Source organism: Spirillospora sp. NPDC047279 (assembly GCF_040643285.1).
Classification (GTDB): domain Bacteria; phylum Actinomycetota; class Actinomycetes; order Streptosporangiales; family Streptosporangiaceae; genus Spirillospora.
Genome location: NZ_JBEYUA010000004.1, coordinates 276,658 through 387,994 on the forward strand (window position 1 = coordinate 276,658; position 111,337 = coordinate 387,994).

Consider the following 111,337-nt stretch of genomic DNA (forward strand, 5'->3'; position numbering starts at 1 on the left):
CGGCGAGTACGACCAGCTCTTTGAATCCCAGGGCGGCGTATGTGCCATCTGTAGCCAACCCAGAGTCCAGCGACTTTCGGTGGACCACTGCCACGAACGAGGCATTGTCCGGGGCCTGCTGTGTCGCATGTGCAACGGGCGGTTGCTGACAGCAGCTCGGGACCGGCCGGAGATCCTTCGGGCCGCTGCGGACTACCTGGAGAGCCCGCCGGCTCTGGAGGTGCTGGGGGAGCGCCACTATCGGGGCGACCCCGCCAAGAAACCCCAACCGCGCAAGCGGCCGAGGAGGAGGAAGTCATGAGCGACAAGATCCCGATCACCGTTCGACAGGACGTCCATATCGAGGACCTGGCCGAGTACCTGGCCGCCGAGATGCCCAACGACAACCTGCTGAACTTCGTCCTCGCCATCGACGCTGGCGTGGCCGAGCTGGACTTCACCGAGGAGCTTCACCGGGCGCTCGGCGAGGTGCTGGAGTTGGAGAAGGGCTGAGATGACGGGCTGGCGCGTGTTCTTTCTTCTTTCGATGCTGGGGGCCGTCGTCCAGGGCGGCAATTGACGGTGGACATCGACATCGTCCCGATCTTGGAGCACTACGGGGCGGACCTCCCGGACGACGATCCGCGGGAGTTCTGGACGAGCGTCGTCTGTCCGTTTCATCCGGACACCCGGCCTTCGGCGAGCTACAACGAATACGCCTTCAACTGTTTCAGTTGCGGGGTGAAAGGCGATGCCCTTGCCCTGATTATGCGAGAGGAGGACTTGGACTTTGTTGGTGCCATCGGATTCGCGGAGAGACTTCTTGGAGAAGGCATCGAGAAGGTACCACGAAGGCATCACACCGGAAGGCGTCGAGTATCTGACGGGGCGCGGGATCAGCCCCGAGATGATCGAGAGGTTCAGGCTGGGAGTCGTTTCCGACCCTCTGCCGGGCCATGAGAAGTACCAGGGGAAGCTCTGCATTCCGTACCTGACCAAGTACGGAGCAGTCACCCTACGGTTCCGCAGGCTAGGCGAATCAGGTGAGAAGTACCTGACGATGCCAGGCGACATTCCCAGGATCTTCAATCCCCAAGCGTTGGAGCGAGGGACGCGCGGGATCTGCGTCACCGAAGGTGAGCTGGACTGCATCATCGCCGAGATGTGCGATCTGCCCTGTATCGGGCTGCCGGGAGCAACCTCCTGGCAGCCCGTATGGGCTTACCTCCTGGAGCAATACGACCAGGTGATGCTGCTCCAGGACGACGACGAAGCCGGCGAGAAGATGGCCACTGCCCTTGGGAAGCCACTTCGAAGTAATTTGCGCCCCGTGATCATGAACGGCGGAGACGTGAATTCTTTCTTCCAGGAGAACGGGAGAGAGGCTCTACGAGGAAAGGTGATCGCGGCATGAGGATCATGCTCGACGCGGACATGCCGCTCAAGGACGTGGCCCAGATCTTCGAGGACCAGGACTGGGAGTACGGCGGGCCCGACTGCTATGGGGTTCCGACCGATGAGGACCTGGCCACACAGATCGGCCGGCTCGCGGCCGAGATGGAGAACAGGGATCTGGATTACCTCCACAACGGACGCATTGCACTGGTGCGCGATCCCGAGGTGGGCGGCACTTTCCAGGTGCTTCTGACCGTGGGCTACCTCTACATCAACGGCGGACCAGAAGAGGAGACCTGGTGAGGACTGCGATCGGACAGGTGTGGGCAGACGACGACGGTGACGAATGGGTTGTCGGGTCTGACTACCAGCTCCGCTTGAAGGGCTACGAGACCGGCCGCGGCTTGGACTTTCTCCGGGTGTATGACGAGGTCGGTCCACTGCGCCTGGTGAAGGACGCCGAGGAACCGCTTGCCGACTGGGAGAAGGAACTCCTCCAGCAGGGCGACCCGGTCAACCACCCGAGTCACTACACGTGGCTGCCTAACGGGGTCGAGGTCATCGACATCACGGCGCGGTTCTCGTTCGTCCGGGGCAACGCCATCAAGTACCTGATGCGTGCCGACCACAAGGGCCGGACGCTCGAAGACCTCAGGAAGGCCCGCTGGTATCTCGACTACGAGATCAGGGAGATGGAGCAAGGGGAGGCCGCTTGAAGCGGACAGTGATCATCAGCGACACGCAGATGCCTTTCGAGGACCGGCGTGCGCTCAAGAACGTCATCAACTTCATCGGCATCTACCAGCCCGACGAGGTCTACCAGATCGGGGACCTGGTCGATTACCCGACGCCGAGTCGATGGTCCAAGGGGACGCGCGAGGAGTACGCCCAGAAAGTCCGGGAGGACTCCGACTACACCAAGCGGAACTTCCTGGAGCCTCTCCGGGCCATCTACGACGGGCCTGTGGGAATCCTTGAGGGGAACCACGACGAGCGCCCTCGGGTGTACCTCAATCAGAACGCCCCCGCCCTCAGTGAGTTCACCGACGTCTTCCGCTTCGAGAACCTGCTCGACTTCGACGGCTTCGGCGTGACCAAGACCCCCGCGTTCCACAAGGTCGGGCCGGACACGGTCTTGATCCACGGGCACGAGATCAAGGGCATGTCCCAGATCGCCGGGACCAGCGCCTACAACCACGCGGCCAAGGCCGGCGCGAACATCATCATGGGCCACACCCACAGGCTGGGCGTCCGTCGCCACACCTCCGGCTACGTCGGGGGCAGGCCGGTCGTCAGGTGGGGGTTCGAGGTCGGAAACCTCATGGATGCCAGCAAGGCGGGCTATCTCGGTGTCGGGGGAGTGGCCAACTGGCAGTCCGGTTTCGGGATCTTGTACGTCGGCGACCACGACGTCTCCCCGGTCGCCGTGGACATCCGCCGAGATGGATCGTTCGTCGTGGAAGCCGTCCGCTACGGCGCTCTCAAGCGCGGAGCAGGCGGCCGTTTTTCAAAGGCCAGTTAGAGCAGTTTGACAGCAGTTGGACGGTGGGAGAGAGCTTGATCAACATCAGTGACGAGAAGCTCATCGAGCTTGCGAACAGGGTGGGCCGCGACGTGGCCCGCCAGTATCCCGGCCTTGAGGCCGAGGATCTCGCCTCGGAAGCGCTGACCCGCTTCCAGGAGAAGCTGCCCCGGATGTCGGACGACGTGGGAGTGAGCTACGTCTACCGGGTCCTGGAGCGCGACGCCGCCAGGTACGCCGCGGCGGTCCGCTACGACTACGTGATCTCGACCAGCCAGTACGTTTACACGCCCCGGGAGGTCCGGGCGCTTCTCAAGGAGCTGTACTTCGACCCGGCCGCCTGGGACGTTCCCACGGGCAAGGACGACTGGCTGTCCGCCGAGATCAGTGGTCGGGCTATCGGCATCTCCCTGATGGACCTCAGGGTCGGCATGGACCGCATCAAGCCGGAGTACCGCTCCATTCTGGAGCGCCGGTTCTTCCACGAGGACGACTCCATGCACCGCAAGGACGTCACTCGGGCCGTCGATGCGCTCACCCGTGTGGTGAACCGCATCGCTGCCAAGACAGGGAAGGCCGCGGACGGCCTCGGCACCCGCGACGTGATGACCAACTCCAAGGCCATGTTCCTCGCGGAGAAGAACCTCGAAGGCGGCGGGCACGAGGAGGACGCCCTGACTTCCCTTCAGAAGGTCCGCAAGAAGGAGAAGTGGGACCCGCCCGGCACGCACTTCAACTGGGGCAAGCACGCCGCCTGACAACTGAAACGGAGACCATGAACAACGCGATTGCCTGGGGCCCTTCCGGCAAGGACGTCTACGACCGCACCTACAGCCGAACCAAACCCAACGGCCAAAAGGAGACCTGGCCGGAGACCGTCCGCCGAGTCACCAAGGGCAATCTCGCCCTGGTCTCCGAGGACCAGGTGGACGACGGCGAGGCAGCCGATCTGGGCTTCCTCATGGAGGACTTCGCCATCCTTCCGGCGGGCCGGCACCTGTGGGCCTCGGGGGTGAAGGGTCGCCAGTTCCTCTTCAACTGTTGGCACTCGGGATGGGGCCCGGAGATCTCCTCCCACTTCCGCTTCACCTTCATGCGCCTCATGGAAGGCGGCGGTGTCGGGGCCACCTACAGCACCGAGAAGACCTCCAAGTACGGGCCGATCCAGCGCCCGATCGAGGTCCACATCGTCTGCGACGAGACCCATCCCGACCACGACGCCATGAAAGCCGCGGGGCTGCTGTCCGGGTACTTCGACCCTGACTACCAGGGTTCTTTTTGCGAGGTGGAGGACAGTCGGGAGGGCTGGGCTGATGCCCTGACCGATCTTCTGGAGTCCGCATGGGACCCGGCCGCCCATCCGGTCAGGGTTTATGACGTCTCGCGAGTCCGCGCCAGCGGCGCTCGGCTCAAGACGTTCGGAGGCTTCGCGTCCGGGCCTCAGCCCCTGGCCAAGATGCTCAAGGAGATCGAAGAGGTCCTTGACGACCTGGCGGTGACGACCGGCCTGGATGACAGGTTCGGGGTGCCTCTGGACCCGATCTCTGCCATGGAGATCGAACACGCCATCGCCCAGTGCGTGGTGGCGGGAGGCAACCGCCGTTCGGCGCGCATGTCGATCATGCCGTGGAACGACCCACAGGTCGACGAGTTCATTCGCCTGAAGGAGGACACCGGTTCCCACTGGACCACGAACATCTCGGTCCAGATCGATGACGAGTTCAACGCAGCGCTGGGGGACGACGACCCCACTGCCCTGTCGGTCCTTCAGGCCATCTCCGAGGGGATGCTGAAGAACGGCGAGCCGGGGGTCTGGAACAAGTCGTTCTCCAACGTGGGTGAGGTCCACGAAGTTTCTTCCACCAACCCGTGTGGGGAGATCCCCCTCCCTGAGTGGGGTGCATGTGTCCTCGGGCACGTGAATCTGGAGGCGTTCGCGCCGAAGGCCCTGGGGGAGGACTTCGACCTGGACGGCGCGGTCAAGGCCGCCAAGATCATGACGCGCTTCCTGATCCGGGCCACCTTCGGCGACATCCTGGACGACAACAGCCGGCACGTCATGGACCGGGACCGCAGGATCGGTGTGGGGCTGTTCGGCGTCCAGGCGGCCTTCGCCCGGATGGGCGTCTCGTACGCCGAGATCGCCGACAACTGGCAGGTCAAGCACATCCTGTGGGCGCTGAAGTCGGCCGTCCGGGAAGAGGCACGGACCTACTCCTTCAGGCTCCGCATCCCCGAGCCGATCAAGGTCACGACCATCGCCCCCACGGGCAGCATCGCCAAGCTGCCCGGCACCACCGAGGGCATCCACCCCATCTTCAGCCGCTACTTCATCCGCCGCATCCGCTTCTCGACTCTGGACGAGGCGCAGGTGGCTCGACTGGAGGAGTTCAAGGAGCAGGGTTTCGTGGTGGAGCCGTGCCAGTACGCGGCGAACACGATGGTGGTGGAGATCCCGACCAAGGAGCGCCTGGTCGATGACGTCGTGGCCCTTGGCCACCCTCCGTCGATCGTCCAGTCCGCGGACGAGCTGACCCTGACGCAGATGCTCGCGGTCCAGGACACCGTTCAGTGCTGGTACGCCGACAATGCCGTCTCTTTCACCGCCAACATCGACCCCACGAAATACACGGTCGAGGAACTGGCGGGAGTCCTTAAGGACTTCGCCGGAAGGCTGAAAGGCAGCACGATCTTCCCCGACCAGTCCCGTCCTCAGTCGCCCTACGAGCGCATTTCCGAAGCCGACTTCAACCTCTACCAGATGACGCAAATCGGCGAAGGCGTCGATGAGGAATGCGCCACTGGCTCTTGCCCGGTTCGCTAAAGGAGAGTAATTGCCCAGTTTCGACAAGAACATCTACTTCAACCCCCAGGAATGCGGCCTGGAGATCGTGGGCGAGCTGGAGTTCCTCGGGGGATACGAGTTCGACACGTTCGTGGTCTGGCGGGAGAAGGCTACTGGCCGGCTCGGCTACGGCCGTGACTCGGGCTGTTCGTGCCCCTGTCCGTTCGAGGCCTTCGAGGTCGAGGACATCGAGTTTGATGACCCCTGGCGGATCGCGATGAAGATCCAGGAGGCCACCAACGAGAAGCGGAGCTGGGGCTACGTGGGCTTCACTGAGAACGACGTGGTCAACCTGATCGACAAGGTGGTGAACGCCTGATGGCCACCAAGGACGCCGAGAACGCCGTGGCGGGCTGCATCATCTTCTCTGCCCTGGGGCTCACTTTCCTGATTGCCCTCCTCGCCCTCCTGCTCTCGATCACCGCCCTCTAAGGAGATTCATGTCCGACGACCCGTTCGCCCCGTCCACCAACGACGCGCCGACCGACCCTTGGGCCAACTCCGCCCCGTTCAGCTCCGCCAACGCCCAGGAGGCATCTGTGACCGTTCCCGCCGAGAATCGCGACCGCTTCTCGATCAAGCTCACGCTGAAGGCCAACAACGCCTACGACGCGGAGTGGATCAACCCGTGGGTCTCGGGCCAGACCGCTCAGGAGGCGGCGGCCAACACCGTCGCCATGCTGAAGGCCCTGGCCGATCACGGGGTCATCGAGATGGTGAGCAACGCCGCCGAGTTCGCCCGAACCCAGTACAAGGGCCAGGCCGGGGCGTCCGGCGGTGCCCAGCGCAGTGGCGGCGGTGGCAACGGCGGCGGCGGCGGCAACTACCAGCGTCGCGCCAACGGCAACGGTGGCGGGAACTCCCTGCCGCCGGGTGTCGAGCAGAAGTCCTGCCAGCACGGCGGCATGATCTTCCGCTCGGGCACCAACAAGTGGAACAAGCCCTACCAGGCGTTCTTCTGCCCGACCGACCAGAACGCCCCCGACAAGTGCAAGCCGATTTTTTTGGACAACTAACAGCAGTTTGACAGCGGTTTGATGGTGGGTCGCCTCTGCGGGGGCGGCCCTTTCCGCTTCCTGGAAAGGAGGGCACTTGAAGACACAGACGTTCAACGTCGCTGGCAGAGCAGCGCGTGTAAACATCCTTGAGACAGCGGAGGACGTTCTTTCTTTCCAGGACTTCATCCGGCGCAACCAGAACGGCCTGGCGTTCGACACCGAGACCACCGGCACGAACATCTACAAGCCGGGGTGGAAGTGGCGGCTCGCCCAATTCGGCAACGCCGAAGAGGCTTACGTCCTGCCGGTCGAAAACAGCCCCTACCTTCGGGACCTAGTCGGCAAGGCCCTCCGCTACCTCAAGCGGATCTTCATCCACAACGCGACCTATGACCTCCTGGTCGTGGACAAAGAGCTGGGCATCCCGGTCGAGGAGCTGTACCCCAAGTCCACCGACACGGGCGTCATCTCCCGCCTGGTGGACTCCCGCGCCTTCAAGGAAGGCGGAACCGGCCACAAGCTCGAAGAGCTGATCGCGGCCTACCTGGACCAGCGCGTTGCCAAAGAGGTCAAGGGCTCCATCACCGAGATGGCCAAGGCCATGAAGGTCTCCAAGGAGGACTTCTACCGCCTGGTCCCGCTCGATCACGAGGGTTACAACCTCTACGCCGGCGCGGACGTCATCACGACCTTCATGCTCGCCAACGTCCTGACTCCGAAGGTTCCGACGTCGGCCCGCAAGCTCATCACCTACGAGCACGACCTCGCCCGGATCTGCGCTGAGATCCAGCGCGACGGCTTCATTCTCGACACCGAGTACACGCAGGCCGAAGCCCAGAAGCTCGCCGAGATCGAGACCTACTGGGAGATGCAGGCCGAGGCCGAGCTACTCCAGCACACGGTCTACGAGGGCGAGACCTTCTACGACCTGGACGAGACCAACTGGGGCAGTACCCAGCAGATGGCCCTGGCCTTCATGGACCGGGGCATCTACGAGTTCACCTTCACCGACAAGGGACAGCTCCAGGTCGATGAAGCATTCCTGAACCACTGGGCCGACAAAGGCGACCAGCTCGCCGAGGCCATCCGGGAAGGCAAGAAGGCCGGGAAGTGGCGCAAGACATGGTTCGAGTCGTTCTTGGAGAACGCGGGCGCGGACGGACGCTGCCACGCCTCCATCAACACGATGCAGGCACGCACAGCTCGCATGTCCATCACCGGCATTCCTGCCCAGACGCTCCCTTCGGGCGACCCGTACGTCCGGAACTGCTTCCTCGCTGAAGTGGGCCACCGGATCGCTTCCATCGACTACAGCAACATGGAACTTCGAGTCATGGCCGCCCTCTCGGGCGACCCGGTCATGACCGAGGCATTCGTCCAGGGCAAAGACCTCCACCAGATCACCGCGGACGCCGCCGGAGTGGAACGCAGCGGTGGCAAGACGGGCAACTTCAGCAAGGCATTCGGTGGGGGAGCGCAGGCCATTGCGGACGGGGCCGGCGTGCTCCTGGAGGTCGGCCAGAGGATCTCCGACGCCTTTGACGAGACCTACAAGGGCGTCACGGCCTACTCAAAGAAGCTCCAGAAGCAGGCCCGCCGATTCGGCTACGTCGAGACGGCCACTGGCCGTCGTTTGTACGTGGACAAGCAGCGCCCCTACTCGGCGCTGAACTACGTTGTCCAGTCCAGCTCTCGCGACATCACGGGAGCGGCGTTGGTCCGACTGGACCGCGCCGGATACACGCCCTACATGCGACTCCCGATTCACGACGAGGTTCTTTTTTCTTTCCCGGAGGAGCGAGCGGAAGAGATGGCCGCTGACGCTGCCCGGATCATGACCCACGTCATCAAGGGACTCGTAGTCCCGACCGACCCGGAATTGGCCGGACGGTCGTGGGGGTCGATTTACGAAGGCGACACCAAACACTAAGGGAGAGATTGATGGCGCTTGAGTTCCAGCCGTGGGGTAAGACTCCGCGACTCGTGAAAGACATGATCATCACCGAGAAGTTGGACGGTACCAACGGGTGCGTGGTGATCAAGAACATCACGGGAGTGCCCTTCTCCGGCGGCCTTATCGTCGGCACGGACGAGGGCATCTTCCAGATCGGGGCGCAGTCCCGGAACCGGATGCTCCCCGTGGGGCCCCAGGGCATGGACGACCTGGACTGGCGTCGCCGTGACAATCAGGGCTTCGCACAGTGGGTCAAGGCGAACGCGGCGGGCCTGGTGACGACCCTCGGAGAGGGCTACCACTACGGCGAGTGGTACGGCCAGAAGATCGGCCGCAGGTACGGCCTCGACCACCGACGCTTCGCCCTCTTCAACGTTTCCCGCTGGGGGCACCTGAACGAGAACCCCAGCGTTGTGCCAGGCCTGGAGGCGGTCCCGCAGCTCTACCAGGGGCCGTTCGACACGGCCAAGGTCGTTGAGGTCTACGACGAGCTGATGACCCGGGGATCTCGGGCCGTCCCCGGCTACATGACCCCCGAGGGCGTGATCGTCCACCACACGGCCAGCAAGCAGGTCTACAAGTACCTCGGTGGCGACGACCTGCACAAGTGGCAGCTCCAGGCGGTGGCCGTCTGATGGCCGAGTTCACGGTTGTCACCGAGCCGAAGGCCAAGCTGACGCTGACCTGGGGCGAGATCAGCACCCTCCGCATGGGGATGGACTACATGGTGACCTGGTCAGACGACCCCGATATCGAGCAGCGGGGCCGTGACCTGCGGACCTTCCTTGACGAGGTCCAGGTCGCGATGGGCGAGTACGTCTGATGGCCCGTCGCTTCGATCTGGACGTCAACGAAGCGGGCCTGGCTCTCCTCGTCTCCGATCTCAGCGCCTCACGGGACCTCCTCAGCGAGGTCAATGGGAGCTGGCTCCGGGTGCTCCGGCTGAACACCGACAAAGCGTGGTTTCGCGTGAGCCTCGACAAGCACCAGTACGGGCGGCTCGTCGCCCGCCACGCCCGGTCGCAACTCCTGGAGCGCTACCAGCCTCCGGCTGAGGAACCCAGCGACGACTTGACCAAGTAACAGGCACGTGTAAACGGGCCCCGGCTTCGGCCGGGGCCCTTTGTGTAGGGGAGAGAAATGAAGTATCGCGTCAACTTCGCCAGGACCACGTGGGCCTCGGTATTCGTGGAAGCCGAGACCGAGGATGAGGCGGTAGAGGCGGCATTTGAGGAGCTGCCAGAGTTCACCGCTCGCGAAAGCGGGTGGGGCTCGTTCGGAAAGTGGTCGGCGGACGCCGACGATTGGATGACCGTGGACGAGTTCTACGGGCCCGAGTACGAGACAGGCCAGCACGGTCCCGTGGTCGGAGAGGACACGCGATGAACCCGAAGTTCCCGAAAGAGATCTTCTTCGTGGTGGGTCGAAAGAACCGGCTGTACCACAGCCGAGGGCACGTGAAGCTCTCGCTCAACCACAACAAGGGCGACCGAGTCTACAAACTCGGCTTCCTCGGCAACTGGCACGAGGTCACGGGGGAGTTCAAATGACCCTCGGCGATTGGCGAGGTGTCGAGTACGGCATCGGCTCTCTCGTGAGCTACTGCGAGCACTACCGGCGAAGCGCATCCCGAATGCTGGTCGGCCGGGTCGTTGAGATCACGACCAAGGGCACGGTGATGATCGAGGTCGAAGCCTGCTCCAGAGGTAGCTGGAACAGGACCAAGGACGGCCGTAGGGCGTGTCAGGTCCGGCAGAACATCACCGTCCTGGAGAGCTGATGAAGCTCATCCGAGCCTCTGGCATCCGCGCCGTGATCTGGCCAGACGGCCAGCTAGCCATCAACTAACATGACCGTACGGCCTCAGGCCGGGAGAGCTTTCATTCACGCGAGCTGCATTCGACTCCCGGTCTGGGGCCTTTTGTATGCCCGGAGACCTAATGAGCTGGACCATTCTCGACCCCTACGGCACACCCTATGGGGGAGTGGAGGACAACATCGCCGAGCCGATCCGCCACGGCGGCTCTGGCTACGAGGACGAAGAGACCTTCGAGCCCTTCTCGTACGGCCACGTACTGGACCTGCTGGGCGAGTTCGGCAACCAGAACACAGGTGGAGTCGCGTGAACGTCTCCGGTGACCACTGCGGAGCCTGCGGCGAAGAAACCGAAGCGCTGGAGTGGGACGAGGACTACGAGGTCTACGTCTGCGAGGACTGCTACCAGTCCCCTCCCGAATAGCTGAGAATCCCCAACCCCCGGCCCCTTGTGTGGGTCGGGGTTTGTCGGCTTGGAGACTAAGTGAGTGACGAAGTATTGAGAGCGGCTGAGGAATCAGACATGGCTACGCATGTTGCCGGCGCCGTGGATGGATTGAGGGAGACCGTCGAACGTCTCGATGGCTTTCAACGGCCGTGGATCGTCATTCGAGGTGGCACTGTCGACAGTGTGATGGAGCGGATTCTTGCAATAGCAGCCTGAGATCCGTCCGCCACGAATAGTCAAGTTGAAAAGGCCCCCGGCTCATATCGAGCCGGGGGCCTTTTTTGGGTTTCGGGAAGCTAGCGCCTGCCGCTGGCCCAACTCTTGGCGCGTTCAGCAAGGTTCGGCGGGAGGACTACGCCTGCGACCGGGGTGTGGTCCGGCTTCCGGACGCACATCACCTTGACCCCCGCCTCCCGGAGTAGGGCACCACGCTCAACGTCCGAGAGGGTCTCCCACAGTTTGGCGTAGGTCTGCCCCGTGCCTTCGTAGTGCCAGGAGGACGGTCGGATGGGCAACTCCTCCAGTTCAGCGATCCGTTCGTCCAGGGAGCTGAGCTGCTCCATGATCTTCTTGCGTCCAGACGACGACCGGGTGATGGTGAGCTGCTCTGCCAACTCGGTGTAGGCGGCCTGCGCCGTTTCCAGGGTTTCCGTGTGGTCCTCACCCGGCACATACACGCGCTGTTGGACTTCGAGTCCGCCGATCACGTTCAGGACCTCAGCGAAGACCAGCTCCTCAAGTTCCTGGAACCTGTACGGCTTGTCGGAACACTTCCGCGCCTTTGGCACCGTTGCGTCGCTCGCCGAAGCGCAGCGGTAGTAGAAGTACGGCTTAAGGCTCCCGTCAGCCATCTCCTTCTCAACACCGCGCCGGTACAGCGGACGCTCGCATCGAGCGCAGAACCCCACTTGAAGAAGAGGGGCAGCGTCGTGCCTGTTGCCCGTGGTGTTGTAGGCATTGGCTTCGAGCTTCTCCTGAAGACGTTCCCAGGTCTCCCGCCTGATGATCGGTTCGGCGAACTGGATGGGCAGTCCATCGGGTCCGCGGAGGACATCCCACTTTTTGTGCTTGGTGTTACCCCGGTCCTTGATGCGCTGGCCGAGCAAGGCCGGTGACCGCAGCATCTCGTACACGGACGTGTATCCCCAGGACTCGGCGCCACGCGCCGTGGGGACCTTGGTCTCATTCAGCCAGTTGACCTGCGAGAGGGTTGATGCGCCGCCGATGATGCGATTGATGACGGTGCGGAGGACCTGAGCTTGTGCATCGTTGACGATGAGCTTCCAGCCGTTTCCGTCGTCGCGCTCGACGGCGGTGTAGCCGAAGGGGACTCGTCCTCCAGGCCAGCGACCTTGTCGGAGAACTTCCGCGTACCCCTCCTTCGTTCGCTTCTGGATCATGTTGCGTTCTAGTTCGGCGAACACAGCGAGGATTCCGCCCATCGCTCTTCCCCACATGTCCGTGAGGTCGATCTGGGGGTCGAGGATCACCAGGCCGATGCCGTGCTTCTCCGACCAGGCCATGAGGTCCACGAAGTCACGCAGGGAGCGGACGGCCCGGTCCAGCTTGGCCCAGATGAGGATGTCGTACTCGGTGTGGCGCTCAAGCCACGCCCCCAGCTCTGGGCGCTCCCATGGGGGGATGCTGGCCGACACGTCCAGGTCGATAGCCCAACCGATGATCTCGGTGTTGTTGGTGTCGGCCCACGCCTGCTCGGCTTCCCGCTGGCGCTCTGGCGAGGTGGTCTCCTCCGTGAGACTGGATAGCCTCACTGCCCCAACCGCCCTACGGCGCTCTGCCCCTGTCTGCACTGATCTTCCTCCCGTTGCTGTGCTAGGATACCTGTTGTCAAAGCTTCCGGTTGGGCCAGTCTTCGCCGGAGTTGAAGATGGCGGCGCGGACGCGGTCCCGGGCCTCGTTGAGGGCGGCGTCGGGCAGGCCGACGAGGTGCAGGCCGGGGACGCCGCTGGTGATGGCGGCCTCGACGTCCACCATGAAGCCGTCGACGCCGACCAGGGCCACGGAGCGGGTCTTGGCGAGAGCCACTCAGATCACGTCCCGCTCGTGCTCGATGGAGAAACCGTCGACCACCAGGTCGCCCGGGTGGCGGGCGGGGAGCAGGCAGAGGGCATCGACGCGTATGCGGGCGCCGGGGACGCCGTTGTGGGACGCCCACTCCCAGGCGAGGCGGCGTAACCTGACGGCCTTGTCGGAGGTGATGGCCTCGAACGGGGTGCCGAGGGTGACGCCGCGGCGGGTCTTGACCTCGCAGACGACGTGGCGCCGCCCGTCGTGGGCGACGATGTCGAGCTCGCCCTGCCTGCATCGCCAGTTGCGCTCGACGATCGTCCAGCCGATCTTGGTGAGGTAGGCCGCCGCCGCGTCCTCGCCGCGTTGCCCCAGAGTCCTGTTCGCGTTCATGCGTTCGACGGTGCACCCCGCGGAGCGCGGACGGAAGCCGAACCGAATTCTGTGGATAACCCGGGCTCGGGTGCTTGCTTTGGTGAGGACGGTGGCGCAGCGTGGCCGATGTGGAACCACAGGCCGCATGGGCGCGAGAGGCGCTCGCCGACTTCGAACGGCATCTGCGGGCGGAGCGCGACGTGTCGCCGCACACCCTGCGGGCCTACATGGGGGATCTCGGTGATCTTTGCGAGTACGCGGAGAACGTCGGGGTCGGGGAGCCCGATGATCTCGACGTGGGAGTGCTCCGGGGATGGCTGGCCAGGCAGCACGCGCTCGGGCGGGCGCGGGCCACGCTGGCCAGGCGTACGGCGGCCGCCCGAGCGTTCACCCGGCACCTCCACAGGCGGGGCCTGCTCACGCACGACCCCGGCCCCCTCCTGGGGACGCCCAAGAGGCAACGTGACCTCCCCGCAGTCATCACGCAGGGCGAGGCGTCGCGGCTCCTGGAGGAGATGGAGGCGGAGGGGCCGCTCGGCCTGCGGGACAGGGCCGTTCTGGAGGTCCTCTACGGGACGGGAGTGCGCGTCAGCGAGCTGTGCGGCCTGGACATCGAGGACCTGGACACCGAACGACGCACGGCACGCGTCCTGGGCAAGGGGGGACGTGAACGCGTGGTGCCCATGGGCGCACCGGCGGCGAGCGCCGTGGAGGCGTGGCTGCGCGACGGGCGCGGGGCCCTGATGACCGGGGAGAGCGGCTCCGCGCTGTTCCTGGGCGCGCGCGGCGGAAGGCTCCACCCCACCAGCGCGCGCCGCATCGTCCACGCCCGTATCGGGGAGGTCGGGGAGGTCCCCGACCTGAGCCCGCACGGCCTGCGCCACAGCGCCGCCACCCATCTGCTGGAGGGCGGCGCCGACCTGCGCAGCGTCCAGGAGATCCTGGGGCACGCCTCGTTGCAGACCACCCAGCTCTACACCCACGTCTCGGCCGAACGCCTGAAGCAGGTGCACCGCCAGGCCCATCCGCGCGGCTCGGAGTGACCCCCACTAGGGGCGCCTGTGGCGGCGCTCGTGGGCCAGGTCGATGACGCCCGGAGGGGTCTTGCGGCGCAGCAGGCCCCGGGCGGTCCGCCAGATGAGGGAGAGGGACAGGGCCAGCAACATCCCCGCTATCGCGCCGCCAGTGGCGGTTGTGGCGTCGCGCAGGTCCATCCGGGGCTCGGAGGCCTCGGAAGGCTTTGCGTCGCTGGTGGGCGGGGTCACGGTCTTGCTAGGCCAGAGTGGGAGCAGCCGGACGCGAGGGCGGACGAGGGTCAAGGGATCCAGGTAGGTGCGGCCCTTCAGCAGCCCCCAGTGGAGGCACGTGGCCGGGCAGTGCCCGGGGACGTCCTGCACGAAGCCTATGCGCGTCCCCGCGGCCACCCGGCGGCCCTTGGGGACGGCCGATCGTACGGGAAGGTACGTGGTCCGCAGGGGGCCGTGGGTGATGGCGACCACACCCCGTCCGGCCAGGACACCGGTGTACGAGACGCGCCCCGGCCCGGCGGCGTACACCGGCTGGCCTGGCCTGGCGGCGAGGTCGACGCCGCGGTGGCCGGCCGCCCACGGAGCCGGAGGCGGCGAGAACCCCCTGATGACGCGCGGTGCGGGCGGGCCTAACGGCCAGCGCCACGAGGCCGGGACCGCCGAAAAGGCGGTGCCGGGCGCATCGTCCGCGCCGGGGAGAGCGGGGGCGATCAAGGTGCAGGTGAGCAGCAGTGTGACGAGGGTCATACCTCGCAGCGTGGCCGGACGGGGCGGCTGGTCACCAGGGTGCGGCCCGATTGTGGAAAACCCGCGGCCGGGCAGGTCCGGTTGATTCCACGTGTACGGCGGTCATCCCATAGACTTGGGAGACGGTCGCGCGGGTGCTAACCCAAGCGGCCGAATTCACGCGCTCGCCAGCCACCTGCTTCTGACAGGTGGGTCACAACCTCTCGGTCCGTCACCCCGGTGGCGGAGGGGTTGCGTCCGGGCGCCGGCACCCAACCGAGAACGTGGCCCGGGACCACCCGGGCCGGACAGGAGAACACGGGCCATGGCACCCGTCGTCACCATGCGGCAGCTGCTCGAGAGCGGCGTCCACTTCGGCCACCAGACTCGCCGGTGGAACCCGAAGATGAAGCGGTTCATCCTCACGGACCGCAACGGCATTTACATCATCGACCTGCAGCAGTCGCTGTCCTACATCGACCGCGCCTTCGAGTTCGTCAAGGCCACGGTCGCGCACGGCGGCACGATCCTGTTCGTCGGCACCAAGAAGCAGGCCCAGGAGGCCATCGCCGAGCAGGCCACGCGGGTCGGCATGCCGTACGTCAACCAGCGCTGGCTGGGCGGCATGCTCACCAACTTCTCCACCGTCCACAAGCGGCTCACCCGGCTCAAGGAGCTGGAGGAGATCAACTACGACGACGTCGCGGGCTCCGGCATGACCAAGAAGGAGCTCCTCGGTCTCCGCCGCGAGAAGGACAAGCTCGAGCGCACCCTCGGCGGTATCCGCGACATGGCGAAGGTTCCCAGCGCCATCTGGATCGTGGACACCAAGAAGGAGCACATCGCCGTCAACGAGGCCCGCAAGCTGGGCATCCCGGTCGTCGCGATCCTCGACACCAACTGCGACCCGGACGAGGTCGACTACCCGATCCCGGGTAACGACGACGCCATCCGCAGTGTCAGCCTGCTGACCCGCGTGGTCGCGGACTCGGTCGCCGACGGCCTCATCGCCCGCGCCGGCGCCGCCTCCGGTGGCGACGAGAAGCCGGCCGAGGGCGGCCAGGCCGCCGAGCCGCTGGCCGAGTGGGAGCGCGAGCTGCTGGAGAACAAGGAGCAGTCCGGCGCCGAGACCGCCAAGGTCGCCGACGCCGAGGTCCCGGCCGCCGAGGCCGTCGCCACCGGCGAGGACGCGGCCGCCGCTGCCGCCGCCGCCGAGGCCAAGGACGGCGAGGCTCCGGCCGCCGACGCTCCGGCTGCGGACGCTCTGGCCACGGAGGCTCCGGCCGCGGACGCTCCGGCCACGGAGGCTCCGGCCGCGGACGCTCCGGCTGCGGAGGCTCCGGCCGCGGACGCTCCCGCCGCTGACGCGCCGGCCGCCGAGGTCAAGGGCGACGAGGCCGCGCAGGCCTGACGATCGCGTGTCCCCGGGGCGGGGCGGTCCGCCGTACGAGACGTACGGCGGCCGCCACCGCCCCGGGGCCGGTCTCCATCAGCAGACTTCCCATCCCGACAGAGACGAAGAGAACGATGGCGAACTTCACCGCCGCTGACGTCAAGCGGCTCCGCGAGCTGACCGGCTCCGGCATGATGGCTGTAAAGAACGCTCTCACCGAGGCCGACGGCGACTTCGAGAAGGCGACGGAGATCCTGCGCCTCAAGGGCGCCAAGGACGTCGGCAAGCGCGCCGAGCGCACCGCCGCCAACGGCCTGGTCGTCGAGCGCTTCGACGGCTCCGGCGACGGCGCCCTGCTCGAGCTCAAGTGCGAGACCGACTTCGTCGCCAAGAACGAGGAGTTCATCTCCCTGGCGAACCGGCTGGTCGAGTTCGCCGCCACGAGCGACGCCACCGACGCCGAGACCCTGAAGGGCCTCGAGATCGAGCCGGGCAAGACCGTTCAGGCCCTCATCGAGGAGAACGGCGCCAAGATCGGCGAGAAGCTGGAGCTCGGCCGCTACGCCCACTTCCAGGGCGCGTTCGTGGCCAGCTACCTGCACAAGTCCGACCCGCAGCTGCCGCCGACCACCGGCGTGCTGGTCGAGCTCGACACCGAGAACGCCGAGGTCGCCAAGGACGTCGCCCAGCAGATCGCGGCGATGGCTCCGAAGTACCTCACCCGGGAGGAGATCCCGGCCGAGGCGATCGAGAAGGAGCGCGCGCTCGCCGAGCAGCTGACCCGCGACGAGGGCAAGCCCGAGCAGGCCATCCCCAAGATCGTCGAGGGTCGCGTCAACGCCTACTTCCGGGACTTCGTCCTGGTCGAGCAGGCGTTCGTGAAGGACAACAAGAAGACGATCGCGAAGGTCCTCCAGGAGGCCGGCGTCAACGTCCAGCGCTTCGCCCGCTTCAAGGTCGGGCAGAGCTGACGTTCGCCGCCACCGGCTGAACGGGCGTCGCCCGCCGCGCAAGCGCCGGGCCCGACGAGCGCAGGCACCCACCGTCCCGTCTTGGAACGAGACGGTGGGCACGCCCCTCGACCGGACCGGAGCCCCGGCGGGGTGAACGCCCGAACGGCCAGGGCGTGACGGCCTAGAGCGGGATCCCCCGGGGTCGGTGAGTGCAGACTCGCCACTTAGGGGCACCCTGGAAGTAAGGGGTTTGTGGCGGAACCGCACGCGACGCACGTGCCACAAGCGCGTGAGGCACCGCGGCCGCCACGAGCGAGACACCACGGCTACCCCAGGATCTGGGGCCCCGAATGACAGGGACCGACAAGATTACGAAGCCGCGAAACGAGGAGGCCGCCGACGTGCAGGAGACAACGGACACTGACACGACGGCGGCCTCGCCGTCTGCATCCACGTCCGGAACGTCCATGACCGCTGGTATGCCCGGGCCGTCCGCCGGGGACGCCCGTGCCCCGCGTGCGGGCTGGAAGCGCGTCCTGCTGAAGCTGTCCGGCGAGGCGTTCGCCGGCCGCGACCCGCTCGGCATCGACCCCGAGGTCGTGCAGCACGTGGCGGAGGCGATCGCCGAGGCCGTACGCGACGGAGTGCAGGTCGCGGTGGTCTGCGGCGGCGGCAACATGTTCCGCGGCGCCGCCATGGCCGAACGCGGCATGGACCGCGGCCGCGCCGACTACATGGGCATGATCGGCACCGTCATCAACTGCCTGGCGCTGCAGGACTTCCTCGAGAAGCTCGGGCTCGACACCCGCGTCCAGACGGCGATCACGATGAGCCAGGTCGCCGAGCCGTACATCCCGCGGCGCGCCATGCGGCACCTCGAGAAGGGGCGCGTGGTGATCTTCGGAGCGGGCCTCGGCCAGCCGTTCTTCTCCACCGACACCACCGCCGCGCAGCGCGCGCTGGAGATCGGCGCCGAAGCGGTGCTCAAGGGAACGCAAGTCGATGGTGTCTACGACGCCGATCCGCGAAAGAATCCGGACGCGGTCAAGTTCGACCGTTTGGATTACGGTGAGGTTCTACAGCGGGGACTGAAGGTCATGGACGCCACGGCCATCAGCCTCTGTATGGACAACGACATGCCCATCGTGGTCTTCGACCTCATGGGGCAGGGCAACATCGTCCGGGCCGTCCGGGGTGAGAAGATCGGCACGCTGGTCAGCCCGGCCGAGGGCTGACCGGGGCCGAGCGGGCACCGGTGTTCAGGTGAGATTGGCCGACCAGATGACACGGGAGTCGAAGTGATCGACGAGACTCTCCTCGAAGCCGAGGAGAAAATGGAGAAGGCGGTCGCGGTCGCCAAGGAGGACTTCCAGGCCATCCGCACCGGCCGGGTCACTCCCGCCATGTTCAACAAGATCACCGCGGAGTACTACGGCACGCCGACGCCGATCAACCAGCTGGCGTCGTTCACGCTGCCGGAGCCGCGCATGGTCATCGTGCAGGTCTTCGACAAGTCGTCCATGCAGGCGGTGGAGAGGGCGATCCGCGACAGCGACCTCGGCGTCAACCCCACCAACGACGGCAACGTCATCCGCGTGGTCTTCCCCGACCTCTCGGAGGAGCGCCGCAAGGAGTTCATCAAGGTCGCCGGCTCCAAGGCGGAGGACAGCAAGATCTCCATCCGCAACGTCCGCCGCCGTGCCAAGGACACCCTCGACAAGTTCGCCAAGGACGGCGAGGTCGGCGAGGACGAGGTCCGGCGCGCGGAGAAGGAGCTCGACGACACCACCCACAAGTACGTGGCGCAGATCGACGAGCTCCTCGAGCACAAGAAGGCCGAGCTCCTCGAGGTTTGATGGAACTGGACGCGACCGGGGAGCCGGCCGGCTCCCCGGATGAGCCGAAGGCTCCCGACACCCCGCCACCGGCCCACAAGAGGACGGGACGCAACCTTCCCGCCGCCATCGCCGTCGGCGCCGCCCTCGGCGCCCTCGTGCTGCTCTCGCTCTACACCGTCAAGGCGATCTTCCTGGTCGTCATGGTGGTGTTCCTCTTCATCGGCCTGCACGAACTGGCCGGGGCGTTCAAGTCCCGCGACGTCCGGGTGGCGCTGCCCCCGCTCGCCGCGGGCCTGGTCGCGGCGACCGTCACCGCGTACGGCTGGGGCCCCGAACCCCTCGTCGCGGTCACCGCGCTGACCGTTCTCGCCGTGCTGATCTGGCGCATGGCGGACGGACCTCCCGCCGGGTACGTCAGGGACGTGACGGCCGGCGTCTTCATCACCGGCTACGTCGTCCTGATGGCGGGCATCGTCGCGCTCATCATTGCGCCGGACGACGGTGACCACCGCATCGTGATCTTCATCGCGACCACCGTCGCCAGCGACATCGGCGGCTACTTCGCCGGGACGTTCCTCGGCAGGCACAAGCTGGTCCCCTCCATCAGCCCCAAGAAGACCTGGGAGGGCGCCGCCGGGTCCATCCTGGTCTGCATGCTGGTCGGCGGCTGGCTGGTCGCCTGGCTGCTGGACGGCCACCTCTGGGAGGGCGCCCTCATCGGCGCCGCGGTAGCGATCATCGCCATCGCCGGCGACCTCATCGTCTCGATGGTCAAGCGCGACCTCGGCCTCAAGGACATGGGCACCCTGCTCCCCGGCCACGGCGGCGTCATGGACCGTCTCGACTCCCTGATCGCCACCGCCCCCGTCGTCTGGGTCCTCCTAGAACTCCTCACCCCCTCGACCTGACCCCGCCTTCCCGCCTTTGACCGGGTTGACCGGCCTGGCCGGGTCGCCCTGTGCTAGGTGCGCCTCCACGGCATGGCCGGGCTTGGGCGGCGGTCGGGTTGGGTTGAGGTCAGGCGGTCACCCAGGAGCGGGACTGCTGGGCCAGGCGCCGGACCAGGGCGTCCGAGCCTTCGTTCTTGGCGTAGTTGTGCTCCTCGCCGGTGATCGGGACGAGCCAGAGCCAGCGGACGGGGTCGCCCTGGACGTTGAGCCCGGCGAGCCCCGGATCGACCGGGCCCGCCAGCCGGCTCGGGTCGTCGAGCAGGAGGACACCCTCCCATTCGGCCTGCTCAGAGGTGTTCAGCGGGAATGTCCGAGCCTCGTGGTACCACTTGACCACGTCACCGGGCGCGAACCAGGTGATCGAGCGCCAGGGGTACTGGGCCAGCCAGGGGAAGATGCTGCCCGCACGCTGGCTGGGCAGGGTGGTGGCCAGCGCCAGCTCGATGCGGGAGTACGGGGCCACGTCGTCCTCGTACAGCTCGATCGTGGGCATGCGCTGGCGGCTCATGCCGACGGTGCTGAGCACCGTGAAGTCGCGGCCGCCGCGGGCGGGGCGTTCGGAGACGCCGACCGTGGGGGCCAGGCCGTCGCGCAGCTGGCGGCCGACGTCGTGCCAGTAGTGCCCGCCAGGGCCCAGACGTTGCAGGAGGTGACCGAGGACCGACTGCTGGAAGTCCGCCCACGAGCCCTCGGCGTGCACGTCCTTCCAGTGCGCGCGGGCCCGTTCGAGCCGGGGGCCGAAGTCCTCGTCGGCGAGCGGGAAGGCGAACGGGCTCTGCTTGATCGCGTCACGGCTGTAGCCCGGGATCCCGCGTTCCATGTCGGACCACCCGGGGATCACGCACACCAGATCACCGGCCTCCAGGATCGCGACGCCGTCGCCCTCCTCGAACCAGACGGTCTCCAGCGGGCCGAGAGCCGGGCGCCCCTCGGGGTGGTCGACGTGCTCGACGCTGAGTTGCGGCGCGAGGCCCGCCTCCAGCCGGGACCGGTCGAACTCCTCCGGAGCGGCGGTGTGGTTGGCGACCCAGACGGCGCCGATCACCGCGTTCGAGGGATCACGCAGGTAGGCGGCCGAGACGACGCCGTCGGTCTCCACCACCAGCCTGCGGCTTCCGTACGGGCTGACCTCCTCCAGCACGACCGAGATGGTCGAACCGGACCCCCTTCGCAATACCGACATGATCGAAAGCCTATTCCCAGGTAGTGGTCATTCGCAGGCATCCCGGGCGTAACCCCCGGACGGCCCAGGCACACGCCGGGATTTGCGACACTGGAAGGACCATGTCTGCCACCGAAGAGACGCCGAAGACCCCCGCGAAGCTCGTCTTCGCGGCGCCCCGGCGCGCCAAGCCGCCGCGCCACCTCGCCGACCTGACCACGGCCGAACGCCGGGCGGCGGTCGCCGAGCTGGGGGAGAAGCCGTTCCGCGCCGACCAGCTGTCACGGCACTACTTCGCGCGCCTCGCCGACGACCCGGCGGAGATGACCGACCTGCCCGCCGCGATCCGCGAACGCCTGACCTCCGAGCTGCTGCCCGATCTGCTCACTCCCGTACGTGAGCTGGCCTGCGACGGCGGCAAGACGCTCAAGACGGTCTGGAAGGCCTTCGACGGCGTGCTCTTCGAGTCGGTGCTGATGCGCTACCCCGACCGCGCCACGATGTGCGTCTCCTCACAGGCCGGCTGCGGCATGAACTGCCCGTTCTGCGCCACCGGCCAGGCCGGGCTGACCCGCAACCTGTCCACCGCCGAGATCGTCGAGCAGGTCGCCGCGGGGGCCCGCGCGATGTCGCGCGGCAAGGTCGCCGGTGGCCCCGGCCGCGTCTCCAACATCGTCTTCATGGGCATGGGCGAGCCCCTGGCCAACTACAAGGCCGTGATCGGGGCCGTCCGCCGCATCACCGACCCCGCGCCCGCGGGGCTCGGCATCTCCCAGCGTTCGGTCACCGTCTCCACCGTGGGCCTCGTCCCGGCGATCGAGAAGCTGGCCGCCGAGGACATGTCCGTCCGCCTCGCCGTCTCACTCCACGCGCCCGACGACGAGCTGCGCGACGAGCTGGTGCCGATCAACAACCGGTGGAAGGTCAGCGAGGTCCTGGACGCCGCCTGGGCGTACGCCGACAGGTCCGGCCGCCGCGTCTCGATCGAGTACGCGCTGATCAAGGACATCAACGACCACGCCTGGCGCGCCGACATGCTGGGCAAGCTGCTGCGCGGCCGCCTCGTCCACGTCAACCTGATCCCGCTCAACCCGACGCCCGGCTCCAAGTGGACCGCCTCCCGTCCCGAGGACGAGCGCGAGTTCGTCCGCCGCCTGGAGGCCCACGGCGTCGCCGTCACCGTCCGCGACACCCGGGGCCGCGAGATCGACGGCGCCTGCGGCCAGCTCGCCGCCGCCACCAAGGACTGACCCGTGACGGCCGCAACCCCGCAGCCACCCACTCACCAGCCACCAGCTCCGCAACCACCCGTCCCGCAACCGCCCGCTCAGCAGGCACCGGCTCTGGAGCCGCCGACCCAGCAGGCGCCGGTCCCGCAGCCACCGACCTTGCAGCCACCAGGTCTGCGGCCGCCCGTCCCGGAGCCGCCCGCTCCGCAACCGCCGGTCCCGCAGGCGCCGACCCAGCAGGCACCGAGCCCGCAGGCGTCGAGTCCGGAGGCGTCGAGGGCGCAGGCACCGACCTTGCGGGCACGGGTCCCGCGGCGCGCGGCCGTACCCCTGCGGGTGGCTGAGGAGGAGTGGCGTGGGCGGGCTTCGGCGCATGAGACGCGGGTCGCGGCCTGGCTGGGGCCGCATCTCGAACGGCGTGCCCGCGGGGAGGCGCACCCGGTCGAGGACTTCCTCTTCAGCTACTACGGGTACCGCCCGGCGAGGCTGGCCAAGTGGCACCCGGGCGCTGACGTACATCTCGCCGGTGCGGACGCGGCGGACTTCGGCCAGGACTACCTCGCCACCTCTGATGGGGCCGTCCTGGACACCGCGGCCGTCCTGGCCAAGCGCAAGGCCACGATCGAGTTCGTCGCCGGACTGCTGAGCGCCACGGCCGGACGGGCCGCGCAGTTCGGGTGCTTCGGCCTGCACGAATGGGCCATGGTCTACAAGACGCGGGAGATCCGTCACTCGGCCTGGCCGATGCGCCTCGAACCAGAACGGATCGCCGAGGTCGTCGAGGAACGCGGCGTCCGCTGCAGCCACTTCGACGCGTTCCGATTCTTCACGCCCGAGGCCCGTCCGCTGAACGTCCTGCAGCCCACCCGAGACCGGCAGGCCGAACTCGAGCAGCCGGGGTGCCTGCACGCCAACATGGACCTCTACAAGTGGGCGTTCAAACTGTCCCCGCTGGTGGGGAGCGAACTGGTCGCCGACTGCTTCGCCCTCGCCCGCGACATCCGCACCGTGGACATGCGCGCCAGTCCGTACGACCTGAGCGCCCTGGGGTATCGCCCCATCCGCATCGAGACCGCGGAAGGCCGCGCCGAGTACGCGGCCGAGCAACGTGCCTTCGCTGAACGGGCACGTCCGCTGAGGCAGCGCCTCATCGATTCCTGCACCTGGCTGATGGCCCGCTGAGGTCGCCTGAGGCGGGCGGTTGCGCGGTGAACGAGCGCGCGCCACGCTAAATGCCGATTGGTCCACGTGTGCGGTACGGATCGAGGAGCGAGCGACAGTGAAGTCGGGAACGCGCCGCCTGCCGGTGGTGCTGCGGGGCTACCACCGCGGCCAGGTTGACGAACTGCTCGCCCGCATCGAGGCCGCGCTCGGCAAGAGCCTGCTCGACGACCCGCCTCCTGAGGCCAGCGCCAGCGGTCACCGGCGTGGCAAGCGCAGTGCGGCCTCCCGTAAGCGCAATGCAGTGCCTGGCAAGGCTGGAGGCGAGTCGGGCAAGGCTGATGCCTCTCGCAAGGCGGATGCCGCGTTCGGCAAGCCCGCCGAGGCCGGTGATGCGTCCGGGAAGGCCGGTCCCACGTTCGGCAAGCCCGGTGATGCGTCAGGCAAGCCTGAGGGGGTCGGCGACGCGTCCGGCGGCTCTGAGGGCACCGCCGCGCCAGGCAAGGCTGTTGGTGCGTCTGGCGTGCCTGACAGGGCGAGTGACGCGGCGGGTAGGTCCGGCGCGGCGACCGGTGGGCCCGGGACGTCTGGTGGTGCGTCCGGCGAGGCCGGCCTCACGATCGGCAAGCCGAGTGATGCTTCAGGCAAGCTCGCGAAGGCCGGTGGCGAGTCTGGTGAGGCCGGTGGTGCGTCCGGTACGCCTGGTGAGGGCCGTGGCGCGGTGGGCGGTCCTGGTGCTGTGTCAGGCGGGTCTGGTGGTGCGTCTGCCGAAGCCGGTCTTGTGTTTGGCGAGTCCGGTGATGCGTCAGGCAAGCCCGGGGATGTTGGCGGCGCGTCCGGTGAGCCTGGTGAGGGCGGCGACGCGGAAAGCACGTCCAGTGCTGCGGCCGGCACGTCCGCCAAATCTCGGGATGCATCCGGCAAGGCCGATCTTGGGCTCGGCGAGTCTGGTGCTGCTTCAGGCGAGGCCGGGGAAGTCGGTGGCGTGCCTGGTGAGGGCGGTGGCGTGGCGGGCGGGTCTGGTGCTGTGTCTGGCGGGTTCGGCAAGTCTGTGGGTGCGGTCGGCGAGGCCGGTTCTGCGATTGGCGGGGCTGGCGAGACTGGTGGGCGTGGGGGAGGCGGTCACGCGTCGGGCAAGGCTGGTGCTTCGGGCGGCGGGTCTGGTGGTGCGTTCGGCGCGGGTGGTGAGGGGGGTGGGGCGTTTATTGGGACTGGTGGTGGTGCCGGGGTGAGGGCTGGGTCGGGCGGGAGGGGGAGGCGGCTTACGGCTGATGATGTTCGGGCTGTGCGGTTCGACGTTGTGCTGCGGGGTTATGCGCCGCGGGTGGTGGATGAGCTGTTGCTGGAGTCGATCCGGGAGCTGCAGGCCATCGGGCCGATCGGGAGGCGGGCGGGGCGGCCCAAAGTGCATCCGGGATGGCTGATCTCGTGGATCCAGAGCACGAAGTTCGCCCGGGCCCGGTTGCGGTCGGGGTATGACGTGCGGGACGTCGACGCGTTCCTGCAGAGGGTGATCAGGGGGTTGCGGGGGACGGAGCCGCCGTTGTCGGCGCGGGACGTGCGGGAGATCGCGTTCCGGACAGTACTGTTCGGGCACGGATATCACGAGCGCGAGGTGGACGAGTTCCTTCTCCAGCTCGCAGGTGCGCTCGAACGTCGCTGACCGTGAGCGTGCGGCGCACATCGGCGGTGCCGCCCGGGGGATTAGGGGCGAACCGGATATGAACAGATCTTGAAAGGGTGCTGGCGCATCGCGCGTTAACACGCGACGCTACGTGACATGGATCACTTCGCGGCGCAGCATCAGCGGCTGCGCTCCCTGTTCGGCGTGTTCTTCGCTCCCGAGGTGACCGCCGCGCTGCTGCCGCTGGCGCGGCCCGCGCTGCGGCTGGGGGCCGACGGCGAGGCGACGGTGCGGCTCGGCGGGACGCCGCTGCTTCCGCCGGGTGAGGACTGGCCGACGTGGGAGGGGCGGCCGCTGGACTTCCTTCTCGCGGTCGACTTCGCCGAGCTGGCCGAGGTGATGGACGTTCCCGGCGTTCCGGCGGCCGGGCAGGCGGCGTTCTACTACGCGAGCGGGATCCCGCGGCCATGGGGCGACGACGGTGCGCAGCGGGACGGGTGGCGGCTGGTGACCGGCGACCTCGGGGAGGTCGAGGCGCCCGAGGGCACGGCGACGTTCCCGATGTGCCCGCTCGCCGCGGCGTCGTTCCTCTCGCTGCCGGCGCCGCAGGAGGCGGTGGTGCGGCGGCTGGAGGAGCGCTACAGCGGCATCCTCCCGGTGTACGAGCAGCTGCATGCCGCGTGGCTCCAGCACGTGTGGCCGGACGACACGCCGGTGCACCAGATCGGCGGGTGGCCGGTGCTCGTCCAGCGGCCGCTCGGGCCTGACTGCGCGCAGGCCTCGTCCGGCTCCCCGGAGGAGGGGGACGAGTGGCGGTTGCTGCTCCAGCTCGACTCGGACCGGCGGCTCGGCTGGGACTGGGGCGAGCCCGGCCGGGTCTACTTCTGCACGCGGTCGGTCACGTCGCTGGAGAACGCCTGGCTGATGCTCCAGGCGGCCGGCTGAGACCTGGCCCGAACCGGGCGGAACCTGGCCGCCGCACCGCTGTCGGGGCCTGACGCGGCGCGGCTACCGTCGTCGGCGGTCACGTCGTACGAAGGGGTTCCGCGCCGTCATGTCCAAGGTGTTCCTGTCACTTCACGTCATCGCCGCGATCCTGGCGATCGGGCCCGTGGCGGTGGCGGCCAGCATGTTCCCGCCGGCGCTGCGCAAGGCGAAGGAGGACCCGGCGTCGCTCCCGGCGCTGCGCAACCTCAACCGCATCTGCCAGGTGTACGCCGGGATCGGCATCGCGGTGCCGCTCTTCGGGTTCATCACGGCGAGCACGATGAACGTCCTGGGCGACGGGTGGTTGATCGTCTCGATCGTCCTCACCGCGTTCGCCGCGGCCGTGCTGGCGTTGCTGATCCTTCCCCGGCAGGCCGCGGCGCTCGCGCTGGTGAACGGGGACGCCGCGGCGGACGTGGGGGCGAGTGCGGCGCGGCTGGCGATGTTCACGGGGGTGTTCAACCTGCTCTGGACGGTCGTCACGGTGCTGATGATCGTCCGGCCGGGATCGTCGACCGGGGCGTAGGTCAGGTGCGGGTGCGCCGCACCAGGAGGTAGGCGAGGCCCACGGCGGCGGTCCACAGGGCGAGGTGGGCGCCGAGCCCGGGGAACGCGGAGACGAGGACGTCGGGGCCGTCGTGGGCGGCGCGGATCCAGGAGATCATCGGGACGGAGACCACGTCCAGCGGGCCGAGGCTGAGGAGCAGGGCGGCGGTCGCGCCGCCGAGCAGCGCCAGCAGCGAGACGCCGGGGTCGGGGACCAGTGCCCGGCTCGTCCAGGCGCCGAGCAGCGTGGCCGCGGCGGCGACCAGGGCGTTCAGGGCCAGGCCTGCCAGCACCGGCAGGGCGGCGAGGCCCGCGACGAGGCCCTGGACGACCGGGACCGCCAGGACGATCACGGCGAGGCCCAGGTTGACGCTGCCGGCGGCGAGGAGCCCGGCGAGCGCGGGCGTCCAGGGGCCGCCCGCGGCGGTGGCCGACAGGGCGCGCTGCTCGTCCGGCTGGGTGTCGAGGAGGGAACGCGCCGCCCACGCCCACACCGGGAACATGAACGCCGCCACGTCGCCGAACGCGCCCGTGGCGAGGCGGGCGCCGACGGGCGGCTGGAAGAGGACCAGCGCCAGCAGGAGCAGGATGACGATCAGTGGGGGCAGCACCCGCAGCGAACGCAGGTAGCCCGCCACCTGGAAGCGCGCCAGCGCGATCACCGGCCGGCCCCCCGGCGGCGGACCTCGTGCCCGTCGGCGCGGAGCCTGCTCTCGACGGAGTCGGCCTCGTCGGCCCGCACCGTCACCTCCAGGACCGCCCATTCCGCGGACGTCACGGGGGAGACGGTGGCGTTCTCGACCCGGACGCGGTCGACGCCGGGGACCGACTCGATGACGCGCTGGTGGTCGCTGACGACGACGGCGGTGCCCTCGGCGGCGAGCTCGGCGATGAGGCCGGGGAGCATGGCGCGCGTCTCGGCGTCCAGCCCGGCGAACGGCTCGTCCAGCACGAGCAGGCCGGGGTCGGCGAGGAGCGCCTGGACGAGGCCGACCTTCTGCGCGCCGCCCTTGGACAGCTCGGGCAGCCGGGTGTCCATCAGGTGGCCGGCGCGCAGGCGGTCGGCCCACCGGTCGATGCCGTCGCGCACGTCGCGCAGGCCGCGGACGGCCGCCATGTGCTTCAGGTACGAGGCCACCGTGAACGGCTGGTCGACGGGGAAACGTTCGGGCGCGTAGCCGACGCGGTCGGGGCGGCCGGTGACGGTGCCGCGGCCGGGGGAGCGGAGGCCGGCGAGCACCCTGAGGAGGGTGGACTTGCCCGCGCCGTTACGTCCGGTCACCTCCAGGACGTGTCCGGGCGGCACCGCGAGCGAGACGCCGTGGAGCACCCAGGGGCCCCGGCGGCGGTAGCGGAAGGCGACCTCGGTCAGCTGCACAGTTCACGGACGGTAGTGAGCCCGGCGTAAGGGCCGCGTTAGCCGCGCCGCGCCGGCCCGGTGTCCGTGCCGGCTGGCACAATGCGGCGCATGGGTGCCTGCGTGTTCTGCGAGATCATCAAGGGCGAACGGCCCGCGCACTTCGTGCTGGAGGCCGACGACGCGGTGGCGTTCCTCGACACGCGGCCGCTCTTCAAGGGGCACACGCTGCTGGTGCCGCGCGAGCACGTCGAGACGCTGACCGAACTGCCGGCCGACGTGCTCGGCCCGTTCTTCGCGCACGCGCAGCGGCTCGCCGCGGCCATGGAGTCGGTGCTCGGCGCGGCCGGGTCGTTCGTGGCGATGAACAACAAGATCAGCCAGAGCGTGCCGCACCTGCACGTGCACGTGGTGCCGCGCAACAAGAAGGACGGGCTGCGCGGCTTCTTCTGGCCGCGGCACAAGTACGACTCGGACGCCGAGGCGGCCGAGTATGCGGCCCGGCTCCGCGCGGCGCTCTGAGCGCGGAGCCGGGGTGATGAGGTGTCGTCAGCCGAGTGCCGTCACGACGGCGACCATCGGCTCGAGGCCTGCGTCCTCGTCGCCGGCGGGTGCGCCCCCGTGCGAGTCCCCGTGCACCGCGGCGTGTTCGTAGAGGTCGCGTTCGGCGCGGTCGAGGACCGCGGACAGTACGTATTGCGGGACCGTCCAGCCCAGTAGCTCCGCCGCCTTCCGGATCACGAGGCGCTGTTCCTCGGACGTCGGGAACTCGATGTGATCGTTCAGACGGGTGACGGGAAGGTCCTGGTGAACCGACTCATACATGGCCGGTCTCCTTCCTTGCAACATCCAAAAGTACGCCCGGAGGCGCGGATGCTGCATCCCCACTGAGAAGGAGAATATGAGCCCGGTGAGATAACGGGCGGTCAGCGGGTTCCCCACGAGTAGGTCTGCTTGCGCAGCTTCAGGTAGACGAAGCTTTCGGTGCTCACCACCCCCGGAACCGCCCGGATCCGGCCGAGCAGCTCCAGCAGCTGCTCGTCGCTCTCGGCGACGAGCTCCAGGAGGATGTCGAACGATCCGGCCGCGATGACGACGTAGTCGATCTCGTCGATGGCGGCCAGCTCGTCGGAGACCTTCTCCAGGTCGCCCTCGCACTTGACGCCGATCATCATCTGCCGGGAGAAGCCCAGCATCAGCGGGTCGGTGACGCCGACGATCTGCATCACGCCGGTGTCGAGGAGCTTCTGGACACGCTGCCGCACCGCGGCCTCGGAGAGCCCGACGGCCTTGCCGATCGCGGCGTACGAACGGCGGCCGTCCTGCTGCAGCTGCTCGATGATCTGCTTGGACGTGTCGTCCAGCTGGACGGGGCGTTCGGCCATCCCTGCCTCCTTCGCGGGCGTGCCGTGGCGCGGATTGCGGCACGAACTGCGGTACTTGCTGCGGCATCGTGCCTACGTAAGCTACGAACCAAGGGATTCCGTCGTGAAATGGGATCGTAACAACGGAATCCCTTGTCATGATGCCAAACCTCTGTCAAGGTCGGGGCCAACAGGACACATCGGTTCGTGCCCATCGAGGAGGGTCGACGGTGACCAGCGACAGCAGGACCAGGCTGCGCAACTTTATCGGCGGCGAGTACGTGGACGCCAAGGACGGCCGGACGTTGGAGGTGGTCGACCCGAGCACCGGCGACGTCTACGCCGAGGCCCCGGTCTCCGGCGCCGAGGACGTCGACGCGGCCTTCCGTTCCGCCGCCGAGGCCTTCCCCGGCTGGCGCGACCTGCCGCCGAAGGACCGCAGCCTGGCGTTGTTGCGCTTCGCCGACGCGGTGGAGGCGCGGGCGGACGAGCTGGTCGCCGCCGAGTCCCGCGACACCGGCAAGCCGATCGGGCTGACCGCCGAGGAGGAGATCCCTCCCATGGTGGACAACATCCGCTTCTTCGCGGGCGCGGGCCGGATCCTGGAGGGCAAGGCGTCCGGCGAGTACATGGCGGACCACACCTCGTCGATCCGCCGCGAGCCGATCGGCGTCTGCGCCCAGGTGACGCCGTGGAACTACCCGATGATGATGGCGGTCTGGAAGTTCGGCCCGGCGCTCACCGCGGGCAACACCGTCGTCCTCAAGCCGTCCGAGACCACCCCGGCCAGCACGCTGCTGCTCGCCGAGATCGCGGCCGAGTTCCTGCCGCCGGGCGTCTTCAACGTCATCTGCGGCGACCGCGACACCGGCCGTGCGCTCGTCGCCCACCCCACCCCGCAGATGGTGTCGATCACCGGCAGCGTGCGCGCCGGCATGGAGGTCGCCCGGGCCGCCGCCGACGACCTCAAGCGCGTCCACCTCGAGCTCGGCGGCAAGGCGCCGGTCGTCGTCTTCGAGGACGCCGACATCGAGAGCGCCGCCGAGGGCATCGCCGGGGCCGGGTACTTCAACGCCGGGCAGGACTGCACCGCCGCCACCCGCGTCCTGGTCGCCGACCGGCTCGCCGACGACTTCACCGCCGCGCTGGCCGAGGCGGCCCGCGGCACCAAGGTCGGCCCGCCGACGCAGGAGGACGCCGACTACGGCCCGGTCAACAGCGCCGGCCAGCTGGACCGCGTCCAGGGGTTCCTCGACCGCACGCCGGACCACGCCCAGGTCGTCGCCGGCGGCGAGCGGGTCGGCGAGCGCGGCTACTTCTTCGCGCCGACCGTGATCAGCGGGCTGCGCCAGGACGACGAGATGGTGCAGAACGAGATCTTCGGGCCGGTCATCACGGTCCAGCGGTTCACCGAGGAGGAGCGCGCCGTCGAGTGGGCCAACGGCGTCAAGTACGGCCTCGCCGCCAGCGTCTGGACCCGCGACCACGGCCGCGCCATGCGCATGACCAGGGCGCTCGACTTCGGCGCGGTCTGGGTCAACACCCACATCCCGTTCGTCTCCGAGATGCCGCACGGCGGCTTCAAGCACTCCGGCTACGGCAAGGACATGTCGATGTACGGAGTCGAGGACTACACCCGGATCAAGCACGTCATGCACTACATCGGCGCCTAGCGCCGCACGCCGGTGCGCCGTCCGCGGCGCCCCGCGGCACCCCCTTCAACCCCGTGAAGGACCCCGCTCATGACTGAGACCTCGCATCCCCCCGTACGCGACGACCGGGAGCCGGCCGGCTCCGATCTCCCCGCCATCGAGCTCTCCGGCGTGGTGAAGGAGTACCACGCGCACGGCGAGAAGGTGCCGGCGGTCCGCGGGATCGACCTGGCGATCGGGCAGGGGGAGTTCTTCTCCCTGCTCGGCCCGTCCGGGTGCGGCAAGACCACCACCATGCGGATGATCGCCGGCTTCGAGGACCCCACGCGGGGCGAAGTGCTCCTCAACGGCAAATCCGTGACCGACGTGCCCGCCAACCGGCGCGACGTCAACATGGTGTTCCAGTCGTACGCGCTGTTCCCGCACATGAGCGTGTTCGAGAACGTCGCGTTCGGGCTCCGCCGCAAGGGCGTGGCCAAGGACGAGATCCGCACCCGGGTGGCGGGGATGCTGGAGATCGTCGACCTGTCGGGCCGGGAGAAACGCCGGCCAGGCGAGCTGTCCGGCGGCCAGCAGCAGCGGGTCGCGCTGGCCCGTGCGCTGGTCAACCGGCCGCGCGCGCTGCTGCTCGACGAGCCGCTCGGAGCGCTCGACCTCAAGCTGCGGCAGCACATGCAGGTCGAGCTCAAGCGCATCCAGCGCGAGGTCGGCATCACCTTCGTGTACGTCACGCACGACCAGGGCGAGGCGCTGACGATGTCGGACCGGATCGCGGTCATGAACGACGGGCGCATCGAGCAGCTCGGCACCCCGCGCGAGATCTACGAACGGCCCGCCGGCAAGTTCGTGGCGGGCTTCATCGGCACGTCCAACCTGCTCGCCGGCGAGGTGGGCGAGGTGCGCGGCGCGGACGCGATCCTGGCGTACGGCGACGGGGGGCGGATCGTGGTGCCGCTCGACGACCGGACCGCCGCCCCGGGCGACCGGCTCGAGCTCACCGTCCGGCCGGAGAAGATCGAGATCGGGACGCAGCCGCCCAACGGCGACGGCGGCTCCCGGGTGCGCGCCAAGGTGGCCGAGGTCGTCTACCTCGGCACGTCGACCAACTACATCGTCACCACCTCCGCCGGCGACGACGTGACGGTCTTCATGCAGAACGCGACGAACGCCGACGACATCGCCGGGCGCGGCGACGACGTGTGGTTGTCGTGGGAGCCGCGCCACTCGTACGCGATCGGCACCTCATGACCTCCGGCGACATGACCCCGCCCGGCATGGCCCCGCCCGACATGACCTCCGGCGGCCTCCGGAGGCCGGGCGACCTGCGCGCCGACCCCGCGTTCGCGCGCGGTCTGACGACGCGGCGCGGCGCCCTCCGGCTGTTCGGCGCGTCCGCCGCCGCGCTGGCGCTCGGCGCGTGCGGCATCCCCGGGCAGGGCGGGCGCGGCAACGTCACGCAGGCGCAGATCGACGCGTTCTGGAAGGACAAGGGCCGCCAGGGCAAGGTCAACTGGGCCAACTGGCCGGGATACATGGAGGACGACCGGGCCACCATCAAGGCGTTCACCAAGGAGACCGGCATCCAGGTGGACTACAAGGAGGTCATCCAGGAGGCCTCCGAGTGGTTCGGCAAGGTCCAGGCGCCGCTGGCCGCGAACCAGTCGATCGGCTTCGACCTGATGGTGGTCACCAACGGCATCCAGTCGACCAAGATGATCGAGCTCGGCTACCTGGCGCCGCTGGACCACAAGCGGCTCGCCAAGTTCGCGGCCCACGCCGGGAAGAAGTTCCAGAACCCGCCGTACGACCCGGGCAACGCGTTCACCATCCCGTACACCTCGGGCGTCACCGGCATCGCCTACAACACCAAGTACGTCAAGGAAGAGATCACCAGCATCGCCCAGCTCTTCGACCCGAAGTACAAGGGCCGGGTCGGCATGATGGGCGACTCGCAGGAGCTCGGCAGCTTCGGCATGTTCGCCCTCGGGATCGACCCCGAGAAGTCCACGCCGAAGGACTGGGAGGCCGCGGCGCGCAAGCTGCGCGACCAGCGCGACCAGAAGATCGTCCGCAAGTACTACGAGCAGAACTACATCGACGCCGTCACCAAGGGCGACGTGTGGCTGACCATGGCCTGGTCGGGCGACGTCTACTCGCTGGCCAGCGACGAGGTGAAGTTCGTGGTGCCGCGCGAGGGCGGCACGCTCTGGACCGACCTGATGATGATCCCGAAGACCGCGGCCAACCCGGTCGACGCGCTCACGCTCATGGACTGGCTGTACGACCCGCGCCGCAACGCCACGCTCACCGAGTACATCAACTACGTCACCCCGGTGCCCGAGGCCAAGAAGTTCATCGCCGCCGACGCCGCCGCGGCCACCGGCGAGGACAGGGCCGACCTCGAACGGCTCAGCGGCAGCCCGCTGGTCTTCCCGTCCGACGACGACCTGGCCAAGCTGCGCACCTACCGCGTCCTCACCCAGCAGGAGGAGCCGCAGTACCAGAAGGTCTTCCTTCCGATCGTGCAGGGGAGCTGAGCCGGCGATGCGGCGACTGAAGAGTGCTCTCACTCCGTACTTCCTCGTGCTTCCCGCCGGGATCTGGCTGCTGATCTTCTTCGCCGTCCCGCTGATCTACATGGCCTCGGTCTCGCTGATGACCGGCAACCTGATCGACGGCTGGAAGCAGACCTGGCACTGGCAGAACTACACCGAGGGCCTGGAGCTCTACGGCGACAAGCTCCTGCGCTCGCTCTGGTACGGGTTCCTGGCGACCGCGGCGTGCATCGTCCTGGCCTACCCGGCCGCGTACTGGATCGCCTTCAAGGGCGGGCGGCACAAGTCGACCTGGCTGTTCATGCTGCTGCTGCCGTTCTTCGTGTCGTTCGTGCTGCGCACGGTGGCCTGGAAGCTGGTCCTCACCGACAACGGCCCGGTGCTCAAGCCGCTCAAGAGCTGGGGGCTGCTGCCCGGCGACTTCCACGTGCTCGACAGCGGCTTCGCCGTCGTCTCCGGCCTGACCTACAACTTCCTGCCGTTCATGGTGCTGCCGATCTACGTGGCGCTGGAACGTATCGACTACCGCGTCATCGAGGCCGCGTACGACCTGTACGCGAGCCGGCGGGCGGTCTTCCGGCGGGTGGTCCTGCCGCTCTCGCTGCCGGGCGTGTTCGCCGGGGTCATCATGACGTTCGTCCCGGTCAGCTCCGACTACGTCAACGCGCAGGTCCTCGGCGGGCCGGGCAACACGATGATCGGCAACGTCATCCAGGCCGAGTACTTCACCAACAGCAACTACCACACGGCCTCGGCGCTCTCGTTCACGCTGATGGCCATCCTCCTCATCGGGATCTTCGCGTACGCCCGCGCGCTCGGCACCAAGGACGTTCTGGAGGCGGCAGGACGATGACGACCACCACCACCGCTCCGCCGGCGGCACCGCCGCGCCGCCGCCGGCGTCCCGGCAAGGGCCGCGGCCTGCAGATCTACACGATCCTGGTGGTCGCGTGGCTGCTCGTGCCGATCGCCGTGATGATCCTCTTCGGGTTCAACGACACCCACACCAAGCAGAACTTCGAATGGGAGGGCTTCACGCTCAAGTGGTACGTCCACCTGTTCGACAAGAAGGACCTCACCACCGCGCTCATCAACTCGATCACCATCGCGCTGCTCACGACGGCCATCGCCACCGTCATGGGCACCCTGCTGGGGCTGGCCATCGCGCGGCACAGGTTCCGCGGGAAGGGCCTGGCCAACCTGGTGATGTTCGCCGCGATCTCCTGTCCCGAGCTGGTCATGGGCGCGTCGCTGCTGTCGATGTTCGTGGCGACCGAGACGCCGCGCGGCTACCTGACGATCCTCGCCGCGCACGTGATGTTCTCGGTGTCGTTCGTCGCCATCACGGTCCGCGCCCGCGCGGTCGGCATCGACCCCTCGGTCGAGGAGGCGGCGCGTGACCTCGGCGCCGGCCCGCTGGCGACGTTCCGCCTGGTCACCCTGCCCATGATCATGCCGGGCGTGATGTCCGGCGCGCTGCTGGCGTTCGCGCTCTCGGTGGACGACTTCATCATCACCAACTTCACCAGCGGCGCCACGCAGACGTTCCCGCTGTGGGTCTGGGCCTCCACCCGCACCGGAACCCCGCCCCAGGTCAACGTGATGGGCACGCTGATCTTCGCGGTGGGCGTGCTGCTCGCCGTCGTCAACATCGTCGCCGCGCGCCGCCGCGCCCGCCACACCTGATCCAGGCGCGCGCCAAGAGCGGGTCAAGGTCGCAGGACCGTCCCGTCACGCCTGCCCGGCGTGGGTACGGGGCTTCAGAGGAGTGGGAAATGTGAACGCGTTGACGGCGCTGGCCGAGGCCGAGCCGACCACGTACTGGCTGCAGGACACCGACCGGCCCGAGGCCGCCGCGGCTCTGGTGGGCCGGGTGACCTGCGACCTGGCGGTCGTCGGCGGCGGCTACACCGGGCTCTGGGCGGCGCTGCGCGCCAAGGAGCGCGACCCGTCGCTGGACGTGGTCGTCCTGGAGGCCGACCGGGTGGGGGCGGCCGCGTCCGGGCGCAACGGCGGGTTCTGCGCCGCCAGCCTGACGCACGGGCTCGGGAACGGCATGGAGCGCTGGCCGGACGAGATGGCCGAGCTCGAACGGCTGGGACGCGAGAACCTCCGGGCGATCGGGGAGACCCTGACCCGGTACGGCATCGACGCCGAGTGGGAGCTCACCGGCGAGCTGAACGTCGCGACCCGGGAATGGCAGCTCGAAGGACTGGAGGAGGAGGCCGAGGCGGCGCGCTCCCTCGGGGGCGTGCCCGTCCTGCTGAGCGGCGACGAGGTGCGCAAGGAGGTCGACTCGCCCACCTACCTCGGCGGCCTGTGGGACCGCGACGGCGTGGCGATGGTGCACCCGGCCAAGCTCGCCTGGGGCCTCGCGGAGGCGTGCCGCTCGCTCGGCGTGCGGATCTACGAGAACACCCCGGTGACCGGCCTGCAGAGCGGCGACCGGCTGCGCCTGCCCACCTCGTACGGGACGGTCGAGGCGCGCCTCGTCGCGCTCGGCACCGGCGTCTTCCCGCCGCTGCTCAAACGGCTCCGCCATTTCCTGGTGCCGGTGTACGACTACGCGCTGGTGACCGAGCCGCTCAACGCGGAGCAGCGGGCGGCCGTCGGCTGGGCCAACCGGCAGGGGCTGGGCGACGGCGCCCACCAGTTCCACTACTACCGGCTGACGTCCGACGACCGGATCCTGTGGGGCGGCTACGACGCGATCTACCACTTCGGCAACGGCATCCACGCCGAGCTGGAACGGCGGCCCGCCACGTTCGCCGTGCTGGCCGAGCACTTCTTCGCGACGTTCCCGCAGCTGGAGGGCCTGCGCTTCAGTCACGCCTGGGGCGGGGTCATCGACACCTGCAGCCGCTTCTGCGCGTTCTTCGGCACCGCCCACGGCGGGCGCCTCGCCTACGCGGCGGGCTACACCGGGCTCGGCGTCGGCGCGACCCGCTTCGGCGCGGACGTCATGCTCGACCGCCTCGGCGTCGCGGGCGCCGACCCGGCCCGGACCCGGCTGGAGATGGTGCGCTCCAAGCCCGTCCCGTTCCCGCCCGAGCCCCTCCGGTACGGAGTGATCGAGCTGACCCGCCGGGAGATCGCCCGCGCCGACCGCAACGACGGCCGCCGCGGCCTCTGGCTCCGCACCCTCGACCGCCTCGGCCTCGGCTTCGACTCCTAGGCGCCGAGGAGTTCGCGGAGCCGTCCGGCGTAGCCGGACGGGTGGGTCATGCTGCCGTTGTGGCCGCCGGGGAACTCCTCGATGCCGACGCCCCGGAGGTTCGCGAGGACTTCGGCGCACCTGCGGTCGAAGACCTCGTGCGGGGTGGTGGCGCCGACGGCCGGGACGATGCGGGTGGGGGACGTGCGGAGCGGTCCGGTGTCGAGGGCGTCCTCGCGGACGGCGGTGAAGTCGTGGGCGATGAAGCGGGCGAAGTTGCCGGCGCGTTCTTCGGTCATGGGAGGGAGGACGATGCCGGGCTCGACGTCCTGGTTGCGCGGGTCGATGCCGAGGGTCTCGGCCATGGGGGCGAGCGCGGCGCGCCAGCCGTGCCGGTGGAAGACCTCCTGGATGCCGGCCAGCTCCTGGACGTGGCGCGCGCGTTCGGGGGCGGGCAGGAGGTACGGAGCGACGGGCTCGTGGGCGATGAGGGTGTGGAGCCGGTCATGGGCTGCCGCCAGGTGGAGGCCGATGGCGGCGCCCATGCTGCAGCCGAGCATGGCCACGGGGGAGTCGGTGAGCGTCAGGAGGAGGTGACGGACGTCGGCGGCGTGGGTGGCGATGGTGACGGGGGCCGGGGAGGTGACGGTGCTCCGGGAGAGACCCCGGCGGTCGTAGGTGACCACGGTGAAGGAGTCGACGAGCCGGCCGACCAGGGCGTCGGTGCGGTGGGCGTCGCCCTCGCCGCTCTGGGAGATCAGGAGCAGGGGGCCGGTGCCGCGCACCTCGTAGTAGAGCTCGGCGCCGGGAACGGAGATCTTCATGGACGGAACCATAATCCATCAGAAATTATGTATCAACACTGATGTATCTTCTGTGATGTATCTTCCGTGGGCATGAACGGAGTCGAGCTTTTCCTGCTGGGGCGCACGCTGATGAAGATCGGCGAGGAGGCGCTGCCGGCCGAGGGGATCGGCGGTGGGGGGCACCGGGCAGTGATGGTCGTGCTGAGCGACGTCCTCGGGCATCCCGACAGCACGGTGGGGGAGATCGCCGGCCGGACGGGGCTGCCGCAGAGCGCGGTCTCGACGGCCGTCGCGCGGCTGCGGGAGGCGGGCTCGGTCATCGCGACGGTCGACCCGGGCGACCGGCGGCGGTCGTTGATCCGGAGATCGGAGACGGTCTCGGAGCGGGTCGCGGAGGTGCGGGCGAGCACGATCGACGGCGCGCTCGCATCCGCGCTGAGCTCGGCCGATCCGGAGACGGTGGGCGAGGCGGTGCGGGTGCTGGAGTGGCTCAGGGATCGGCTGGCCGATCAGTCCGGGGACGCGTCCTCGGCACCGAAGATGACCGACGAGACCTCGAGGTAGAGCTGCTCGGGGTAGGGCATGTAGCCGACGTTGCGGAGCGCCTGCTTCTGGCCCGCCGACTCCATGACGAACTCGCCGTAGCCCAGCATGCGGCCCATCACCGAACGTTCCAGGGCGATGTCGGTGACCTTGGCCAGGGGCATCATCGCGACGTCGCGGTTGAGCACGCCGCTGATGACCATCACCCGGTGCTCGGTGACGAGGAAGAACTCGATCGACCAGGCGATGACCTTCCAGAGCAGGTAGCCCAGCAGGCCCAGCCACAACCACCAGATCCAGGCGATGCCGAGCGCCGCGCCCGCGACGCCGCACAACACCAGTCCGGCGACGACCAGCGAGACGGGAAGCAGGAGGACCGCCGGATGCCGCCGTACCGCGATCACGCGGCCCTCGTACGACATCAGGTACCGGTCGACCGTCCGCGATCCCGCGTCGCGGAACACCATCATGTCTTGCACGTTCACGGCGGCACCCTCGTCATGATCCGGGACCTCAACGGTAGCCGACCGCGGCCCGCCTCCGCAGTGTCCCGCGCGCCGGGTTGTGCGAACGCTCTTGTGCGCGCAGGTGCGACGACACAAGATTGTCGGCATGGGCGGCGCGCAGGAGCCTTCTACGAACGGTGACCCGGCGGGTGCGCGCGGTCGCCGGGGGGAATTCGTCCCGGACGTCACCGGGCGTCCGGTATGGCGGCTGCTGTTGCGGGGCCTCGGGGTGTTCCTGCCCGGCTGGCAGGCCCCCGGCGGCGCGATGCGGGTGTACGCCGGTCCCGGCGCGGGGCTGCCGGGGCTCAACGGGTTCGGCCCGCCCGCGTTCGTCAACGGCGACGCCGGGTTCGGACTGCACCTCCCGGCGCGGCGCAAGGGGCTCGAACCGGACCGCGAGATCTACGTGCGCGGACGCGAGGACCCGAGCTTCGGCATCGTCATCGCCGGGCCCGCGGCGGCGATCGGCACCCGGATCGTCGACGCCGACGAGCTGCTGCGGTTCGCGCGCCGGCTGACGTTCGAGGAGCTCTTCGTCGTCGGCGACGCCGACTCGGTGCCCTACGCCGTGCGGGCCGCCCGCGCGGTCGAGAACGTGGTGTTCCTCGACCGCGGCACCGGCATCGGGTTGTGCGCGGAGGTCGATCCGGAGACGCGGGCGATCACCTGCCCGGTGTTCGTGCGGATCGGCGGCCCGGCCGAACGGACCGTCCGGGCCTACGGGGTGGCCGCCCACGACGTGAGGTCCCACAACTGATGTGAGGGCAGCCGCCGCAGCCGCACGGCCGCGGCCGCCGGATCCCAGTAGACGTCGTCGCTCTCCAGCTCCAGCGACTGCGGAGGCGTCAGGACGGCGCAGAGCAGCTCCTCACGCGCCCGTACGGCCATGAGGGGGCCGATCTGTGCCACGGCGCCGGTGCTCTCCTGGAGCGTGCGCAGGAGGGCCTTGAGCGCCGCCTCGTCCTGCGGGGTGCGGACCGGCTCGACGCCCGGCGGCAGCACGGAACGGCCGCGTGACAGGCCGTTGCCGTTGTGCGGAAGGTCGGCGCCGGTCGAGATCAGCAGCGCGGTGAACTCGCCCGCCAGGTCCTCCACGGAATGCCCGGCCAGGAAGTAGCGGCGCCGGTCGGGCGCGCCCGGCGCCAGCCCGTCCGGCCCCTCGACGGTCCGGAACCGGATGTTGAGGCGGGCCGTGCGCACGCACCGTTCGTACATCTCGGCGAGGATGTCGTCGAGCTGCTCGTCGCGCGTCCACAACCGCCCGGTCGCCGTCACCGCCGCGGCGTCGCCCTCGACGCCGCGCGGCTGCCCGGTCAGCGACGAGGTGACCGCCTCGTCCAGCTCGCCCTCGGTGAACTGCAGCAGCTCGGTGACGACGTCCTCGACGTCCTCCAGCGTCCGGGTGAGGGTGCGCTGGAGCTCCAGGATCTCGGCGCCGCCGCGTTCGAGGTCGGCGAGCCGGTCGAGGGCGGTGTCGACCTTGCCCTCGACGGCGCCCGTGGCCGCCCGGTCGAGCGAGCGCATCGACGTCTCGACCTCGCCGAGCTTGCGGCGCAGCGCGGCCAGCGTGACCCGCTGCTTCTCCAGGTCGTGCAGGCGGGTGGCCTGGAGGCGCAGGTACTCGTCGGCCTGGTGGACGAGCACGGCGAGCTCCTCGACCTGGCCGGTGTTCTGCCGCAGCCGCGAGTCGAGCGCGGGCAGCACCTCGCGCTTGACCTTGGACAGCTCGGTGGTGAGCTGCTCGCCGACGGTCACCAGCACGGTGTTCTGCTTGGCGACCTGCTCGTTGAGCTCGTCGATCCGGCGGACGAACGCGCGGGACTGGTCCTTGCTCTGCTTGCCGGCGTAGAGCTCCAGCGCCCCCACGACGACGCACATCACCACCAGGATGACCGTCGTCATGATGCTCCTCGCAAGCTCTTGCGGCGGCGGTGGTAACTACCGGAAACGCTTTTGATCGCGACCATAACGTACGATCAAACGCCCGGACCGGCACTTGCGTAACCGACTCATCTCAGTGGCCCATGAGTCAGGTCACGTGTCGCCCGAAGGCGGCCGTGGCGGCCGGAGAACGGTCAATCGCAGCCCTCGAACTGCGGCACCGTCGTCGTGAACTTGAGCCCGACCGGGCTGAACCACTTGGCCAGGAGCCGCTGCGCCGTCCCGTCCTGGTACATCCCGGTGATGGCCTTGTTGACCGCCACGCAGCCGTCCGCGTCGCCGAGCCGCAACCCGATGCCGTACCCCTCGTCCGAGATCGGCGCGTTGACGATCCTGGGCCGGTCGGCCGCGTCGCCGCCGGACTCGGCGGTCTGCGCGGCCAGCCCGGCGAGGATCAGGTCGTCGGTCGACACCGCGTCCACCTGGCCCGCCGTCAGCTTGCCGAAGCAGTCGGCGTAGCCGGTCGCCGGCACCAGCCGCGCCGCCACGCCCTTCTCCTTGGTGACGCGCTCGTAGGAGACCGACCCCTGCACCATGCACAAATTGCGGCCGCGCAGGTCGCGCACGTTCTTGATGGGGCTGTCGCCGCGCACCAGGATGTCCTGGTGGGCGATGTAGTACGGCCCGGCGAACGCCACCTGGCGCTTGCGGTCGGGGGTGATCGAGTAGCTGGCCACCACGAGGTCGACGTCGCCGCCGCGGATCATCCGCTGCCGGGTGGCCGAGGTCACCTCCTTGAACGTGACGTCGGCGGCGCGCACGCCCAGCCGCCTGGCGACCTCGCGGGCGACGTCGACGTCGAACCCCTCGTAGCCGCCACCCGCCGTGCGCAGGCCGACCCCGGGCTGGTCCTTGTTGACCCCGATGACCAGCCGGTCCTTGTCGGCCAGCGAGACCTCGTCGGCCCCGGCGATGCCGCAGCCCGCCGCCCCCAGCACGGAGAACGCCGCCATCGCGGCGGCGCCGATCCGGCGTCCACGCATCCTCTGCTCCTTCGTCGCCGCTCCCGCCGTCATGCCGCTCCCGCCGTCACGCCTCACCGGTACTCCGACAGCCGCGGCCGGACGCCCGCCAGGACCAGCGCGACCAGCACGATCCCGGCCACCGGGATGACCAGGTTCCAGCCGGCGGTCCCGTCGTCGCCCTTCTTGATCGCGTCGTTGAAGGCGGTGCTGTGGATCTTGATCAGCCCGCCGAGCGACCGGTCGTACTCGCCGAAGCTGGAGTCGGGGCTCGCCAGCCGGGTCGAGATGGCCTGCTGGCGCTGCCCGCCCGCGACCAGGTCACGCAGGGAACGGTCGTCCCGCTGGTAGGCGCGGTAGTCGGTGAACACGGCGTTGAGGGCCTGGCTCTGCGACGGCAGCCGGTTGCGGTCGAACTCGCTGCCCAGGAAGCCCAGGTAGTCGTTCTCCTTGCCGGTCTGCTGCACGGCGCCGCTGTACTGCGCGAGGCTGTCGGCCTTGACGTACAGGATCGTCTGCGACTTGCTGAGGAACACCTGCTCGTAGGTGTCGGCGCGGGCCGGGTCCAGGAGGTACTTGGTCTGGTCGGCGTTGGCGCTGTTGCCGATGGCGCGGGCCCGGGACAACGCCAGGATCGAGTCGAAGCCGTCCTCCTTGGCCTTCTTCAGGTGGTCGGCCTGGCCGCCGAGCATCGTGAAGCCCACGCCGACGAACACCAGCGTGCCGAGCGTCGCGATCGCCAGCGCCGGGTTGAGCAGCCGGCGGAACCGGCGGAACAGGAAGAGCTGCAGCCCGCCCAGCAGCGCCAGGACCACCAGGCCGGTGCCCAGCACCCAGAGTCGCCCCGCCGTCACCGCGTCGCGCTTGTCCTCGTAGGTGTGCCGGACGAGCGTGCCGTTGTCGAGCGTCAGGTTGTAGGCCTTGGGCAGCAGGTCGAGCTTCATCAGGTCGGTGGCCTGCCGGTAGGTCTCCAGGACCCGCTCGGGCGGCGGCCCCGCGTCGTGCGGCGTCTGCTCGTCGAGCAGCAGCGCCTGGGCGGCGAGCCGCTCGTACCGGGCGACCGCGTCGAGCAGCTCGCGCGCGGTGCGCTCCTCGGTGGGGTCGTCGGCGAGCCTGGCCGCCTGGAGCAGCGCGGCGCCGGCGGCGCGGCGGCTCCGGTCGTAGGACTCCAGCGCCTGCTCGCGCTTGACGCCGAGGTTCTGCGTACGGCCGACCAGCAGCGCGTCGGCCAGCTGCGCGTCCATCTCGATCAGCTGGAAGTAGAGGTCACCGGTGGCGACGACCTGCGGCCCGGCGTCGTGCCCGATGACCCGGACGCCGTCGCGCGCGTCCGCGACGGCCGACCAGGTGACCGCGAGCAGCGCGGCCAGCGCCACGACGATCAGCGCGGTCAGCACCCGGACGCGGCCCGCGACCGTGCGCGGGACCAGCCGCGCCGCGCCGGTGCGCGGCTCGGAGCGGGCCGCCGGGCGGCCGGGCAGGGCGGGCTCGGCGGACGGCGGCCGGGTCGCGGGCGGCCCGCCGGCGATCGGCCCGGCCGGCGGCGGAGCCGAGGGGGGCTGGTGTACGGCCGTCATGTCGCCTCGCCTCGTCGCAGCGTGATGGTGGTCCAGGCGCCCACGTGGATGCGGTCGCCGTCGCCGACCGGGATCTCGGTGTTGAACGGGATGGGCTCGGTGGCGCCGTTGACGCAGGTGCGGTTGCGCGAACCCGGGTCGACCAGGGTCCAGGTGCCGTCCGGCTTGGCGAGCAGCACGGCGTGGATGTGGGAGACGCCCGGGTCTTCCGGCGGCTCGCGCAGGTCGATCTCGGGCGTGCCCTGCGAGCTGCTCCGCCGCCCGATCCGGATCTGCTGCGAGGTCAGCGGGATCCGGCGTTCGGGGTAGTACGGCGGGAACGCGATGCCGCCCGAGTCGGGCCCCTCCTCGGCGACGATCGTCGCGTAGTAGTCGCGGTCGGCGTTGACCAGCGCGACCCAGGTCGAGACGCCGGCGCCGCCGGCGTCACCGGACCCCGCCCCCACGCCCTCGGCGATGGTGGCCGGGGGCCCGCCGGGCGCCTGGGACGCGGCGCCGGATCCGCCGGATCCGGACGGCCCGGAGGAGGCCGCCGACGCCGCCGACGCCGCGGAGGCCTCGGCGGCACGGCGCTGGAGCTCCTCGGCCGAGATCTGGCGGGCCGGGCCGGTCGTGTGCGGCGAGTCGGGCAGCGGCGGTGGCGTGACGGTCACCGGGGTGGGCCTGCCGCCCCCGGTCGCGAAGTCGTAGCCGCACTCCTCGCAGAAGCGGTCGACCGAAGGCGTGCCGCAGTCGGGGCACGGGGTGCCCGGCGCGGCGCCGACGGCGTGCATCTGCATCGTCGGGCGCGGCGCGCCGGCCGACGGCGGCGGCGCGGCGGACGCGGGCGGCGCGGAGGACGCGCCGACGATGCGCTCACCGCAGACGTCGCAGTAGTCGGTGGCACCGGAGTCGTGGCCGGCCGGGCATGTCGCCATCGTCACCCCTCTCCCTTGCGCGTGCGCACGGTCTTGGTCGACCGAGTGTCCAGGGACATCTCGTCGGCCTTCTCGACGTTCTTCTTCAGCCGGACCGTACCGGTCACCGGGTCGACGACGTCGACCACCTTGCGCAGCAGCGAGGTGATCTCCTCGTTGCCCGCCTCCTCGGCGAGCTGCACGGCACGGCCGAGACGGGTCGTCGCGGTGTCCTCGTCGCCGTCCTTGCGGGCCTGCAGGCCCTGCTGGATGGCGTCGGCCAGCTCGGCCTGCCCGGTGTAGTGCGCGACGCGCGGGTTGATGCGGGTGGACGCCGCCTCGTCGTCGGTCCACTGGACCAGGACGTTGCCGGTGGCCAGCACCTGGTCCTCCTGCCCGGCGCCGCCGGGCAGCACGAGCTTGATCCAGCCGGCCCGCAGCTCCTTGCCGACCTCGCCCGCCGGCACCTCGACGCACACGTGGTAGTCGCGGCTCTCGGCGCCCCAGGCGCCGAGCGGGTAGTCGCCCGCCTGCGGCCCGGACTCGGCGCGCCTGCCCGTCAGGTCCTCCACCGTGGGCATCACCTGCTTGACGAAGCGCAGCTTGGCGGTCTGCGGCGTCCACACGCGCAGCGCGACGTCGGCGACCGCCTTGCCCATCGCGGCCTCGGTCATCGCCTGGAAGTCGGCGACCAGGCCCGCCGGGTCGGCGACGATGTCGACGCTGCCCAGCAGGGCGGACGAGATCTTGCGCAGCTCGGCGACCTCCCAGTCGGTGCCGACGCCGCGGCAGTCGCAGACGAACCGGCCGGAGCAGCGGAACAACACCGCGTCGAGCTCCTCGGCCGTCTCGTGCTGGTTCTTGCCGTCGGTCAGCAGGATGGCGTGCCGGATGCCGTCCTGGTGCGGGTCGAAGAGCTGGTCGGCGAGCCGCAGCCACGAGCCGATCGCGGTGCCGCCCTGCGCCTGGAGCCGGCTCAGCGCCTGCTTGGCCTGCTGCCGGGTGGCCGCGTCGGCGCGGACGAGCGTGGTCTCCCGGGGGTACACCATGGACGCGGTGTTGGCGCCGGAGATGACCGCGAACCACACGCCGTCGCGCAGCGTGTCGACCGCGACCTGGGCGGCGGCGACCGCGGCGCGCAGCTTGGTGTCGGGGTAGGACATCGACCCCGAGGTGTCGATGATGATCACTTCGGCGGCGGACGCCGGGTGAGCCGTCCCGACCGGGGCTCCCGTCGACTCGACGGACACGATCGCATGGACCTCGCGGCCGCCCTCGGGAAGGAACTTGTTCTGGTCGATCTTGATGCTGAACTGCGGCTGGTCGCTCATTGGGCATGCTCCGTGTCAGGGGCGACCGGGATGACGGCCACCGTGATGTTGTCGCGGCCACCGGCCTCGAGGGCGAACCGGACCAGCGCGCGGGCCGCGCCGAGGGGGTCGCGGACCGGGTCGCAGCCCGCCCCGGCCAGGACGGCCACCAGGTCTTCGGGACGGGGCGCGTAGTTCCACAACCCGTCGCTGCACACCAGGACGGTGCCGGCGCCGCCGGGGGAGAACGTGCGCACCCGCGGCCGCACCTCGTCGGCGTCCGCGCCCAGCCAGGCGGTGATGACGTGCGCGTTGGGATGCGCCTCGGCCTCCGCCTCGGTGAGGGCGCCCTCGGCGACCATGAACGCGGCCCACGAGTCGTCCTCGGTCAGCTGCCGGGAGGCGGTGCCGTCGAGCCAGTACGCGCGGCTGTCGCCGACCCAGCCGACCGTCACCGACGCCGCGCCGGTCGCGGCGTCGCGCCGCGTCGCCGCCGACACGTACGTGCACGACGGGGCGTTGGACGGCGACTCGGCGAGCGCGGCGACGGCCTCGGCGGCCTTGAGCGCCGCGTCGCGCACGGCGTCCTCGGGGCCGGCGCCGGAGGCCAGCCGGGCGGTCAGCTCGGCGACCCCGGTCTCGGCCGCGGCGCGGGAGGCGTCGTCGGGGTCGGGCGAGGAGCCGACGCCGTCGCAGACCACCACCGCGACGCCGCCGGGCAGCGGGGCCATGGCCAGGGCGTCCTCGTTGCGGGCGTACCGGCGGCCCTTGTCGCTGACGCCGGCCGCCGTGCCGCCGGGCAGTTCGGCCTCGACATGGTCGCGTTCGGCGGGCTGCCGCATCCCGCAGTGCTCGCAGTAGCCCTCGGCGTCGATGGCGGTGGCGCCGCACTCGGTGCACGCCCGCCGGGGCGCGTTCGGCTCGGTCCGCCGGGTCGGGCGGGTGCCGGGGCGGGCGCCGGCGAAGGCCTTGGCGGTCGCGCCGTCGCGCGCCACCCGGCCCGCCTTGACGGCGGCCGTGGCCTCCGCGGTCAGCGGATGGCCGCAGGCCTCGCAGAACGCCTCGCCCTCGAACACCGGTTCCGTGCAGTTGGGGCAGCCCGGCTTGGACGGCTCGGTCACGTCGATGTCCTCCGTCACAGCAGGGTTCTCCGTCACAACAAGGTCCTCGGGCGCACGGCGTTGGCGCGGTCGATCAGGAGGCGGCGGTCTTCCCGGTCGCGCGTGTGCTGGGCCATCGCACGGTAGTTGTCCTCCAGCACGCGGCGCAGCGCGGCCGTGTCGCCGAGCGGCGCGCCGAACAGCGACCCGCCCTGCGCCCCGCCCGCCTGCGGCGGGGCGAGGCCCAGCCACGCGATCGCCGCCTCCATGACCTCGGCGGCGAGCCTGGCGCGGCGCTCGCCCTCCAGGTCGAGGCGGCCCAGCCGCTCGCCGGCGCCGACGAGGTCGGCGGCCGTCAGGCCGTCGACCGCGCGCCCGCGCACCGCGGTGGCGACCGCGCAGACCTGTGCCGCCACGTACCGGATGGAGGTGCGCGGCACCGAGTCGAGCACCGCGACCGCCGCCGCCCGGTTGCCCGCCGCCAGGTGGATGCGGGCCAGGGCGAAGGCCGCGTTGATGTAGGACTGGTCGGTGCGCCAGACCATCTCGTACAGCCGGACCGCCTCGCCCGGCGCCTGCCCCTCCAGGCAGTAGGCCAGCGCCAGCTTGGGCGCCGCCTCGCCGGGCAGCAGCGAGTAGAGCCGGTCGAAGAGCGGCAGCGCCTCGGCGACGCGGCCCTCGGCGAGCGTGCACACCGCGCGGTACCACTCCAGCCGCCAGTCGTCCGGCCGTTCCGCGGCCACCTGGTCGAGCAGCGCGCGGGCCGCGGCGGGCTCGCCGAGCTCGATCCGCACCCGCGCCAGCGTCAGCGACAGCTCGGGCGTCTGCTGCGGCGCGTTCGCGATCGTCGAGGCCAGCTGTGCCGGCTCCAGCGAGGTGAGACCGGCCAGGAACCCGGCGGCCGGATCGGACCCGTCGACCAGCGGCACCGGCAGCGACGCCGCCGCGCCGGCGGGGGAGAGCGGCGGCAGCGCGGTGTCGGCGTTGCCCGGCCGGGTGGTGTCGGTGCCCGGCGCGAAACGTTCCGGGCCGAACAACCCGGACGGCGCGGGCCGGGGGTAGCCGTCCTCGGCGGCGAGCACCTCGCGCAGGACGCCGGTGAGCTGCTCGGCCATCTCGGCCGCGTCGTGGAACCGCACCGCCGGGTCGAGGTGCGTGGCGCGGCGCAGGAACCGGTCGTACGACTCGTGCCGCATCAGCAGCGGCACGTCCTGCCGCGCCGGCAGCTTGTCGGAGAACTCGGAGGTGAAGCGGGCGAACCGGAAGCTCAGCACCGCCAGCGCCCGGCCCACCGTGTAGAGGTCGGAGCTGATGGAGGGGCCGGCGTCGGCGATCTCGGGCGCCTGGTAGCCGACGGTTCCGAAGATCGCGCCCTCCGGGTCGTCGATCCGCCGCACCGCGCCCATGTCGATCAGGCGCAGCTGCTCTTCGGACTGGATGACGTTGTCGGGCTTGAAGTCGCAGTAGACCAGGCCCTGCGCGTGCAGGTAGCCGAACGCCTGGAGCACCTCGAGCGCGTAGGCGATGGCCTGGCCGAGGGGGAGCGCGTCCTCGTTCAGCTGCCTGCGGCGGTGCTGGAGGATGTCCTTGAGCGACTGGCCGCCGACGTACTCCATGACGATGTAGCCGGAGCCGCCGTGCTGCACGAAGTTGTAGATCTTGACGATGTTGGGGTGCTCGACCTCGGCCAGGTAGGCACGTTCGGCCGCGGCCGCCGCCAGCGCGTCGGCGTCGCCCGCGTCGAGCAGGCCCTTGAGCACCACCCAGCGGTCGCTGACGTTCTTGTCCTTGGCCAGGTAGATCCAGCCGAGCCCGCCGTGCGCGATGCAGCCGAGCACCTCGTACTGCCCGCCGACCAGGTCGCCCGCCCCGAGCTTGGGGGTGAACGAGTAACCCGCGCCGCACTTGGCGCAGAAGCCCTCGGTGCGGCCGGGACGGTCGCCCTTGGCCCGTCCGACCGGCTCGCCGCAGCCGCTGCAGAAGCGCCGGTTTTCCGCGACCTGGGGGTCGGCGAGCACCGCGGTCGACGGATCGCGGTACGGGACGCGCGGCACCTCGACCAGCCCCGCGCCGAGCGCGCCGCGGCGGCCCGACGAACGCGCCGAGCCGGTGCGCGTGCTGCCCGTGCGGACGCTGCCGGTGGCGAAGCCGCTCGACGGCAGGCTGCCGGACGGGACGCTGCCCGAGGGTGTGCCGCCGGTGACCGGAGCGGATCCGCCCGGCGCGGAGGAGGACGACCCGCCGCCCGCCGCGGGCGTGCCCGCCGACGGCGGCATGCCGCAGACGTCGCAGTATCCGTCCTGCACCGTTCCGGAGCAGCCGGCCTGGGCGCAGGTGCCACTGGGAGCCGCGGGAGTGGAAGCCGGTGGGGTGGGAGCCGCGCTCGCCGACTGAGGGGGCATGCCGCATATGACGCAGTAGCCGTCTTCGACGGTTCCGGAGCAGCCCGGTGCCGTGCATCGGATCATCGGTCCGATCCCTTCGTCCGCGATGAGATGGCCTGCTGATAACCCGACAGCGTCACGGTCGCCTTGCGCAGGTCGCAGGGGGAGGTCCAGAGGAGCTCGCGCGCCTCCTGGTAGATGCGGGTGAGCTCGGCGTCCTCGGCCAGGCCCAGCCGGCCCGCCTTGACGCGGTAGGCGTCGAGGCGCCCGCGCAGTTCCTCGCGGCGGTCGAGGAGCCCGGTGACGAGGTCGTGGTCGGCGCGGGCCTGCTCCAGCGCGGCGGCCGCGGCGCGTTCGAGGTCGAGCACCCGCTCGGCGAGGTCGTTCCAGCGGCGCGCGTCGCGCAGTCCCTTGACCGCCGCGAGCCGGTCGACGAGCACCGCCGAACGGTCGGCGATCTCGGGCAGCACCGGTGCGGCGATCTTGACGAGGACCTCGTCGCGGGCCCGCCGCGCCGCCGCCTCGGCCTCCCGCACCCCGTCGACGGCCAGCGCGGCCTGCCGCAGCCGCGCCTCGGCGCCGTCGCGGAACGCGGCGGCCTCGGCGAGGCGGCGCCGGACGCCGGCCAGGCCGGTACCGGCCGCCCGCAACCGCGAGGCGTCGGCGCGGCCGTCCTTCTTGAACGACAGCGGATCGGCGCGCACCGCGGCGGCGAGCACGTCGATCTCGCGGCACGCCCGGTCGAGCTCGGGGTCGGGCCCGCCGCCCAGCGACGCCGCCAGCGCGGCGACCTCGCCGCGTTCGGCCTCGACCGTGCCGAGCACCGACAGGAGCTCCGACCAGACCGCGTCGACGTCGGCGACCATGCGCGCGGCCTCTTCGAACAGCGGGGTCATGCGCTCGACCGTCCCGGCCAGGGTCAGCTTCTCGCCGGTCGGCGACGAGAGCAGCGTCCGCCGTTCGATCGGCACCTCCTCCATCGGCAGCTCGACCGACGGCCCGGTGAGCAGGCGCGTCAGCTCGGCGAGCTGCGCCTGGCCCGGCTTGGGGTGCCGTGCCCGCAGCTCCTCGGCCGCGTCGAGCGCGGCGCCGTAGAGGTCGAAGAGGCTCCACAACTCCGTCAGCCGCGAGCGCAGCCCCGCCTGGAGCCGGCCGGTCTCGCCGCTCACCGCCGTCCCGTCGAGCAGCCGCCGGCCCTGGTGCCCCTCCAGGTCGAGGAGGGCGGCGCTGATGCGCTCCTTCTCGTCCCGGAGGTCGTGGAGGGCGCGGTCCACCTCGTCACGGTTCATCGGCCGTCGCCCGGATCCAAGTGTCAGCCCCCGATTCCCCCAGATCGTTCACTTTTCGAGGGATCAGTTTCCCGTATCGGCGGCGTACCGCTCAAGACCTCCAAAATGTCAGTGTTCGAACATATAATCGAACCATGGCGAACGTTGCTCCGCACCCCTCCGGCACACTGACCGCGGCCGAGATCGCCGCCCTGGCGCTGTCCCTGGCGCACCTGGGCGCCGGTCCGCAGGCCACCACCGCCCGCCGCGCGCTGGGCCACCTCATCGACCCCGGCACCCACGACGACGTCGTCACCGCCACCCTGGCCACCCTCACCCGCCCGCTCGACGTCTCCACCGCCGACCGCGCCCGCGTGGTCGCCGCCGCCATCACCGAGCACCGCGTCGTGCGCCTCTGCTACGGCGACGCCGACGCCAACGTCACCATCCGCGAGGTGGAGCCCGTCACCTGCCTGGTCCACCGCGACCACTGGTACCTCGTCGGCTGGTGCCGCATGCGCCGCGGCGTCCGCGCGTTCCGCTTCGACCGCATCCTCGCCGTCGAGTCCACCGGCCTGCCCGCCCGCCCCCGCCGCGCCGAGCGCTACCTCCCCTTCCAGCGCCGCACCGCCCTCGCCGCCTGACCGCCCCGCCACCTGCCAGGGCCGTCCGCCAGGGCGGTCGGTGCGGCCTCGCGGGTGGCGCGGCCATGTTCGGACGTCGGGCTCGCCGGGACGCGGGGTGGGTGGCGACGACGCCGCCCACCCCGTCAGCGGCGGGCGAGGCCCGGCATCAGGTGGGGCACGAGCCGGGCGCCGCGGCCGAGGCCCCGGCCCAGGCTCTGGCTCAGGCGGCCGACCGGGGTACGTCCCGGGTCGGCCGCCTGCTCGGCACGCAGGCCGTCGATGATCCCCTGCACCGCCTTGCGGGCGATGTCGCGCACCTCGGCCGCGGCGGCGTCGCTTCCGGCCGCGCCCGCCCACGGCGTGGTGTCGATCGGCTCACCGAACCGGTAGTAGAGCCGCTCGGGACGCGGTACGGGGGTGAGCCCGAGCCCGCGCGACAGCGGGCCCAGCACGTCGTCCCGCCTGCCGCGTTCGCCCAGCACCATGCGCCCCAGTGCCCGCGCGGGCGCGAGCGCGGGGCTGTCGGCGGCCACGAGGGTGGTGAACATCTCCTCCACGCCCACCGACCCGAACGGGATGATCGGGCACCCCGCCTCGATCGCCAGCCGGGCGAACCCCAGCCGCCCGTCCCACTGCAACCGGTACCGCTCGTCCTCGCGCCGGGTCGCCTCCCGCGCGCCTCCCGGGAACACCACGACCATCTGGCCGTCGTCCAGCAGCGCCCGGCAGTTGCCGGGCGTCCCGTCCACCGAGCCGCCCCTGTCCATCACCTTGCGCCACAGCGGGACCCGCCAGTGCACGTGGTCGGCCACCGACCGCGCCCAGACGCCGCGCGCCCGGTGGATCTCGAAGAAGAGCAGCGGCGCGTCGACCACGCCGTACACCGTGTGGTTGCCGACCAGCAGCGCCGGGCCGCGCCCGGGCACGTTCTCCAGGCCGTGGAAGACCGGCGAGGTCCACGCGCGCCACGGCTCCAGGGCCAGGTTCGCCGCGCGGATCAGGTGCCGCGAAGGAGGTGTCCAGGGGGTCATGCGCGCATGTTACGGGAGCCTCTGACCGGCGGGTCAGCCCGTGCTGACATACCGCCAGGTCCGCGCGTTCTGTGAGATGGGCGACACCGCTCCGGCGCGTTACGGCAGGCAGTAGGCCCCGGTGAGGACGGAGCCCCCCGAGATCACCCGTGCCGTCAGGCCCGCCGGGCGTAGTGGGAGGTGACCGCGGGCTGACCGGTGTAGTTGGGCCCTGACCGGTCGTCGGCGCCCAGGTAGCGGTAGGGGAAGGCGACGTCGCGGCGGCCCGCCAGCGAGACGCGGCGGCGCCGGGTGTCGTACTCGAACCCCTGTTCGCGCAGCACGGTGCCGAACCTGCCGGGGGCTTTGACGCCGCCGGCGTGGAAGCTGGCCGCGAACGTGCCGGTCTCGGTCAGCCAGGACGCGGCGCGGGTGAGGAGGGCGAGCTTGTCGCCGATGTAGTGCAGGCCGTGCACGCAGGTGATGAGGTCGAACGGGGCGTCCGGGGTCCAGGTCGTGAGCGAGGCGGTGACCAGGCTGAGGTGGGGCGGGCGGGCCGCCGTCACGAAGTGGTCGACCAGGTCGACGCCGACGATCCGGGTGCGGGGGAGGAGCGGCGCGGCCTCGAGCAGGGCGCGGCCGGAGCCGCAGCAGAGGTCGAGCCAGCGGGCGGGGGCGGCGGCGACGATGTCGAGGCCGAGTTCGCGGTCGTAGCCGGCGAGGGCGCGGTCGCGGTTCATTGCGCTGTTGGCCACGACGGAGGAACGTTCGAGGGCGTCGTCGTCAAGGAGCATGGGGGTGATCCTCCCGCGTAGCATGGCGGCGGTGAGCATGCATGACGTCCTCGAGCATCTGCAGCGGCTGGGAATGTCGGGGTACGAGGCCAAGGCGTACGCGGCGCTGGTGGCGGCGGGCAGGCCGATCAACGGGTACGAGGTCGCGAAGCGGTCGGGAGTGCCCCGGAGCACGGTGTACGAGACGCTCGGCAAGCTCGTGGCGCGCGGGGCTGCGTTCGAGGTGCGGGGCGCGTCGGACGCCACGGAATACCAGCCGCTGCCGGCCGAGGCGCTGCTCGACCGGTTGCGGCGCGAGTTCGACGGGTCGGTGGAGGCGCTGAGGACGGCGTTGCCCGCGGTGGTGGCGGCGCCCGAGGCGCCGCTGATCCACGGGCTGCGGGACGGCGCGGCGATGCTGGCGCGGGCCGGGGACGTGGTGGCCGGGGCCAGGAGGTCCCTCTTCCTCTCGGTGTGGCCGGAGGAGATGGCGCGCCTGCACGGGGGAGTGCGGGCGGCGCAGGACCGCGGCGTCGACGTCTCGGTCGTCGCCTTCGGGGAGGTCGAGGAGGTGGGGCACGTCTACGCCCACCGCTACTCGGCGCCCAAGGCCGTGCTGGACGACCTGGGCTACCGGTTGTTCGTGGTCGTCGCGGACCGGCGTGAGGCCGTGGTCGGCGGGTTCGGCGAGGGCGAGGCGTGGGGGATCTACACCGGTGACCCGGCGGTCGCGCTGATGGCGGCCGAGTACGTGCGGCAGGACGCGGCGTTGCAGATCCTCGCCGAACGGGTGGGGGCCGCCGAGCTCGACCGGTGGTTCGCCCACGACCCGGGGCTGCTACGCCTCCTGGGACGTGGCTGAGACGGCGTCGGCCACGACCGCGGTCACGTCGCGGGCGCGGGCGTAGACCTGGCGCTGCCGCCGGGCGCCGTTGCCCCGTTCGAGCAGGCGGGCCAGCAGGACGCGGGTGGTGTCCAGGTCGCCGGACTCGGCGAGCGCCGGGGCCAGGTGGTCGAGGAGGGTCCGCACGGCGGCGTGGGCGGGGACGGGCCGCCGGGTCACCGGGTGCACGAGGTCCTCGCGCACTCCGGAGCGGCTCGCCCGCCACATGGCCAGCTTGAGCAGGTCGGTGCGCATCCGGTCGGGCGGCACGCCCGCCCGCCAGGCGTGGGCGGCCGTGCTCACCAGGGCCCGGACGAGCGCGGCGAGCAGGACGGCGTCGTCGGCCTCCATGCAGACGTCGGCGACCCGGATCTCCACGGTGGGGTACTGCCGGGAGAGCCGCGCGTCGAAGTAGATCATCCCCTCGTCGAGCAGGGCACCGGTGTCGATCATGGCCTCGACCGCGGCCCGGTAGCCCTTGACCGACTCGAACAGCTCGGTCGGGCCGTTGGAGGGCCAGCGGCCCCAGACCTGCTGCCGCCAGCTGTCGTAACCGGTGTCGTGCCCCTGCCAGAACGGGGAGTTGGCGCTGAGCGCGAGCAGGGGCGGCAGCCAGGGCCTGATCCGGTCGAGCACGCCGACGCCCTCTTCGGGGCCGTCCACGTTGACGTGCACATGGCAGCCGCAGGTGAGCTGCTCGTCCGCGGTGAGCGCGTACGCCCGCGCCATCCGCCGGTAGCGGAGCGACGGCGTGATCGACGGCTGGACGGCCACCGGCGAGGTGGCGAGCGCCGCGACCGCCGCGCCGACGCCCCGGGCCGACCGCACCGCGGCCTTCCGGGTCCGGCGGACCTGGTCGGAGAGCTCGGCGAGCGAGGAGCACGGCCGGGTGCCGGTCTCGAGCTGCTCGCGCTGGAGCTCGCTCTCGAGGGCCTCGTCGCCGGAGAGCTCGACGCCGTTGTCGCGCGCGTACCGGAGCACGGCGCCGGAGACCGCCCGTGGTGCCCCGCTGACCGGGTCCACGAGGAGCAGTTCTTCTTCGACCCCGAAGGTCCGTGGTGTCACGACCTGGTTCTGCCCTCTACGCCGCGAAAGTACGGCATGTGACAATGCGTGAATTATCTTGAACGAGCGCTTGGTTGGAGGGCCCTTGACGTATCGCGTGGGACAGTGGGCGACCGGCAACGTCGGCAGGCAGGCACTACGCGCCATCATCGAGCACCCGGACCTGGAACTGGCCGGTGTCGTCGTCAGCGATCCGGCCAAGGTCGGCCGCGACGCCGGCGAACTGGCCGGGATCGGCCGCTCCACCGGTGTCCGGGCGACCGCCGATCCGGCCGAGCTCCTCGCGGCGCGGCCCGACGTCGTCAGCTACACCGCTGTCGGCACGGCGGGCCGCCGCGAGGTCGCGACCGGCGACCGGCCCGGCGGCGCGGTCGACGACCTGTGCCGGATCCTGGAGTCGGGCATCGACGTGGTGTCCACGGCGCTGATCCCGCTCGTCCACCCGCCGTCGGCCGACCAGGACGACGTGCGGCGGCTGGAGGCGGCGTGCGCGGCGGGCGGCGCGTCGCTGCTCACGACCGGGCTCGACCCCGGGCTCATGAACGACGTCCTGCCGATCGTCCTCAGCGGCGTCTGCCTGCGGATCGACGCGGTCAAGGTCAGCGAGGTCATGAGCTACGGCCTCTGGGACAAGCCCGAGGCCATCGTGGGCAAGTTCGGGTTCGGCAAGCCGCTCGACCACCGGCCGCCGATGGTGCGGCCCGGCGTGCTGACCATCATGTGGGGCTCGGTCGTGCACCTGCTCGCCGAGCGGCTCGGCGTCGCGCTGGACGAGGTGACCGAGTCGTACGAGCTGTGCCCGGCGCCGGAGACGTTCGAGATCCCGGCCGGCACGATCGCCGCGGGCACCTCGGCCGGCATGCGCTTCCAGGTGTCGGGCCTGGTGAACGGGCGCGCGGTGATCGTGGTCGAGCACGTGACGAGGCTGCGCGAGGACGTCGGGCTGCCGCACTGGCCCGCGGCGCCGTTCGGCGAGGCGGGCGGCTACCGGGTCGAGATCGACGGCGAGCCGCCGTGGCGCATGGACATCGCCAACCCCGGCGCCAAGGACCCCACCGTGCCGGGCACGCTCGCCACCGCGCTCCGCGTCGTCAACGCGATCCCGGCCGTGGCCGAGGCGCCGCCCGGCCTGCACACCCCCTTCACCCTCCCCCTCTTCACCGGCCGGGGCCTCCTGACCGGCTGATCCAAGAGGTCCTGCGACGCCTCGGCCCGCAGGACCGTCACGTGTAGCGGAAGAGGGCCTCGGCTACGGCCTTCTGGACGTCGTCCATCGCCGGTTCGCCGTCCTCCACGTCCCAGAGGATGTTCTGGAGGGCGCGGCCGAGCGTCCAGCCCGCGGCGCGGCGCCGGTCCAGGCCGAGGATCTCGGTCATGTGGTCGAAGCGGCGGCGCACGGCGCGGCCGACGTCGCCGGTGGCCACGATGTCGTCCCAGCGGTTGTCCAGCGCGGGCATCAGGTCGAAGCCGGGGTCGCCCGCGAGGGGCTTGGGGTCGATGGCCAGCCAGGGTTCGCGCCCGGCGGCGAGCACGTTGTCGTAGTGCAGGTCCCAGTGCAGCAGGCGGTCGCCCGGCTCGTGCACCAGGTCGGCGACGGCGCCCGCGCAGGTCTGGACGACGCGGCGTTCTTCGGGGGTGAACGCGGGCAGGACGCCGGGCACCTGGTCCAGCATCGCCCGGGCGATGTCGCCGAGGCGGCGCATGCCGGGCGGGGCGGGGTGCGCGACCAGCCGGGCCAGGATCCCGGTGAGGATCCCGAGGGCCTCGGCGTCGTCCGGGATCGCGGACAGGGACCGGTCCGGGGTGAGCGCCTCCAGCACCATCGTGCCGGTGTCCGGGTCGTGGTCGAGGAGGCGCACGGCGCCGTCGCCGTCCCAGAGCCGCAGGCCGACGGGCTCGCTCTCGGTCTCCTCGTCCAGGATCTGGAGCTTGAGCACGGCGGGCGTGCCGTCCGCCCGGCGGACGGGCAGGACGAGGGACGCCATGCCGTGCATCGAGGGGCCGGTGACCGTCAGGTCCCACCGTTCGAGCTGGGCGCTCGCCAGCTCGGGCAGCCCGTCGACGAACGCGCGGCCGGGCTCGCCGTTGTACTTGATCTGGGTCCGGGCGAGTTCTTCGGGGACGACGATCCGAGGCATGATCAGGAAGCTATCCGACCTGATGGCGGGCGCGTCGGGCGGGTGATCGACGGCCTCTTCCACGGGACGAAACTGCCGATCATCTACGCGATGGTGCAGCTGCGCGACCGGAAGGCCTGGGAGCCGCCGGTCGCCGCGGGTACGGCCGGGTCACGATCGCCAACTCCGACTCGCAGAACCGCGCGTACGCCGACGCCGCCGTGGACGCCGCCTGGCGCGCCGTCCAGGAACTGAACGCCTAGGACCGTTCCCAGCGCACGGAGCTGAGTGCCAGCAGGGCGACGTGCAGCGAGACGCACGACTCGACGTCGTCGAGGTCGGCGTCCAGGACCCGCTCGATGCGGCGCAGGCGTTCGTAGAACGCGGGCCGCGACAGGTGCGCCTGCTGGGCGGCGACCGCCTTGTTGCGGCCCGCGTCGAGGTAGAGCTCCAGGATGCGGGTGAGGTCGGCGCCGCGCTGCGCGTCGTACTCCAGCAGCGGGCCGAGCTCGCGTTCGACGAACGTCTGCAGCCGGGCGTCGTCGCGCATCAGGTGCAGCAGGCCGCGCAGCCGCAGGTCGGGCAGCCGGTAGAAGAGGCGGCCGCCGGAGCTGCGGCACGCCACGTCGGCGACCTGCTCGGCCTCCAGGAACGAGCGCCGCACGTCGCGGATCGACTCGACGACCGAGCCGGTGGCCATCACGGTGCCGTCGCCGGACTGCTTGCGGATGCGGGTGGCGACCTCGGCGAGCGCGGTCTCCACGTCGGCGCGCGCCGGGAGCGAGGCGAGGACGCCCACGCGGGCGTGCGGCCCGGTCTCGTCGAGCACGCCGACGAGCGCGGCGAGCCGCGCGTCCTTGCAGGCGGTGGCCGCGGTCTCGGCCAGCTCGCCCAGCTCGCCCGGCGGCACCATGGCCGGACGGCCCGGCGGCGCCGCGGCGGGCCCGCCCGGCGAGGTGCGCGGGCGCAGCACGACGCCGAGCAGCCGGCGGCCGGACAGCGGGACGCCGAGCGCGCGGGCGCGCGCCGCCGCCTCCTGCGGATCCGAGTACGAGTGCGCCAGGATCCGGCTGATGATCGTGCCGTGCGCCTGGCGTTCGACGCTCTCGGCGTGCCGGTCCAGCAGGCGGCCCAGCGCGAGCGTGGTGGCCGCGCGTTCGACCAGGACGGTCTCGCGCGGTGTCGGCGGATCGTCGCAGGTGATGATCAGGCGGCCCCAGTCCTCGCCGCGCGCGCCGACCATGGTCACCAGCCAGCCGGACGCCGCGTCGTAGCCGGTGCGCTGCTCGGGCCGGACCGCGCGCGACCGGGTCTCCCAGGCCGACAGCAGCTCGGCCGGGTCCCGGCCGCCGGCGTCGGCGGCCAGCACCTGGTGGGCGAGGTTCTCCAGGACGACCGGATGGCCGCCGAGCGCCGCCACCTGGCGGACGACCTCGTCGGTGGAGGCGCCCTCCACCGACAGCTGGGTGAAGATCTCGTGCAGCTGCTCCGAGGCCCGCAGCTCGGCCATCTGGTCCTGGAGGATGCGGGCGTGCACCGACTCGGTGATGTCGACGAACGCGGGCTCGTGGGCCAGCACGACCACCGGCAGGCCGTGCTCCTCGGCGGCGGCGACCAGGGCGGGCGGCAGCACGCTGGCGTACCGCCGGCCGAGCTCGACCATCAGGCCGCTGACGCCGACCTCGGCCAGCTCGGCGATGTAGGCGCGCAGCCTCTCCGGCTCGTCGGGCAGCGCGATGCCGGTCGTGAGCACCAGCTCGCCGCCGTGCAGCAGGTGGGCGATGTCGGTGACCTCGGCGACGTGCACCCAGCGCACCGGGTTGCCGAGCCGGTCGCCGCCCGCCACGACGTGCGGCTGCCCGCGGCGGACCGCGTCGAGCTGGAGCACGTCGGCGAGCGTGGGAAGCATCGACCGGATCATATCCCGGCATCTTGTCAACGGAATATGCCGAAGCCATTACATGATGTAAAAATCGGCATGGCTCCCGTCACACCGTCAATCCTGGGCATCCGGTCGTGACACTCTGGCGGCTAGCCCGGCGGGGACGCCATGGTGAGACTGGGGTGCATGCCGGACAACGAGAACCTCCTCCGGCGCCACCGGGCGGTCATGCCGGACTGGCTGGCGCTGAACTACGAGCACCCCATCGAGATCGTCGGCGGCAAGGGCAACCGGGTCACCGACGCCGAGGGCACCACCTACCTCGACTTCTTCGCGGGCATCCTCACCAACATGATCGGGTACGACGTGCCCGAGGTGCGCGAGGCGGTCGAACGCCAGCTGGCCACCGGTGTCGTGCACACCTCCACCGCCTACCTGCTGCGCGGCCAGGTCGACCTGGCCGAGAAGATCGCCCGGCTGTCCGGGATCGCGGACGCCAAGGTCTTCTTCACCAACTCCGGGACCGAGGCGAACGAGACCGCGCTGCTGCTCGCCGCGTACAGCCGCAGGAGCGACCAGATCCTGGCCATGCGGCAGGCCTACCACGGCCGCTCCTTCGGCACGATCGGCGTGACCGGCCACCGCGGCTGGAAGAACACCTCGTTCTCCCCGGTCAACGCCCACTTCCTGCACGGCGCCGACCGGCACCTCCCGCAGTTCGCCGGCCTCTCGGACGCCGACTACGTCAGGGTCTGCACCGAGGACCTGCGCCACGTCCTGGCCACCGCCACGGCCGGTGACGTCGCGGCGCTCATCGCCGAGCCGATCCAGGGCGTCGGCGGCTTCACGATGGCGCCGGACGGGCTGTTCGCCGCCTACAAGGAGGTGCTGGACGAGCAGGGCGCGTTCTTCATCTCCGACGAGGTCCAGACCGGCTGGGGGCGGACGGGGTCGAGCTTCTTCGGCATCGGAAACCACGGCGTGACCCCCGACATGCTGACGTTCGCCAAGGGCCTGGGGAACGGCTTCGCGGTCGGCGGCGTGGTCGCGCGCGGCGAGCTCATGGACGCCCTGCCCGCGGTCGGCCTCTCCACGTTCGGCGGCAACCCGATCTCGATGGCCGCCGCGAACGCCACCCTCGACTACGTGCTCGACCACGACCTCCAGGCGAACGCGGCCAAGCAGGGCGCGCTCATCATCGGCGGGCTCCGGAAGGCCGCCGCGCGGCTGCCGATCGTCAAGGACGTGCGCGGCAAGGGCCTGATGTTCGCCATCGAGCTCGCCGACGCCGGCCAGGCCGCCGCGTTCATGGAGGAGACCCGCGGACGGGGGCTGCTCGGCGGCAAGGGCGGCCTGTACGGCAATGTCATCCGCATGGCACCGCCGCTGACCCTGACCGACGCCGAGGCCGCCGAGGGCCTGGCCATCCTGACCGACGCGCTGGACGCGCTGAACTCCCAGCACCACGACGAGGCCGCCGCATCATGAACAGCAAGCACGTCACCCACTGGATCGACGGCAAGCCCTTCCACGGCGCGGCCGAGCGCCGGGGGGACCTCTACGAGCCGGCCACGGGGCGGCTCGGCGGCCACGTCGACTTCGCCGCGCGCGCCGAGATCGACGCCGCCGTCGCCGCCGCGAAGGCGGCCTTCCCCGGCTGGCGGGACACGTCGCTGGCCCAGCGCACGAAGATCCTCTTCCGCTTCCGGGAACTGCTGACCGGGCACCGCGACGAGCTGGCCCGGCTCATCTCGTCCGAGCACGGCAAGGTGGTGTCGGACGCGGCCGGCGAGGTGGCGCGCGGCCTGGAGGTCGTCGAGTTCGCGTGCGGCATCCCGCACCTGCTCAAGGGCGGGTTCTCGGAGAACGTGTCGTCGCGGGTCGACGCCTACTCGATCCTTCAGCCGCTCGGCGTCGTCGCCGGGATCACGCCGTTCAACTTCCCGGCCATGGTGCCGATGTGGATGTTCCCGGTGGCGATCGCCTGCGGCAACACCTTCGTCCTCAAGCCGTCCGAGAAGGACCCCTCGGCGTCCGTCCGGCTGGCCGAGCTGTGGGCCGAGGCGGGCCTGCCGGACGGCGTCTTCAACGTCCTGCACGGCGACAAGGCCGCGGTGGACGGGCTGCTGCACCACCCGGACGTCAAGGCCGTCAGCTTCGTCGGGTCCACCCCGATCGCCCGGTACATCTACGAGACGGCGGCCCGCAACGGCAAGCGCGTGCAGGCCCTCGGCGGCGCCAAGAACCACATGGTGGTCCTGCCCGACGCCGACCTCGACCTGGCCGCCGACGCCGCGGTCTCGGCCGGCTTCGGCTCGGCGGGGGAGCGCTGCATGGCCATCTCGGTCGTCGTCGCGGTCGACCCGGTCGGCGACGAGCTGCTCGCCAAGATCGGTGAACGCGTGGCGGGCCTCAAGGTCGGGCCGGGCGACGACCCCGAGTCCGAGATGGGCCCGCTGGTCACCCGCGCCCACCGCGACAAGGTCGCCTCCTACCTCGACAGCGGCGTCGCCCAGGGCGCGACCCTGGCCGTCGACGGCCGCGAGACGCCGGTGCTCGGCGGCCGGGGCGAGGGCTTCTGGCTCGGCCCGACCGTCCTCGACCACGTCACGCCCGAGATGGACGCCTACAAGGACGAGATCTTCGGGCCCGTTCTCTCGATCGTCCGGGCCGGCTCCTACGAGGAGGCCATGCGGATCCTGGACGCCAACCCGTACGGCAACGGCACGGCCATCTTCACCAACGACGGCGGCGCGGCCCGGCGCTTCCAGAACGAGGTCGAGGTGGGCATGGTCGGCATCAACGTCCCCATCCCGGTGCCGATGGCCTATTACTCCTTCGGCGGCTGGAAGGCCTCACTGTTCGGCGACAGCCACGCCCACGGCATGGAAGGCGTGCACTTCTACACGCGTACGAAGGCCGTCACCGCGCGCTGGCTGGATCCGTCCCACGGCGGTGTGAACCTGGGGTTCCCGACGAACGGCTGACACCCGGATGCATGGCGGGCAGGTGACTCTCACCGCCCGCCATGTGCCGTCCGTGTCGCCTTCCCGGATGGGACGAAGTTCACAAGATTGAACAAAATACATTGAAATGGCTTTCCTGTCCCATGTTTCGTCCGGCCGCCCCAGGCTGCGACGGGAGATCCTGTAAGCGATTGACGTTGCCGATGTGACGACTGTGAGATTGCTGCGGGTCACCGCTCGTCGCGCATCGTGAGAAGGTCCAGGTCGCCCGGCTCGGAATTTTCTGGCGGGCGCATGTTTTCGTCGTCAATTTTCGTCTTTCTGGCCCCGACAAATAATAGCTACAAGTATTGACTGGCCCTGTGACCGGCGACACAATCTGAACTGTCTCAATTAATTGGGGCAATTACAAAAAGGTCAGAGTCCGGAGTCAAGGCCATGGCTGACGATCACGCCGCTGAGGTGGACGCTCTCAGAAGGCGTTTTCCCGGCTGGACCATTTGGTTCGGCCTGTTCACCCGGCATTGGTGGGCGCTACCGCCGCGTGACTGCGACGTGGACGAGTTCGTCGAGGCCGAGACCCCGCAGTGGCTCATCGCACGCATCGAGGTGATCCAGCACGTCGAGACACCACAGCCGATGATCGAGACGATCCCCCGGCACGACTCCCGCCGGGACGCGCGACGTCCCTCGAATCTCCTCCGTCTCGAGGGCGTCACACCGTCGCCGTTCCGCCGGGTGCCGGTGGTCGCGTGGCCAGGCAGCACTGCAAGGTGATCCGCTGTTCCCCAACCTCGCCACGTCCACCGGTGCCGCCGCGGTCCCGGGAAGGGCAGTAGCCCGCGCCATATCCCTCTCCAGCAACCTCCGTATGTGGCGCGGACGCCAGCACCCGCTGCCCTCCCCGGCCGCGGCGGTATTTCTTCGCCCGCGACGCCTGTGATCCCTGGGTCCAAAATTGCCTGACTGCAATCACGGAAAACGCCGTCCGGTAATTACTGGCGAATAGGTGAGTTACTCGTGTGTTACCGGCTCGGCGGTATCCACGACTAAAACCTGCGTTCGGCTTGTCAGAAGCCCCCTCGCACAGCGATAAATGACACCCATGGCCGCCACCGGCCGTGGAACGCGCTACGCTGCGCCGACGAGACCGTTCCGCGAAGGGGACGCGGGAACGGCCAGGCGAACGGGAGCGACATGGGGCTGCGGGCCACCAGCACGGCCTCGGTGATCACGGCCGTTCTCGTCATGGCGCTGTCCGGCTGCAGCGCGGACGAGCCCGCCGAGACGAGCAACGTGGCCGTCAAGGTGGGGCAGAGCGAGGGCGCCCTCAACCTCGTGGCCCTCCCGGGCTACATCGAGAACGGCGGCAGCGACCCCCGCGTCGACTGGGTGGGACCGTTCGAGGAGCGCACCGGCTGCAAGGTCAGCTGGAGGACGCTCAAGAACGGGCGCGACATGGCCGACTTCGTCAAGAAGAACACCCGGTTCGACGGCGTCGCCGCGCCCCCCGAGGTCGCCGGCCAGCTCATCGCCGGCGGGCGGGCGGCCCCGATCAACGCCGACCTGGTGGACGGCTACACCAAGCTCGAGCCCCGCCTGCGCCAGCTCATGCGCAAGGACGGCACGGTCTACGGCGTCCCGTTCGTGTGGGGCTCCAACCAGCTGATCTACAACACCGGCTCGGTGCAGCCCGCCCCCACCTCGTGGGCCGCGCTGTACGACCCGGACGAGGCGAAGAGGTACTCGCAGAAGCTGGTCGTCCACGACTCCCCGCTGTCGATCGCCGAGGCCGCCCTCTACCTCAAGACCAAGGACCGCAAGCTCAAGATCACCGACCCGTACTCCCTCACCCGCAAGCAGCTCGACGCCGTCACCCGCGTCCTGACCAAGCAGCGCCCCCACGTGAAGGACTACTGGGACCAGCCCGCCGAATCGGTCAGCGCCCTCGCCGGCGGCGACGCGACCATGGGCGGCGTCTGGCCCTACCAGATCGACGTCCTGACCCGCGCCGGCAAGCCCCTCCAGGGCGCCGTCCCGTCGGAGGGCGTCACCGGCTGGGTGAACGCCTGGATGATCGGCAACCGGGTCGAGAACCCCAACTGCATGTACCAGTGGTTGCGCTGGACCGCCTCCACCGAGGTCCAGCAGCAGGTCGCCGACTGGAACGGCGTCGCCCCCGCCAGCCCGCACGCCTGCACCGCGGGCGGCCTCAGGCCCTCCCTCTGCGCCGCCAACCACGTGGGCGAACGCGAGTTCATCAACAAGGTGATCTTCGCCCACGTCCCCGCGAAGACCTGCGCCAGCACCGGCGGCGAAGCCGGCCGCCGCGACTGCACCGACTACGCCGAATGGACCCAGGCCTGGATCAAGGCCACCAAGTCCGTCAAGCGGTAAGGCCGCGCACGGCGTCACGCGGCGCGGCCGAGAAAGAAGCAAATCGAGAAAGAGGTAAATGAGGCGCGCCCAGCCGCCCCCAGCCGGGCGCGCCTCTCGTGGGTGGTCCCGGGCCTCCCCCCGAATGCCCGGGTCACCCCTCCTCCTGGAGAGATTCCATCGGCGCCGGTCTAGTCGACCGGCACCCCCGCCAGTGCCGGTGGAGAAACCGGTCGTCCGGCGTCCGTGGTGGACTCCTGGTGGCCACGAGGGACCGGCAGGGCGGGTGCGCAATCGGCGCACGCGAACACCCCTGGGCCGCTCGGCAGGCAACCGACGCGCACACGCGGGCGCGGCCACCTCTTGTGGCAGGCGACGCACGCGTCGCCGTCGCGCTGCGCGGCGCTCAGAGCGCCGGGATCGAACATCAGCTCGCCCGTACGGCCCATTGCTCACCCCCCGTGGCAGAGAGCCTCTTTCACGTACTTCCTTTATAGGAGGGGAAGTGTGTGGAAGCTGTTTTCGCAGGTCCAAGGCCGGGCAAAGTCTGCGCGTGTCGGCGCGGCAGTCAAGATCGATAACCGATAAGCGCAGGTCAGCGGGGTCATTGAGGCCGGAAGGCGGTGCCGGCTTTGCTCTGTGTTTGGGGCCCGGAGAATAGAAAGGAGTCATGGGCCTGCGGGGGGCCGGCGGACGGCCGGGCGCGTGGACGCCGCGCTCCATCCGGGCCCGGGTGACCATCGTGGCGATGGGGCTGGTGGGGTCGCTGCTGCTCGCGGTGGTGCTGGTCGCGGCGGTGGCGTTCAACCATCTGATCAAGGAGCACCTCGCCGGCACGGCGGCCCAGGCCGCGCGCGAGGTGGCGGTGCGGGCGACCACGGCACGGCTGCCCGACCCGATCCCAGCCGTGAACGGGGTGCTGCTGATCCAGGTGGTCGCGGACCCGACCGGCAGGGTCCTGGCGGCGAGCGCGCCGCTGGCGGGCAAGGCGCCGATGACCACGCTCAGGCCGGGGGAGAAGGACACCCGGGTGGACGGCCGGATCTGCCAGAACGGCGACCTGCTGACCGAGTGCGCCGTCGTGGTCGGCTATGACGTGATCACCGAGCCGTACGGCGACGTGATGGTCTACGCGGCCGTTCCGGAGCCGTGGATCCTGGACGACTTCCTCCTCGAGCTGACGATGGGCGCGGTGACCGCGCTCCTGCTGGGCCTGGTCGCGTTGGAGATCTGGCGGGCGGTCGGCCGGACGTTGCGGCCGGTGGCGCGGATCGAGGCGGAGATGGCCGAGATCACCGCGTCCGACCTGAGCCGGCGGATGCCGGTGCCGGACACCGGCGACGAGGTGGCCAGGCTGGCGCGCACGCTCAACGGCACGCTGGACCGCCTGGAACGGTCGGCGGAGCAGCAGCGCCAGTTCGTGTCGGACGCCTCGCACGAGCTGCGCACGCCGATCACCGGCCTGCGCACCCGGATCGAGGTCGCGCTGGCCGACCCGGCGGACACCGACCTGGTGGGGACGCTGAAGGACGCGCTGCGCGACGCCGAACGGCTGCACAACATCGTGGCGGACCTGCTCGCGCTGGCCCGGCTCGACTCCGGCGCCGACGGGGACCGGGAGGTCGTGGACCTGGGGGCGCTGGCCGCCGCCGAGGTGGAGCGGCGGGAGCCGCGGGTGCCGGTCGCCACCCGGCTCCGGCCGGGCGTGCTGGTCGAGGGCAACCGGCTCCAGCTGGCGCGCGCACTGGTCAACCTGCTGGCCAACGCCGACCGGCACGCCGCGGCGTCGGTGGAGGTGTCGGTGCGGGCGGACGGCGATGAGGCCGTGCTGGAGGTGCGCGACGACGGTCCCGGCATCCCTCCGGAGGAGCGCGAGCGGGTCTTCGAACGGTTCACCCGCCTGGACGCCGCCCGCGACCGCGACGCCGGCGGCACCGGGCTCGGCCTGCCGATCGCGCGGGACATCGTCACCGCGCACGGTGGCCGGCTGTTCGTCGGGGACCGTGCGGGCGGCGCGCTCGGCGGCGCCCGCCTGATCGCCCGGCTGCCGCTGCGCGCCCCGTCGGACGGCGACGCCGCCGGCACCGCCCCGGAGGGCGGCGACGGCGGCGGTGGCGCCGGGACGGCCGGTGGCCGCGGCGGCGTCAGGACGAGCGGCGGCCGCGGCCGGCGGCGAGGATCCCGATGAGGACGCCGGCGCCGCCCGCGACGAGCAGCGCGACCCACATCGGCGAGGTCACCGAGACGACCAGGAAGTGCACGCGCGCGCTCTGCCGGTTCTGGAAGACGAAGACCAGCGCCAGGACCACCAGGGCGGCCGCGACGATCGTCCGCGGGGACGCCCTGGTGAGCACGCCGCTCTTCTCCCGGCGCCGGTCGGTCATGTGGTGACCGATCGGGCGGTCCGCACGGCCTCGCGCAGGTGCTCCTCCTGCTCGGCGGTCAGCGAGGTCTTGATCAGCTGCCCGCCGAACTGCGCGAGCTCGGGCACGGCCTTGTCCGGGGTCGCCTTCTCCACCAGCATGAACACGGCGGCGGCGCCCGGCTTGAGGCCCTCGCCCAGGTCCTTCATGAAGTCGTCGTCCACGCCGATGTCGGTGGCGGAGCCGACGGCCGCGCCGGTCGCGCCGCCGATGGCCATGCCGAGCAGCGGCATGAAGAAGATCAGCCCGATGAGGCCGCCCCACAGCGCGCCGCCCATGGCGCCGCCCGCGACCATGTTCCGGGCCTGGTGCAGCTTGATCTTGCCGTCCTGCTTGCGCTCCACGACGACGATGTCCGACAGCTCGAGGATGTGCTCCTTCTGGAGCTCCATCGCGCGCTGGCGGACCTTCTCGGCGGTCGGCACGTCGTTGTAGGCGATGGCGATGAGGTCGCTCATGACTGGTCCCCCTGTGAGCTCTGCGGTGCCTTCACGGCCGGCTCGGCGAGGCGCGTCCGGAGGCGCGTCCGGAGGGGCGCCCGCGCGAAGGCCGTGGCGGTAGTCCTCCCCGGGGGCCGGGAACGGGTTGTCCAGCAAGGGGTAAAGACCTGTCGATGACGGGCGGTATCAGCTGCTCTGGGCGCGCTGGTAGATACGTCGCACGGCCTCGCCGAACCGCGGCCCGTACATCGTCCGCTGGTCGTCGGCGAACTTGAAGCTGCTGACCGAGGTCACCACGCCGGTCCCGGCCGCCGGGTCGAAGCCGGTCAGCCATGGCCCGCCGCTGGATCCCTTGGTCAGGTCGCAGCGCAGCCCCTGCCCGGTGGTCTCGTCCCGCGGGTCGCGGGCGGGCCGCCCGTCGCAGTACGCCAGGCGCTCGCCGCCGTACCCGCCCGCCGACGGGTAGCCGAACGCGTGCGTGCGCCGTCCCCCGGGGCCGCCGAACGCGATGCGCTGACCGCCGACGAGGTCGACGACGTGCCGCCCGTCCGAGGGCGCCACCGCGACCATCGCCACGTCGTAGTCGCCGTCGCCGGCCTGCGACCACGGGTCGGGGGTGAACATCCGCCGCGCCGTGAACCCGCCGTACGGCCCGCCGCCGTCGCGGTAGCCGGGAACGAAGATCCAGTTCTCCGCCCAGGCGCCGCGCCCCGCCTTGACGCAGTGGCCGGCGGTGACCACCACGTCCTTGTTGGCGCTGCGCACCGTGCTCGCCGAGCAGAGGAAGTCCCGGCCGCCGATGCTGAAGAAGACCTTGCCGGTGGTGCGGGCCACCAGCCCGCCGCCGGTCCAGAGCGCGCCGGTGCCGGCGGCCCCGCGCTCGGTCGCCGTCATGCGCCCGGGCGTCCAGTAGAGCCGGACGCGGCGATCGAGGTCGGCGTCGAACGGGACGTCGTGGGTCACCACCCGGACGACCTGGTCGGCGGTGGACCAGCCGGCGCCGGCGGCCGAGCCGGGCGACACGGCGGCGGCCGCGACCACGGCGGGGACGAGCAGCAACCCGAACGGGCGAGGGGCCATGCCCGGCAGTGTCCAGCACACGCCGCTTTCGGGCGGCTACTTCGCGTGAAAATGGTCTGGCCGGGCCACGCGTGTCACTCCGCGTGGCCCGGCCAGCGGCCGTTCAGGCCGTCGTCGGCTCGGCCGGGTCAGCTCGACTGGGCCTGGTTGTAGAGGTTCTGCGCGTCAGTGCCGAAGTACGGGCCGAACATGTAGGCGTTGAGGAACGGCAGGTTGTACTTGTAGCTGTTGACCGAGTTCTGGATCCCGGTGCCGGTGGCCTCGTTGAAGCTCCTGAACCAGGGGCCGCCGCTCGAACCGCCGGTCATGTTGCAGCGCAGGCCGATGGTGGTCTGGCCGAGGAAGTCGTTGATGGTCGTGCCGCTGCAGTAGATGAGCTTGGAACCGTCGTACGGCGCGGCGGCGGGGTAGCCGAACGAGTACATCGCGACCCCGCGGGTCTGGTTGAACGCGACGCCCTGCCCGCCGACGACGTCGACGAGGTTCTGCCCGTTCAGCGGGTTGACGACGGCGGCGCCGACGTCGTAGTTGAGGTCTTCGCCGGCCGTCCACTGCGGCGTGGCGAGGGTCCTGGCCGCGGTCCACGTCCCGTACGGGCGGTCGCCGTCGTCGTAGCCCGGCACGAACACCCAGTCGGTGTGCCAGGCGCCGTCGAGCTTCACGCAGTGCCCCGCGGTGATGACGGTGCTCTTGTTGGTGCTGGTCACCGCGTCGCCGGAGCAGGAGGCCGTGCGGCCCTGGTAGGTGAAGAACACCCGGCCGGCGGTCTTGACGACCGCGCCGCCGCCGGTCCACTGGGCGCCGCCGTTCGGGATGGACATCGTGGAGACGGGCGGGAGCACCTTGGCCAGACCCTGCCGGACGGCCTTGAGCGTGGTGTTCTTCGGCTTGTAGAGCTTGGTCATCGGAGTGGCGGACCGCATGCGCTGCGCGGTCCAGAACCGCAGCACGCGCTGCTGGTCGGCGGCCGCGGTGGCCTGCGCGCGCGCCACCGGGCCGGGGGAGGGCGGAGCGGCGGGAGCGGCGGCGTGCGCGGGGGCGGCGAGCAGTGGCGTCACGAGCGCGGCGCTGCCGGCCACGGCGAACGCCAGGGAGCGGAGAGGGGTCGTGCGCTTCATAGGGTCTCCGATGTGTCGAGGGGATGGAGACGGTGACCGGACGGTACTTTCGGCGCGATTGACCCGGCTAGTGGCAGAAATGAACAAACAGTGTGAGAAAGATTCGCATCTCTCTCCGTTCCCGCATGTGAGCACAGCGTCGCGGTCCGCCCGCCGACGGGCCGGAGAGGAGATGGCCGACAATGGACCCGTGATGCGCTCCTCAGACGTGGTCGTGCTCGGCTCGACCGGCTCCATCGGCACCCAGGCCCTCGACGTGATCCGCCGCAACCCGGACCGGTTCCGGGTGACCGGGCTGGCGGCCGGCGGCGGGCGGGTCGACCTGCTCGCCGCCCAGGCGCTGGAGTTCGCGCCCGAGGTCGTGGCGGTGGCGAAGGCGTCCGCCGCCCAGGACCTCCAGCTGGCCTTCTACGCCGAGGCGCAACGCCGCGGCTACTCGTCCGGCGACCATTCGATCCCCAAGATCCTCGCCGGTCCGGAGGCGGTGGCCGAGGTCGCCGGATGGAAGTGCGACGTGGTCCTCAACGGGGTGACCGGCGCCCTCGGCCTGGCCTCGACGCTGGCCGCGCTCGACGCCGGGCGCACGCTGGCGCTGGCCAACAAGGAGTCGCTCATCGTCGGCGGCCCGCTGGTCAAGGAACGGGCCCGGCCCGGCCAGATCGTGCCGGTCGACTCCGAGCACTCGGCGCTGGCCCAGTGCCTCCTGGGCGGCACGGCCGGGGAGGTGCGGCGGCTGGTGCTGACCGCCAGCGGCGGGCCGTTCCGCGGCCGGAGCCGGGCCGAGCTCGCCGACGTGACCCCCGAGCAGGCCATGAAGCACCCCACCTGGGACATGGGCCCGGTCATCACGATCAATTCGGCGACCCTGGTCAACAAGGGCCTGGAGGTCATCGAGGCGCACCTGCTCTTCGACGTGCCGATGGACCGCATCGCGGTGATGGTGCACCCGCAGTCGGTCATCCACTCCATGGTCGAGTTCGTGGACGGCTCGACGCTCGCCCAGGCCAGCCCGCCCGACATGCGGCTGCCGATCGCGCTCGGCCTGACCTGGCCGGAGCGGGTCGCCGACGCCTCGCCCGCCGTCGACTGGACCAGGGCGCACACCTGGGAGCTGTTCCCGCTCGACGACGAGGCGTTCCCCGCGGTGGCGCTGGCCCGCCGCGCCGGCGAGACGGGCGGCACGGCGCCCGCCGTCTACAACGCCGCCAACGAGGAGTGCGTCGAGGCCTTCCGCGCCGGACGCCTGCCGTTCCCCGGGATAGTCGACACCATCGCGCGGGTAGTGGAGGAACACGTCGTGCCCCAGGGCGAGCTGACCCTGGACGACGTCCTCGCGGCCGACGCGTGGGCGCGGGAGCGGGCACGGCACCTGACCGGGCTCGACTGACCGCCGGGGGAACGTCCTCCGGCTAGGAGGACGGATGGCCTTTCTCCTGGGCGCCGTGGCGTTCGTCGTCGCGCTGCTGGCGTCGGTGATGCTGCACGAGGCCGGTCACCTGCTGCCCGCCAAGCGGTTCGGGATGAAGGCCTCGCAGTACTTCGTGGGCTTCGGCCCGACGTTGTGGTCGTTCCGGCGCGGCGAGACCGAGTACGGGGTCAAGGGCATCCCGCTCGGCGGATTCGTCCGGATCGTGGGCTACACGCCGATGGAGGAGGTCGACCCGGCCGACGAGCCGCGCGCGTTCTACCGGCAGAAGGCCTCCCGCCGCGCGACCGTGATCTGCGGCGGCGTCGTGATGAACTTCGCCTTCGCGTTCGTGCTGCTCATGGTGATGGCCATGACGATCGGCGTGCGCGAGGCGGGCACGGTCAGCACCAAGGTCAGCGAGTGCGTCCCGGCGAGCATGACCGAGCCGTCGTGCGAGGCCGGCCGCCCGCCGTCGCCGGCCGCCGCGGCGGGACTGCTCGCGGGCGACCGCGTGGTGGTGTTCAACGGGCGGGACGTCGGCGACTGGGCGCAGCTGCGGTCCGCGATCGACGCGGCCAGACCCGGACAGGCCGTCGCCGTGGTGGTCGAGCGCGACGGGCGGCGGCTGACCCTGCGGCCGACGCTGGCCTCGGTGGGCGGCGAGCCGTTCCTCGGCATGCAGGCCGGTGTCGTCGGCGCCGGCTACGACCGGGCCGGCCCGGTCGACGCGGCGGCGTTCGCGGCCCGCGCCATCGGCCAGACGCTCAAGGGCATCGGGCAGACGCTCGCCGACCTGCCCTCGGCGGTCCCCAAGCTGTTCTCGCCGGAGCGCGCCAGCACGCCGGGCGGCCAGGTCGGCAGCGTGGTGGGCGCGACCGACGTGTCGGGACAGATCTTCTCGTCCGACAACACGGCGCGCGACAAGGCCGCGCTCTTTCTGTCACTGGTCGTCTCGGTGAACATCTTCCTCGGGGCGCTGAACGTGCTGCCCCTGCTGCCGCTGGACGGCGGGCATCTGGCGGTCCTGGGGTACGAGCGGCTGCGGGCCTGGTGGGCGCGCCGCCGCGGCCGCCCCGATCCGGGGCTGGTCGACATGACCCGGCTGCTCCCGGTCACCTACCTGGCCGTGATCCTGCTCGTCGGGCTCGGGGTGCTGCTGATCCTGGCCGACCTGATCAATCCACTGCGGTTGCCGCAGTGACGCGAGGGGTTCCCGCAAACGCCATTTCGCCGTGACTCTGCGTGGTCATATGGTCACGCGATTTGTCCTGCCTCGACGTCATGGCATGCACGATGGGCGCCTAGGCTAGGGGAGGCGGACGACCGCATGGTGCGAGGAACGTCCGGCTCCCCCTCTGCGGGGGCCTGGGGGAGGCCCCGGGCAAGCAGGCGGCGAGCGACAGGGAGAGGGATGAGCGTTTCACTCGGAATTCCGGTGGTCCGTGGCGAGGGCGACGGGCAGGGGGCGCCCCGTCAGGTCGCGCCGCGCCGCAGGTCCCGGCAGATCATGGTCGGCGACGTGCCGGTCGGCGGCGACGCCCCGGTGTCGGTGCAGTCCATGACCACCACGCTGACCGCCGACGTGAACTCCACGCTCCAGCAGATCGCGGAGCTGGCGACGTCGGGCTGCCAGATCGTCCGGGTCGCGTGCCCTTCGCAGGACGACGCGGACGCGCTGCCGGCGATCGCGCGCAAGTCGCCGATCCCGGTGATCGCCGACATCCACTTCCAGCCCAAGTACGTGTTCGCCGCGATCGAGGCGGGCTGCGCGGCGGTCCGGGTCAACCCGGGCAACATCAAGAAGTTCGACGACAAGGTCGGCGAGATCGCCAGGGCGGCCAAGGACGCCGGCGTGCCGATCCGCATCGGCGTCAACGCCGGGTCGCTCGACAAGCGGCTGCTGGAGAAGTACGGCAAGGCCACGCCTGAGGCGATGGTCGAGTCGGCGTTGTGGGAGTGCTCGCTGTTCGAGGAGCACGACTTCCGCGACATCAAGATCTCGGTCAAGCACAACGACCCGGTCGTGATGATCGAGGCCTACCGGCAGCTGGCCGCCGCGTGCGACTACCCGCTTCACCTGGGCGTCACCGAGGCCGGGCCGGCCTTCCAGGGCACGATCAAGTCCTCGGTCGCGTTCGGCGCGCTGCTCTCGCAGGGCATCGGCGACACGATCCGGGTGTCGCTGTCGGCGCCGCCGGTCGAGGAGGTCAAGGTCGGCGCGCAGATCCTGGAGTCGCTCGGGCTGCGCCAGCGCGGCCTGGAGATCGTCTCCTGCCCGTCCTGCGGCCGTGCCCAGGTGGACGTCTACACGCTCGCCGAGCAGGTCACCGCCGGGCTCAAGGACTTCCCGCTGCCGCTGCGGGTGGCGGTCATGGGCTGCGTCGTCAACGGCCCGGGCGAGGCCCGCGAGGCCGACCTCGGCGTCGCCTCCGGCAACGGCAAGGGCCAGATCTTCGTCAAGGGCGAGGTCATCAAGACCGTGCCCGAGGCGCAGATCGTCGAGACCCTGATCGAGGAGGCGATGCGCATCGCCGAGAGCATGGGTTACGAGATCACCGAAGACGGCACGGTCATCGCCGCCGACGGCACCGTGGTCGGCGCGGACGGCTCCGCGGGCGGCCCGGGCGCCGAGGTCGTCGTGAGCTGACCGGACGTCCGTCCGTCCAGGACCCCGGGGCCGGTGCCCCGGGGTTCTTTGTTTTCGTGGCGTTTGAACGGAATGTCACGATTGTGCAACCACTCCGCTCACCCCTCTTGTCATTCATGCCCCGATCGTCAGGATTTCCTGCGTTATGCCGCAAGCCGGGCTCAGCGACGAGCCCGCGCGGAACGAAGGGGACTCCGTGAGGAAACTCGTAGTGATCACCGCTGCGGCGGCGGGCTTCGCGCTCGCCGGGACCGCGGTGGCCGCCACGGCCGATACGGGAGCGGCGGGCAGCGAGGCCACGCAGGTGGCGGCCTCGGCGAGCCGCATCGCGTGGCAGGCGTGCCCGGACGAAGACCCGGTGCTCGGCGGGCTGCTCAAGGGCCTGGAGTGCGGCTCGCTGCAGGTGCCGCTCGACTACTCCCGTCCCGGGGGCAAGAAGATCAAGCTGGCGCTGACCCGCGCCAAGGCGACCGACACCGGGAACTACCAGGGCATCGTGCTGCTCAACCGCGGCGGCCCCGGCGGTTACGGCCGCGACCTGCCGACCCGCTTCGCCACCGGCAGCAACGGCCTGCCGACGGCGATCGGCGCGCAGTACGACTGGATCGGGTTCGACCCGCGCGGCGTCGCCGGCAGCGAGCCGCAGCTCTCCTGCGACCCGAGCTACCTCTACCCGGGCAAGGCGCGGGCCGACTACGTGCCGCGCACCGCCGCGGAGGAGCGCGCCTGGCTCGCCCGCGCCCGGACGTACGCCGCCGACTGCGGCCGCAAGTACGGCGACACCCTCAAGCACGTCAACACCAAGAACGTCGCCCGCGACATGGACGCGATCCGCGCCGCCCTCGGCCAGAAGCAGGCGAACTACTTCGGCTACTCCTACGGCACGTACCTGGGCTCGGTCTACGCCTCGATGTTCCCCGACCGCGTCCGCCGCATGGTGCTCGACAGCGTGGTCCGGCCGAGCGGCGCCTGGTACCAGGCCAACCTCGACCAGAACGTCGCGTTCGAGAAGCGCGCCCAGATCTTCTTCGCCTGGGTCGCGAAGTACGACTCGGTCTACCACCTGGGCACGACCGCCAGGGCCGTCGAGGCCAACTACTACAAGGGCCGCGCGAAGGTGGCGAAGGCCCCGGTGGACGGCAAGATCGGCCCGTCCGAGTACGACGACATCTTCCTGCCGAGCGGCTACCGCAACTACTTCTGGATCGACCACGCCACGGTCATCGCCGACTGGGTGCTGCGCGACGACCCGCAGGGCCTGCGCGACAACTTCGCCGAGCCGGCCGAGCTCGACCAGAACAGCTACGCGATCTACCTGGCCGTCGAGGCCAGGGACGCGCCGTGGCCGCGGAACTGGGCCCGCTGGCACGCCGACCACTCCCGCCAGTACGCCCAGGGTGCCCGCTTCCTGACCTGGGGCAACGCCTGGTACAACGCTCCGGCGGCGTTCTGGGCGGTGCCCGGCGCCCAGCCGCAGAAGGTCGGCGCGAAGGCGCCGAAGGTCCTGCTCATGCAGCCGGAGAACGACGCGGCCACCCCGACGCCCGGCGCGTACGAGGTGCACCGCCTGTTCCCGTCCTCCCGCCTGGTGCTGGAGCGCGGCGGCAACAACCACGGCACCTCGCTCACGCCGAACGCCAACCAGTGCATGAACGACTGGGTGTCGAAGTACCTCGCCAACGGTGCGCTGCCCGCGTCCAGGAAGGGCGAGGACGCGACCTGCAAGGCGAACCCGGCGCCGGACCCGACCGCGGTCTCGACCAAGTCCGCCCCCACGGCGGACGACCCGGTCGCCCCGATCCGCCGGTGACCCCCGGCTGAGGCGCTCCCGCGCGACGGCCCCCGTTCCGCGTCATGGCACGCGGAACGGGGGCCGCCGCGTTCGCGGCGGCGGTCCGCGAGACGAAGGAGGTGGCGGGGTAGTTCCTGGTGGAATGTCACGATTGGGCATCCTTGATCAAGAATCTCTGTCGCCAGAACCGCCCCTCCCACCACAATCTTCACCTATTGCCAGGAAGTGTGACTCCGCATGACATATCAAGGGGGTTCGGTGAAGAGGCTCGTACTCATCACTGCCACCGCCGCGCTCGCGGTCGGCGGCACCGCCGCCGCCGTCACGGCGAGCACCGGCGGCACCGCGCGCGAGGCGAGCCCGGTGGCCGCCCGGGGCATCGCCTGGGGCGCCTGCACCGGGTCGCTGGAGGGCCAGGCCGAGTGCGCCACGGTCCAGGTGCCGCTCGACCACCGCAAGCCCGGCGGCAAGAAGATCTCCATCGCGGTCTCCCGCGTGAAGCACACCGACGCCAAGGACTACAAGGGTGTGCTCTTCGTGAACCCGGGCGGCCCCGGCGGCTCCGGCCTCGCCTACTCGGCGGGCCTGAAGCGCTGGCTCGGCGGCGTGGGCCACGCGGCCGTCGCGGCCAAGTACGACATCATCGGCTTCGACCCGCGCGGCGTCGGCTCCAGCGTGCCCGCGCTCAGCTGCGACCCGAACTTCCAGAACCCGATCCGCCCCGACTACGTCCCGGCGAACTCCAGGGAAGATCGGGCCTGGATCGCCAAGTCGCGCCGGTACGCCGCCGACTGCGAGAAGAAGTTCGGCTGGCTGCTCCCGCACATGCGCACCACCGACGCGGCGCACGACGTGGACGCCATCCGCGCGGCCCTCGGCGCCAGGCAGATCAACTGGTACGGCTTCTCGTACGGCACGTACTACGGCGCCACCTACGCCACGCTGTTCCCCAAGCGCGTGAGCCGCATGGTCCTGGACGGCAACGTCAACCCCAAGACCGTCTGGTACGACGCGCAGCTCGAGCAGGACAAGGCGTTCGAGCGCAACATCAAGCTGTGGTTCAAGTGGACCGCCGGGTACGACTCGCTCTACCACCTGGGCACCACCCAGAAGGCGGTCGAGGCCAACTACTACAAGGTCCGCGCGGCCGCCGGGAAGGCGCCGATCGGCGGCAAGATCGGCCCGTCCGAGCTGGACGACATCGTGCTGAGCGCGGGCTACAACACCGGCTACTACATCCCGTTCGCGCAGGCGCTCTCGGCCTGGGCCGTGGACGGGAACGCCGAGCCGCTGATCGAGTGGCTCAACCCCGGCGGCGACGACAACGGCTTCGCGGTCTACAACGCAGTCCAGGGCGCGGACGCCAGGTGGCCCCGCAACTGGAGCACGTGGCACAACGACGCGGTGAAGCTGAACGAGCAGGGGTACCGCTTCAACACCTGGAGCAACGTCTGGTTCAACGCCCCGGTCGCGTTCTGGCCGGTCAAGGGCGGTCCCGCGCTGAAGCTGAAGAGCGACAAGGCGCTGCCGGGCATCCTGCTGGTGCAGTCGGAGCTGGACGCGGCCACGCCGGTCGCGGGCGGCTACGCCCTGCACAAGGTCTTCCCGTCCTCCCGCCTGGTCCTGGAGCTCGGCGGCAAGACCCACTCCAACACGCTCAACGGCAACGCCTGCCTGGACGACAAGGTCGCCGCGTACCTGGACACGGGCGCGCTGCCCAAGAGCCGTCCCGGCGCCGACGCCCACTGCAAGTCCGTCCCGGCGCTGAACGACCCGGACCCGAACGCCGTCACGGCCAAGGCCGCCGGCCGCGTCGCGGGCAAGGACCTGCCGGTCGGCCGCCCGTAGCGCGGCCTCCGGCAGAGCAGGACGTGCGGACCCCCGGGACGGTTTCCCGGGGGTCCTCCCGTTTCCGGACGGAATCGCGGGATGCCTCCAGGTCCGGTGTCCGCCGGGCCGCCGCCAGTAGAACTCAGTCGTGCGCAACGTCGTCGCCGGATCGGCCGCCCTGACCCTCGCCCTCGGAACCCTCGCCGGATCGGCCGCCGCCGCGGCGCAGGCCCCGCCCGCGCCCGCCGCGGCGCGGATCGTGTGGAAGGCCTGCCCGGACGACGATCCGGTCGAGAAGGACCGGCTCCAGGGCCTGGAGTGCGGCGGCCTGACCGTGCCCCTCGACTACGGCGACCCGGACGGCCAGAAGATCACTCTCGCCCTGTCGCGGGCCCGCCACACCGCCAAGAGGTTCCAGGGCGTGGTGCTGCTCAACCGCGGCGGCCCCGGCGCGCACGGGCGGGACCTGCCCGGCGCGTTCACCGGCGGGATGCCGGAGAAGGTGGCGGCGACCTACGACTGGATCGGCATCGACCCGCGCGGCGTCGGGGCGAGCAGGCCCGCCCTGATGTGCGGCGAGACCTACCAGAACCCGGGCCGCCCGCGCGCCGACACGATCCCCGCCGATCCGGCGGAGGAGCTCGCCTGGCGCGAGCGGGCGCGGGCGTACGCCGGCGACTGCGCCGCCAAGCACGGCCCGCTCCTGCCGCACATGGGCACCGAGAACTGGGCGCGCGACCTCGACGCCGTCCGCGCCGCGCTCGGCCAGAAGAAGATCAACTTCTTCGGCTACTCGTACGGCACCTACCTCGGCGCCGTCTACGCCACGATGTTCCCCGACCGCGTCCGCCGCATGGTCCTCGACAGCGTCGTCCGTCCGAGCGGTGTCTGGTACGACGCCAACCTCGACCAGGACGTGGCGTTCGAGAAGCGCATCCGGGCCTACTTCGCCTGGATCGCCAAGTACCACGGCACCTACGAGCTCGGCCGCACCGGCAAGGCGGTCGCCGCCTCCTACGCCAGGGCGCGGGCGACGCTCAAGACCGCCCCCGCGGGCGGCCGGGTCGGCCCCGCCGAGCTGGACGACCTCTTCCTGTCCGACGGCTACAGCGACCACGGGTGGCCCGCGCACGCCCGCCTGCTGTCGGCGCTGGTCGTCAAGAAGGACGCCAAGCCGCTCGTCCGCGCCTGGCAGGCGCCCGGCTGGCTCGACCAGAACAACTACGCCGTCTACACCGCCGTCCAGTGCCGGGACGCCGCCTGGCCGCGCGACTGGTCCCGCTGGCACCACGACAACTGGCGGCTCTATCGCGCCGGATACCGTTTCGAGACCTGGGGCAACGCCTGGTACAACGCTCCCTGCGCGTCCTGGGGCGTGCCCGGCGGGCCGGCCCCGCAGGTGGGCGGAACCCGGGGCCTGCCGCCGTTGTTGCTGGTCCAGGGCACCGAGGACGCCGCCACACCCTACGCGGGGGCGGTCGAGACGCACCGCCGCTTCCCGGGCTCCCGGCTGATCGTGCAGGCAGGTGGGGGTAACCACGGGGTGACACTGAACGGCGTCCCGTGCGTCGACAAGGCGGTGGCCGCCTACCTGGCGAACGGCGCGCTGCCGGCCGGGAAGCCGGGCCCGGACGCCACCTGCCCGGCCGGCGAGCCGCCCCGGCCGGGGTCGGGCGGGGCACGGCGCGCACCCGTGGGGGAGCCGGTGGCCACGTCCACCGGGCGGACGTCATAGTCTTGTGACGTGGTGCTGACAGTGGTGGGGCCGCACCGGCCCCCATCCTCGCCCGGGAGCCGCTAGCCATGCGCATGCTGGGGTCGCTGCCGGTGCGGGTCCTGGACGACCGGCACCGGGACGAGGTCATGGCGATCCTCGACGCCGACCCCGTCGCCAACGTGTTCGTCAGCTCCCGGGTGCACGCGGTCGGGCTCGATCCCGGCCGGCTGGGCGCCCAGATGTGGGGCTACATGCGCGACGGGCGGCTGGCGTCGCTCTGCTACGCCGGCGCCAACCTGATCCCGGTGTCCGCCGGGCCCGACGCGGTGCGCGCGTTCGCCGAGCGGGCCCAGGCGCAGGGGCGGCGCTGCTCGTCCATCGTCGGCCCCAAGGACGCCGTCAGCGGGCTGTGGGAGATCCTCGAGCCCTACTGGGGCCCGGCCCGCGCGATCAGGGCCGCCCAGCCGGTGATGGCCACCTCGGCGATGCCGCCGGTGGCCGCCGACCACGGTGTGCGCCGCGTCCGGATGGACGAGTTCGACGTCATCTACCCCGCCTGCGTGGCGATGTTCACCGAAGAGGTCGGGGTCTCGCCCAACGCCGGCGACGGCGGCGTGCTCTACCGGGCGCGCGTCGCCGAGCTGATCAGGGCCGGCCGCGCCTTCGCCCGCATCGAGAACGGCCGGGTGCTGTTCAAGGCCGAGGTGGGCGCCGTCACCCCGCTGGCCTGCCAGGTGCAGGGCGTGTGGGTGCCGCCCGACCAGCGCGGGCAGGGCCTGTCGGTGCGCGGGATGGCCGCCCTGGTCGAGGAGTCGCTGCGGTCGATCGCGCCCACCGTCTCGCTGTACGTCAACGACTTCAACGCCCGGGCCAGGGCCGCTTACCGGCGGGTCGGGTTCGACGAGGTCGACACGTTCATGTCGATCCTCTTCTGATCTCCCGCTCCCGAGCTCCCGCCGGGTCCCGCCCGATCCTGGTCCGCTCCGTTCCGCCCGTTCACGATCACGCCGGGGTACCATCCGGCCGTGGAGTTCGCCGGTGCCCTGCGCCAGGCCGTTCAGGCGAGCGGCCTGACCCTCGAGCGGATCCGCCACCGGCTGGGGCAGCGCGGCCTGCCGGTCAGCGTGGCCACGCTGAGCTACTGGCAGCGCGGCCGCAGCAGGCCGCGGTCGCGCGCGGTCGTCGCCGCGCTGGAGGAGATCCTCGGCGTCCCGGCCGGGGCGCTCACCGGCCTGCTGGACGCCGCCGAGCCCGGCGCCCACCCGGTCCGGCACGGCGCCGGGGGCGGCGCGGGCCGTGGCGGCGGCGGCCTGGGCCGGCCCGACCGGGGCCGCGGCGCCGCCGACCTGTGGCCCGACCCCGACCGCTACACCCGGGTCGTCGCCCAGCTGGACCGTTCGGGCGACCACCGGCTCGAACGGCTCAGCACCCACGACGTCTACCTCCTCGACGCCGGCCGGCGGCCGGGCCGCCTGTCGGTGCGCACCGTGCTGCGCGCGGCGGGCGACGACGTCGACCGGGTGGTGTGCGTGCACGAGGCGGGGGAGGGGCATCCCGAGGCCGAGCTCACCGGGCTGCGCTACTGCCGGCCGGGACGGGTGCGGGCCGAGGAGGGGCTGCTGGCGTTCGAGCTCGTCTTCGACCGGGTGCTGGCGGCCGGCGACACCGCCGTGGTCGAGTACGAGCTGATCCTGCGGCCGTCGCGGGACCAGCGGCAGACCGACGAATACGCGCGGCGGTTCTCCCGGCCCGTCCGGGATTATCTGGCGGTCGTGCAGTTCCACGAGGAAATGTTTCCGGCGCGTTGCTATGGTTTCACGGAAGAAGCCGCGCGAGGCCCCCGGGAACGGCTGGAAGAGCTGTGGATCGGCACGTCGGGCAGTGCCCATATCTCCGCGGGCGACGTTCGATTCGGCATCCTCGGCCTCGAATGGGAATGGGACTGAATCGTTATACAGTTCAATTGCGAGTCGCCGCTTGATTCTGAGGACCCTCGAAATCGTTGACGGTCTCCGAATCGCGAGCTGAAGATCTCATCGTCACTCTCCAGCCCCCGCGTCACCGATGGAGACCAGATGAGACGCCCCCTGCTGATACTCGCCGTCCTCGCCGCGGCACCGCTGACCGCGGCGACCGCCCTCCCCGCCCACGCGGCCGCTCCCGCCGCCCCGCTCCGCATGGCCGCACCGGGCCAGGGGATCGAGGGCCAGTACATCGTCACGCTCGACAAGGGCGTGTCCGCCGCCAGGACGGCCTCCAGCCGCGGCGTGCGGACCCTCCAGCGCTTCGACAAGGTCCTCAACGGCTTCTCCGCCAGGCTCACGTCCGCCCAGCTCGCCAAGCTGCGCGCCACCCCCGGCGTCGCCTCGATCGAGCAGGACGGCGTCGTCCGGACGGCCGAGACCCAGGCCAACCCGCCCTCGTGGGGCCTCGACCGCATCGACCAGGCCCGGCTGCCGCTGTCCAGTAGCTACACCTTCGGCAACCGCGCGCCCGGCGTCACCGCGTACGTGATCGACACCGGCATCGCCACCGGCCACGCGGACTTCGGCGGCCGGGCCCGCAACGTCTACGACGCGCTCGGCGGCAGCGGCGCCGACTGCAACGGCCACGGCACGCACGTCGCCGGCACCATCGGCGGGGCCGCCCACGGCGTCGCCAAGTCGGTGCAGCTGCGCGGCGTCCGCGTGCTGGACTGCGGCGGCTCGGGCTCCTGGTCCGGGATCATCGCCGGCATGAACTGGGTGGCGACCAACCACGTGAAGCCGGCGGTCGCCAACCTGTCGCTCGGCGGCGGCTACAACGGCTCGGTCAACAGCGCCGCCGACAACCTCGCCTCCGCGGGCGTCTTCGTCGGCATCGCGGCGGGCAACAACAACGCCAACGCCTGCAACTACTCGCCCGCCAGCGCCGCCAACGGCACCGCGGTCGCCTCCAGTACCCGCACCGACGCCAAGTCCTCGTTCAGCAATCACGGCTCCTGCGTCGACCTGTACGCGCCGGGCTCCAGCATCACCTCGACCTGGCTCAACGGCGGCACCAACACCATCAACGGCACGTCCATGGCCACCCCCCACGTGGTGGGCGTCGCGGCCCTCTACAAGGCCGCCCGCGGCGACGCCTCGTTCAGCACGATCCGGTCCTGGCTGACGGCCAACGCCACCAGCGGAGTGATCACGGGCAATCCGTCGGGCACCCCCAACCGGCTGCTGAACACGGCCGGCCTGTGACACAGACCCGGGTGTGAGGGGGCACCGGGATGAGCCCCGCGCGCCGCAACCTGCGGCGTCGCGGGGCTCGTGTTGTGAGAAATTGCCGCTTGGCATTACCGCCCGGGGGTTTTACAGTGAGCGCTGATATAGCAAGTGCTGTTGTCAAGGCCGAGGGCGGGGGCCGGCCAACGCCCTTCCGGAGGCCGATAGCGGTGCAGACAGTCACGGAGGAAGACCTCCTCCAGATGCTGCAGTACGGCCCCTTCAACGTGGCCCTGCACGCGGCGATCCAAGCACGCGGGCTGAGCCTTGAATCCCTGCGCAGACGACTCGAGCAGCAGGGCATCGCGGTCAGTCTCTCCACCCTGAGTTACTGGCAGCGGGGTCGTACACGTCCCGAACGAGCCGACTCACTCCGCGCGGTGCGCGGTCTCGAGGTGATCCTCGAACTGCCCCGCCACTCACTCCTGACCCTTCTCAAGCCGTCCGGCGAACGCGCCGCCGGACCGTGGCTGCCGGTGGAGGAGCTCTGCCCCGAGCCCGGCGTCCGCGACCTGATCGCCGAGATCGGCGAGCGCGGCGAACGCCTGATGACCGGCCTCAGCCTGCACGACCTCAACGTCGTCGGCCGTGACCGCGACCTGCGCGAGGTGCGCACCCGGGCGGTCTTCCAGGCGCAGCAGCGCGGCGTCGACCGCTGGATCGCCGTCTACCACCATCCGCACCGGGTCATCCCGTCCTCCCGTACCGCGCGCGGCTGCCGGTTCGGGCGGGTCCGGGTCGACGAGGCGAGCGGTCTCATCGCCGCCGAGCTGCTCTTCGACCGCGCCCTCGCGCGCGGCGAGACCTACCTGCTGGAGTACGGCTTCGGCTTCGACGAGGGCGGCCCCGCCGTCACCGAGGAGGGCCGCGGCTTCCGTACCCCGCAGCACGAGTACCTGATCGAGGTGAGGTTCCACCCGTCGTCGCTCCCGGCCCGCTGCTACCGGACCTGGCGCCCCGACGCCCAGACCGCCCTGAAGGACCTGACCGACCTGCGGATGTCCAGCTACCACAGCGTCCACTTCATCGACTTCGGCATGGCCACCGGCTACCACGGCATGCGCTGGGAATGGGACTGAATTCACGCTTCCACGGCCTCGGCGGCCGAGCCTGGCGGCTCGTCCACCGAACCGCGAAAGGGCGAGCGCGACATCGCTTCGCGATCTCTCGTGTAGCTTCGCCTTCGGCTTGCTTCACGACCCGTTAGCGCGCTCGGGTGCGTGGCCGGGGTCGGGCCGGGCTATCTGGCCAGGAGGCCGAGGAGGCGGTCGAGCTCGGCCGCGGGGTCACGGGTGAGGCCGGCGTGGACCGGGCCGGGCTGGACGATCGTGCTGCGCGGCGCCGTGAGCCAGCGGAAGCGCGCCCCGGGCGGCTCCGACGCGGCCTGCCCGGCGCGGTCGCCGCCGCAGCAGAGGGCGTCGACGGCCTTGAGCGCCGTGCGCACGCCCTCCAGGTCGAGCCCGGCGTCCAGGGCCAGCAGCCGCGGCTCGTCCAGATGGGTGCCGCACCCCAGGTAGTCGAGGGCGCGGCAGTAGACGACGACGCCCACGTTCATCAGCTCGCCGCGCTCGACGCGAGGGATCACGCGCAGCGCGGCGTACTCGAAGACCTTCCTGTCACTCATGCCGGCCCGCCCAGCCAGCCGGGGCGGTTCTCGCCGCGGCGGGACGCGGTGTCGGCCTTGGCCTTGCTGACGTCGAGGGAGGGCAGCCAGTCACGCGGCTTGCCTACCCGCCTCAGCAGGATCTCCACATAGGCGGCACGGACTTCCTGCGCGCCGGCGAAACCCGGCTCGTCGTCCAGCCAGCGGTCCGGGACGAGCCCGGCGACCTCGCGCAGGAGATCCTCGGTGATCTTCGGGGCCAGCTCGGACTCGGCGGCCTCCAGGTCCTTCGCGAACGGGGTGAGGACGTGGTCGTCCACGTCGTAGGGCCCGGCGAAGAGCCTGGCCGCGTTCGCCCAGGCATGGTGGAAGATCAGGCTGGCGCCGTGGTCGATCAGCCACACGTCGCCGTGCCAGACGAGCATGTTGGGGTTGCGCCAGCTGCGGTCGACGTTGCCGATGAACGCGTCGAACCAGAGCACCCGGGACGCCCAGGACCGGTCGGGGTGCCAGCCGAGCGGGTCGAAGCCGAGCGCGCCGGGCAGGAAGTCGACGCCGAGGTTCCAGCCCGTGCTGGCCTTGAGCAGGTCCTGCACGTCGGTGTCGGGCTCGTGCCGCCCGATCACCGGATCGAGGTCCATGACGACCTGTTCGGGCACGCGGAACCCGAGGCGGCGGGCGAGCTCGCCCGCGATCACCTCGGCCACCAGCGCCTTGCGGCCCTGCCCGGCGCCGTGGAACTTCATGACGTACGTGCCCAGGTCGTCGGCCTCGACGACCCCCGGCAGCGACCCGCCCTCACGCAGCGGGGTCACGTACCGGGTGGCGGTGACGAGTGGCAACACGCCGATCACGCTATCGGGTGCCGCGATAATCGGTGACATGCGGGAGCTCCTGATCGACCTGTCGGTGCCGATCGCCACGGGCATGCCCGTCTACCCCGGTGATCCCGAGGTCGAGCTGTCGGCCGCGCTGATCACCGCGGTGGACGGGGTGAACGTCCACCGCCTGCACCTCGGTTCGCAGACCGGCACGCACGTGGACGCGCCGTTCCACATCGACGACTTTCTCCCGGGGCTGGACGAGCTGCCGGGCGGGGGAGTCTTCACCGGCCCGGCCGACGTCGTGGACGTGCGGGGGCTGGCGCCGCGCACCGCCATCGGCCCGGAGGCCCTCCCCGAACGCCCGGCGGCCGAGGGCGCGATGCTGGTCTTCGCCACCGGCTGGTCGCGCCACTGGGGGACCGGCGACTACTTCGCGCATCCCTACCTGGAGCCCGCGACGGCCGAGTCCGCGGCGGCGCGCGGCTGGCCGGTCGTGGGGATCGACGCGCCGAGCGTCGACCCGACCCTGGAGCCGGGAACGCCCGGCTTCACCCTCGCCGCCCACCGGGCCCTGCTCGACCGCTCGGCCCCGATGCCGGTCGGCCCGATGATCGTCGAGAACCTCACCGGCCTCGATCGGGTGCTGGACGCGCGGGCGGCCGGCCGCACGATCGAGATGATGGTCTTCCCGCTGCGCCTGCCCGGTGACGGCGCCCCCGCGCGGGTCGTCTCCCGCTCCCTCCCCGCGCCCTGACACGGCGCAGGGGCGCCCGGCCGCCGGAGGACGGCGGCCGGGCACCCCTGCGGTGTGCTCACGGCGTCACATCCTGGCGATGACGTCCTCGGCGAAGCGCTCCATCGTGGCGACCTTGAGGTCGAGCCCCTCGCCGTACCTGGCCTTGTCGTCGGGCGAGGCCAGCCACCAGGGCGCGGCCATGGTCCCGGCGACGCCCTTGGCGGCCCACTTCTTGTAGAGCTCGGCGGAGGGCATCGCGCCGATGGGGGCGATCACCTCGAGGTCGTCCAGCGTGCGGCCCTGCTCGGCCAGGAAACCCTTGAGCCGTTCGAGCAGCTCCTCCAGCTGGGCCTCGGAGTAGATGCGGTTGCCGATCCAGCCGTCGCCGATGCGGGCGGCGCGGCGCAGCGCCACGTCGCTGTCGCCGCCGATGTAGAGCGGCACCGGCTTGGACGGGACGGGGGAGATGCTCAGCGGGCCGAAGTCGTAGTGCGTGCCGTGGTGCTCGACGAGCCCGCCCTGCCACAGGGTGCGCAGGGCGGGGATCATCTCGTCCAGCCGCTTGCCGCGGGTGTGGAAGTCCTGGCCCGTCTGCAGGAACTCGTCCTTGCACCAGCCCACGCCCACGCCGAACGTCACCCGGTCGTCCGACAACGCCGCGGCCGTCGAGACGGCCTTGGCGACCGTGAACAGGTCACGGGCCGGCGGGATGTAGACGTTGGTCGCGAAGCGGACCCGTTCGGTCACCGCCGCCATCGCGCCGATCGTCACCCACACGTCCGGCCAGTGCGTGTCCGGCTTGTAGGGCGGCGCCCCCGTGTCGGTGTACGGGTAGTCGGCGTCGTAGTCGGTGTAGAAGATGTGGTCCGAGATCGCGACCGTGTCGTAGCCGAGACGGTCCGCGGCACGGGCGAGCCCGAGGTACTCGCCCGTGTCGACGAACGCGGCGCCGAGCCAGAACTTCATCGTGGTCCTCGTCAGTCCTGGAACTCGGGAATGACCTTGGTGGCGAACATCTCCAGGTTGCGCTTGACCGTGTCGAGCGGCAGCACGCCCTGCTGGCCCTGCATGAAGAGGCCGAACCACTCCAGGTCGGGCATGCGGTCGAGCATGCGCTGGATGCCGCGCTTGACGTCGTCCGGCGTGCCGAGGAGGGCCATCTCGACCTCGTTCATGCGCTTGAAGTCGCCCTTCTCCGGAGAGATGGGCTTGTGACTGTCGTCCTCCTTCTTGCGCAGCACCTCGAGGTAGCCGAACGGGCCGAAGAACGACGCGAAGTCCTTCTGCATGCCCTTGCCGTAGGTGGCGATGGCCTCCTCGCGGGTGTCCGCCATGCCCACGATCTTGAGGATGCCGGTGTGCTCGCCGAGCTTGTAGTCCTTGCCCTGGCGCGCGCACTCCTCCTGGTAGAGCTTGGCCTTGGCCGCGTGGTCGTCGGGGTTCGGCGTGAACATCCACGGCATGATGCCCTCCTGGGCGGCGCGGATGACCGAACGGTCCGAGACGGTGAACGGCTGCCACAACTCGGGGTGCGGGTTCTGGTACGGCTTCGGGCAGACCGAGACGGACTGGATGACGCCGTTCTCGTCGATCTCGCCGGGCGCGCCGAACGTCTGGGTCCACTCCTGCGCGGGCCAGCCCTCGATGCCGCTGAACGGGGCGGGGACCTCGTAGTCGAGCACGTCGCTCTTGTAGCGGAGGTTGTCCTGCTCCCAGGCCATCTTCATGATCTTCAGCACCTCGCCGAAGACGTCGAAGTTGCGCGTGTCGGACTTGGAGCCGTCCGACCGGGCCGCGGCGGCGTTCCAGCGCTGGCCCAGCACGTTCATCCAGCGGTTCTGGTAACCGCGGGCGACGCCGAGCCGGAGCCGTCCCTTGGAGAAGTGGTCCAGCAACGCCACGTCCTCGGCCGCCCGGATCGGGTCCCAGGCCGGCAGCACGATCCCCAGCGGCGCGAGCAGGATGCGCTCGGTGCGGGCCGCCAGGTCCGTCAGGAACATCAGCGGGTTGACCGAGAACTCGAAGCCCTCCGAGTGGAAGTGGTGCTCGGTCATCATGAGCGCGTCGAAGCCGATCTGGTCGGCATGCACGGCGATCTCACGGACCTCGTGGAGCAGATTCTGGTACGACTCGACGTCGCGTCCGATCGGCCGCTTGGCCTTGGCGTTCTCCTCGGCGGCCCAGCCCGACCCCGGGATCTGCGGGTTGAGGAAGATGGAAAACTTCACGCGGACTTCTCCTTGTCGAGCTTGTCGAGTTCCTTGAGCCACTTCTTGACGACGAGCAGGAATTCGGCCGGCCGCTCTTCGTGCAGCCGGTGCCCGGCCGCGGGCCAGCTCACGGCCCGGGACGCGGGGTGCTTGAACTGTTCGGCCTCCCACGCGGCGCGCGCGGGATCGGCCCAGCAGGCCAGGACGGGGCAGTCGCGGCCGGCGAGGTAGGCCTCGGACTCGGGGCGCGTGGCCCAGCGGCCCTCGTCGGTGAACATCGCCGGGAAGGCCTGCTTGAGCACGTGCTCCGGGGTCGCCTGGATCTTGCGGGCGTGCGCGGTGCGCACGTGCGCGGGGGTGACCGGGGTGTAGAGCACCGGCTCCATGCCGAGCACGGCGGGGACCGGGTCCTTGAGCAGTCCCTCCACCATGGCGGGCATGAACGCCGCGATCTCGGCGGGCATCCCGTACGCGGGGTCGACGCACACCAGGGCGCGGATCCGGGCGGCATGCTCGACCGCCAGGGTGCTCACCACCATGGTGCCCATGGAGTGGCCGAGGGCGATCACCCGATCGACGCCGAGGTGGTCCAGCAGCGCGATCATGTCGGCGGCCAGGTCGGCCGGGCGGTATCCGGTCGCGGGCGCCGAGGAGTTGCCGTGGCCGCGGAGGTCGGGCGCGACGACCCGGTAGCCGGCCGCGGTGAGGCCCGCGATGTGCCAGGCCCAGTCCTGGGAGTCGGCGGCGTACCCGTGAACGAGAAGGAGCGTCGTGCCGTTCGCCACAGCGTCGTCGGGGGCGTCGTCGGTGTAGAAGAGACGAACATCTCCCAGCTCAGCAAATGGCATGGGCACTCCTCTCTGGGACGCTGACCGAACAAGCGCACGCTACATCAATTCGCACTAGCCGAGCAATCGCTTGGTCGAGTACAAAGCATTGTGACGTACACCGCCACGGAGAGAGGCCTGGGGATGCGGCTAGGGATCACGATGTTCGCGACGGACCGGACGATGGCGCCGCACGAACTCGCCAGAGAGGCCGAGGAACGGGGCTTCACATCGTTCTACATCCCCGAGCACACCCACATCCCGGTGTCGCGGGCCACCCCGCCGCCGACCGGGGTCGACACGCTGCCCGATGAGTACGCGCGGACGCTCGACCCGTTCGTGGCGCTGTCCGCGGCCGCGGCCGTGACGTCGCGGATCACGCTCGGGACCGGCGTCTGCCTCCCCGCGCAGCGCGAGCCGATCGTCACCGCGAAGGCCGCGGCCACCCTCGACCACGTCTCGGGCGGGCGGTTCGTGCTCGGGATCGGGTACGGCTGGAACCGCGAGGAGGCCGCCGACCACGGCGTCGAATGGTCGCGGCGGCGCGCCCTCGTCCGCGAGAACATGCTGGCCATGCGCGAGCTGTGGGGCCAGGAGGAGGCCGAGTTCAAGGGCGAGTACGTCGTGTTCGCGCGCAGCTGGTCGTGGCCCAAGCCGGCGACGGGCCGGGTGCCCGTCCTGATCGGCGGCGCGCCCGGCCCCCTCCTCTTCGAGCACATCGCCGAGTACGGCGACGGCTGGATGCCGATCGGCGGCGCCGGCATCCGCGACGCGCTCCCCGCCCTGCGCGCCGCCTGCGAGGCGCGCGGGCGCGACATGGTGCGGGTGATCCCGTTCGGGACGCTGCCCTCCCACGACAAGCTCGGCTACTACGGCTCGCTCGGCGTCGAGGAGGTCGTCCTGCGCGTCCCGGCGGCGGGCCGTGACGAGGTGCTGCCCGTGCTGGACGCCTACGCCGCGGACTACGCCGGCCACCTGGAGGGCTGAGACGCCCTCACGGACGCCGGCCCTAGCGGACCATCGGGAAGACCAGCCACGAGGGGAACTTGTAGTAGAGCCCCTTGCCCGCCTTGATCGCACCCATGATCAGGACCACGTACTGGGCGAACACCTCGAAGAGATAGGTCGGCAGGGCGAGCAGCAGCCAGGCCGGATGGTCGGCCAGGATCGCGATCGGGATGGCGACGACGAGCGGCACCAGGATCATGATGAGAATCGTGATCTGGTAGTTGAGCGCCTGCGCCGCGTGGAACCGCACCAGCGCCGACTCGCGCCGCTTGACGAAGTAGATGATCAGCGGGGCCAGGAACCCGAGGACGATCGTCCCCACCCAGGCCATGATCGCCCACGTGGTGTCGTCGCCGGTGGCCTGCGTCTGTGCCGGATACTGCGGCACGCCGGGGGGACCGTACCCCCACTGCGGGTCGTACGGCCCGCCGGGCGGCCCGTACCCCGGCGGCGGCCCGTCACCCGGAGGCTGCCCGCCGCCCGGTGGCTGTCCGTACCCGGGGTACTGCCCGTAGCCGGGGTGCTGCCCATAGCCCGGCGGCTGGCCGTAGCCCGGCGGCTGCTCGTAGCCCGGCGGCTGCTCGTATCCCGGAGGTTGCCCGTAGCCCTGAGGCTGCTCGTGCCCCTGGGGCGGCTCGACCCCGGGGGCCTGGCCGTGCTGGGGCACGTCGTCCTGGCCCGGTGGTGGGGAGTCCGCCGGGGGCTGGTCCGGATGGGGCGGTGGCTGGTCGGTCACGGCTGGAGTCCTATCGTCCCGCAGGAGAATGCCCAGGAATCTACTTGAACTGGACGGGTGCATGGGGCGTCTCACTGTCAGCGAGAGGGGGAGACCATGCCCATGGCCGAGCAGATGCGCGTCGGCGATCCGGCCTCGCTCGGGCCGTACCGGCTGACCGGCAGGCTGGGGGAAGGCGGGCAGGGCGTCGTCTTCCTCGCCGAGGCCCCCGACGGGAGCCGGGTGGCGGTCAAGCTGCTGCGAGCCCACCTGGGCGACGACCGTGAGGCGCGGGCCCGCTTCATGCGGGAGGCCGAGACGGCCCGCCGGGTCGCGCGGTTCTGCACCGCCGCCGTGCTGGACGCCGACGTCGCCGGCGACCGGCCGTACATCGTGAGCGAGTACGTCGACGGCCCCTCGCTGCGGCGCGTGCTCGAGAACGACGGCGCGCGCGGTGGCGGCGAGCTGGAACGCCTGGCGGTCGGCACCGCGACGGCGCTGGTGGCGATCCACCAGGCGGGCGTGGTCCATCGCGACCTCAAACCGCACAACGTGCTGGTCGGGCCGGACGGGCCGCGCGTCATCGACTTCGGCATCGCCCGCGAGATCGACACGACGTCGGCGACCGCGAGCGGGCCGATGGGCACGCCGTCCTACATGGCGCCGGAGCAGATCACGGGGGAGCGCGCGGGCCCGGCGGCGGACGTCTTCGCGTGGGCCTCGACGCTGGTCTTCGCCTCGTGCGGGCGCCCGCCGTTCGGCGACGACGCCATGCACGCCGTGCTGCACCGCGTCCTGCACGAGGACCCCGATCTCGGCGCGCTGTCCGGCACGCTGCGCGAGGTCGCGGCCGCCTGCCTGGTCAAGGACCCGGCGTCGCGCCCGTCGTCCGCCGAGGTGCTGCGCCGGCTGCTGGGGCAGACCGAGCCGGGGCTCACCAGCCCGATACCCGGGCCGCCCACGCCCCCCGGTCCACCCGCGCAACGCGGAACGTCCGCGCCGCACGGACCGCCCAGGCCGCAGGGGTATCCGCCGGTGCCGCCGCCGGAGACGGAGCCCGTGCCCGCGCCGCCGAGCCCGCCGCGCGGACGCGTGACGAACGTGGTGGCCGTGTCGGCGGCGGTCATCGCCGTGGTGGCGCTGGCCGTGGTCGTGATGCTCGCGTTCCGCCCGCCGGGCGGCGGTGAACGGAACGGCGGCGAGTCCCCGTCCCCGTCCCCGCCGGCCACCACGCCGAAGGCGGAGGGGTTCCCCGCGGCGTTCGCCGGCGGCTGGTCGGGCCGGTTGCTGCAGAGCGACGGCAAGACGCTGCCGACGTACCTGTCCCTGCGGGCGGGGAACGTCAGCGGCACGGTCACCTACCCGAACGAACGTTGCTCCGGCGTGGTCGCGCTGCGCACGTCCGCCCCCGGCGCGCTGACGCTGGGCGAGACGATCACCCAGGGTGCCGACCACTGCGTCGACTCCGGCACCATCACCCTCACCCGCCAGCCCGACGGCTCGCTCTACTTCAGCTACACCGGCACCGAGAAGGGCAGGACGTACACCCTGAGGGGGCCGATGACGCGCTCCTGAGCGATAGCGGTATGGCGATCAGGTGAGCGCTGAGGCACACTCGAAGCCCTCCGTCCACGCGGCAGGGGCGGGAGGTGCTCACCTGCATCGTCTCTGTCAGTCGAAGACGATGACCGAACGGGCGACGGCGCCGGACCGGACGTGCGCGACGGCCTCGTTGATCGCGTCGAGCGGGACCCGCTCGCTCACCAGACCCTCGAGGTTGAGGCGCCCGCGCCGGTAGAGGTCGACGAGCAGCGGCAGGTCGCGGGCCGGGGTGGCGTCGCCGCCCTGGGTGCCCATCAGACGGCGGGAGCCGAACAGCTGGCCGGGCGGGATCTCCAGGTTCTTGCCGGCGGCGGGGCTGCCGACCATGACCGTGGTGCCGCCGGGCTGGGTGGCGGCGAACGTCCTGGTCAGCACCTCGGCGATGCCGGTCACGTCGAACGCGTAGTCGGTGCCGCCGCGGACGATGTCGCCGACCTGCTTGGGCAGGTCGTCGGCCAGGATCGTGTGGGTGGCGCCGAACTCGGCGGCGAGCGCCAGCTTGGACTCGACCACGTCGGCGGCGATGATCGTGGTCGCGCCGGCGAGCACCGCGCCCTGGATCACGTTCAGGCCGACCCCGCCCGCGCCGACCACCAGGACGCTCGACCCGGGCTCGACGGCGGCGGTGTTGAGCACCGCGCCGACGCCGGTGACCACGCCGCACGCGGTGAGTGCGAGCAGGTCGAGCGGCGCGTCCTCGGCGACCTTGACGCACATCGCCTCGCCGACGACGACCTTCTCGGCGAACGAGCCGATGCCGATGTAGGGGCGGACGACGTCGTCACCGGCCGACAGCCGGGTGGTGCCGTCGCTCATCAGGCCCATGATCGTCATCATCCGGCCCTTGCCGCTGCACAGGTGGGCGTTGCCCCGCGCGCAGTTGCGGCACCGGCCGCACGGCCCGTTCATCGCCACGATCACATGGTCGCCGGGCTTGACGGCGGTCACGCCGGGGCCGACCTGCTCGACCACGCCCGCGCTCTCGTGCCCGAGCACGCAGGGCAGATGGGAGACGACCGGGCTCTTGCCGTCGATCGCCTTGATGTCGGAGCCGCAGACGCCGGAGGCCGCGACCTTCACCAGCACCTCGCCGGCCTTGGGCGCCTCGACCGTCACGTCGGCGATCTCCATCGGCGCGCCGAACTCTCGGAGGAGCGCCGCCCGCATGACTGTGGCTGTCAAGATCGTCCACCTTCCGCGTCGCAGGTCATGCCTAGTCACGCTAGCACCAAGCATTTGCTTGGGCGACCGTTGACAGGCGTTCTCCGGCGAACTTACGCTCACGCCCAACCGAGCGCTAGGTCAACCACCCCGGAGGCGCGAATTGAAGACGTCCAACACCAGCCGCGCCGCGGCCGCCGTGGCGGCCACCGTCCTCCTGGCGGGATGCGCGACGAGCAACGAGTCGTCCTCGGGGGCCGCGTCGGCCGGAGTCACCGACTCGTCCATCAAGATCGGCGGCGTGCTCACCGAGACCAGCGCCACCGGTTACTCGACCGGCGGCGCCGAGCTCGGCGCCAAGGCGCGCTTCGAGCGGGCCAACGCGGCCGGCGGCGTGCACGGCCGCAAGATCGAGTTCATCGGGGCCGAGGACGACACCATGACGCCCGACAAGGGCGCCGCCGCGGCGAAGAAGCTCGTGCAGAAGGAGAAGGTCTTCGCCGTCGTCCCGGTCAGCGCCCCGCAGTTCGGCGGCGCCGAGTTCCTCGAGCAGCAGAAGGTGCCGTGGTTCGGCTGGGCCACCGGGCCGTTCTGGTGCGGCAAGGAGAGCGCGTTCGGCTTCAACGGCTGCCTCGCGCCCAAGCCGGGCCAGGAGACCCAGACCTGGTGGGGCAACCAGGTGGGCGCGCAGCTCGGCGGAGCCAAGGGCAAGAAGGTCTGGGTCCAGGCCACCGACTCCACGGCCAGCAAGTACGGCGTCTCGACCATCTCCAAGTCGTTCACCGCCGCCGGGTTCGAGCTCGCCGGCTCGTCGGCCGCGCTGCCCGCGCAGGCCCCGCCGCAGGACTGGTCGCCGTACGTCAACAAGATCATGAAGAGCGCCGGCGGCAAGGCCCCCGACGTCGTCGTCTCGGTCATGGCCGGCGGCAAGTTCAACTCCGGCCTCTACGGCGCGCTGAAGAAGGCCGGATACAAGGGCCTCATCACCGACGCCACGTCCTACGACCCCAAGGTGCTCCAGGACCCGCAGACCAAGCAGGCGCTGGAAGGCGTCTACGCGGCGCCGCAGTTCGAGCCGTACGAGTCGACCGCCGCCGAGGTCGCGCAGATGAAGGCCGACATCCAGAAGGTCGGCGGCACCCTCGACCAGCACACCGCCACCGGCTACTGGTCGGCCGACGTCTTCCTGAAGGTCCTGGAGAAGACCGGCAAGGACCTGACCCGCGACACCTTCTTCCAGGCCGCGAAGAGCTTCTCGTACGAGAACCCGGGCTTCGGACGCATCCGGTACCCGGAGGGCAAGACCGCGTCCAACGGCTGCGGCGCGCTGGTCAAGCTGGAGAACGGGGCCTTCAAGGTCGCCCAGAACCTCAAGTGCTACGACAACACCACGCTCTGACGGGCAGCTAGCGGATGACTGAACTCCTCGGCTATGTGCTGAGCGGCCTGGTCACCGGTGCGATCTTCGCGCTGATGGCCTCCGGGCTCACGCTCTCGTACTCCGCCACCGGCGTGTTCAACTTCGCGCACGGTGCGATCGGGTTCCTCACCGCGCTGATCTTCTTCGAGCTGACGACGGGACTCGGCTGGCCGGTATGGCTGGCCGGGCCCGTCGCCATCGCGGGAGTCGCGCCGCTGTTGGGATACGTCCTGCACAAGGTGATGTTCCGCGGGCTGGCGACGGCGGGCGAGACCGCCCAGATCGTCGCCACCATCGGCCTGACCATCGCGCTCCCCGCGCTCGGCCTGTGGGCCGTGGACGTGCTCGTGGAGACGTTCGGCGCCGACCTGCCGAAGGTCACCGAGGGCGCCGCCGCCCGCGGCCTCGGACCCCGCCCGGTCGAGTCGTGGACGCTCTTCGGCGGCGTCACCATCGACTCCGACCAGCTGACCACGTTCGTCTTCGCCGTCCTCGCCGCGCTCGCCCTGTGGGCGGTCATGCGGCACACCCCGCTCGGCCTGCGGATGCGCGCCACCGTCGACCGCCGCTGGCTGGCGACCCTGCGCGGCATCGACGCCGACGCCGCGTCCGCGCAGGCCTGGATGCTCAGCTCCACCCTCGCCGGCCTCGCCGGAGTCCTCGCCGTGCCCGCGCTCGGCCTGGACTCCAACGCCTTCACCGTCCTGCTCTTCGCCTCGGCCACGGCCGCCGTCTTCGGCCGCCTCCAGTCGATCCCGATCACCTTCGCCGCCGGTCTCGCGCTCGGCGTCGTCCAGAACCTGGTCGCCGGGTACGCCGACTTCGCCGAGAAGGTGACCGGCTTCCGCACCGCGATCCCCGCGATCCTCCTCTTCGCCGGCCTCCTCGTCCTCGGCCGCGCGAAGGGACGCGTGGCGGGCTCGATCGCCGAGGACGCCCCGCCCCCCGACTACCTCGCCGACCTCCCGCGCTGGCGCCGCGTCCTGCCCTGGACCGTCTCCGTCGTCGCCCTGCTCATCTGGACGTTCACCCTCGGCGACGACTACTGGGTCGGCCTCGTCGCGCAGGGCCTGGTGCTGGCCCTCATCTTCTGCTCGTTCGTCGTCGTCACCGGCATCGGCGGCATGGTCAACCTCGCGCAGGCCACGTTCGCCGCCCTCGCCGCGCTGGCCACCGGCCTGGCCTTCAGCAAGGGCCTGCCGTTCCCGCTGGCCGTCGCCATCGGCGTCCTGGCCGCGGTCGCCGCGGGCATCCTCGTCGCCCTCCCCGCCCTGCGCCTGGGCGGCCGCGTCCTCGCCCTGGCGACCCTCGCCCTGGCCCTGCTCGCCGACCAGGTCCTCTTCCAGATCGACGCGTTCAGCAACGGCACGGTCGGCTGGAAGCTCCCGGCCTTCTCGCTGGGCTTCGCCGACACCAACGACCCCCGCGCCCGGGTGGTCATCCTCCTGCTGATCATCGGCCTGGTCGGCCTGCTGATCCGCAACCTGGAACGCTCCGCCTCCGGCCGCGCCATCCTCGCCGTGCGTTCCGCGCCCACCGCCGCCCTCTCGGTCGGCATCTCCGCGACCCGGGCCAAGATCACCCTCTTCGCCCTGGCGTCCGGCATCGCGGGACTGGGCGGCATCCTGTACGCCACGTTCAACGGGCAGATCACCGCCACCGACCTGCCCGCGCTCACCGGCTTCGTCTGGCTCGCCGTCGTCGTCCTCCAGGGCGTGCGCCGCGTCGGCGGCGCCGTCCTCGGCGGCCTCATCATGGCCCTCTTCCCCGAGGTCCTCGACAACTTCACCGACTCCGCCTACGTCGGAATGATCCTCTTCGGCCTGGGCGGCATGATCCTCGCCAAGCACCCCGACGGCGTCCTCGCCCAGATGGCCGAACGCCGCTACCGCCGCCGCAAGCGCACCGAGAAACAGGCCGAGGTCAGAGCGGCCGAACCGGAGACCCCCGCGCCGCCCGCCGAGGACGCCGTCCTCCGGCTGGAGGGCATCGTCGCCGGCTACGGCGACGTGACCGTCCTGCGCGGCGTGGACCTGGCCGTCCCCGCGGGCAAGGTCGTCGCGCTCCTCGGCGCCAACGGCGCCGGCAAGTCCACCGCCTGCGCCGTGGCGGGCTCCATGACCCCCGCCGCCGGCCGCGTCCTGCTCGACGGCGAGGACATCACCTCCTGGCCCGCCCACAAACGTTCACGCGCGGGCATCTACCTCGCCCCGGAGGGCCGCGGCGTCTTCCCCGCCCTCACCGTCGAGGAGAACCTCACCACCTGGCTCCCCTCGGCCGCCGACCGCGAGCAGGTCTACGAACGCCTCACCAACCTCGCCGACCGCCGCACCATCCCCGCCGGGGCCCTCTCCGGCGGCGAACAGCAGATCCTGGCCCTCGCCCCGGCCCTCGTCCGCCCGCCCCGGGTCCTCATCGCCGACGAGCCCTCCCTCGGCCTCGCCCCCCTCGTCGTCGAGCAGATCTTCGAGCTCTTCGGCGAACTCCGCGACCGGGGCGTGGCCCTCCTCGTCGTCGAGGAGAAGGCGAGCGAGGTCCTCGCCCTCGCCGACACCGTCGCGTTCATGCGCCTCGGCCGCATCTCCTGGGCCGGTCCCCGCGGCGAGGTGGACGACGACCGCCTGGCCTCCGCCTACCTCGGCCTCGCCCACGTGGGGGACCAATGATCGACATCACCTCCGTCAGCGTCCGCTTCGGCGGCATCCACGCCCTCACCGACGTCACGTTCACCGTCCCCAAGGGTGAGACCTGCGGCGTCATCGGCCCCAACGGCGCGGGCAAGACGACCCTCTTCGACGTCGTCACCGGCCTGCGCCGCCCCACCTCGGGCACGGTCGGCCTCCGCGGCACCGACGTCACCTCAGCCAGCGCCGTCAAACGTTCCCGGCTCGGCCTCCGCCGCACCTTCCAGCGCCCCCAGGTCTTCGGCCGCCTCACCGTCCTCGACAACGTCCTCGCCGCCGTCGAATGGCACGGCGGCGGCGGTGGCCTCGCCGCCGACCTCGTCGGCTGGCGCGCCCGCCGCAACCTCGAGTCCACCCGCCGCGCCCGCGCCACCGAGGTCCTCGAACGGTGCGGCATCGCCGACCTCTCCGCCGCCTACGCCGCCGACCTCCCCATCGGCCAGCGCCGGATGGTGGAACTCGCCCGCGCCATCGTCGACGACCCCGCCGTCCTCCTCCTCGACGAACCCACCTCGGGCCTCGACTCCGACCAGTCCGCCCTCTTCGCCTCCGTCGTCCGCGACCTGGACGCCACCGTCCTCCTGGTCGAACACGACGTCGGCTTCGTCATGCGCGCCTGTGAACGCATCGTCGTCCTCGACCTCGGCAAGGTCATCGCCGACGCCGCCCCCGCCCAGATCCGCGAGGACCCCGTCGTGAGAGCCGCCTACCTGGGCTGACCATCGATCCGCAACGATCGCCGAGGTGCGGCCGTTCCGTCTCGACACGGGAGCCGTGCTGGACGTGCTCGGCTGACCTGGCTCGGCCGGCATGGTTCCGCCACGGCCGGGTGCCGGCCGTGGCGGGGTGCCGGGGTCACTCGGAGACCGTCCGGTAGGTGCAGACCTGGACGCCCTTGGGACTGGTGACGGCGGAGACCAGTTCGAGGGTGTGCTTGCCGCCGTCGTCGGGGAAGATCGACTTCCCGCCGCCGAGGAGGACCGGCTCGATGATGAGGCGGAGCTCGTCGACCAGGCCCTCGCTCAGGAGGAGGCGGGCGACGGACGGGCTGCCCATGACGGTGAGGTGGCCCTCGCCGGACCCGCGCAGCTCGCGGATGCGGGCGACGGCGTCGCCGCCGGGGACGAGCTCGGTGTTGTTCCAGGTGAGGTCGTCCTTGCCGAGGGTGTCGGAGACGACGTACTTCTTGATGGCGTTCATCTTGTCGGCGAACGGGTCGCCGGCCTGCCGGGGCCACGCGTTCGCCATGTTCTGCCAGGTGCGGCGGCCGTAGAGCAGGGCGCCGCTGTCGTTCACCGCGCCGTCGAACGCGGCGCCGACGGTCTCGGGGTCGAAGAACGGGTGTGACCAGCCGCCGTGGGCGAAGCCGCCGTCGGTGTCCTCCTCGGGGCCGCCGGGGGCCTGCACGACGCCGTCGAGGCTCATGAATTCGATGACCGTGATGCGCATGGGACCTGCTCCTCGTGCTCGTCGTTCCTGGCGATGCCCCGACTCTGGCATCCGACGATCTGGATTGTCAAGACAAAAAAAGTTGTCGGTGAGAATCCGGTGTCACAGGGGCAGGGTCCGGCGCCGGTCCTGGAGGAACCTGCGTTCGACGGGGTTCTCGGTGAGGGCCAGGGCCCTGTCGTAGGCGGCGGCGGCTTGGGCGGGGCGGTCCAGGCGGCGGAGCAGGTCGGCGCGGGTGGAGTGGAAGAGGCGGTAGTCGCCGAGGGGCAGGGCGTCCAGCAGGGAGAGCGCCGCCTCGGGGCCTTCGAGCTCGGCGATGGCAATGGCGCGGTTGAGGGACACGATCGGGCCGGGGGTGATGGCCAGCAGATGGTCGTAGAGCTGGACGATCTGGCGCCAGTCGGTGGGCGGGTCGGTGTGGACGGCGTTGATCGCGGCCTGGATCTGGTACGGCCCCGGCCGGTCGCGGCGGAGGCACGCGCGGACGATCGTGCGGCCTTCGGCGATGAGGGCCTGATCCCAGCGGGTCCGGTCCTGGTCGGAGAGCAGGATCAGGTCGCCGGAGCCGGAGGTGCGGGCGGGGCGGCGGGCCTCGGTGAGCAGCATGAGCGCCAGGAGGCCGTGCGCCTCGGGTTCGTCGGGCATGAGGGCCGTCAGGACGCGGCCGAGGCGGATGGCCTCGGCGCAGAGGTCCGCGCGGGTGAGGTGCCCCTCGTTGAAGATCAGGTAGATGACGGCGAGGACGGCGCGAAGGCGGGCGGGGAGGTCGGCCTCGCCGGGGACACGGTACGGGATGCGGGCGTCGCGGATCTTGTTCTTGGCGCGGACGACGCGCTGGGCCATGGTCGGCTCGGGGACGAGGAACGCGCGGGCGATCTCGGCGGTGGTCAGGCCGCCGAGCAGGCGGAGGGTGAGCGCGACGCGGGCGGCCGGGGACAGGGCCGGGTGGCAGCAGGTGAAGATCAGGCGGAGCCGCTCGTCCGGCACGGCGCCCTCCTCGGGAGGTTCGGCCTGGAACTGGAGGAACGCGGCCTCGGCGTGCTTGCCGGGGCGCTGGGACTCGCGGCGGAGGCGGTCGATGGCGCGGTTGCGGGCGGTGGTGATGATCCAGCCGGCCGGGCTCGGCGGCGGCCCGGTCTCCGGCCAGCGGCGGGTGGCGGTGGCGAACGCGTCCTGGACCGCCTCCTCGGCGACGTCGATGTCGCCGAAGACGCGGACCAGGACCGACACCGCCCGGCCGTGCTCCTCGCGGAAGACGCGTTCGATCTCGTTCATTCGTGGAACGGGCGGACCTCGATCGGGAGCGTGCTGGCGGCGGCGAACCTGCGGCCCCATTCGAGGGCGGCGTCCAGGTCGTCCGCCTCGATGATCGTGAAGCCGCCGAGGAACTCCTTGCTCTCGATGAACGGACCGTCGGTGAGCAGCGCCTCGCCGTCCTCGTCGCGGACGACGGTGGCGGAGCTCGGCGGGTGCAGCCCGCCCGCGAACACCCAGGAGCCCGACTCAACGAGCTCCTGGTTGAGGGCCTTCAGCCGCGGCATCACCTCGGCGAGGACCTCCGGTGGAGCCTCGCCCTCCGGCTGGTAGATGCTGAGCAGGTACTTCATCGTGTGCTCCTTCCCATCTCGCCTTCTACACGAACGGGGGAGGCCCGGATCGACACCCGTGGACGCCGGTTCACCGGGATCGCCGGAGCTGATCTAGAATTTCGTTCGGTTGTTCGTGGGCGCGGTGAGGTCGGGGAGGCTGGATGAGCGGGGCCGGGGCGGCGATGCAGCGGGCGATCGCCGGACGCGGGGGTGCGCCGATGAGCACCGAGCAGGTGGCCGCGCTGGCCGATCTGACCGCGCGGGTGCGCGAGCTGAACGAGATGGTGGTCTACACCGACGTCGACCTCGCGGAGGTGGCCGCCGTCCGGGACGAGGTCGCCGCGCTCACGGCGCGGCTCGCGGCGGTGCGGCGTGAGCACCCGCCGGTCGCCGAGAACGCCGCCGAGGGCCCGGCGCGCCAGCTCGCCGGGCCGGTGAGCGGCCTGCTCAACCCGGTGGCCCCGCCGGTCGACATCCGGGTGCTGCCGGACGGGACGGCACGCGCCGAGTTCAGCGTGAACGTGCTGTACGAGGGGCCGCCGAGCTTCGTCCACGGCGGGGTGTCGGCGATGATCCTCGATCAGCTGCTCGGCGTCGCCGCGGCGGCCAACGGCACGCCCGGCATGACCGCGAAGCTCGACCTGCGCTACCGGCGGCCGACGCCGTACGGGGTGCCGCTGGTCGCGGAGGGCAGGGCGACCGGGTCGGACGGGCGCAAGACGTTCGCGGACGCGCGCATCATCGGGCCGGACGGCCGCACGACGGTGGAGGCGACCGCGATGTTCGTGATGCCCTCCAGGTGAGCCGGCCGGGCCGTCCTGCACCGCCGCGCCCCCGGCGAAGGGAAGGTCAGGGTCACGTGAAGTGCTGGCCGCCGTTGACGTCGATGGTGGCGCCGGTGGTGGCCCTGGCCTGGTCGGAGGCGAGGAAGATGACGGCCCGCGCGATGTCCTCCTCCGAGGCGATGCGGCGCAGCGCCATGGCGGCGGTGTCGCGGGCGAGGACGTCCTCGTAGGCGACGCCCTCCGCCGCGGCGCGGGTGCGCATCCAGTCCTCCAGGACGTCGCCGGCGATCCAGCCGGGCGCGACGCAGTTGACGCGGACGCCGGACGGGCCGAGCTCGTCGGCGAGGCAGTGCGACAGCAGGTGCACGCCGGCCTTCCCGGCGGCGTAGTCGGAGCGGCCCGCGTACCCCATGCGGCTGGACATCGAGGTCACGTTGACGATCGAGCCGCCGCCGGCCGCGACCATGTGCGGGGCGATGTGCCGGCAGGCCAGCAGCGTGCCGAACGTGGCGATATCGACGGCCGAACGCCACAGCTCCAGGTAGTCGTCGTCCATGTCGAGCACGTTCTTGCGGTGCGTGCCGGGGAACGCCGCGTTCACCAGCACGTCCACCCGGCCGAACCGGGAGATCGCCGCGTCGGCCAGCGCCCGCACCTGGCCGGGCTCGGAGACGTCGGTCGGGACGGCGAGCGCGTCCCGGCCCTCGGCCCGCACGGCGCCGGCGATCGACTCGACGGTGGCCCCGGTGCGCGCCGCGACGACGACGTCGGCGCCCTCCCGGGCCATGAGGACGGCGAGCGTCCGTCCCAGGCCGGGGCCCGCTCCTGTGATGACCGCGACCTTGCCCTCCAGCATCATGGGCGTTAGCGTACCAAGCGCTAGTTAGGTTTCTGGGTCGCGTTCCGGAGGTCGCGTGGATCTCACCTTCACCCCGCATCAGCAGGAGTTCCGGGAGGAGGTCCGTGCGTGGCTGGCCGGCCACGTGCCCGCCGAGCCGCTCCCGTCCATGGACACCGCCGAGGGGTTCGAACGGCACCGCGACTGGGAGCGCACGCTCGCCGGGGCGCGGCTCGCGGTGGTCTCGTGGCCCGAGGAGTACGGCGGCCGCGGCGCCGGCCTGATCGACTGGCTGATCTTCGAGGAGGAGTACTGGGCCTCGGGCGCGCCGGGCCGGGTCAGCCAGAACGGGATCTTCCTCCTCGCGCCCACGCTCATGGCGTACGGCACCGACGAGCAGAAGCGCCGCCACCTGCCGCGCATGGCACGGGCCGACGACGTGTGGGCGCAGGCCTGGTCGGAGCCCGAGTCGGGCAGCGACCTGGCCTCGCTGCGGGCCACCGCCCGCCCCGACGGCGACGGCTGGCGGCTGAACGGGCAGAAGACGTGGAGCTCGCGGGCCGTCTACGCCGACTGGTGCTTCGGGCTCTTCCGCACCGACCCCGAGAGCGAGCGCCATCACGGGCTGACCTACTTCATGCTGCCGCTGGACAGCGAGGGCGTCACGGTCCGGCCGATCGCGCAGCTCGACGGCGAGCACGGCTTCGCGGAGATCTTCTTCGACGACGTGCACGTCCCGGCCGACGGCGTCCTCGGCGAGCTGGGCCAGGGCTGGAAGGTCGCGATGGCCACCACCAGCTCCGAGCGCGGCCTGACGCTGCGCAGCCCCGGCCGCTTCATGGCGACCGCGGACCGGCTCCTGGAGCTGGCCCGGCAGAGCGACGACCAGACGTTGCGGGACGCGGCCGTCGCGGCGTGGACCGACAGCGAGGCCTACCGGCTCCACACGTTCCGCGCCGCCGCGCGCCTGGCCGAGGGCATCGAGCTGGGCGCCGACTCCAGCCTGATGAAGGTGTTCTGGTCCGAGCTCGACCTGCGCATGCACGAGCTGGCCCTCGACCTGCTCGGCCCGCGCGCGCCGGTGGCCTCGCGCTGGCTGGACGGCTTCCTCTTCGCCCTCGCCGGGCCGATCTACGCCGGGACGAACGAGATCCAGCGCAACATCATCGCCGAGCGAGTCCTGGGGCTGCCCCGATGAAGTTCTCATTCACCGAAGACCAGCGGCTGCTCGCCGAGACCGTCGGTGAGGTGCTCGACAAGGCGTGCCCGCCCGAGGCCGTGCGGGCCGCGGCCGGGCGTGGGCGCCCCGGGCCCGCGTGGCGCGCCCTGGCCGACGTCGGCCTGCTCGGCGCCCACATCGCCGAAGAGCACGGCGGGCTCGGGCTGACCCCGCTCGACACCGTCCTGGCCTACGAGGAGACCGGCTGGTACGCGGTACCGGGCCCCCTCGTCGAGACCGCCGTCGCCGCGCCGGCCCTGATGCCCGCGGAGCAGCTCGAGGGCATCGCGGCCGGCGCGGTGACGGTGTCGGTGCGCGGCGCGTACACGCCCTACCTTCCCGACGCCGACCTCGCCGACGTCCTCGTCGCGGGCACGACCGTCGCGGCGCGCGGCGAGGTCGCGCTGACGCCGCACGAGTCGGTGGACGCGACGCGGCCGCTGTTCACCGACGACCTGGACGCGGGTGCCGCGGCCGCGCTCGGCCCCGAGGCCGGCACCGCGTTCGGGGGCGCGTTCGACGCGGCGGCGCTGATGACGGCGGCGCAGCTCGTCGGGCTCGGCCGACGGCTGCGCGAGGAGGCGGTCGGGTACGCGGGGCAGCGCCGCCAGTTCGGCAAGGTCATCGGCTCGTTCCAGGCGCTCAAGCACCAGCTCGCCGACGTGGCGATCGCGCTGGAGTTCGCCGCGCCGCTCGTCCACCGGGCCGCGTACGCGCTCACCCACGGCGCGCCGACCGCCTCCCGGGACGTGTCCGCGGCCAGGACGGCGGCGAGCGCGGCCGCGCACCGGGCCGCCCGCACGGCGCTCCAGGTGCACGGCGCGATCGGCTACACCGACGAGCTCGACCTGCGGCTGTGGCTCAACCGGGTGTGGGCGCTGCGCTCCGCCTGGGGCGACGACGGCCTGCACCGCGCGCGGCTGCGCGCCGCGCTGCTCGACGACCCCTCCGGACCGAGGACGGTAAGGCTGCCATGACGCTGACCCTCGCCAGTGACGTCGGGGGCACGTTCACCGACGTCGTGCTCATCGACGACGACGGCCGGGTCCAGGTCGCCAAGACGCTCACCACCCCGGACGACCCCGCCGTCGGGCTGCTGCGCGGCGTGCGGCAGGTGCTCGACGGCGCCGGGGTCGCGCCGGGCCGGGTCGGCCGGTTCGTGCACGCCACCACCCTGGCCACCAACGTGATCCTCGAACGCACCGGCGTGCCGGTCGCGTTCGTGACCACCGCGGGCTTCACGTCGATGCTGGCGCTGGGCCGGCAGGCCCGGGTGGAGGAGGAACGCTACGACCTGGCCTACGAGCAGCCCGACCCGCCGGTGCCCACGACGCACACGTTCGCCGTCCCGGAACGGATCGGCGCGAGCGGCGAGGTGCTGCGCGCGCTGGACGAGGAGGCCGCCGCGCGGGTGGCCGGCGAGATCGCCGCGCTCGGCGTCTCGGCGGTGGCGATCTGCCTGCTGCACTCCTACCTCAACCCGGCGCACGAACGGCGGCTGGCGGAGATCATCGCGGCCCGGCTCCCGGCGGGCACCCCGGTCGTGGAGTCGGCGGCGGTCTGGCCGGAGCTCGGCGAGTACGAGCGCGCGACCACGACCCTGATGTCGGCCTACGTCGGCCCGGTGATGGCGTCCTACCTGGGACGGCTCGGCGACGGCCTGGCCGGGCTCGGCGTCACCGCGCCGATCCACGTCATGGAGTCGGCGGGCGGCGTGCTGCCCGCCGCGCTCGCCGCGTCCCGCGCCGTCTACACGATCGAGTCGGGCCCGGCCGCCGGCGTCATCGCGGCGGCCCGCCACGGCGCCGAACGCGGGCTGGCCGACCTGATCTCGTTCGACATGGGCGGCACCACCGCCAAGGCCGGTCTGGTGCGCGGCGGGCGGCCGGGCATCACGCACGAGTTCCAGGTCGGCGGCAAGGGCAGCTTCGGCGGGCGCCGCCCCGGCACCGGCGTGCCGATCAAGGTGCCCGCGATCGACCTGGCCGAGGTCGGCTCCGGCGGCGGATCGATCGCCTGGGCGGACGCCGGCACGCTGCGCGTCGGGCCGCGCTCGGCGGGCGCCGATCCGGGGCCCGCCTGCTACGGGCGCGGCGGCGAGCTGCCCACGGTCACCGACGCCAACCTCGTCCTCGGCTACCTCGACCCGGACGGCTTCGGGGAGTTCCGGCTCGACGCCGCCCGCGCGCGGACCGCGATCGAGGAGCACGTCGCGGCGCCGCTGGGCGTGGACGTGGAGGAGGCGGCGGCCGCGATCCACGAGATCGCCAACGCGCAGATGGGCGCGGCCGTGCACGTGGTGACCGTGCGGCGCGGCATCGACCCGCGCGGTTTCACGCTGGTCGCCCTCGGCGGCGCGGCGCCCACGCACGTCGCCCGGCTGGCCGAGCGGTTCGGGATCGGCCGGGTGCTGGTGCCGCCGCAGGCGGGCGTCGGCTCGGCCGTCGGGCTCCTGCACGCCGACCTCGCGATCGAGCGGGCCCGGACGTTCCTCGCGCCGGTCAGCACGCTGGTGTCGTGCTCGGCGAGCCGCGACGCGCTGGGCGAGCTGGCCGCGATCTTCGCCGACCTCGAACGCGCCGCCCGCGCCGACCTGTCCGATCCGGGCGACGCGACCGCGGTCCGGTCGGTCGGCATCAGGTTCGTCGGGCAGGCCCACGCGTTCACGGTCGAGCTGCCGTCCGGGCAGATCACCCCCGAGATCGTGCAGCGCGCGGCCGAGGAGTTCTACAAGCGCTACCACGAGTCGTACGGCATCGACCTGCGCGATCCGGTGGAGATGACCACGGCCCGGGTCCGCGTCGTCATCCCGTCGGGGTCGCCCGGGCTGCCGCGCGCCGACGCGGTCCCCGACGCCGTGGCGGGCACCCGCCGCGTCCGGCTGGACGGGAAGCACGCCGACGTGCCGGTGCTCGACCGCGCGGCGTGCCGGGCGGGCGACGAGCTCGCCGGGCCGTGCGTCGTCACCGAGCCGCAGTGCTCGCTGCTGGTGCCGCCGGGCTGGCGCGGCGTGGTGGACGAGCGCGGCGCGATCCTGCTGGAGAGGGAGCGCTCATGAACGACGACCTGACCGCGGAGATCCTGCGCAACGCGCTCTGCGTGGCCGCCGAGGAGGCGAGCATCGTCGTGGTGCGCTCGGCGTACTCGACGTTCATCGTGGAGGGCGCGGACGCGGCGGCGGCCATCCTGGACGCCCGCGGCCGGCTGATCGCGCACTCGCTGTCGACCGCGCTGATCCAGTGCGCCAGCCTGCGCAGCGCGCTGCCGTACGTGCTGAAGGCCTACCCGCCCGAGACGATGGCCGACGGGGACGTGTTCGTCCTCAACGACGTCTACCAGGGCGGCATCCACGCCAACGACCTGCTCGTGTTCCGGCCCGTCTTCATCCAGGGGCGGCCCGCCTATTTCACCGGCACGCTGATCCACGTGGCCGATCTGTCGGGCCTGTCGGCGGGCGGCATGGCCTCGGACGCCACCGACATCTTCCTGGAGGGCGTGCAGCTTCCGCCCGTCCGGATCGCGACGGCCGGCGGGCTGGTGGACGACCTGGTGCGCGTGCTGGCGGCCAACAGCCGCACGCCCGACAAGCTCGTCGGCGACCTGCGGGCGCTGATCGCCGGCGTCAACGTGGCGGCCCGGCGGCTCGGCGAGATCGTCGAGAGCCACACGCCGGACGGGCTGGCGCGCGGCGTCGAGGACTACCTCGCCCACACCGAACGCCGCATGCGCGAGGGCCTCGCCGGGCTGCCGCCGGGCACCCACCGCGGGGAGTACCGGCTCGACGACGGGCACACCGTCCGGGTCGCGGTCACCCCCGACGGCGAGGGCGGCGTGGTGGTCGACTTCGACGGCACCGACGAGCAGGTGCCGCTGCCGATCAACTCGGGCTTCTCGCAGACCCACGGCGGCGTGATGTACGCGGTGCGGTGCTTCGTCGACCCGGCGCTGCCGATGAACGAGGGCTGCTTCACCCCCGTCGACGTCCGGATGCCGCGCGGCACGCTCGTGCACTGCACGCCCCCGTACCCGGGCGGCGGGAGGTTCGGCACGGTCGCGGCGGCCGAGGAGGCCATCTTCGCCGCCGTCACCGGCGCACTGCCCAGCGGGGGAGTGGCCGCCTCGGGGATCCTCCAGGCGTTCAGCATCAGCGGCGTGCGGCGGCCGTGGCTGCACATGTCGTTCGACCTCGGCGGGATGGGCGCCCGGGAGGGCTGCCACGGCCCGGACGCGACCGGCGCGCTGTTCGGCGGCGGCCGCAACATCATCCCGCAGGCCGAGCCGATCGAGGCCCGGCTGCCGGTCCGGATCGAGGAGGTCTCGCTGATCGAGGACTCCGGCGGCACCGGACGGTACCGGGGCGGCCGCGGCACCCGGACGGTGATCAGGATGCTGGAGGAGGCGCGCGTGGACACCCGCGGCGACCGGCTGGAGCGGCCACCGCCCGGCGCGTCCGGCGGCGGCCCCGGCCGCGCCGGGGGCTACTACCGGGAACGCGCCGACGGCACCCGCGAGCCCCTCGGCACCAAGGCGACCCGGCAGCCGCTCGCCGCGGGCGAGGCCCTGGTCGTGGAGACCTCGGGCGGCGGCGGATACGGCACGGAGGACGGCACCGGGAACACGGAGGACGCATGAAGTTCGGAGTGCCGCTCGGGCTCGTCCATCCGGGCATCTGGCGGGATCTCACGGTCGAGGCCGACCGGCTCGGCTTCGAGTCGGTGTGGCTGCCCGAGCACCTGGTCTTCGCCACCGACCTGTCGACGGCGAGGTACCCGGGGACGGAGGAGCCCGGCATCAAGCCGGCGACGCCGCTCTTCGACGCGCCCGCCTACCTGTGCGCGCTGGCGGCCGTGACCGAGCACGTCCGGCTCGGCACCGCCGTGTACCTGTACGGGCTGCGCCATCCGTTCGTGGCCGCGCGGGCGTTCGCCACCCTCGACCAGATCTCCGGAGGGCGCGCGATCGTCGGCGTCGGGGCCGGGTGGTACGAGGGCGAGTGGATCGCCGCCGGCGTCGACTTCAGGACGCGCGGGAAGCGGCTGGACGAGGCGATCGAGGTCTCCCGGCGGCTCTGGACCGAACCCGCCGTCGAGCACCACGGCGAGCACTTCGACTTCCCCGAGGTGGCGTTCGAGCCCAAGCCCGTCCAGGCGCGGCTGCCGATCGTCGCGGGCGGCGAGTCCGGTGCCGCGCTGCGCCGGGCCGCGACGTTGTGCGACGGCTGGATCAGCATGCCGCAGACCCTCGACGGCGCCCGGACCCGGATCGAGCGGCTGCGCGAGCTGCGCAAGGCCGCCGGGCGCGAGGGCGAGCCGTTCGAGATCACCGTGCACGCGTACGAGCTGTCCGGGCCCGGCGAGGTCGCCGAGTGGGAGGCCCTCGGCGTCGACCGGCTCATCGTCCGCCCCTGGACGCGCACCCGCGAGGCCGCCGAGAGGCTCGCCGCGTTCGCCGCCGACTACGGCGTCGAGCGCTCCTGAACGTCCGGGCTCAAAGTCCGGGCTCGGCTTCTGGGCGGCTAGTACTCGTAGACGCGGACGATGGGGTCGTGCTCGTACCAGGTGGCGATCACCGACGAGGTGTGGTCGGCGCCCATGAAGTCGACCCGCAACCACCCCTCGGCCGGGGTGACGCGCGTCTCGAAGCCCGGGTTGGAGATGGCCGACACCAGCCGCACCTTGTCGCCGTCCATCGCCATCGCCGCCCGGCCGCCGCGGGTGGCGTAGCTGCGCACGTCGCCGGACTCGGCCGCCTCGGGATCGGCCGGCCCGGACGGGGACGGCGAACGTTCCGGCGCGGGCGTCGTGTCCGGTGAGGGGGTCGGGGACGGCGTGCCGGTCGGCTCGGGGCGTGCGGTCGGCGTGCCCACCGTGCTGGGCCCCGGCGGGTCGGACGGGCTGGAGTGGATCACCGGTCCGGCGATGGGCGGCGGGGCCGAACGGCCGGACACCGCGGTGCGCACGACATCGCGAACGCCCAGCCAGGAGAGGGTCACGGCTAGTGCCGTGACACCCGCCCAGGGGGCAACATACGACATCGTGCGACGCATTCGCACATGGTGGCATACGGTGCGGGCATGGCGAGTGTGCTGGTGGTCGAGGACGACGCGAACGTCCGTACCGCCTTGATCAGGGAGTTGAGCGCGCGGTCCCATGTGGTGCGCAGTGTCGGGACCGCGATGGACGCGCTGCGCGAGGTGACGCAGGCTCCCCCCGACGTCGTGATCCTCGATCTCGGACTGCCCGATCTGGACGGTGCCGAGGTCCTCAAGATGTTGCGGGGGGTGTCCGACGTCCCAGTGATCATCGCGACCGCGCGCGACGACGAGCCGGAGATCGTCCGGCTGCTCAACGCGGGCGCGGACGACTACCTGATCAAACCGTTCTCGGCCGAGCACCTCAGTGCCCGGCTGGCCGCGGTGCTGCGCCGGTCCGGCCGGGCCGGCCCCACCGCGGAGATCCACGTGGGCGGGCTCCGCATCGACATGGACCGGCGGGAGGTGTCCCTCGACGGTGCCTCGCTGGAGCTCACCCGGCGCGAGTTCGACCTGCTGGCCTATCTGGCGGCCCGGCCGGGCCGGGTGGTGGCCAGGCGCGAGCTGCTCGCCGAGGTGTGGCGGCAGGCCTACGGCGACGACCAGACCATCGACGTCCACCTGTCCTGGCTGCGCCGCAAGCTCGGTGAGACCGCGGCCAAGCCCCGCTACCTGCATACCGTCCGCGGCGTCGGAGTGCGGCTGGCCGAGCCCGAGTCGTGAGCGGGCCGGAGTCATGAGGAGAACGCTCGTTCTGGTGTCGCTGGCCGTGACCTCGATGGTCGCGCTGGCGTTCCTCATCCCGCTCGGCCTCACCGTCCGGGAGATCGCCAGGGACCGCGCGCTCACCGCCGCCGAGCGGCAGGCGAGCGCGCTGGGCCCGGTGCTGGTCGTCACGCAGGACCCGGCCGCGCTGGAGCGCGCCGTGGCCAGCACCCAGGCGGGCGCGGCCCGGCGCATGCGGGTGTACCTGCCGGACGGCCAGGTGATCCCCAAGAACGAGGCCGAGACGGCGCACGCCAAGCCCGCCCAGCTCGCCGAGGCGGGCCGGCGGGGCCGGTCGTACACCGCGGGCGTCTCCGGCGGCTACGCGCTGCTCCAGCCCGTCTCGCTGGACGGCGGGCGGGCCGCGGTGGTCGAGGTGTACGTGCCCGACGGCGATCTCACCCAGGGCGTCTGGAAGGCCTGGGTGGTCATGACCATGGTCGCCGCGGCGCTGGTGGCCGGCTCGGTCGCGGTCGCCGACCGGCTGGGCGCCCGGGTCATCCGGGCCACGCGGCGGCTGGCCGAGGCGGCGGGCGCGTTCGGCGACGGCGACCTGAGCGTGCGGATCGACCCGGACGGGCCGCCGGAGCTGATCGAGGCCGGGGTGGCGTTCAACGCCATGGCCGACCACGTGGTCCAGCTGCTCGCGGCGGAACGGGAGATGGCCGCCGACCTCTCGCACCGGCTGCGCACGCCGCTGGCGGCGTTGCGGCTCAACGCCGAGGCACTCGGCAACGGCCCGGTGCCCGACCAGACCCGGGAGGCCGTCGACCGGCTGGAGCACGAGGTCGACCAGATCATCCGGTCGGTGCGGCGTCCCAGCGAGCGCGGCAGCTGCGACGCGGCCAAGGTGCTCGCCGACCGGGTGGCGTTCTGGTCGGTGCTCGCCGAGGACGAGGGACGCTCCTGCGAGCTGATCGGCGCGCACCGGCCCGCGGAGCTGCCGCTGCCGGGCAGCGAGCTGGCCGCCGCGGTGGACGCCCTGCTCGGCAACGTGTTCCGGTACACCTCCGAGGGCACGGCGTTCGCGGTGACCCTGCACGTGGGGGAGGGGGTGACGGGCATCCTCGTCGCCGACGCCGGGCCCGGCATCGCCGACCCCAAGGCGGCCCTCCAGCGCGGGCGCAGCAGCGGCGGCTCGACCGGGCTGGGGCTGGACATCGCCCGCCGCGCCGCCGAGTCCACGGGCGGGTACGTGCGCATCCACCGTTCGGTGCTGGGCGGCGCCCAGGTCCAGATGTGGTTCCGCACGCGTTCGCTGCCGCCGGCCCGCCGTTCGCGGCGGCTCGTCCGGCGCCGCCACTCGCGCACGTAGCGCGAGGGGCACCGGGCGGCGACCGGCTCGGCGGAGCGGCGCGGCTCCGCTCGGGGCCGCGGCGCGGCTCAGCGCTTGATGGCGACGCCCGCGTAGCCCCAGACGTTGGCCAGGCTGAGCCCGGGCTCGTCCGGCTCGTCGTCGGGGTTCCAGTCCGTCGTCAGGCCCGGCTCGATCAGCTCCAGCCCGTCGAACATGCGCAGGATCTCCCCGTACGGGCGCATCGTCATGGTGGACGAGGCGTTCTTCCACTGCGCGGCGCCCTCGGCGCCCTGCTCGGGGTTGGGGTCGAGCGAGGCGTGCGACAACACCAGGTAGCTGCCCGGCGCGAGCGCGTCCACCAGCCGGCGGGCCAGCCCGTGCGGGTCCTCGTCGTCCTGGATGAAGTGCAGGATCGAGACGAGCATCAGCGTGACCGGCGCCGTCAGGTCGAGCACCTCGCGGATCTCGGGCGCCGCCAGGATCGCCTCGGGCTCGCGCAGGTCCGCCTGGACGAACGTGGTGCGGCCGCGGTCGTCGCCGGTCATCAGCGCGCGGGCGTGCGCGAGCACGATGGGGTCGTGGTCGACGTAGGCGATGCGCGCCGCCGGATCCATCGCCTGCGCCACCTCGTGGGTGTTGCCGGCCGTCGGGATCCCGGTGCCGACGTCGAGGAACTGGCTGACGCCGCGCCGCACCGAGTACCGCACCGCGCGCCGCAGGAACTGGCGGTTGAGGCGCAGGGTGTTCCGCATGTCCGGGATGGCCTTCAGGACCTGCCCGGCCACCTGCCGGTCCGCCTCGAAGTTGTCCTTGCCGCCGAGCATGTAGTCGTAGAT

General features: G+C 71.3%; 114 protein-coding genes (2 of these 114 running past the window's edge). 73 read left to right on the top strand and 41 right to left on the bottom strand.

Features of this window, described 5'->3' with window-relative positions; translation table 11 throughout:
* The 21 genes from ABZ810_RS11815 to ABZ810_RS11915 all read left to right on the top strand — a co-directional run.
* Positions 1-301 carry the 3' portion of an endonuclease VII domain-containing protein gene (locus tag ABZ810_RS11815; protein WP_358402256.1) on the top strand. The gene continues 161 nt to the left of window position 1, outside the view, so only the last 301 of its 462 coding nucleotides appear in the window; its start codon lies beyond the left edge, outside the window; its stop codon occupies positions 299-301.
* Complete coding sequence (locus ABZ810_RS11820; protein WP_358402258.1) at positions 298-492, top strand: hypothetical protein; 195 nt, start codon at positions 298-300, stop codon at positions 490-492. The genes ABZ810_RS11815 and ABZ810_RS11820 overlap by 4 nt, the downstream gene beginning before the upstream one ends.
* 69 nt (positions 493-561) lie before the next feature.
* Positions 562-939, top strand: a complete 378-nt coding sequence (locus tag ABZ810_RS11825; RefSeq protein WP_358402260.1) for a CHC2 zinc finger domain-containing protein — start codon at positions 562-564, stop codon at positions 937-939.
* 176 nt (positions 940-1,115) lie between these two features.
* Positions 1,116-1,229, top strand: a complete 114-nt coding sequence (locus ABZ810_RS11830) for a hypothetical protein (RefSeq protein WP_358402262.1) — start codon at positions 1,116-1,118, stop codon at positions 1,227-1,229.
* Positions 1,229-1,393 (top strand): hypothetical protein, encoded by a 165-nt coding sequence (locus ABZ810_RS11835; protein WP_358402264.1) that lies wholly within the window; start codon positions 1,229-1,231, stop codon positions 1,391-1,393. Before ABZ810_RS11830 ends, ABZ810_RS11835 begins: the two co-directional genes overlap by 1 nt.
* Positions 1,390-1,677 carry a hypothetical protein gene (locus ABZ810_RS11840; RefSeq protein WP_358402266.1) on the top strand — a complete coding sequence of 96 codons (288 nt, stop codon included), beginning with the start codon at positions 1,390-1,392 and terminating at the stop codon, positions 1,675-1,677. Before ABZ810_RS11835 ends, ABZ810_RS11840 begins: the two co-directional genes overlap by 4 nt.
* Positions 1,674-2,090 (top strand): DUF3310 domain-containing protein, encoded by a 417-nt coding sequence (locus ABZ810_RS11845; protein ID WP_358402268.1) that lies wholly within the window; start codon positions 1,674-1,676, stop codon positions 2,088-2,090. Before ABZ810_RS11840 ends, ABZ810_RS11845 begins: the two co-directional genes overlap by 4 nt.
* Positions 2,087-2,896 carry a metallophosphoesterase gene (locus tag ABZ810_RS11850; protein ID WP_358402270.1) on the top strand — a complete coding sequence of 270 codons (810 nt, stop codon included), beginning with the start codon at positions 2,087-2,089 and terminating at the stop codon, positions 2,894-2,896. The genes ABZ810_RS11845 and ABZ810_RS11850 overlap by 4 nt, the downstream gene beginning before the upstream one ends.
* A gap of 35 nt (positions 2,897-2,931) precedes the next feature.
* The gene (locus ABZ810_RS11855) at positions 2,932-3,654 is read left to right on the top strand and encodes a hypothetical protein (protein ID WP_358402272.1); all 723 of its coding nucleotides are present in this window, start codon (positions 2,932-2,934) and stop codon (positions 3,652-3,654) included.
* A 17-nt stretch (positions 3,655-3,671) separates the two neighbouring features.
* Complete coding sequence (nrdJ, locus tag ABZ810_RS11860) at positions 3,672-5,720, top strand: ribonucleoside-triphosphate reductase, adenosylcobalamin-dependent (protein WP_358402274.1); 2,049 nt, start codon at positions 3,672-3,674, stop codon at positions 5,718-5,720.
* Between the two features lie 10 nt (positions 5,721-5,730).
* Complete coding sequence (locus tag ABZ810_RS11865) at positions 5,731-6,060, top strand: hypothetical protein (RefSeq protein ID WP_358402276.1); 330 nt, start codon at positions 5,731-5,733, stop codon at positions 6,058-6,060.
* Positions 6,061-6,181: 121 nt separating this feature from the next.
* Positions 6,182-6,757, top strand: coding sequence for a hypothetical protein (locus ABZ810_RS11870; RefSeq protein WP_358402278.1), 576 nt, complete (start codon positions 6,182-6,184; stop codon positions 6,755-6,757).
* Between the two features lie 76 nt (positions 6,758-6,833).
* Positions 6,834-8,669 (top strand): DNA polymerase, encoded by a 1,836-nt coding sequence (locus tag ABZ810_RS11875; protein WP_358402280.1) that lies wholly within the window; start codon positions 6,834-6,836, stop codon positions 8,667-8,669.
* An 11-nt stretch (positions 8,670-8,680) separates the two neighbouring features.
* Positions 8,681-9,328: an RNA ligase family protein gene (locus tag ABZ810_RS11880; RefSeq protein WP_358402282.1), complete on the top strand. Its 648-nt coding sequence runs from the start codon at positions 8,681-8,683 to the stop codon at positions 9,326-9,328.
* Positions 9,328-9,516: a hypothetical protein gene (locus ABZ810_RS11885; RefSeq protein WP_358402284.1), complete on the top strand. Its 189-nt coding sequence runs from the start codon at positions 9,328-9,330 to the stop codon at positions 9,514-9,516. Before ABZ810_RS11880 ends, ABZ810_RS11885 begins: the two co-directional genes overlap by 1 nt.
* Positions 9,516-9,776, top strand: coding sequence for a hypothetical protein (locus tag ABZ810_RS11890; protein WP_358402286.1), 261 nt, complete (start codon positions 9,516-9,518; stop codon positions 9,774-9,776). The genes ABZ810_RS11885 and ABZ810_RS11890 overlap by 1 nt, the downstream gene beginning before the upstream one ends.
* A gap of 57 nt (positions 9,777-9,833) precedes the next feature.
* On the top strand, positions 9,834-10,079 hold the full coding sequence (locus ABZ810_RS11895) for a hypothetical protein (protein ID WP_358402288.1): 246 nt from the start codon (positions 9,834-9,836) through the stop codon (positions 10,077-10,079).
* Positions 10,076-10,243 carry a hypothetical protein gene (locus ABZ810_RS11900; protein ID WP_358402290.1) on the top strand — a complete coding sequence of 56 codons (168 nt, stop codon included), beginning with the start codon at positions 10,076-10,078 and terminating at the stop codon, positions 10,241-10,243. Before ABZ810_RS11895 ends, ABZ810_RS11900 begins: the two co-directional genes overlap by 4 nt.
* Entirely contained in the window at positions 10,240-10,473 is a 234-nt protein-coding gene (locus ABZ810_RS11905) for a hypothetical protein (RefSeq protein ID WP_358402292.1), read from the top strand. Before ABZ810_RS11900 ends, ABZ810_RS11905 begins: the two co-directional genes overlap by 4 nt.
* A gap of 160 nt (positions 10,474-10,633) precedes the next feature.
* Positions 10,634-10,819: a hypothetical protein gene (locus ABZ810_RS11910; protein WP_358402294.1), complete on the top strand. Its 186-nt coding sequence runs from the start codon at positions 10,634-10,636 to the stop codon at positions 10,817-10,819.
* 173 nt (positions 10,820-10,992) lie between these two features.
* Positions 10,993-11,172 carry a hypothetical protein gene (locus ABZ810_RS11915; protein WP_358402296.1) on the top strand — a complete coding sequence of 60 codons (180 nt, stop codon included), beginning with the start codon at positions 10,993-10,995 and terminating at the stop codon, positions 11,170-11,172.
* Between the two features lie 80 nt (positions 11,173-11,252).
* Here the strand turns inward: ABZ810_RS11915 and ABZ810_RS11920 are convergent, their stop codons facing one another.
* The 3 genes from ABZ810_RS11920 to ABZ810_RS11930 all read right to left on the bottom strand — a co-directional run bounded on the left by ABZ810_RS11920 (position 11,253) and on the right by ABZ810_RS11930 (position 13,377).
* Positions 11,253-12,728: a recombinase family protein gene (locus ABZ810_RS11920; RefSeq protein WP_358402297.1), complete on the bottom strand. Its 1,476-nt coding sequence runs from the start codon at positions 12,726-12,728 to the stop codon at positions 11,253-11,255.
* A 76-nt stretch (positions 12,729-12,804) separates the two neighbouring features.
* Positions 12,805-13,002, bottom strand: coding sequence for a magnesium chelatase domain-containing protein (locus ABZ810_RS11925; RefSeq protein WP_358402299.1), 198 nt, complete (start codon positions 13,000-13,002; stop codon positions 12,805-12,807).
* Positions 13,003-13,377 carry a YraN family protein gene (locus ABZ810_RS11930; protein ID WP_358402301.1) on the bottom strand — a complete coding sequence of 125 codons (375 nt, stop codon included), beginning with the start codon at positions 13,375-13,377 and terminating at the stop codon, positions 13,003-13,005.
* A 110-nt stretch (positions 13,378-13,487) separates the two neighbouring features.
* Between ABZ810_RS11930 and ABZ810_RS11935 the strand changes: the two genes are divergently transcribed.
* A complete protein-coding gene (locus tag ABZ810_RS11935) occupies positions 13,488-14,402 on the top strand; it encodes a tyrosine recombinase XerC (RefSeq protein ID WP_358402303.1) in 915 nt (304 codons plus the stop codon).
* A gap of 6 nt (positions 14,403-14,408) precedes the next feature.
* Here ABZ810_RS11935 and ABZ810_RS11940 read toward each other — a convergent pair whose 3' ends face one another.
* On the bottom strand, positions 14,409-15,134 hold the full coding sequence (locus tag ABZ810_RS11940) for a peptidoglycan DD-metalloendopeptidase family protein (RefSeq protein WP_358402305.1): 726 nt from the start codon (positions 15,132-15,134) through the stop codon (positions 14,409-14,411).
* 304 nt (positions 15,135-15,438) lie between these two features.
* Here ABZ810_RS11940 and rpsB point away from each other — a divergent pair, with 304 nt between their 5' ends.
* The 5 genes from rpsB (at position 15,439) to ABZ810_RS11965 (ending at position 20,205) form a co-directional block, all read left to right on the top strand.
* Positions 15,439-16,524 carry a 30S ribosomal protein S2 gene (gene rpsB, locus ABZ810_RS11945; protein ID WP_358402307.1) on the top strand — a complete coding sequence of 362 codons (1,086 nt, stop codon included), beginning with the start codon at positions 15,439-15,441 and terminating at the stop codon, positions 16,522-16,524.
* Between the two features lie 116 nt (positions 16,525-16,640).
* Complete coding sequence (gene tsf, locus ABZ810_RS11950; protein WP_358402308.1) at positions 16,641-17,477, top strand: translation elongation factor Ts; 837 nt, start codon at positions 16,641-16,643, stop codon at positions 17,475-17,477.
* Positions 17,478-17,926: 449 nt separating this feature from the next.
* Positions 17,927-18,694, top strand: coding sequence for a UMP kinase (gene pyrH / locus ABZ810_RS11955; RefSeq protein ID WP_358402310.1), 768 nt, complete (start codon positions 17,927-17,929; stop codon positions 18,692-18,694).
* Between the two features lie 63 nt (positions 18,695-18,757).
* Positions 18,758-19,315 (top strand): ribosome recycling factor, encoded by a 558-nt coding sequence (gene frr, locus ABZ810_RS11960; protein ID WP_358402312.1) that lies wholly within the window; start codon positions 18,758-18,760, stop codon positions 19,313-19,315.
* Positions 19,315-20,205 carry a phosphatidate cytidylyltransferase gene (locus tag ABZ810_RS11965; RefSeq protein WP_358402314.1) on the top strand — a complete coding sequence of 297 codons (891 nt, stop codon included), beginning with the start codon at positions 19,315-19,317 and terminating at the stop codon, positions 20,203-20,205. The genes frr and ABZ810_RS11965 overlap by 1 nt, the downstream gene beginning before the upstream one ends.
* Positions 20,206-20,314: 109 nt before the next feature.
* Here the strand turns inward: ABZ810_RS11965 and ABZ810_RS11970 are convergent, their stop codons facing one another.
* Positions 20,315-21,430 (bottom strand): suppressor of fused domain protein, encoded by a 1,116-nt coding sequence (locus ABZ810_RS11970; protein WP_358402316.1) that lies wholly within the window; start codon positions 21,428-21,430, stop codon positions 20,315-20,317.
* A 101-nt stretch (positions 21,431-21,531) separates the two neighbouring features.
* On the opposite strand from ABZ810_RS11970, the gene rlmN reads away from it, so the two are divergent.
* The 5 genes from rlmN to ABZ810_RS11995 all read left to right on the top strand — a co-directional run bounded on the left by rlmN (position 21,532) and on the right by ABZ810_RS11995 (position 26,936).
* Positions 21,532-22,659, top strand: a complete 1,128-nt coding sequence (rlmN, locus tag ABZ810_RS11975; protein ID WP_358402318.1) for a 23S rRNA (adenine(2503)-C(2))-methyltransferase RlmN — start codon at positions 21,532-21,534, stop codon at positions 22,657-22,659.
* A gap of 309 nt (positions 22,660-22,968) precedes the next feature.
* Positions 22,969-23,820: a 3-methyladenine DNA glycosylase gene (locus tag ABZ810_RS11980; protein WP_358402851.1), complete on the top strand. Its 852-nt coding sequence runs from the start codon at positions 22,969-22,971 to the stop codon at positions 23,818-23,820.
* 97 nt (positions 23,821-23,917) lie between these two features.
* Entirely contained in the window at positions 23,918-25,462 is a 1,545-nt protein-coding gene (locus ABZ810_RS11985) for a DivIVA domain-containing protein (RefSeq protein WP_358402320.1), read from the top strand.
* A 117-nt stretch (positions 25,463-25,579) separates the two neighbouring features.
* Positions 25,580-26,368 (top strand): YwqG family protein, encoded by a 789-nt coding sequence (locus ABZ810_RS11990; RefSeq protein WP_358402322.1) that lies wholly within the window; start codon positions 25,580-25,582, stop codon positions 26,366-26,368.
* A gap of 109 nt (positions 26,369-26,477) precedes the next feature.
* Positions 26,478-26,936 (top strand): DUF2269 family protein, encoded by a 459-nt coding sequence (locus ABZ810_RS11995; RefSeq protein ID WP_358402324.1) that lies wholly within the window; start codon positions 26,478-26,480, stop codon positions 26,934-26,936.
* A gap of 1 nt (position 26,937) precedes the next feature.
* Here the strand turns inward: ABZ810_RS11995 and ABZ810_RS12000 are convergent, their stop codons facing one another.
* Both ABZ810_RS12000 and ABZ810_RS12005 read right to left on the bottom strand, forming a co-directional pair.
* Positions 26,938-27,618: a hypothetical protein gene (locus ABZ810_RS12000; protein ID WP_358402326.1), complete on the bottom strand. Its 681-nt coding sequence runs from the start codon at positions 27,616-27,618 to the stop codon at positions 26,938-26,940.
* Positions 27,615-28,334 carry an ABC transporter ATP-binding protein gene (locus tag ABZ810_RS12005; protein WP_358402328.1) on the bottom strand — a complete coding sequence of 240 codons (720 nt, stop codon included), beginning with the start codon at positions 28,332-28,334 and terminating at the stop codon, positions 27,615-27,617. Before ABZ810_RS12005 ends, ABZ810_RS12000 begins: the two co-directional genes overlap by 4 nt.
* A 90-nt stretch (positions 28,335-28,424) precedes the next feature.
* Here ABZ810_RS12005 and ABZ810_RS12010 point away from each other — a divergent pair, with 90 nt between their 5' ends.
* Positions 28,425-28,835: an HIT family protein gene (locus ABZ810_RS12010; RefSeq protein ID WP_358402330.1), complete on the top strand. Its 411-nt coding sequence runs from the start codon at positions 28,425-28,427 to the stop codon at positions 28,833-28,835.
* Positions 28,836-28,862: 27 nt separating this feature from the next.
* Here ABZ810_RS12010 and ABZ810_RS12015 read toward each other — a convergent pair whose 3' ends face one another.
* Positions 28,863-29,138 carry a DUF1778 domain-containing protein gene (locus tag ABZ810_RS12015; RefSeq protein ID WP_358402332.1) on the bottom strand — a complete coding sequence of 92 codons (276 nt, stop codon included), beginning with the start codon at positions 29,136-29,138 and terminating at the stop codon, positions 28,863-28,865.
* A gap of 101 nt (positions 29,139-29,239) precedes the next feature.
* Positions 29,240-29,698, bottom strand: a complete 459-nt coding sequence (locus ABZ810_RS12020) for an Lrp/AsnC family transcriptional regulator (RefSeq protein ID WP_358402334.1) — start codon at positions 29,696-29,698, stop codon at positions 29,240-29,242.
* A gap of 209 nt (positions 29,699-29,907) precedes the next feature.
* Here ABZ810_RS12020 and ABZ810_RS12025 point away from each other — a divergent pair, with 209 nt between their 5' ends.
* The 6 genes from ABZ810_RS12025 (at position 29,908) to ABZ810_RS12050 (ending at position 37,059) form a co-directional block, all read left to right on the top strand.
* A complete protein-coding gene (locus ABZ810_RS12025) occupies positions 29,908-31,350 on the top strand; it encodes a gamma-aminobutyraldehyde dehydrogenase (RefSeq protein WP_358402336.1) in 1,443 nt (480 codons plus the stop codon).
* Positions 31,351-31,419: 69 nt separating this feature from the next.
* Positions 31,420-32,577, top strand: a complete 1,158-nt coding sequence (locus ABZ810_RS12030; RefSeq protein ID WP_358402338.1) for an ABC transporter ATP-binding protein — start codon at positions 31,420-31,422, stop codon at positions 32,575-32,577.
* Positions 32,574-33,866 carry a spermidine/putrescine ABC transporter substrate-binding protein gene (locus ABZ810_RS12035; RefSeq protein WP_358402340.1) on the top strand — a complete coding sequence of 431 codons (1,293 nt, stop codon included), beginning with the start codon at positions 32,574-32,576 and terminating at the stop codon, positions 33,864-33,866. Before ABZ810_RS12030 ends, ABZ810_RS12035 begins: the two co-directional genes overlap by 4 nt.
* Before the next feature lie 7 nt (positions 33,867-33,873).
* A complete protein-coding gene (locus tag ABZ810_RS12040) occupies positions 33,874-34,737 on the top strand; it encodes an ABC transporter permease (RefSeq protein WP_358402341.1) in 864 nt (287 codons plus the stop codon).
* The gene (locus ABZ810_RS12045; RefSeq protein WP_358402343.1) at positions 34,734-35,570 is read left to right on the top strand and encodes an ABC transporter permease; all 837 of its coding nucleotides are present in this window, start codon (positions 34,734-34,736) and stop codon (positions 35,568-35,570) included. Before ABZ810_RS12040 ends, ABZ810_RS12045 begins: the two co-directional genes overlap by 4 nt.
* Positions 35,571-35,661: 91 nt before the next feature.
* On the top strand, positions 35,662-37,059 hold the full coding sequence (locus ABZ810_RS12050; protein WP_358402345.1) for an FAD-dependent oxidoreductase: 1,398 nt from the start codon (positions 35,662-35,664) through the stop codon (positions 37,057-37,059).
* Here ABZ810_RS12050 and ABZ810_RS12055 read toward each other — a convergent pair.
* Positions 37,056-37,862: an alpha/beta hydrolase gene (locus ABZ810_RS12055; RefSeq protein ID WP_358402347.1), complete on the bottom strand. Its 807-nt coding sequence runs from the start codon at positions 37,860-37,862 to the stop codon at positions 37,056-37,058. The genes ABZ810_RS12050 and ABZ810_RS12055 overlap by 4 nt on opposite strands.
* Positions 37,863-37,934: 72 nt before the next feature.
* Here ABZ810_RS12055 and ABZ810_RS12060 point away from each other — a divergent pair, with 72 nt between their 5' ends.
* Positions 37,935-38,408, top strand: a complete 474-nt coding sequence (locus ABZ810_RS12060) for a MarR family transcriptional regulator (RefSeq protein WP_358402349.1) — start codon at positions 37,935-37,937, stop codon at positions 38,406-38,408.
* Here the strand turns inward: ABZ810_RS12060 and ABZ810_RS12065 are convergent.
* The gene (locus tag ABZ810_RS12065; protein WP_358402852.1) at positions 38,354-38,857 is read right to left on the bottom strand and encodes a PH domain-containing protein; all 504 of its coding nucleotides are present in this window, start codon (positions 38,855-38,857) and stop codon (positions 38,354-38,356) included. The genes ABZ810_RS12060 and ABZ810_RS12065 overlap by 55 nt on opposite strands.
* 142 nt (positions 38,858-38,999) lie before the next feature.
* On the opposite strand from ABZ810_RS12065, the gene ABZ810_RS12070 reads away from it, so the two are divergent.
* Positions 39,000-39,650, top strand: coding sequence for a hypothetical protein (locus tag ABZ810_RS12070; RefSeq protein WP_358402351.1), 651 nt, complete (start codon positions 39,000-39,002; stop codon positions 39,648-39,650).
* Here ABZ810_RS12070 and ABZ810_RS12075 read toward each other — a convergent pair.
* The 8 genes from ABZ810_RS12075 to ABZ810_RS12110 form a co-directional block, all read right to left on the bottom strand.
* Entirely contained in the window at positions 39,611-40,795 is a 1,185-nt protein-coding gene (locus ABZ810_RS12075; protein ID WP_358402353.1) for a hypothetical protein, read from the bottom strand. The genes ABZ810_RS12070 and ABZ810_RS12075 overlap by 40 nt on opposite strands.
* A gap of 173 nt (positions 40,796-40,968) precedes the next feature.
* Positions 40,969-41,817: a glutamate ABC transporter substrate-binding protein gene (locus ABZ810_RS12080; RefSeq protein ID WP_358402355.1), complete on the bottom strand. Its 849-nt coding sequence runs from the start codon at positions 41,815-41,817 to the stop codon at positions 40,969-40,971.
* A gap of 53 nt (positions 41,818-41,870) precedes the next feature.
* A complete protein-coding gene (locus tag ABZ810_RS12085; RefSeq protein WP_358402357.1) occupies positions 41,871-43,373 on the bottom strand; it encodes a hypothetical protein in 1,503 nt (500 codons plus the stop codon).
* Positions 43,370-44,290, bottom strand: a complete 921-nt coding sequence (locus ABZ810_RS12090; RefSeq protein ID WP_358402359.1) for an FHA domain-containing protein — start codon at positions 44,288-44,290, stop codon at positions 43,370-43,372. The genes ABZ810_RS12085 and ABZ810_RS12090 overlap by 4 nt, the downstream gene beginning before the upstream one ends.
* A 2-nt stretch (positions 44,291-44,292) precedes the next feature.
* The gene (locus tag ABZ810_RS12095) at positions 44,293-45,600 is read right to left on the bottom strand and encodes a VWA domain-containing protein (protein WP_358402361.1); all 1,308 of its coding nucleotides are present in this window, start codon (positions 45,598-45,600) and stop codon (positions 44,293-44,295) included.
* Positions 45,597-46,718, bottom strand: a complete 1,122-nt coding sequence (locus ABZ810_RS12100) for a protein phosphatase 2C domain-containing protein (protein WP_358402363.1) — start codon at positions 46,716-46,718, stop codon at positions 45,597-45,599. The genes ABZ810_RS12095 and ABZ810_RS12100 overlap by 4 nt, the downstream gene beginning before the upstream one ends.
* A 14-nt stretch (positions 46,719-46,732) precedes the next feature.
* The gene (locus ABZ810_RS12105) at positions 46,733-49,147 is read right to left on the bottom strand and encodes a tetratricopeptide repeat protein (RefSeq protein WP_358402365.1); all 2,415 of its coding nucleotides are present in this window, start codon (positions 49,145-49,147) and stop codon (positions 46,733-46,735) included.
* Positions 49,144-50,352, bottom strand: a complete 1,209-nt coding sequence (locus tag ABZ810_RS12110) for a hypothetical protein (protein WP_358402366.1) — start codon at positions 50,350-50,352, stop codon at positions 49,144-49,146. The genes ABZ810_RS12105 and ABZ810_RS12110 overlap by 4 nt, the downstream gene beginning before the upstream one ends.
* Before the next feature lie 134 nt (positions 50,353-50,486).
* Between ABZ810_RS12110 and ABZ810_RS12115 the strand changes: the two genes are divergently transcribed.
* A complete protein-coding gene (locus ABZ810_RS12115; protein WP_358402368.1) occupies positions 50,487-50,975 on the top strand; it encodes a WYL domain-containing protein in 489 nt (162 codons plus the stop codon).
* A gap of 125 nt (positions 50,976-51,100) precedes the next feature.
* Here ABZ810_RS12115 and ABZ810_RS12120 read toward each other — a convergent pair whose 3' ends face one another.
* Together ABZ810_RS12120 and ABZ810_RS12125 are read right to left on the bottom strand one after the other, a co-directional pair.
* A complete protein-coding gene (locus ABZ810_RS12120; RefSeq protein WP_358402369.1) occupies positions 51,101-51,988 on the bottom strand; it encodes a lysophospholipid acyltransferase family protein in 888 nt (295 codons plus the stop codon).
* Between the two features lie 155 nt (positions 51,989-52,143).
* Positions 52,144-52,761: a class I SAM-dependent methyltransferase gene (locus tag ABZ810_RS12125; protein WP_358402371.1), complete on the bottom strand. Its 618-nt coding sequence runs from the start codon at positions 52,759-52,761 to the stop codon at positions 52,144-52,146.
* A 37-nt stretch (positions 52,762-52,798) separates the two neighbouring features.
* On the opposite strand from ABZ810_RS12125, the gene ABZ810_RS12130 reads away from it, so the two are divergent.
* Complete coding sequence (locus ABZ810_RS12130) at positions 52,799-53,602, top strand: helix-turn-helix domain-containing protein (protein WP_358402854.1); 804 nt, start codon at positions 52,799-52,801, stop codon at positions 53,600-53,602.
* Here the strand turns inward: ABZ810_RS12130 and ABZ810_RS12135 are convergent.
* Positions 53,579-54,688 carry a glutamate--cysteine ligase gene (locus ABZ810_RS12135; RefSeq protein WP_358402373.1) on the bottom strand — a complete coding sequence of 370 codons (1,110 nt, stop codon included), beginning with the start codon at positions 54,686-54,688 and terminating at the stop codon, positions 53,579-53,581. The two genes, ABZ810_RS12130 and ABZ810_RS12135, sit on opposite strands and share 24 nt — an antisense overlap.
* 85 nt (positions 54,689-54,773) lie before the next feature.
* Here ABZ810_RS12135 and ABZ810_RS12140 point away from each other — a divergent pair, with 85 nt between their 5' ends.
* A complete protein-coding gene (locus tag ABZ810_RS12140) occupies positions 54,774-55,874 on the top strand; it encodes a dihydrodipicolinate reductase (protein WP_358402375.1) in 1,101 nt (366 codons plus the stop codon).
* Between the two features lie 37 nt (positions 55,875-55,911).
* Here ABZ810_RS12140 and ABZ810_RS12145 read toward each other — a convergent pair whose 3' ends face one another.
* Together ABZ810_RS12145 and ABZ810_RS12150 are read right to left on the bottom strand one after the other, a co-directional pair.
* Positions 55,912-56,826 carry an aminoglycoside phosphotransferase family protein gene (locus ABZ810_RS12145; RefSeq protein ID WP_358402377.1) on the bottom strand — a complete coding sequence of 305 codons (915 nt, stop codon included), beginning with the start codon at positions 56,824-56,826 and terminating at the stop codon, positions 55,912-55,914.
* Between the two features lie 238 nt (positions 56,827-57,064).
* The gene (locus ABZ810_RS12150) at positions 57,065-58,714 is read right to left on the bottom strand and encodes a PucR family transcriptional regulator ligand-binding domain-containing protein (RefSeq protein ID WP_358402379.1); all 1,650 of its coding nucleotides are present in this window, start codon (positions 58,712-58,714) and stop codon (positions 57,065-57,067) included.
* Positions 58,715-58,873: 159 nt separating this feature from the next.
* On the opposite strand from ABZ810_RS12150, the gene ABZ810_RS12155 reads away from it, so the two are divergent.
* The 5 genes from ABZ810_RS12155 to ABZ810_RS12175 all read left to right on the top strand — a co-directional run bounded on the left by ABZ810_RS12155 (position 58,874) and on the right by ABZ810_RS12175 (position 66,217).
* A complete protein-coding gene (locus tag ABZ810_RS12155) occupies positions 58,874-60,175 on the top strand; it encodes an aminotransferase class III-fold pyridoxal phosphate-dependent enzyme (protein WP_358402381.1) in 1,302 nt (433 codons plus the stop codon).
* Complete coding sequence (locus ABZ810_RS12160; RefSeq protein ID WP_358402383.1) at positions 60,172-61,674, top strand: CoA-acylating methylmalonate-semialdehyde dehydrogenase; 1,503 nt, start codon at positions 60,172-60,174, stop codon at positions 61,672-61,674. The genes ABZ810_RS12155 and ABZ810_RS12160 overlap by 4 nt, the downstream gene beginning before the upstream one ends.
* Before the next feature lie 417 nt (positions 61,675-62,091).
* A complete protein-coding gene (locus ABZ810_RS12165) occupies positions 62,092-62,430 on the top strand; it encodes a hypothetical protein (protein WP_358402385.1) in 339 nt (112 codons plus the stop codon).
* A gap of 420 nt (positions 62,431-62,850) precedes the next feature.
* Entirely contained in the window at positions 62,851-64,050 is a 1,200-nt protein-coding gene (locus tag ABZ810_RS12170; RefSeq protein ID WP_358402386.1) for an extracellular solute-binding protein, read from the top strand.
* 649 nt (positions 64,051-64,699) lie between these two features.
* Positions 64,700-66,217 (top strand): ATP-binding protein, encoded by a 1,518-nt coding sequence (locus ABZ810_RS12175; protein WP_358402388.1) that lies wholly within the window; start codon positions 64,700-64,702, stop codon positions 66,215-66,217.
* Here the strand turns inward: ABZ810_RS12175 and ABZ810_RS12180 are convergent.
* From ABZ810_RS12180 to ABZ810_RS12195, 4 genes are all read right to left on the bottom strand, one after another.
* On the bottom strand, positions 66,174-66,413 hold the full coding sequence (locus ABZ810_RS12180; RefSeq protein ID WP_358402390.1) for a LapA family protein: 240 nt from the start codon (positions 66,411-66,413) through the stop codon (positions 66,174-66,176). The genes ABZ810_RS12175 and ABZ810_RS12180 overlap by 44 nt on opposite strands.
* Positions 66,410-66,910: a DUF1269 domain-containing protein gene (locus ABZ810_RS12185; protein ID WP_358402392.1), complete on the bottom strand. Its 501-nt coding sequence runs from the start codon at positions 66,908-66,910 to the stop codon at positions 66,410-66,412. Before ABZ810_RS12185 ends, ABZ810_RS12180 begins: the two co-directional genes overlap by 4 nt.
* Positions 66,911-67,078: 168 nt before the next feature.
* Positions 67,079-67,972, bottom strand: coding sequence for a hypothetical protein (locus ABZ810_RS12190; RefSeq protein ID WP_358402394.1), 894 nt, complete (start codon positions 67,970-67,972; stop codon positions 67,079-67,081).
* 128 nt (positions 67,973-68,100) lie between these two features.
* Positions 68,101-69,090: a peptidase gene (locus tag ABZ810_RS12195; RefSeq protein ID WP_358402396.1), complete on the bottom strand. Its 990-nt coding sequence runs from the start codon at positions 69,088-69,090 to the stop codon at positions 68,101-68,103.
* Between the two features lie 193 nt (positions 69,091-69,283).
* On the opposite strand from ABZ810_RS12195, the gene dxr reads away from it, so the two are divergent.
* The 10 genes from dxr (at position 69,284) to ABZ810_RS12245 (ending at position 82,817) form a co-directional block, all read left to right on the top strand.
* A complete protein-coding gene (dxr, locus tag ABZ810_RS12200) occupies positions 69,284-70,477 on the top strand; it encodes a 1-deoxy-D-xylulose-5-phosphate reductoisomerase (protein ID WP_358402856.1) in 1,194 nt (397 codons plus the stop codon).
* A gap of 34 nt (positions 70,478-70,511) precedes the next feature.
* A complete protein-coding gene (locus ABZ810_RS12205) occupies positions 70,512-71,699 on the top strand; it encodes a site-2 protease family protein (protein ID WP_358402398.1) in 1,188 nt (395 codons plus the stop codon).
* 210 nt (positions 71,700-71,909) lie between these two features.
* Entirely contained in the window at positions 71,910-73,145 is a 1,236-nt protein-coding gene (ispG, locus tag ABZ810_RS12210; RefSeq protein ID WP_358402400.1) for a flavodoxin-dependent (E)-4-hydroxy-3-methylbut-2-enyl-diphosphate synthase, read from the top strand.
* A 196-nt stretch (positions 73,146-73,341) separates the two neighbouring features.
* Complete coding sequence (locus tag ABZ810_RS12215; protein WP_358402402.1) at positions 73,342-74,955, top strand: alpha/beta hydrolase; 1,614 nt, start codon at positions 73,342-73,344, stop codon at positions 74,953-74,955.
* Between the two features lie 240 nt (positions 74,956-75,195).
* Positions 75,196-76,785, top strand: a complete 1,590-nt coding sequence (locus ABZ810_RS12220) for an alpha/beta hydrolase (RefSeq protein WP_358402404.1) — start codon at positions 75,196-75,198, stop codon at positions 76,783-76,785.
* A 130-nt stretch (positions 76,786-76,915) separates the two neighbouring features.
* On the top strand, positions 76,916-78,502 hold the full coding sequence (locus ABZ810_RS12225) for an alpha/beta hydrolase (protein ID WP_358402406.1): 1,587 nt from the start codon (positions 76,916-76,918) through the stop codon (positions 78,500-78,502).
* A gap of 74 nt (positions 78,503-78,576) precedes the next feature.
* Positions 78,577-79,419 carry a DUF4081 domain-containing protein gene (locus tag ABZ810_RS12230; RefSeq protein ID WP_358402857.1) on the top strand — a complete coding sequence of 281 codons (843 nt, stop codon included), beginning with the start codon at positions 78,577-78,579 and terminating at the stop codon, positions 79,417-79,419.
* A 90-nt stretch (positions 79,420-79,509) separates the two neighbouring features.
* The gene (locus ABZ810_RS12235) at positions 79,510-80,430 is read left to right on the top strand and encodes a hypothetical protein (RefSeq protein WP_358402408.1); all 921 of its coding nucleotides are present in this window, start codon (positions 79,510-79,512) and stop codon (positions 80,428-80,430) included.
* Between the two features lie 129 nt (positions 80,431-80,559).
* Positions 80,560-81,714: a S8 family peptidase gene (locus ABZ810_RS12240; protein ID WP_358402410.1), complete on the top strand. Its 1,155-nt coding sequence runs from the start codon at positions 80,560-80,562 to the stop codon at positions 81,712-81,714.
* Between the two features lie 194 nt (positions 81,715-81,908).
* A complete protein-coding gene (locus ABZ810_RS12245) occupies positions 81,909-82,817 on the top strand; it encodes a hypothetical protein (RefSeq protein WP_358402412.1) in 909 nt (302 codons plus the stop codon).
* 161 nt (positions 82,818-82,978) lie between these two features.
* Here ABZ810_RS12245 and ABZ810_RS12250 read toward each other — a convergent pair whose 3' ends face one another.
* Both ABZ810_RS12250 and ABZ810_RS12255 read right to left on the bottom strand, forming a co-directional pair.
* Entirely contained in the window at positions 82,979-83,362 is a 384-nt protein-coding gene (locus ABZ810_RS12250) for a DUF3037 domain-containing protein (RefSeq protein WP_358402414.1), read from the bottom strand.
* Positions 83,359-84,225, bottom strand: a complete 867-nt coding sequence (locus tag ABZ810_RS12255; RefSeq protein WP_358402416.1) for a HipA family kinase — start codon at positions 84,223-84,225, stop codon at positions 83,359-83,361. Before ABZ810_RS12255 ends, ABZ810_RS12250 begins: the two co-directional genes overlap by 4 nt.
* Here ABZ810_RS12255 and ABZ810_RS12260 point away from each other — a divergent pair.
* Positions 84,224-84,919: a cyclase family protein gene (locus ABZ810_RS12260; protein WP_358402418.1), complete on the top strand. Its 696-nt coding sequence runs from the start codon at positions 84,224-84,226 to the stop codon at positions 84,917-84,919. The genes ABZ810_RS12255 and ABZ810_RS12260 overlap by 2 nt on opposite strands.
* 66 nt (positions 84,920-84,985) lie before the next feature.
* Here ABZ810_RS12260 and ABZ810_RS12265 read toward each other — a convergent pair whose 3' ends face one another.
* From ABZ810_RS12265 to ABZ810_RS12275, 3 genes are read right to left on the bottom strand one after another with little or no spacing between them, the layout of a single operon-like run.
* Entirely contained in the window at positions 84,986-85,867 is an 882-nt protein-coding gene (locus ABZ810_RS12265; protein ID WP_358402420.1) for a TIGR03619 family F420-dependent LLM class oxidoreductase, read from the bottom strand.
* Positions 85,868-85,878: 11 nt separating this feature from the next.
* Complete coding sequence (locus ABZ810_RS12270; protein ID WP_358402422.1) at positions 85,879-87,129, bottom strand: LLM class flavin-dependent oxidoreductase; 1,251 nt, start codon at positions 87,127-87,129, stop codon at positions 85,879-85,881.
* Entirely contained in the window at positions 87,126-87,959 is an 834-nt protein-coding gene (locus ABZ810_RS12275) for an alpha/beta hydrolase (protein WP_358402424.1), read from the bottom strand. Before ABZ810_RS12275 ends, ABZ810_RS12270 begins: the two co-directional genes overlap by 4 nt.
* Before the next feature lie 141 nt (positions 87,960-88,100).
* On the opposite strand from ABZ810_RS12275, the gene ABZ810_RS12280 reads away from it, so the two are divergent.
* Entirely contained in the window at positions 88,101-88,925 is an 825-nt protein-coding gene (locus tag ABZ810_RS12280; protein ID WP_358402426.1) for an LLM class F420-dependent oxidoreductase, read from the top strand.
* A gap of 22 nt (positions 88,926-88,947) precedes the next feature.
* On the opposite strand, the gene ABZ810_RS12285 is transcribed toward ABZ810_RS12280, so the two are convergent.
* Positions 88,948-89,682 (bottom strand): DUF4870 domain-containing protein, encoded by a 735-nt coding sequence (locus ABZ810_RS12285; RefSeq protein ID WP_358402428.1) that lies wholly within the window; start codon positions 89,680-89,682, stop codon positions 88,948-88,950.
* Between the two features lie 102 nt (positions 89,683-89,784).
* Between ABZ810_RS12285 and ABZ810_RS12290 the strand changes: the two genes are divergently transcribed.
* Positions 89,785-91,236 (top strand): serine/threonine-protein kinase, encoded by a 1,452-nt coding sequence (locus ABZ810_RS12290; RefSeq protein ID WP_358402430.1) that lies wholly within the window; start codon positions 89,785-89,787, stop codon positions 91,234-91,236.
* Positions 91,237-91,332: 96 nt separating this feature from the next.
* Here ABZ810_RS12290 and ABZ810_RS12295 read toward each other — a convergent pair whose 3' ends face one another.
* Positions 91,333-92,430, bottom strand: coding sequence for an alcohol dehydrogenase catalytic domain-containing protein (locus ABZ810_RS12295; protein WP_358402859.1), 1,098 nt, complete (start codon positions 92,428-92,430; stop codon positions 91,333-91,335).
* Positions 92,431-92,587: 157 nt separating this feature from the next.
* On the opposite strand from ABZ810_RS12295, the gene ABZ810_RS12300 reads away from it, so the two are divergent.
* From ABZ810_RS12300 to ABZ810_RS12310, 3 genes are read left to right on the top strand one after another with little or no spacing between them, the layout of a single operon-like run.
* Positions 92,588-93,823, top strand: coding sequence for an ABC transporter substrate-binding protein (locus ABZ810_RS12300; protein ID WP_358402432.1), 1,236 nt, complete (start codon positions 92,588-92,590; stop codon positions 93,821-93,823).
* A gap of 14 nt (positions 93,824-93,837) precedes the next feature.
* Positions 93,838-96,510 carry an ATP-binding cassette domain-containing protein gene (locus ABZ810_RS12305; protein ID WP_358402434.1) on the top strand — a complete coding sequence of 891 codons (2,673 nt, stop codon included), beginning with the start codon at positions 93,838-93,840 and terminating at the stop codon, positions 96,508-96,510.
* Positions 96,507-97,247 carry an ABC transporter ATP-binding protein gene (locus tag ABZ810_RS12310; RefSeq protein WP_358402436.1) on the top strand — a complete coding sequence of 247 codons (741 nt, stop codon included), beginning with the start codon at positions 96,507-96,509 and terminating at the stop codon, positions 97,245-97,247. The genes ABZ810_RS12305 and ABZ810_RS12310 overlap by 4 nt, the downstream gene beginning before the upstream one ends.
* Before the next feature lie 136 nt (positions 97,248-97,383).
* On the opposite strand, the gene ABZ810_RS12315 is transcribed toward ABZ810_RS12310, so the two are convergent.
* The 3 genes from ABZ810_RS12315 to ABZ810_RS12325 all read right to left on the bottom strand — a co-directional run bounded on the left by ABZ810_RS12315 (position 97,384) and on the right by ABZ810_RS12325 (position 99,584).
* Positions 97,384-97,977, bottom strand: a complete 594-nt coding sequence (locus ABZ810_RS12315; protein ID WP_358402437.1) for a dihydrofolate reductase family protein — start codon at positions 97,975-97,977, stop codon at positions 97,384-97,386.
* Between the two features lie 102 nt (positions 97,978-98,079).
* The gene (locus tag ABZ810_RS12320) at positions 98,080-99,252 is read right to left on the bottom strand and encodes an RNA polymerase sigma factor (protein WP_358402439.1); all 1,173 of its coding nucleotides are present in this window, start codon (positions 99,250-99,252) and stop codon (positions 98,080-98,082) included.
* Positions 99,249-99,584 (bottom strand): YciI family protein, encoded by a 336-nt coding sequence (locus ABZ810_RS12325; protein ID WP_358402441.1) that lies wholly within the window; start codon positions 99,582-99,584, stop codon positions 99,249-99,251. The genes ABZ810_RS12320 and ABZ810_RS12325 overlap by 4 nt, the downstream gene beginning before the upstream one ends.
* A gap of 143 nt (positions 99,585-99,727) precedes the next feature.
* Between ABZ810_RS12325 and ABZ810_RS12330 the strand changes: the two genes are divergently transcribed.
* The gene (locus ABZ810_RS12330) at positions 99,728-100,369 is read left to right on the top strand and encodes a PaaI family thioesterase (RefSeq protein ID WP_358402443.1); all 642 of its coding nucleotides are present in this window, start codon (positions 99,728-99,730) and stop codon (positions 100,367-100,369) included.
* A 52-nt stretch (positions 100,370-100,421) separates the two neighbouring features.
* Here the strand turns inward: ABZ810_RS12330 and ABZ810_RS12335 are convergent, their stop codons facing one another.
* Entirely contained in the window at positions 100,422-101,210 is a 789-nt protein-coding gene (locus ABZ810_RS12335) for an SDR family oxidoreductase (protein ID WP_358402445.1), read from the bottom strand.
* A gap of 55 nt (positions 101,211-101,265) precedes the next feature.
* On the opposite strand from ABZ810_RS12335, the gene ABZ810_RS12340 reads away from it, so the two are divergent.
* The 5 genes from ABZ810_RS12340 to ABZ810_RS12360 are packed head-to-tail and all read left to right on the top strand — an operon-like array spanning position 101,266 to position 107,885.
* Positions 101,266-102,387, top strand: a complete 1,122-nt coding sequence (locus ABZ810_RS12340) for an acyl-CoA dehydrogenase family protein (RefSeq protein WP_358402447.1) — start codon at positions 101,266-101,268, stop codon at positions 102,385-102,387.
* A complete protein-coding gene (locus ABZ810_RS12345) occupies positions 102,384-103,385 on the top strand; it encodes an acyl-CoA dehydrogenase family protein (RefSeq protein ID WP_358402449.1) in 1,002 nt (333 codons plus the stop codon). Before ABZ810_RS12340 ends, ABZ810_RS12345 begins: the two co-directional genes overlap by 4 nt.
* A complete protein-coding gene (locus tag ABZ810_RS12350) occupies positions 103,382-105,466 on the top strand; it encodes a hydantoinase/oxoprolinase family protein (protein ID WP_358402451.1) in 2,085 nt (694 codons plus the stop codon). The genes ABZ810_RS12345 and ABZ810_RS12350 overlap by 4 nt, the downstream gene beginning before the upstream one ends.
* Entirely contained in the window at positions 105,463-107,040 is a 1,578-nt protein-coding gene (locus tag ABZ810_RS12355) for a hydantoinase B/oxoprolinase family protein (RefSeq protein WP_358402453.1), read from the top strand. Before ABZ810_RS12350 ends, ABZ810_RS12355 begins: the two co-directional genes overlap by 4 nt.
* The gene (locus ABZ810_RS12360) at positions 107,037-107,885 is read left to right on the top strand and encodes a TIGR03619 family F420-dependent LLM class oxidoreductase (RefSeq protein WP_358402454.1); all 849 of its coding nucleotides are present in this window, start codon (positions 107,037-107,039) and stop codon (positions 107,883-107,885) included. Before ABZ810_RS12355 ends, ABZ810_RS12360 begins: the two co-directional genes overlap by 4 nt.
* 38 nt (positions 107,886-107,923) lie before the next feature.
* Here the strand turns inward: ABZ810_RS12360 and ABZ810_RS12365 are convergent, their stop codons facing one another.
* On the bottom strand, positions 107,924-108,400 hold the full coding sequence (locus tag ABZ810_RS12365; protein ID WP_358402456.1) for a hypothetical protein: 477 nt from the start codon (positions 108,398-108,400) through the stop codon (positions 107,924-107,926).
* 81 nt (positions 108,401-108,481) lie between these two features.
* Between ABZ810_RS12365 and ABZ810_RS12370 the strand changes: the two genes are divergently transcribed.
* Both ABZ810_RS12370 and ABZ810_RS12375 read left to right on the top strand, forming a co-directional pair.
* The gene (locus tag ABZ810_RS12370; RefSeq protein ID WP_358402457.1) at positions 108,482-109,162 is read left to right on the top strand and encodes a response regulator transcription factor; all 681 of its coding nucleotides are present in this window, start codon (positions 108,482-108,484) and stop codon (positions 109,160-109,162) included.
* A 13-nt stretch (positions 109,163-109,175) separates the two neighbouring features.
* On the top strand, positions 109,176-110,519 hold the full coding sequence (locus ABZ810_RS12375) for a HAMP domain-containing sensor histidine kinase (protein ID WP_358402459.1): 1,344 nt from the start codon (positions 109,176-109,178) through the stop codon (positions 110,517-110,519).
* Between the two features lie 68 nt (positions 110,520-110,587).
* On the opposite strand, the gene ABZ810_RS12380 is transcribed toward ABZ810_RS12375, so the two are convergent.
* Positions 110,588-111,337, bottom strand: the 3' portion of a protein-coding gene (locus ABZ810_RS12380) for an SAM-dependent methyltransferase (RefSeq protein ID WP_358402461.1). The gene runs 102 nt beyond the window's last position; 750 of the gene's 852 nt are visible here — the last part of the coding sequence; its start codon lies off the right edge, out of view; its stop codon occupies positions 110,588-110,590.

Coding starts and splice junctions, on each gene's coding strand:
- ABZ810_RS12325 (WP_358402441.1), bottom strand. CDS start 99,584: ATGAAGTACCTGCTCAGCATCTACCAGCCGGAGGGCGAGGCTCCACCG.
- dxr (WP_358402856.1), top strand. CDS start 69,284: ATGCGCTCCTCAGACGTGGTCGTGCTCGGCTCGACCGGCTCCATCGGC.
- ABZ810_RS12240 (WP_358402410.1), top strand. CDS start 80,560: ATGAGACGCCCCCTGCTGATACTCGCCGTCCTCGCCGCGGCACCGCTG.
- rpsB (WP_358402307.1), top strand. CDS start 15,439: ATGGCACCCGTCGTCACCATGCGGCAGCTGCTCGAGAGCGGCGTCCAC.
- ABZ810_RS12020 (WP_358402334.1), bottom strand. CDS start 29,698: ATGGCCGAACGCCCCGTCCAGCTGGACGACACGTCCAAGCAGATCATC.
- ABZ810_RS12345 (WP_358402449.1), top strand. CDS start 102,384: ATGAAGTTCTCATTCACCGAAGACCAGCGGCTGCTCGCCGAGACCGTC.
- ABZ810_RS12265 (WP_358402420.1), bottom strand. CDS start 85,867: ATGAAGTTCTGGCTCGGCGCCGCGTTCGTCGACACGGGCGAGTACCTC.
- ABZ810_RS12330 (WP_358402443.1), top strand. CDS start 99,728: ATGAGCGGGGCCGGGGCGGCGATGCAGCGGGCGATCGCCGGACGCGGG.
- ABZ810_RS12190 (WP_358402394.1), bottom strand. CDS start 67,972: ATGGCCCCTCGCCCGTTCGGGTTGCTGCTCGTCCCCGCCGTGGTCGCG.
- ABZ810_RS11990 (WP_358402322.1), top strand. CDS start 25,580: ATGGATCACTTCGCGGCGCAGCATCAGCGGCTGCGCTCCCTGTTCGGC.
- ABZ810_RS12110 (WP_358402366.1), bottom strand. CDS start 50,352: ATGAACCGTGACGAGGTGGACCGCGCCCTCCACGACCTCCGGGACGAG.
- nrdJ (WP_358402274.1), top strand. CDS start 3,672: ATGAACAACGCGATTGCCTGGGGCCCTTCCGGCAAGGACGTCTACGAC.
- ABZ810_RS12255 (WP_358402416.1), bottom strand. CDS start 84,225: ATGTCACCGATTATCGCGGCACCCGATAGCGTGATCGGCGTGTTGCCA.
- ABZ810_RS12090 (WP_358402359.1), bottom strand. CDS start 44,290: ATGGCGACATGCCCGGCCGGCCACGACTCCGGTGCCACCGACTACTGC.
- ABZ810_RS12130 (WP_358402854.1), top strand. CDS start 52,799: ATGCATGACGTCCTCGAGCATCTGCAGCGGCTGGGAATGTCGGGGTAC.
- ABZ810_RS12250 (WP_358402414.1), bottom strand. CDS start 83,362: ATGAGTGACAGGAAGGTCTTCGAGTACGCCGCGCTGCGCGTGATCCCT.
- ABZ810_RS12080 (WP_358402355.1), bottom strand. CDS start 41,817: ATGCGTGGACGCCGGATCGGCGCCGCCGCGATGGCGGCGTTCTCCGTG.
- ABZ810_RS12280 (WP_358402426.1), top strand. CDS start 88,101: ATGTTCGCGACGGACCGGACGATGGCGCCGCACGAACTCGCCAGAGAG.
- pyrH (WP_358402310.1), top strand. CDS start 17,927: ATGACCGCTGGTATGCCCGGGCCGTCCGCCGGGGACGCCCGTGCCCCG.
- ABZ810_RS12070 (WP_358402351.1), top strand. CDS start 39,000: ATGGGCGGCGCGCAGGAGCCTTCTACGAACGGTGACCCGGCGGGTGCG.
- ABZ810_RS12115 (WP_358402368.1), top strand. CDS start 50,487: ATGGCGAACGTTGCTCCGCACCCCTCCGGCACACTGACCGCGGCCGAG.
- ispG (WP_358402400.1), top strand. CDS start 71,910: ATGAGCGTTTCACTCGGAATTCCGGTGGTCCGTGGCGAGGGCGACGGG.
- ABZ810_RS12230 (WP_358402857.1), top strand. CDS start 78,577: ATGCTGGGGTCGCTGCCGGTGCGGGTCCTGGACGACCGGCACCGGGAC.
- ABZ810_RS11835 (WP_358402264.1), top strand. CDS start 1,229: ATGCTGCTCCAGGACGACGACGAAGCCGGCGAGAAGATGGCCACTGCC.
- ABZ810_RS12035 (WP_358402340.1), top strand. CDS start 32,574: ATGACCTCCGGCGACATGACCCCGCCCGGCATGGCCCCGCCCGACATG.
- ABZ810_RS12120 (WP_358402369.1), bottom strand. CDS start 51,988: ATGACCCCCTGGACACCTCCTTCGCGGCACCTGATCCGCGCGGCGAAC.
- ABZ810_RS12085 (WP_358402357.1), bottom strand. CDS start 43,373: ATGACGGCCGTACACCAGCCCCCCTCGGCTCCGCCGCCGGCCGGGCCG.
- ABZ810_RS11870 (WP_358402278.1), top strand. CDS start 6,182: ATGTCCGACGACCCGTTCGCCCCGTCCACCAACGACGCGCCGACCGAC.
- ABZ810_RS11820 (WP_358402258.1), top strand. CDS start 298: ATGAGCGACAAGATCCCGATCACCGTTCGACAGGACGTCCATATCGAG.
- ABZ810_RS12105 (WP_358402365.1), bottom strand. CDS start 49,147: ATGATCCGATGCACGGCACCGGGCTGCTCCGGAACCGTCGAAGACGGC.
- ABZ810_RS12290 (WP_358402430.1), top strand. CDS start 89,785: ATGGCCGAGCAGATGCGCGTCGGCGATCCGGCCTCGCTCGGGCCGTAC.
- ABZ810_RS12075 (WP_358402353.1), bottom strand. CDS start 40,795: ATGACGACGGTCATCCTGGTGGTGATGTGCGTCGTCGTGGGGGCGCTG.
- ABZ810_RS11965 (WP_358402314.1), top strand. CDS start 19,315: ATGGAACTGGACGCGACCGGGGAGCCGGCCGGCTCCCCGGATGAGCCG.
- ABZ810_RS12185 (WP_358402392.1), bottom strand. CDS start 66,910: ATGAGCGACCTCATCGCCATCGCCTACAACGACGTGCCGACCGCCGAG.
- ABZ810_RS12295 (WP_358402859.1), bottom strand. CDS start 92,430: ATGCGGGCGGCGCTCCTCCGAGAGTTCGGCGCGCCGATGGAGATCGCC.
- ABZ810_RS12095 (WP_358402361.1), bottom strand. CDS start 45,600: ATGAGCGACCAGCCGCAGTTCAGCATCAAGATCGACCAGAACAAGTTC.
- ABZ810_RS12040 (WP_358402341.1), top strand. CDS start 33,874: ATGCGGCGACTGAAGAGTGCTCTCACTCCGTACTTCCTCGTGCTTCCC.
- ABZ810_RS12165 (WP_358402385.1), top strand. CDS start 62,092: ATGGCTGACGATCACGCCGCTGAGGTGGACGCTCTCAGAAGGCGTTTT.
- ABZ810_RS11890 (WP_358402286.1), top strand. CDS start 9,516: ATGGCCCGTCGCTTCGATCTGGACGTCAACGAAGCGGGCCTGGCTCTC.
- ABZ810_RS12355 (WP_358402453.1), top strand. CDS start 105,463: ATGAACGACGACCTGACCGCGGAGATCCTGCGCAACGCGCTCTGCGTG.
- ABZ810_RS12335 (WP_358402445.1), bottom strand. CDS start 101,210: ATGATGCTGGAGGGCAAGGTCGCGGTCATCACAGGAGCGGGCCCCGGC.
- ABZ810_RS11905 (WP_358402292.1), top strand. CDS start 10,240: ATGACCCTCGGCGATTGGCGAGGTGTCGAGTACGGCATCGGCTCTCTC.
- ABZ810_RS11840 (WP_358402266.1), top strand. CDS start 1,390: ATGAGGATCATGCTCGACGCGGACATGCCGCTCAAGGACGTGGCCCAG.
- ABZ810_RS12045 (WP_358402343.1), top strand. CDS start 34,734: ATGACGACCACCACCACCGCTCCGCCGGCGGCACCGCCGCGCCGCCGC.
- ABZ810_RS11880 (WP_358402282.1), top strand. CDS start 8,681: ATGGCGCTTGAGTTCCAGCCGTGGGGTAAGACTCCGCGACTCGTGAAA.
- ABZ810_RS12125 (WP_358402371.1), bottom strand. CDS start 52,761: ATGCTCCTTGACGACGACGCCCTCGAACGTTCCTCCGTCGTGGCCAAC.
- ABZ810_RS12145 (WP_358402377.1), bottom strand. CDS start 56,826: ATGCCTCGGATCGTCGTCCCCGAAGAACTCGCCCGGACCCAGATCAAG.
- rlmN (WP_358402318.1), top strand. CDS start 21,532: ATGTCTGCCACCGAAGAGACGCCGAAGACCCCCGCGAAGCTCGTCTTC.
- ABZ810_RS12315 (WP_358402437.1), bottom strand. CDS start 97,977: ATGCGCATCACGGTCATCGAATTCATGAGCCTCGACGGCGTCGTGCAG.
- ABZ810_RS11970 (WP_358402316.1), bottom strand. CDS start 21,430: ATGTCGGTATTGCGAAGGGGGTCCGGTTCGACCATCTCGGTCGTGCTG.
- ABZ810_RS12260 (WP_358402418.1), top strand. CDS start 84,224: ATGCGGGAGCTCCTGATCGACCTGTCGGTGCCGATCGCCACGGGCATG.
- ABZ810_RS12195 (WP_358402396.1), bottom strand. CDS start 69,090: ATGAAGCGCACGACCCCTCTCCGCTCCCTGGCGTTCGCCGTGGCCGGC.
- ABZ810_RS12175 (WP_358402388.1), top strand. CDS start 64,700: ATGGGCCTGCGGGGGGCCGGCGGACGGCCGGGCGCGTGGACGCCGCGC.
- ABZ810_RS11895 (WP_358402288.1), top strand. CDS start 9,834: ATGAAGTATCGCGTCAACTTCGCCAGGACCACGTGGGCCTCGGTATTC.
- ABZ810_RS12310 (WP_358402436.1), top strand. CDS start 96,507: ATGATCGACATCACCTCCGTCAGCGTCCGCTTCGGCGGCATCCACGCC.
- ABZ810_RS12160 (WP_358402383.1), top strand. CDS start 60,172: ATGAACAGCAAGCACGTCACCCACTGGATCGACGGCAAGCCCTTCCAC.
- ABZ810_RS12010 (WP_358402330.1), top strand. CDS start 28,425: ATGGGTGCCTGCGTGTTCTGCGAGATCATCAAGGGCGAACGGCCCGCG.
- ABZ810_RS12375 (WP_358402459.1), top strand. CDS start 109,176: ATGAGGAGAACGCTCGTTCTGGTGTCGCTGGCCGTGACCTCGATGGTC.
- ABZ810_RS12015 (WP_358402332.1), bottom strand. CDS start 29,138: ATGTATGAGTCGGTTCACCAGGACCTTCCCGTCACCCGTCTGAACGAT.
- ABZ810_RS12060 (WP_358402349.1), top strand. CDS start 37,935: ATGAACGGAGTCGAGCTTTTCCTGCTGGGGCGCACGCTGATGAAGATC.
- ABZ810_RS11900 (WP_358402290.1), top strand. CDS start 10,076: ATGAACCCGAAGTTCCCGAAAGAGATCTTCTTCGTGGTGGGTCGAAAG.
- ABZ810_RS11910 (WP_358402294.1), top strand. CDS start 10,634: ATGAGCTGGACCATTCTCGACCCCTACGGCACACCCTATGGGGGAGTG.
- ABZ810_RS12205 (WP_358402398.1), top strand. CDS start 70,512: ATGGCCTTTCTCCTGGGCGCCGTGGCGTTCGTCGTCGCGCTGCTGGCG.
- ABZ810_RS11995 (WP_358402324.1), top strand. CDS start 26,478: ATGTCCAAGGTGTTCCTGTCACTTCACGTCATCGCCGCGATCCTGGCG.
- ABZ810_RS12030 (WP_358402338.1), top strand. CDS start 31,420: ATGACTGAGACCTCGCATCCCCCCGTACGCGACGACCGGGAGCCGGCC.
- ABZ810_RS12320 (WP_358402439.1), bottom strand. CDS start 99,252: ATGAACGAGATCGAACGCGTCTTCCGCGAGGAGCACGGCCGGGCGGTG.
- ABZ810_RS12180 (WP_358402390.1), bottom strand. CDS start 66,413: ATGACCGACCGGCGCCGGGAGAAGAGCGGCGTGCTCACCAGGGCGTCC.
- ABZ810_RS11930 (WP_358402301.1), bottom strand. CDS start 13,377: ATGAACGCGAACAGGACTCTGGGGCAACGCGGCGAGGACGCGGCGGCG.
- ABZ810_RS12370 (WP_358402457.1), top strand. CDS start 108,482: ATGGCGAGTGTGCTGGTGGTCGAGGACGACGCGAACGTCCGTACCGCC.
- ABZ810_RS12350 (WP_358402451.1), top strand. CDS start 103,382: ATGACGCTGACCCTCGCCAGTGACGTCGGGGGCACGTTCACCGACGTC.
- ABZ810_RS12170 (WP_358402386.1), top strand. CDS start 62,851: ATGGGGCTGCGGGCCACCAGCACGGCCTCGGTGATCACGGCCGTTCTC.
- ABZ810_RS11885 (WP_358402284.1), top strand. CDS start 9,328: ATGGCCGAGTTCACGGTTGTCACCGAGCCGAAGGCCAAGCTGACGCTG.
- ABZ810_RS12155 (WP_358402381.1), top strand. CDS start 58,874: ATGCCGGACAACGAGAACCTCCTCCGGCGCCACCGGGCGGTCATGCCG.
- ABZ810_RS12150 (WP_358402379.1), bottom strand. CDS start 58,714: ATGCTTCCCACGCTCGCCGACGTGCTCCAGCTCGACGCGGTCCGCCGC.
- ABZ810_RS12305 (WP_358402434.1), top strand. CDS start 93,838: ATGACTGAACTCCTCGGCTATGTGCTGAGCGGCCTGGTCACCGGTGCG.
- ABZ810_RS12065 (WP_358402852.1), bottom strand. CDS start 38,857: ATGATGGTGTTCCGCGACGCGGGATCGCGGACGGTCGACCGGTACCTG.
- ABZ810_RS11940 (WP_358402305.1), bottom strand. CDS start 15,134: ATGACCCTCGTCACACTGCTGCTCACCTGCACCTTGATCGCCCCCGCT.
- ABZ810_RS12275 (WP_358402424.1), bottom strand. CDS start 87,959: ATGCCATTTGCTGAGCTGGGAGATGTTCGTCTCTTCTACACCGACGAC.
- tsf (WP_358402308.1), top strand. CDS start 16,641: ATGGCGAACTTCACCGCCGCTGACGTCAAGCGGCTCCGCGAGCTGACC.
- ABZ810_RS12360 (WP_358402454.1), top strand. CDS start 107,037: ATGAAGTTCGGAGTGCCGCTCGGGCTCGTCCATCCGGGCATCTGGCGG.
- ABZ810_RS12055 (WP_358402347.1), bottom strand. CDS start 37,862: ATGAAGATCTCCGTTCCCGGCGCCGAGCTCTACTACGAGGTGCGCGGC.